General features: G+C 38.4%; 92 protein-coding genes, 1 other RNA gene, 4 pseudogenes and 1 CRISPR repeat array (1 of these 98 running past the window's edge). Of the genes and pseudogenes, 40 read left to right on the top strand and 57 right to left on the bottom strand.

Annotated features, from left to right (window positions below; translation table 11 throughout):
- Positions 1-289: a CRISPR direct-repeat array (repeat unit 28 nt; unit sequence GGATCACCCCCGCGTATGCGGGAAAGAC) (it extends 532 nt beyond the left edge of the window).
- A 102-nt stretch (positions 290-391) separates the two neighbouring features.
- From cas2e to cas3, 8 genes are all read right to left on the bottom strand, one after another.
- Positions 392-1,474 (bottom strand): type I-E CRISPR-associated endoribonuclease Cas2e, encoded by a 1,083-nt coding sequence (gene cas2e / locus ACNEUN_RS03810; protein WP_463630950.1) that lies wholly within the window; start codon positions 1,472-1,474, stop codon positions 392-394.
- Between the two features lies 1 nt (position 1,475).
- Positions 1,476-2,417 carry a type I-E CRISPR-associated endonuclease Cas1e gene (cas1e, locus tag ACNEUN_RS03805; RefSeq protein WP_463630948.1) on the bottom strand — a complete coding sequence of 314 codons (942 nt, stop codon included), beginning with the start codon at positions 2,415-2,417 and terminating at the stop codon, positions 1,476-1,478.
- 35 nt (positions 2,418-2,452) lie between these two features.
- Positions 2,453-3,100, bottom strand: a complete 648-nt coding sequence (gene cas6e / locus ACNEUN_RS03800) for a type I-E CRISPR-associated protein Cas6/Cse3/CasE (protein WP_463630947.1) — start codon at positions 3,098-3,100, stop codon at positions 2,453-2,455.
- Positions 3,101-3,976, bottom strand: coding sequence for a type I-E CRISPR-associated protein Cas5/CasD (gene cas5e / locus ACNEUN_RS03795; RefSeq protein ID WP_463630945.1), 876 nt, complete (start codon positions 3,974-3,976; stop codon positions 3,101-3,103). It lies immediately after the preceding gene.
- A 58-nt stretch (positions 3,977-4,034) separates the two neighbouring features.
- Positions 4,035-5,123: a type I-E CRISPR-associated protein Cas7/Cse4/CasC gene (gene cas7e / locus ACNEUN_RS03790; protein ID WP_463630944.1), complete on the bottom strand. Its 1,089-nt coding sequence runs from the start codon at positions 5,121-5,123 to the stop codon at positions 4,035-4,037.
- Between the two features lie 86 nt (positions 5,124-5,209).
- Positions 5,210-5,821, bottom strand: coding sequence for a type I-E CRISPR-associated protein Cse2/CasB (gene casB, locus ACNEUN_RS03785; RefSeq protein ID WP_463630943.1), 612 nt, complete (start codon positions 5,819-5,821; stop codon positions 5,210-5,212).
- Positions 5,822-5,843: 22 nt separating this feature from the next.
- Positions 5,844-7,514 carry a type I-E CRISPR-associated protein Cse1/CasA gene (locus ACNEUN_RS03780; RefSeq protein WP_463630941.1) on the bottom strand — a complete coding sequence of 557 codons (1,671 nt, stop codon included), beginning with the start codon at positions 7,512-7,514 and terminating at the stop codon, positions 5,844-5,846.
- A 3-nt stretch (positions 7,515-7,517) separates the two neighbouring features.
- The gene (gene cas3 / locus ACNEUN_RS03775; protein WP_463630939.1) at positions 7,518-10,355 is read right to left on the bottom strand and encodes a CRISPR-associated helicase Cas3'; all 2,838 of its coding nucleotides are present in this window, start codon (positions 10,353-10,355) and stop codon (positions 7,518-7,520) included.
- 638 nt (positions 10,356-10,993) lie between these two features.
- Here cas3 and ACNEUN_RS03770 point away from each other — a divergent pair.
- Complete coding sequence (locus ACNEUN_RS03770; protein WP_463630938.1) at positions 10,994-12,052, top strand: hypothetical protein; 1,059 nt, start codon at positions 10,994-10,996, stop codon at positions 12,050-12,052.
- A 624-nt stretch (positions 12,053-12,676) separates the two neighbouring features.
- Positions 12,677-13,345: pseudogene (locus ACNEUN_RS03765) on the top strand (GIY-YIG nuclease family protein); the annotation flags it as partial.
- Positions 13,346-13,488: 143 nt separating this feature from the next.
- On the opposite strand, the gene ACNEUN_RS03760 reads toward ACNEUN_RS03765, so the two are convergent.
- From ACNEUN_RS03760 to ACNEUN_RS03750, 3 genes and pseudogenes are all read right to left on the bottom strand, one after another.
- Positions 13,489-14,412, bottom strand: coding sequence for an AbiTii domain-containing protein (locus tag ACNEUN_RS03760; protein WP_463630936.1), 924 nt, complete (start codon positions 14,410-14,412; stop codon positions 13,489-13,491).
- A 65-nt stretch (positions 14,413-14,477) separates the two neighbouring features.
- Complete coding sequence (locus ACNEUN_RS03755; RefSeq protein WP_463631089.1) at positions 14,478-15,905, bottom strand: type I restriction enzyme endonuclease domain-containing protein; 1,428 nt, start codon at positions 15,903-15,905, stop codon at positions 14,478-14,480.
- A 372-nt stretch (positions 15,906-16,277) separates the two neighbouring features.
- A pseudogene (locus ACNEUN_RS03750) lies at positions 16,278-16,448 on the bottom strand (hypothetical protein); the annotation flags it as partial.
- Between the two features lie 1,111 nt (positions 16,449-17,559).
- On the opposite strand from ACNEUN_RS03750, the gene mef(A) reads away from it, so the two are divergent.
- Both mef(A) and msr(D) read left to right on the top strand, forming a co-directional pair.
- Entirely contained in the window at positions 17,560-18,777 is a 1,218-nt protein-coding gene (gene mef(A), locus ACNEUN_RS03745; RefSeq protein WP_000417519.1) for a macrolide efflux MFS transporter Mef(A), read from the top strand.
- Positions 18,778-18,896: 119 nt separating this feature from the next.
- On the top strand, positions 18,897-20,360 hold the full coding sequence (msr(D), locus tag ACNEUN_RS03740; protein WP_000420313.1) for an ABC-F type ribosomal protection protein Msr(D): 1,464 nt from the start codon (positions 18,897-18,899) through the stop codon (positions 20,358-20,360).
- A 117-nt stretch (positions 20,361-20,477) separates the two neighbouring features.
- Here the strand turns inward: msr(D) and ACNEUN_RS03735 are convergent, their stop codons facing one another.
- The 9 genes from ACNEUN_RS03735 to ACNEUN_RS03695 all read right to left on the bottom strand — a co-directional run bounded on the left by ACNEUN_RS03735 (position 20,478) and on the right by ACNEUN_RS03695 (position 26,276).
- Positions 20,478-20,777: a DUF5960 family protein gene (locus ACNEUN_RS03735; RefSeq protein WP_001072467.1), complete on the bottom strand. Its 300-nt coding sequence runs from the start codon at positions 20,775-20,777 to the stop codon at positions 20,478-20,480.
- Positions 20,764-21,132, bottom strand: coding sequence for a hypothetical protein (locus ACNEUN_RS03730; RefSeq protein ID WP_000567222.1), 369 nt, complete (start codon positions 21,130-21,132; stop codon positions 20,764-20,766). The genes ACNEUN_RS03735 and ACNEUN_RS03730 overlap by 14 nt, the downstream gene beginning before the upstream one ends.
- A gap of 12 nt (positions 21,133-21,144) precedes the next feature.
- The gene (locus ACNEUN_RS03725) at positions 21,145-21,480 is read right to left on the bottom strand and encodes a DinB/UmuC family translesion DNA polymerase (RefSeq protein WP_000806926.1); all 336 of its coding nucleotides are present in this window, start codon (positions 21,478-21,480) and stop codon (positions 21,145-21,147) included.
- Positions 21,477-21,722, bottom strand: coding sequence for a hypothetical protein (locus ACNEUN_RS03720; protein ID WP_001813542.1), 246 nt, complete (start codon positions 21,720-21,722; stop codon positions 21,477-21,479). The genes ACNEUN_RS03725 and ACNEUN_RS03720 overlap by 4 nt, the downstream gene beginning before the upstream one ends.
- A gap of 181 nt (positions 21,723-21,903) precedes the next feature.
- A complete protein-coding gene (locus ACNEUN_RS03715) occupies positions 21,904-23,328 on the bottom strand; it encodes a type I restriction endonuclease (protein WP_463630929.1) in 1,425 nt (474 codons plus the stop codon).
- Positions 23,329-23,331: 3 nt separating this feature from the next.
- Positions 23,332-24,471, bottom strand: a complete 1,140-nt coding sequence (locus ACNEUN_RS03710) for a restriction endonuclease subunit S (RefSeq protein WP_463630927.1) — start codon at positions 24,469-24,471, stop codon at positions 23,332-23,334.
- On the bottom strand, positions 24,458-25,552 hold the full coding sequence (locus ACNEUN_RS03705) for an N-6 DNA methylase (RefSeq protein WP_463630925.1): 1,095 nt from the start codon (positions 25,550-25,552) through the stop codon (positions 24,458-24,460). The genes ACNEUN_RS03710 and ACNEUN_RS03705 overlap by 14 nt, the downstream gene beginning before the upstream one ends.
- A 305-nt stretch (positions 25,553-25,857) precedes the next feature.
- Entirely contained in the window at positions 25,858-26,064 is a 207-nt protein-coding gene (locus tag ACNEUN_RS03700; protein ID WP_463630924.1) for a hypothetical protein, read from the bottom strand.
- Complete coding sequence (locus ACNEUN_RS03695) at positions 26,064-26,276, bottom strand: helix-turn-helix domain-containing protein (RefSeq protein ID WP_004121956.1); 213 nt, start codon at positions 26,274-26,276, stop codon at positions 26,064-26,066. The genes ACNEUN_RS03700 and ACNEUN_RS03695 overlap by 1 nt, the downstream gene beginning before the upstream one ends.
- Positions 26,277-26,585: 309 nt before the next feature.
- Here ACNEUN_RS03695 and ACNEUN_RS03690 point away from each other — a divergent pair, with 309 nt between their 5' ends.
- The 12 genes and pseudogenes from ACNEUN_RS03690 to ACNEUN_RS03635 all read left to right on the top strand — a co-directional run bounded on the left by ACNEUN_RS03690 (position 26,586) and on the right by ACNEUN_RS03635 (position 38,987).
- Positions 26,586-28,910: a phage/plasmid primase, P4 family gene (locus tag ACNEUN_RS03690; RefSeq protein WP_463630921.1), complete on the top strand. Its 2,325-nt coding sequence runs from the start codon at positions 26,586-26,588 to the stop codon at positions 28,908-28,910.
- Positions 28,911-29,328: 418 nt separating this feature from the next.
- Positions 29,329-30,276: a phage major capsid protein gene (locus tag ACNEUN_RS03685; RefSeq protein ID WP_250309539.1), complete on the top strand. Its 948-nt coding sequence runs from the start codon at positions 29,329-29,331 to the stop codon at positions 30,274-30,276.
- A gap of 18 nt (positions 30,277-30,294) precedes the next feature.
- Positions 30,295-30,462 carry a hypothetical protein gene (locus tag ACNEUN_RS03680; RefSeq protein ID WP_194251715.1) on the top strand — a complete coding sequence of 56 codons (168 nt, stop codon included), beginning with the start codon at positions 30,295-30,297 and terminating at the stop codon, positions 30,460-30,462.
- Positions 30,463-30,532: 70 nt separating this feature from the next.
- Positions 30,533-32,185, top strand: coding sequence for a recombinase family protein (locus ACNEUN_RS03675; RefSeq protein WP_250309538.1), 1,653 nt, complete (start codon positions 30,533-30,535; stop codon positions 32,183-32,185).
- Between the two features lie 74 nt (positions 32,186-32,259).
- Positions 32,260-33,777: pseudogene (locus tag ACNEUN_RS03670) on the top strand (DNA/RNA helicase domain-containing protein); the annotation flags it as partial.
- A gap of 476 nt (positions 33,778-34,253) precedes the next feature.
- Positions 34,254-34,559: a type II toxin-antitoxin system RelB/DinJ family antitoxin gene (locus tag ACNEUN_RS03665; protein WP_463630919.1), complete on the top strand. Its 306-nt coding sequence runs from the start codon at positions 34,254-34,256 to the stop codon at positions 34,557-34,559.
- Positions 34,556-34,882, top strand: coding sequence for a type II toxin-antitoxin system RelE/ParE family toxin (locus ACNEUN_RS03660; RefSeq protein WP_463630917.1), 327 nt, complete (start codon positions 34,556-34,558; stop codon positions 34,880-34,882). The genes ACNEUN_RS03665 and ACNEUN_RS03660 overlap by 4 nt, the downstream gene beginning before the upstream one ends.
- A gap of 151 nt (positions 34,883-35,033) precedes the next feature.
- On the top strand, positions 35,034-35,816 hold the full coding sequence (locus ACNEUN_RS03655) for a GIY-YIG nuclease family protein (protein ID WP_463630915.1): 783 nt from the start codon (positions 35,034-35,036) through the stop codon (positions 35,814-35,816).
- Between the two features lie 628 nt (positions 35,817-36,444).
- On the top strand, positions 36,445-36,660 hold the full coding sequence (locus ACNEUN_RS03650; protein ID WP_463630913.1) for a helix-turn-helix domain-containing protein: 216 nt from the start codon (positions 36,445-36,447) through the stop codon (positions 36,658-36,660).
- Positions 36,661-36,700: 40 nt separating this feature from the next.
- Positions 36,701-37,936 carry a hypothetical protein gene (locus tag ACNEUN_RS03645; protein WP_463630911.1) on the top strand — a complete coding sequence of 412 codons (1,236 nt, stop codon included), beginning with the start codon at positions 36,701-36,703 and terminating at the stop codon, positions 37,934-37,936.
- A 12-nt stretch (positions 37,937-37,948) separates the two neighbouring features.
- On the top strand, positions 37,949-38,491 hold the full coding sequence (locus ACNEUN_RS03640; RefSeq protein ID WP_463630909.1) for an isochorismatase family protein: 543 nt from the start codon (positions 37,949-37,951) through the stop codon (positions 38,489-38,491).
- A 328-nt stretch (positions 38,492-38,819) separates the two neighbouring features.
- Entirely contained in the window at positions 38,820-38,987 is a 168-nt protein-coding gene (locus ACNEUN_RS03635) for a type IIL restriction-modification enzyme MmeI (protein WP_463630908.1), read from the top strand.
- 134 nt (positions 38,988-39,121) lie between these two features.
- Here the strand turns inward: ACNEUN_RS03635 and ACNEUN_RS03630 are convergent, their stop codons facing one another.
- Positions 39,122-39,958, bottom strand: a complete 837-nt coding sequence (locus ACNEUN_RS03630) for a DUF3800 domain-containing protein (protein ID WP_463630906.1) — start codon at positions 39,956-39,958, stop codon at positions 39,122-39,124.
- 709 nt (positions 39,959-40,667) lie between these two features.
- The gene (locus tag ACNEUN_RS03625; RefSeq protein ID WP_463630904.1) at positions 40,668-41,759 is read right to left on the bottom strand and encodes a hypothetical protein; all 1,092 of its coding nucleotides are present in this window, start codon (positions 41,757-41,759) and stop codon (positions 40,668-40,670) included.
- Positions 41,760-41,950: 191 nt separating this feature from the next.
- Here ACNEUN_RS03625 and ACNEUN_RS03620 point away from each other — a divergent pair, with 191 nt between their 5' ends.
- Together ACNEUN_RS03620 and ACNEUN_RS03615 are read left to right on the top strand one after the other, a co-directional pair.
- Complete coding sequence (locus tag ACNEUN_RS03620; RefSeq protein WP_004134772.1) at positions 41,951-42,154, top strand: helix-turn-helix transcriptional regulator; 204 nt, start codon at positions 41,951-41,953, stop codon at positions 42,152-42,154.
- The gene (locus tag ACNEUN_RS03615) at positions 42,151-42,552 is read left to right on the top strand and encodes a DUF2178 domain-containing protein (protein ID WP_427876945.1); all 402 of its coding nucleotides are present in this window, start codon (positions 42,151-42,153) and stop codon (positions 42,550-42,552) included. The genes ACNEUN_RS03620 and ACNEUN_RS03615 overlap by 4 nt, the downstream gene beginning before the upstream one ends.
- A 246-nt stretch (positions 42,553-42,798) precedes the next feature.
- Here ACNEUN_RS03615 and ACNEUN_RS03610 read toward each other — a convergent pair whose 3' ends face one another.
- The 7 genes from ACNEUN_RS03610 to ACNEUN_RS03580 form a co-directional block, all read right to left on the bottom strand.
- Positions 42,799-43,416, bottom strand: a complete 618-nt coding sequence (locus ACNEUN_RS03610) for a DUF4097 family beta strand repeat-containing protein (RefSeq protein ID WP_463630902.1) — start codon at positions 43,414-43,416, stop codon at positions 42,799-42,801.
- 352 nt (positions 43,417-43,768) lie between these two features.
- The gene (locus ACNEUN_RS03605; RefSeq protein WP_463630900.1) at positions 43,769-44,755 is read right to left on the bottom strand and encodes a helix-turn-helix domain-containing protein; all 987 of its coding nucleotides are present in this window, start codon (positions 44,753-44,755) and stop codon (positions 43,769-43,771) included.
- A 282-nt stretch (positions 44,756-45,037) separates the two neighbouring features.
- Positions 45,038-47,662, bottom strand: a complete 2,625-nt coding sequence (locus tag ACNEUN_RS03600) for an ATP-dependent Clp protease ATP-binding subunit (protein ID WP_463630899.1) — start codon at positions 47,660-47,662, stop codon at positions 45,038-45,040.
- 83 nt (positions 47,663-47,745) lie between these two features.
- Complete coding sequence (locus ACNEUN_RS03595) at positions 47,746-48,885, bottom strand: DUF3027 domain-containing protein (protein WP_463630897.1); 1,140 nt, start codon at positions 48,883-48,885, stop codon at positions 47,746-47,748.
- 17 nt (positions 48,886-48,902) lie between these two features.
- A complete protein-coding gene (locus ACNEUN_RS03590; protein WP_427876955.1) occupies positions 48,903-49,292 on the bottom strand; it encodes a cold-shock protein in 390 nt (129 codons plus the stop codon).
- 175 nt (positions 49,293-49,467) lie between these two features.
- Positions 49,468-51,369: a sensor histidine kinase gene (locus ACNEUN_RS03585; RefSeq protein WP_427877546.1), complete on the bottom strand. Its 1,902-nt coding sequence runs from the start codon at positions 51,367-51,369 to the stop codon at positions 49,468-49,470.
- Between the two features lie 251 nt (positions 51,370-51,620).
- Positions 51,621-52,361: a response regulator transcription factor gene (locus ACNEUN_RS03580; RefSeq protein ID WP_427876957.1), complete on the bottom strand. Its 741-nt coding sequence runs from the start codon at positions 52,359-52,361 to the stop codon at positions 51,621-51,623.
- A gap of 374 nt (positions 52,362-52,735) precedes the next feature.
- On the opposite strand from ACNEUN_RS03580, the gene ACNEUN_RS03575 reads away from it, so the two are divergent.
- A complete protein-coding gene (locus ACNEUN_RS03575) occupies positions 52,736-53,029 on the top strand; it encodes a WXG100 family type VII secretion target (protein WP_463630894.1) in 294 nt (97 codons plus the stop codon).
- Positions 53,030-53,137: 108 nt separating this feature from the next.
- On the opposite strand, the gene groL is transcribed toward ACNEUN_RS03575, so the two are convergent.
- Both groL and ACNEUN_RS03565 read right to left on the bottom strand, forming a co-directional pair.
- The gene (gene groL / locus ACNEUN_RS03570; RefSeq protein ID WP_427876961.1) at positions 53,138-54,763 is read right to left on the bottom strand and encodes a chaperonin GroEL; all 1,626 of its coding nucleotides are present in this window, start codon (positions 54,761-54,763) and stop codon (positions 53,138-53,140) included.
- A gap of 284 nt (positions 54,764-55,047) precedes the next feature.
- The gene (locus ACNEUN_RS03565) at positions 55,048-55,719 is read right to left on the bottom strand and encodes a LytR C-terminal domain-containing protein (protein ID WP_427876963.1); all 672 of its coding nucleotides are present in this window, start codon (positions 55,717-55,719) and stop codon (positions 55,048-55,050) included.
- Positions 55,720-55,887: 168 nt separating this feature from the next.
- Between ACNEUN_RS03565 and ACNEUN_RS03560 the strand changes: the two genes are divergently transcribed.
- The 12 genes from ACNEUN_RS03560 (at position 55,888) to ACNEUN_RS03505 (ending at position 68,881) form a co-directional block, all read left to right on the top strand.
- Positions 55,888-56,625 (top strand): uracil-DNA glycosylase, encoded by a 738-nt coding sequence (locus ACNEUN_RS03560; protein WP_463630892.1) that lies wholly within the window; start codon positions 55,888-55,890, stop codon positions 56,623-56,625.
- Positions 56,626-56,847: 222 nt separating this feature from the next.
- Positions 56,848-57,894: an AAA family ATPase gene (locus tag ACNEUN_RS03555; RefSeq protein ID WP_463631088.1), complete on the top strand. Its 1,047-nt coding sequence runs from the start codon at positions 56,848-56,850 to the stop codon at positions 57,892-57,894.
- A gap of 38 nt (positions 57,895-57,932) precedes the next feature.
- Positions 57,933-58,961 (top strand): DUF58 domain-containing protein, encoded by a 1,029-nt coding sequence (locus ACNEUN_RS03550; protein WP_463630890.1) that lies wholly within the window; start codon positions 57,933-57,935, stop codon positions 58,959-58,961.
- On the top strand, positions 58,958-59,494 hold the full coding sequence (locus tag ACNEUN_RS03545; RefSeq protein WP_427876967.1) for a hypothetical protein: 537 nt from the start codon (positions 58,958-58,960) through the stop codon (positions 59,492-59,494). The genes ACNEUN_RS03550 and ACNEUN_RS03545 overlap by 4 nt, the downstream gene beginning before the upstream one ends.
- Positions 59,491-60,618: a vWA domain-containing protein gene (locus ACNEUN_RS03540; RefSeq protein ID WP_463630888.1), complete on the top strand. Its 1,128-nt coding sequence runs from the start codon at positions 59,491-59,493 to the stop codon at positions 60,616-60,618. The genes ACNEUN_RS03545 and ACNEUN_RS03540 overlap by 4 nt, the downstream gene beginning before the upstream one ends.
- A complete protein-coding gene (locus ACNEUN_RS03535; RefSeq protein ID WP_463630886.1) occupies positions 60,615-61,742 on the top strand; it encodes a vWA domain-containing protein in 1,128 nt (375 codons plus the stop codon). The genes ACNEUN_RS03540 and ACNEUN_RS03535 overlap by 4 nt, the downstream gene beginning before the upstream one ends.
- Positions 61,742-62,389, top strand: coding sequence for a DUF6466 family protein (locus ACNEUN_RS03530; RefSeq protein WP_427876973.1), 648 nt, complete (start codon positions 61,742-61,744; stop codon positions 62,387-62,389). The genes ACNEUN_RS03535 and ACNEUN_RS03530 overlap by 1 nt, the downstream gene beginning before the upstream one ends.
- A gap of 143 nt (positions 62,390-62,532) precedes the next feature.
- Complete coding sequence (locus ACNEUN_RS03525) at positions 62,533-62,709, top strand: hypothetical protein (RefSeq protein WP_463630884.1); 177 nt, start codon at positions 62,533-62,535, stop codon at positions 62,707-62,709.
- A gap of 9 nt (positions 62,710-62,718) precedes the next feature.
- Positions 62,719-64,344 (top strand): esterase/lipase family protein, encoded by a 1,626-nt coding sequence (locus ACNEUN_RS03520; RefSeq protein ID WP_463630882.1) that lies wholly within the window; start codon positions 62,719-62,721, stop codon positions 64,342-64,344.
- Between the two features lie 51 nt (positions 64,345-64,395).
- Positions 64,396-65,838 carry an adenylosuccinate lyase gene (gene purB / locus ACNEUN_RS03515; protein WP_427876979.1) on the top strand — a complete coding sequence of 481 codons (1,443 nt, stop codon included), beginning with the start codon at positions 64,396-64,398 and terminating at the stop codon, positions 65,836-65,838.
- A 96-nt stretch (positions 65,839-65,934) separates the two neighbouring features.
- Positions 65,935-68,370: a lysylphosphatidylglycerol synthase transmembrane domain-containing protein gene (locus ACNEUN_RS03510; protein WP_463631086.1), complete on the top strand. Its 2,436-nt coding sequence runs from the start codon at positions 65,935-65,937 to the stop codon at positions 68,368-68,370.
- A 229-nt stretch (positions 68,371-68,599) separates the two neighbouring features.
- Positions 68,600-68,881: an HU family DNA-binding protein gene (locus ACNEUN_RS03505; protein WP_463630879.1), complete on the top strand. Its 282-nt coding sequence runs from the start codon at positions 68,600-68,602 to the stop codon at positions 68,879-68,881.
- Positions 68,882-69,035: 154 nt separating this feature from the next.
- Here ACNEUN_RS03505 and ACNEUN_RS03500 read toward each other — a convergent pair whose 3' ends face one another.
- From ACNEUN_RS03500 to ACNEUN_RS03490, 3 genes are all read right to left on the bottom strand, one after another.
- On the bottom strand, positions 69,036-71,381 hold the full coding sequence (locus ACNEUN_RS03500; RefSeq protein ID WP_463630878.1) for a RelA/SpoT family protein: 2,346 nt from the start codon (positions 71,379-71,381) through the stop codon (positions 69,036-69,038).
- 152 nt (positions 71,382-71,533) lie between these two features.
- Complete coding sequence (dut, locus tag ACNEUN_RS03495) at positions 71,534-72,016, bottom strand: dUTP diphosphatase (protein ID WP_427876984.1); 483 nt, start codon at positions 72,014-72,016, stop codon at positions 71,534-71,536.
- Positions 72,016-72,309, bottom strand: coding sequence for a DUF4193 domain-containing protein (locus ACNEUN_RS03490; protein WP_427876986.1), 294 nt, complete (start codon positions 72,307-72,309; stop codon positions 72,016-72,018). Before ACNEUN_RS03490 ends, dut begins: the two co-directional genes overlap by 1 nt.
- A gap of 170 nt (positions 72,310-72,479) precedes the next feature.
- On the opposite strand from ACNEUN_RS03490, the gene sepH reads away from it, so the two are divergent.
- Positions 72,480-73,859 carry a septation protein SepH gene (sepH, locus tag ACNEUN_RS03485; RefSeq protein WP_463630875.1) on the top strand — a complete coding sequence of 460 codons (1,380 nt, stop codon included), beginning with the start codon at positions 72,480-72,482 and terminating at the stop codon, positions 73,857-73,859.
- A 142-nt stretch (positions 73,860-74,001) separates the two neighbouring features.
- Here sepH and ACNEUN_RS03480 read toward each other — a convergent pair whose 3' ends face one another.
- Positions 74,002-75,249 carry an alkaline phosphatase family protein gene (locus ACNEUN_RS03480; protein ID WP_463630873.1) on the bottom strand — a complete coding sequence of 416 codons (1,248 nt, stop codon included), beginning with the start codon at positions 75,247-75,249 and terminating at the stop codon, positions 74,002-74,004.
- 171 nt (positions 75,250-75,420) lie between these two features.
- Between ACNEUN_RS03480 and ACNEUN_RS03475 the strand changes: the two genes are divergently transcribed.
- Positions 75,421-78,084 carry a DNA gyrase/topoisomerase IV subunit A gene (locus ACNEUN_RS03475; protein WP_463630871.1) on the top strand — a complete coding sequence of 888 codons (2,664 nt, stop codon included), beginning with the start codon at positions 75,421-75,423 and terminating at the stop codon, positions 78,082-78,084.
- Between the two features lie 36 nt (positions 78,085-78,120).
- Here ACNEUN_RS03475 and ACNEUN_RS03470 read toward each other — a convergent pair whose 3' ends face one another.
- On the bottom strand, positions 78,121-78,345 hold the full coding sequence (locus ACNEUN_RS03470; protein ID WP_463630869.1) for an LPXTG cell wall anchor domain-containing protein: 225 nt from the start codon (positions 78,343-78,345) through the stop codon (positions 78,121-78,123).
- A 107-nt stretch (positions 78,346-78,452) separates the two neighbouring features.
- Between ACNEUN_RS03470 and ACNEUN_RS03465 the strand changes: the two genes are divergently transcribed.
- Positions 78,453-79,451: a hypothetical protein gene (locus ACNEUN_RS03465; protein WP_463630867.1), complete on the top strand. Its 999-nt coding sequence runs from the start codon at positions 78,453-78,455 to the stop codon at positions 79,449-79,451.
- Positions 79,452-79,619: 168 nt separating this feature from the next.
- On the opposite strand, the pseudogene ACNEUN_RS03460 reads toward ACNEUN_RS03465, so the two are convergent.
- Positions 79,620-79,781: pseudogene (locus ACNEUN_RS03460) on the bottom strand (DUF3791 domain-containing protein); the annotation flags it as partial.
- 149 nt (positions 79,782-79,930) lie between these two features.
- Here ACNEUN_RS03460 and ACNEUN_RS03455 point away from each other — a divergent pair.
- Entirely contained in the window at positions 79,931-80,200 is a 270-nt protein-coding gene (locus ACNEUN_RS03455) for a hypothetical protein (protein ID WP_463630865.1), read from the top strand.
- Between the two features lie 193 nt (positions 80,201-80,393).
- A complete protein-coding gene (locus ACNEUN_RS03450; RefSeq protein WP_463630864.1) occupies positions 80,394-81,503 on the top strand; it encodes a type II TA system antitoxin MqsA family protein in 1,110 nt (369 codons plus the stop codon).
- 169 nt (positions 81,504-81,672) lie between these two features.
- On the opposite strand, the gene ACNEUN_RS03445 is transcribed toward ACNEUN_RS03450, so the two are convergent.
- The 3 genes from ACNEUN_RS03445 to ACNEUN_RS03435 form a co-directional block, all read right to left on the bottom strand.
- Positions 81,673-84,057 carry a DNA gyrase/topoisomerase IV subunit B gene (locus ACNEUN_RS03445; protein WP_463630862.1) on the bottom strand — a complete coding sequence of 795 codons (2,385 nt, stop codon included), beginning with the start codon at positions 84,055-84,057 and terminating at the stop codon, positions 81,673-81,675.
- Positions 84,058-84,161: 104 nt separating this feature from the next.
- Positions 84,162-85,583, bottom strand: coding sequence for an RNA polymerase sigma factor (locus ACNEUN_RS03440; RefSeq protein ID WP_463630860.1), 1,422 nt, complete (start codon positions 85,581-85,583; stop codon positions 84,162-84,164).
- A gap of 98 nt (positions 85,584-85,681) precedes the next feature.
- Positions 85,682-86,587, bottom strand: coding sequence for a hypothetical protein (locus ACNEUN_RS03435; protein WP_427877005.1), 906 nt, complete (start codon positions 86,585-86,587; stop codon positions 85,682-85,684).
- 207 nt (positions 86,588-86,794) lie between these two features.
- On the opposite strand from ACNEUN_RS03435, the gene ACNEUN_RS03430 reads away from it, so the two are divergent.
- The gene (locus ACNEUN_RS03430; RefSeq protein ID WP_463630858.1) at positions 86,795-87,928 is read left to right on the top strand and encodes a polyprenyl synthetase family protein; all 1,134 of its coding nucleotides are present in this window, start codon (positions 86,795-86,797) and stop codon (positions 87,926-87,928) included.
- 255 nt (positions 87,929-88,183) lie between these two features.
- Positions 88,184-90,589 (top strand): Stk1 family PASTA domain-containing Ser/Thr kinase, encoded by a 2,406-nt coding sequence (locus ACNEUN_RS03425; protein WP_463630856.1) that lies wholly within the window; start codon positions 88,184-88,186, stop codon positions 90,587-90,589.
- A 115-nt stretch (positions 90,590-90,704) separates the two neighbouring features.
- On the opposite strand, the gene ACNEUN_RS03420 is transcribed toward ACNEUN_RS03425, so the two are convergent.
- Positions 90,705-91,406: a lysophospholipid acyltransferase family protein gene (locus ACNEUN_RS03420; RefSeq protein WP_463630855.1), complete on the bottom strand. Its 702-nt coding sequence runs from the start codon at positions 91,404-91,406 to the stop codon at positions 90,705-90,707.
- A 65-nt stretch (positions 91,407-91,471) separates the two neighbouring features.
- Here ACNEUN_RS03420 and ACNEUN_RS03415 point away from each other — a divergent pair, with 65 nt between their 5' ends.
- Positions 91,472-92,047 carry a hypothetical protein gene (locus tag ACNEUN_RS03415; protein ID WP_463630853.1) on the top strand — a complete coding sequence of 192 codons (576 nt, stop codon included), beginning with the start codon at positions 91,472-91,474 and terminating at the stop codon, positions 92,045-92,047.
- Between the two features lie 93 nt (positions 92,048-92,140).
- On the opposite strand, the gene secA is transcribed toward ACNEUN_RS03415, so the two are convergent.
- Positions 92,141-94,927 (bottom strand): preprotein translocase subunit SecA, encoded by a 2,787-nt coding sequence (secA, locus tag ACNEUN_RS03410; RefSeq protein WP_427877015.1) that lies wholly within the window; start codon positions 94,925-94,927, stop codon positions 92,141-92,143.
- A 203-nt stretch (positions 94,928-95,130) separates the two neighbouring features.
- Positions 95,131-95,799 carry a ribosome hibernation-promoting factor, HPF/YfiA family gene (hpf, locus tag ACNEUN_RS03405; protein WP_427877017.1) on the bottom strand — a complete coding sequence of 223 codons (669 nt, stop codon included), beginning with the start codon at positions 95,797-95,799 and terminating at the stop codon, positions 95,131-95,133.
- A gap of 215 nt (positions 95,800-96,014) precedes the next feature.
- On the opposite strand from hpf, the gene rnpB reads away from it, so the two are divergent.
- Positions 96,015-96,388: RNase P RNA component class A (gene rnpB, locus ACNEUN_RS03400), an RNA gene on the top strand.
- A gap of 39 nt (positions 96,389-96,427) precedes the next feature.
- Here rnpB and ACNEUN_RS03395 read toward each other — a convergent pair.
- The 14 genes from ACNEUN_RS03395 to ACNEUN_RS03330 all read right to left on the bottom strand — a co-directional run bounded on the left by ACNEUN_RS03395 (position 96,428) and on the right by ACNEUN_RS03330 (position 114,921).
- Positions 96,428-97,102 carry an HAD family hydrolase gene (locus ACNEUN_RS03395; RefSeq protein WP_463630850.1) on the bottom strand — a complete coding sequence of 225 codons (675 nt, stop codon included), beginning with the start codon at positions 97,100-97,102 and terminating at the stop codon, positions 96,428-96,430.
- Positions 97,086-98,861: a DNA repair protein RecN gene (gene recN / locus ACNEUN_RS03390; RefSeq protein WP_463630848.1), complete on the bottom strand. Its 1,776-nt coding sequence runs from the start codon at positions 98,859-98,861 to the stop codon at positions 97,086-97,088. Before recN ends, ACNEUN_RS03395 begins: the two co-directional genes overlap by 17 nt.
- A gap of 58 nt (positions 98,862-98,919) precedes the next feature.
- A complete protein-coding gene (locus ACNEUN_RS03385; protein WP_463631085.1) occupies positions 98,920-99,864 on the bottom strand; it encodes an NAD kinase in 945 nt (314 codons plus the stop codon).
- 117 nt (positions 99,865-99,981) lie between these two features.
- Positions 99,982-100,779: a TlyA family RNA methyltransferase gene (locus ACNEUN_RS03380; RefSeq protein ID WP_463630846.1), complete on the bottom strand. Its 798-nt coding sequence runs from the start codon at positions 100,777-100,779 to the stop codon at positions 99,982-99,984.
- A 34-nt stretch (positions 100,780-100,813) separates the two neighbouring features.
- Complete coding sequence (locus ACNEUN_RS03375; RefSeq protein WP_463630844.1) at positions 100,814-101,914, bottom strand: HAD-IIA family hydrolase; 1,101 nt, start codon at positions 101,912-101,914, stop codon at positions 100,814-100,816.
- 132 nt (positions 101,915-102,046) lie between these two features.
- On the bottom strand, positions 102,047-103,744 hold the full coding sequence (locus tag ACNEUN_RS03370; protein ID WP_463630842.1) for a tetratricopeptide repeat protein: 1,698 nt from the start codon (positions 103,742-103,744) through the stop codon (positions 102,047-102,049).
- Between the two features lie 129 nt (positions 103,745-103,873).
- Positions 103,874-105,193 (bottom strand): tyrosine--tRNA ligase, encoded by a 1,320-nt coding sequence (tyrS, locus tag ACNEUN_RS03365; RefSeq protein ID WP_427877029.1) that lies wholly within the window; start codon positions 105,191-105,193, stop codon positions 103,874-103,876.
- 140 nt (positions 105,194-105,333) lie between these two features.
- Entirely contained in the window at positions 105,334-106,821 is a 1,488-nt protein-coding gene (argH, locus tag ACNEUN_RS03360) for an argininosuccinate lyase (protein ID WP_463630840.1), read from the bottom strand.
- Between the two features lie 12 nt (positions 106,822-106,833).
- Positions 106,834-108,048 carry an argininosuccinate synthase gene (locus ACNEUN_RS03355; RefSeq protein WP_463630838.1) on the bottom strand — a complete coding sequence of 405 codons (1,215 nt, stop codon included), beginning with the start codon at positions 108,046-108,048 and terminating at the stop codon, positions 106,834-106,836.
- A gap of 223 nt (positions 108,049-108,271) precedes the next feature.
- Entirely contained in the window at positions 108,272-108,826 is a 555-nt protein-coding gene (locus ACNEUN_RS03350) for an arginine repressor (RefSeq protein ID WP_427877556.1), read from the bottom strand.
- A gap of 336 nt (positions 108,827-109,162) precedes the next feature.
- On the bottom strand, positions 109,163-111,787 hold the full coding sequence (gene pheT, locus ACNEUN_RS03345) for a phenylalanine--tRNA ligase subunit beta (protein WP_463630836.1): 2,625 nt from the start codon (positions 111,785-111,787) through the stop codon (positions 109,163-109,165).
- 3 nt (positions 111,788-111,790) lie between these two features.
- Positions 111,791-112,858: a phenylalanine--tRNA ligase subunit alpha gene (gene pheS, locus ACNEUN_RS03340; protein WP_427877037.1), complete on the bottom strand. Its 1,068-nt coding sequence runs from the start codon at positions 112,856-112,858 to the stop codon at positions 111,791-111,793.
- A 59-nt stretch (positions 112,859-112,917) separates the two neighbouring features.
- Positions 112,918-113,856 (bottom strand): TrmH family RNA methyltransferase, encoded by a 939-nt coding sequence (locus tag ACNEUN_RS03335; RefSeq protein ID WP_463630835.1) that lies wholly within the window; start codon positions 113,854-113,856, stop codon positions 112,918-112,920.
- An 81-nt stretch (positions 113,857-113,937) separates the two neighbouring features.
- Positions 113,938-114,921, bottom strand: a complete 984-nt coding sequence (locus ACNEUN_RS03330; RefSeq protein WP_427877041.1) for a cation diffusion facilitator family transporter — start codon at positions 114,919-114,921, stop codon at positions 113,938-113,940.
- Positions 114,922-115,343 lie beyond the last annotated feature (422 nt).

Raw genomic sequence — 115,343 nt, 5'->3', positions numbered from 1 at the left:
GCATAAAGTGAATGTCAGGATCACCCCCGCGTATGCGGGAAAGACATAGGGGGCTAGCTCATTGATGCCGCTGTAGTAGGATCACCCCCGCGTATGCGGGAAAGACAATCCTGAGCTTGAATCATTAGTACCATTTTTAGGATCACCCCCGCGTATGCGGGAAAGACGTGGCTCTAATGAGTAGGGCGCGTGGGAGAAGAGGATCACCCCCGCGTATGCGGGAAAGACGGTATGAGAAAAGTTACGAACTCTTTATGCGTGGGATCACCCCCGCGTATGCGGGAAAGACACTTAAAAATCCCAATAAAATAGCTATTTTTCCAAGATTAAACAGCAAAAATTATTTACTTTTCAAAGCTATCATTATTGCGCATCACTTTCAATTCTACTATTATGCAAGAAATTTTAACAATTCTGTCAAATTAAAAACAAGATGCGCTGTTAGTCTAGCATCCAGAAGAGCTCTATGTGGAACAGATTCAGCAATGTTGTATTCGTGCAGCACTGTTTTTAATTGGTAGTTTTTTAAAAATTTCTTTTCTTTCTTTACAAAACGAGAAATATCAAAAATTTTGTTAATTGAAAGAGAATGATCAAATCTTTTATCTAATGAAGATAAAGCAGAATTTAAAAATGACATATCAAATTGTACGTTATATCCAAGTACAGGTAATTTTTCGACAAAATCAATAAATTCTTTTAATGCTAAATCTAATCTGACACCATAAGATTCAAGCATGCCGGATGTAATACCAGTTAGCTCAATAATTTCATTAGGAATAAAATTATTTTTGTTAAAATTACTAACGCTATCGCAATTAATATTTATTAATTTCTGGAATTCTTCAATTTTCCCATCAATGAACTTAACGGCTCCAATTTCGATAATTTTATCAATTTTGCTATTTAAACCTGTAGTTTCGCAATCTATTACAACAAAATTTTTATCTATTTTACCTATAAAATCCTTCCAGTAATCGGTACAAGTTATCTCTTCATTATCCGTAGTAAATTTTGCAGTTTGAGAAGCATTATCATAACTTAGATAACTAATATTTTCATTAGCAAGATTATTTTCAATTGTGCTAGAAGGAGTATTATTAATATTTTTATGACTTATATTTGAAAATTTCTTTGCATTATGAAAATGTGCTGCATCGCTAAATCCATGTTTAATATCGTTTTCTAATGTATCAACTGTTGGAATACGTACCAGAGGTAATCCATCTGAATAAACCACTTCACGATGCGAATGGATAGTCTTAAAATCGTAGCCAATTTCATTTTGTGAAGAAAAGCTCATTGTTACAGCACCGTTGCCAACACTATCTTCTATGCGCTTCCATAATTCTTCTCGAACTCGACTATTAAAATTGCCGACGTAAACTCCTGATGCTATTTCTTGCATCCACTTAGTTAAATCACCTCTTAAAGATAGTGGACAGTTCGTCATTGTAATCACAGTTAACGGCATCTCAATTTACCTCACTGTAATTTACACCAGAAGCTACCAAACGTTCTTTATCATCCCAAAGATGTATTACATCTACTGTAATTTGCTCATCAACAGGAATTTCAAGAATATCTTGTATATCATCAACAATACGTGACATTATGTTGCAATTTGCGAAGCAGTCGCGCATCTTCAAACGCATTAACTGTTCAATGTCATCGTCGGATTCACACTGAGCAGCAATTTCAAAAGATGCAGGAATGGTTAATTCAGCTTTATATAAGTCTGCAATATCGTATACAAGAGAAAGATCATGTCCAGTATGTACGAAACCTAATCCAGGTGCTAAACCTAAAGCAGATATTATGCTATGTACTAAACCGTAAAGGCATACATTGCCTACAGATAATGCTTGATTGACAACAGTGCCACTTTCAAAATCATCGACTTTATAATCGCGACCATTCCATTGGACATTGTATTTATTAGACATCTCCCTATATATGCTTCTTACGCGAGCTCCTTCTCTACCTCTTAATTGTTGCATAGTGTATGACGATATATTTTCATTAGGGAAACGCATTTGATACATTTTTCTCGCAACGTTCAATCTTGATCTACTATTAGTAACAAGTTTTGCTTGTTTTTCCAATAATCTTGAGCTTCTTGACAATGCTCTACCATGAGCGTAATTGCGAACACCATGCTCGCCAACCCAAACTATGCTTGCGCCAACATCTCCAAGTAATTCCGTAGCTCTGTGAGTAATCTCAGTGCCAGGACCTAAAAGTAAAACGCCAATCATTGCAGCAGGAACTCTTATAGTTCCATTTGCATCAAAGACTGTAACAGCACTATCAAGACGATTAATTTTCGCATGCTCTACATATATAAAACTCACTCTGTCGCTTATACGTGGAAGCTCTGGTATTTCAGCTTTTTTGGCACCGAATTTCTTTTTCATACTGTTACAGCCTTTAATAAAATAGCGTAATTCATTTAATTGTTTAAAGGAATTACTGTCATCATTCCAAAGCCATACGCTTTCTTTTTGCCAATTCCTTCTAACAGTGTTTTACGCATGATGTCTGCATCACTAATTGTTAAAATACCTTGATAAACAGCTTTACTTAATCGAATAGGTTTTTCTGACTTTGTAAATAAGCTATATCCGCGTTCAACAATAGCGAATTCATTTTCGTTCAACGAAAAACCTAATTTTTGTGCGCGATTAAGCAAAAAATTCATCTGCTGATCATAAGTAATATGTGGTACTACCCTACCTCTAGTAGTGCGAGTTTCAGAAGTATCAGAAATAGAGACAACAGGGTTAAGTGTCACACGAAATTGCATTCTCATGCCATTCATCAGTGATCCTAAAAACTTATCATAAGTTTTACTTGACGCTGTTCCGGAAACACCATACATCTCTAGACGTTGCAAATCTGGTTCAGAATCACTTACAATAAGCAAGTAATATTTTCCATGCAGAACATCAACTCTCCATAGTTTTCGGCTTCTTTCATGATTCTCCCATTCGTCGGGAAAACTTTGCTCAACCCAATTGTGGAAAGCTCCGACAGATTTAAGATCTCTCAATGATGAGGGCTTTTTATAATCAATTTCAACTCTGCTTAAATAAGACATTTAAGACTCCAATCCAGAAAAAGCATCATGCTCAGCAATAAAATCTCCAGTAGATTTAACATGCTTACTATCTGATGAAATACCTTCCGAATCCGAATTATTGTGGAGAATTCTCTTAATAGGTATTTCCATTTTTGACTCGTAACGGAATCCGAATTTTCTTTCCTTGTTAGAGAAAGAATTAACAAAATCCTTGCGCAATCTACGAACTGATTCCTGAATTTTATAAGCACTAGTATCGTCTTTAACTAATTCTGCTGCAGCTTTATCTACTAAATCAGAATCAGCGTATAAGGATATAAATACTTCATTGCATGATTCATTAGAAGACTCTGATGCTTCAGATAGTCTAGAAGTATTAAATCTTTTTTTAGACCACTTGTTTGCAAGCCACTCATGTGTTAATAGAGCCTGAATTACTCCGCAATCTTCTACGCCTAGAATAAAATCAGCTGTAGGAGGCAGCGATCTTCTACCTAAACTAGATTGAAAATACGGCGAGTGCAACGCATCGTTAATACTGTAAATAAGTTGCTCATTGTCGGATCCTATTGCAACTAGGAATATTGCATCTTCTAGATAGTAACGATTTGTAACGTAATTTTTTTCAAAATCACCATTAGGCTTATATTTTGCAGCAATATGATAATCTCTAAGCAAATTACCTTGCTGATCTATTCGTACTGCAAAATCCAAATCATTAAGCTTTGCAATCTCCTCACCACAATCTGCACTTCTTCTGTATCCAAAAGCTGCAGCAATCATACCTACTACCGCACTTTTAGATGGATAGTAGTCTGTGTGACGAGTCTCAAAATGAGAATCTGTACCCCATGATTGCAACGGTCCAGAAAACTTCAGTAATAAACTTTTCATAAGATTCCTAACTGTTAAACACTAAATATCAACTAATAAGTGTTATTTATTAAGGAATTTACTGAAGAAATTCGGGGACTTTAGAAGAAAAATCATCCAATAATTGCTGCATACTTTGTTCTTCCACTCCTAATTTAAGATTCTCATTTGAAGAATCCATTGTTACATAGAATGATGCAAGTGGCTTATGGACGAATTTTTGAACTTTCTCGTATTCTTGAGATAGCTTATCTATAGACTTTGATACATATCCGTCTTTAGATTTTACTGGATCTTCAAATGCACTAACTAAGTTCACTGGCCTGTCATCTCTTAAAGTTACCACCAGCATTTGCGGCAAAGTTTGGTTAGCAAAAGTATTTGCTTTTCCAGTAGGCATTGCGTTAGCGAAAGCTTCAATAAAAAGTCTAAGAGCATTAATTGTAGATTCTTTGTTATCACTCAACTGATGGCTAAATTCATGTACTGCAACATTTGCATAACGATAAAGCGTTGAAGAATTAAATTCTATTGTTCCAAGCATTCCAGCTCCAGCATTATCCTCAGTAGATAAGTCATCAACAGCAGTATAGTAATCAAATTCAGCACGAACAGCGTGAGTGGAAATTGCGTGAGCAACTTGTGAAGAAGCGTCCTCATTAAGCGATGGGTCGTCTGCAAGCATGCGACCGAATAACGCAATATCAATCGGTGGATTATCTTTCAAGATTTCTTGCAGTTGCTTCTTGTCAGTAACATTATTGATTGCTGCTTGAGCTAGAGAATTTGCTTGAGTCTCTCCTAAGAAGAATAAAGCTTTTGCTGTAGGAACTGTTTCTCCCTTATCGGTTTTAGTTTTAACGCCAGCAGTATTTAACGTTTTATCTGCTAAATCTAATGCTTCTTGTTCAGATAATTCTGGTTTTAACGTAATGATTTTATCGGCAACGTATTTAACAATATTTTTGCTTCGTATTCCAACATTAGAGTCTCCGCTGTGCTCTTTGAAGTATTCACGCATTGAGTGCTTCCAGCATTGAGAACTTATTCTGGTTCTAGTTACACCGCCATATTGAGCAGTTTTTGGACTGCCTGCATCATCGCGATTAATATTGCATGGTGGAACAGTTTGGATTGCTTGAATATCTAAGAATAAATGAGCGTTCATGGTTATACCTTTCTAAATGTTTAATAACGTTGTTTTTGAAATATGTAATTTTAAAAATATGCGATGTTACTAAAAAGTTATTGTTACTAGCTGAAGCGATAATATTCTTGTGCCCAGGAAAGTCTTACTTTTTCTGAATCTTCAAACTGAAGCAAATACAAATCGTGAGCTAGTTTAGAATAATCAATCGCTTGTTGGTTTTCTTTTGTTCTGCTTTTTAGTAGTCGAACTAGTTGACGAAGGTAGTAGTAAAAACTTTCGTAATCGCTTGCAGTGATCATAACACTAAAGCGCCTATCCATAGCTCCACGTACGCCTTCATCACTTCTTAGTGTTCTTAAAGCTGTTCCCATATTGTTATAAGATTTTTCATTTTCTGAATCTTCAGATTTGTTCAAATCTTTATAACTTGATTTTTCTACAACACCTTGTTCATACAATGCGTAAATTTGCAAAGTGTTTATAACAGCTCGCAATTGGTAGCTAACTTCGCCATATTTATCTATGAAGCTTTCTGGCACATTGTTTAATATCCATGGCCATATTTCTATTGACTGACTTAATGGCTTACCGATTGTGTGGCGTAGTTGAGCAAGCATAGCTCGTCTCGATGAAATATCTGAGCCGTTCAAGAATTGATTTATGATTTTACTGACAGCGCTTGATACTTCAACAGATTTGCTTTGATTTTCAGCCATAATAGCCTCCTTTCTGTGTCTTTTATTTTCCTGATAATTTTTTTAATCGACTAGTAAAAATGTTGTAAGCTGTAACTATATTTTTTGTAGATTCTTTCTCGCTTTGATCAGATGGTCTACCTGTAAAATCGCGCAATGTTGCATTTTCTAGCATTCCTTTTGCCTCATCTATGAGTATGTTATGCAAAGTATTTCTCCATTGAGTACAACGTTCATTCATTGAATCTTTTGGTTTAATATTTGCTAACCATTCTCTAAACGGTTGATCAACTAAGAAATAAGCCTGACTAATGTACTTAGCAGAATATTTAGTTGCATCATCTTTATTTCTATTGCGTATTTCACATATGTCTAGAAGAAATTGCTTGTAAATGAATCCTATGGCAGATCTTGTATACTCAACTTCATTGTTAATTCTGTATACCCATCCATCGTCAGCATTATCAGTTACTACGACTTCATCAATATACAGAGTATCGCATATTTCATCTGTAGGAACCCAAGATGTAGCATTGCCGTCATCTTTCATACTTATGGCTTGCAGTGAAATAGAAGAACCAGTAATATCATGTTTAATTTTGTTAAGCCATTCCATAATTCCTGGTTTGTGATTTTTTACGCTTCCATCATATAATTCTTGCGATGTAAGGAGTCCAAATGATCTCCACATAGCTTCTTCTGTTCTATGCTTTCTTGGAGTGTATTTGTCCTTGTTTTCACCTTCCTTGTTATATTGCCATACTGTCATTGGTTCAATAAAAGCATTTTTATGATTAATATCAGGAAGTTTCACTATAGAAACCGATATTGGCTTGTCAATATCAATATCAGGATTTATATATATTGCCCTACTCCATCGAGTATAAAGCTGGGAAATATTGTCAATAAATGTTTCGTAAAATGAATTTTCAATATTTTCTGTTCCTGAATATTCCCAACATGGCTTTTGCCTTTTCTCAGGAGATTGCATTTCACCAACAAGCACACAGTTGAGCATAAGAGTTTCAAATAAATTGGATCCTACTATCTCAATACCGCCGAGATCAAAAAGCCAACCTTTAGAAGCTTTATATTTTTCCGTACCAAAAATGGTCTTATCCGCCAATCCAGCGTATGACTGTAACGTAATAATCCATCTTGCTAATTGCGGCTGCGTAAGTGATGATTTGTTGTTATCAACATTATCTTTTGGAGAAAATACAGCTATTTTATTGTTACTTTCAGAAATCAATCGATTTATATTTTTACCAGATATCTCACTAGGAGATTTACCGCCTAGTTTTTTACTATCGATATCCTGTTTAAGTACTTGGAAAAATGGATATTTGTCATCAAAAAGGTAGAAATGATCATGCCATTGTTCTAAATATTTGAAAACTGCATCTGGAAACTTTTTTGAATTCCAAACTTCGCGCCAAATATCCATTGTTTCTTCATTGAAATCATCTTCATTATCTTCACCTGAATCAAATTCGCGAGAATTTCCCTGAATATCGTACCTAGAAAAAACAGTATGAAGCGCAGCAAGCAAAACACGAAGCAATGCAAAGTCCTGAGTTTTCATATCGCCAGCAAGAGCTTTATATTCAGATGCATGCTTAAACACATCTGTCATTGATACGAGCTTATTGTGGCCTTTTTCGTCTACAATGACGGAAATCCAAGGCTCATCTAGTAGATTAAACCTGCTCACCTTTTATTCCTTTCTGTCTTCTTCCGAACTCTTTATACATACAATACCACTTTTTTCAGAATAAGCAACTCTGTATTTCGATAATTCGCAAATATTATTTTCATCGAATAGCAGCACCAAAGAACCTCGCAACCAAGGCTGATTATCCCAGTTTTGGAACTGTTTTTGCTTTCGTATTCTTTCTAACTCTTTAATTGTTTCTTCAAAGCGATTACTGTTCGACACAAACATCCAAGGCAGTCTTACTGTTTCTTGAGCAAGTCTCATTGCAACTTCTGAATCATCAATATTTTGCGAAATATCTTCACAATCATGGAAAGTTCCATAGCCAGATCCAACTTTTTTCACAGCAATAACTTCTATAGATTCGCCGCTATTGCGAACTTGAGCACATGCAAATTCATCAGATTCATTTGTAATTGAATTTTTCAACAAACCAACAATAGATCTTTTACCGATTTCTGATTTTGGATTTTCAATTCTGTATGTTTTTGCAGCACTTTCATTACTATTTCTTACTGAATCATGTTCTCTTCTTGCAGCAGTATACGCATCTTTCAAATCTTCTTGTAACTCTAAAGGATTATCTCCATAAACTATTTGCACTAATCGAGAAATATCTTGAGGCATATTTATAACATCAGGCAAATAATATTGAGTTCTCATAAGTAAATATTTACTGTAAATAGACTCTGAACCTTTATCAAATTCATAACACTCACTGGTTCCCAACACATATAAAATTGGCTCTGTGAAAGTTTCCGGGCGTTCTATCGTATGCCTGTGTAATCTACCAGCACGCTGAAGTAATAAATCTATAGGAGCAAGATCAGTAAATAAAACATCAAAATCAATATCAAGCGACTGTTCTAATACCTGCGTACCGATAATTATTGCACGAGCAGGTCTATGAGCATTCTTGCCTATCATATTGCAAATCTGTTGTTCTTTTCTAACTCTATCTGTAGCAATAAATTGCGAATGAATAAGTATAACTTCGTCATCATTAAACTCATCAACGCATGCATTATAAATTTCCTGAGCTCTTTTAACTGTGTTTACTATAATTCCAGCAATACCACCATTGTTTAGCAAAGATTTAAGCTCACTAACAAATGATTCATGTAAGTTATCGTCTGTTATTTTTCTTACAGAAATAGATTTATTATCACTAACATCATTTTCAATAAATTTTTGTTTTACACAGTTTTTATCACTGTATGTGATTAAAGGATAATTATTTGTTTCAAAATCAACATTAGATTTATCGCATTCTCTCCAATTAAACCCCAACAACCCACACATATAGGCTTTTATAAGTTCTTTTCTACGCTTAGCAGGTAAAGTAGCAGAAAGTAACACAACAGGAACGCCGTATGCTGCCATCCAAGTAAGAGATTCTTCAAGATACTTATTCATATAAGCGTCATAAGCATGCACTTCGTCAATAATTACAACTTTTTTACTTAATCCCAAATGACGAAGCATAAGATGTTTTTGCTTTAACGAAGCTAACAAAAATTGATCTACTGTACCAACCACAAAGTCATCCAACATTGCGGTTTTTCGCCCAGTAAACCAATCATTAAGTATTACTCCATTATTATTCGCATCATTATTACTAGATTTACTCTCAGAACCATCATTCATATTTTGCATTCCATGCGGTAAATGCGCATAATCTGCATTCAGTTCAGCTTTACCATGAACTAAACGTAAACCGATTTCACCCTGAAAATCACGATTCACACTTTTAAGCCAATCCTCAACTCGTCTAAACATTCCGTTAGAAGTTGCTTGAGTAGGAAGACCGAAGAATACTCCGCTTCTTCCAGTTAGATTTGCCAATTGCTCAGCAGCAACTAAAGAAGCTTCTGTTTTTCCTGAACCCATTGCAGATTCAAGAATAAAAATTCCAGGTTCTTCGCAATTAGAAATAACGTTGTACAACGCTGACTGAATATTATTTGGCAAGAAACCAAAACGATGTTTGTATATTTGCGAAACATCGCTATAACAATTTAATGATTCCCATACGTCTTTAGAACCATGTTGCAACCACTTTTCCCAACCTTTTCTATATCTTTCTTCCTGATTTTCTATTAAATCTTTTTCTATTTGAATAAGCGGAAAATAGTGTTCATTACTAGCAATCCAATCAGCCATAATTACTAAACCACACAATAAAACTTGTGCTGGCTCACTTATTTCTGGAAGATCATCTACATTAGAAAAATCATTTCTTTCTAAAGCCCAATCCAAAATATCATTCTGCAATTTTTTCCATAATTTACTATTTTCACTCTCAATTTCACTTTGATAGTAATGGTCAGAATACGCAGATTCGTTATTTTTATAAACAAAATCATCATCTAAAGGCTTACCGTGATGAGCGCCAACGATTGCACAAATTCCTTCAGGAACTCCAGCATTAGAAAGAATAGCTTGACCAGTTATAGTGTGATGACTACTCGAGCAATCTTCTGCATTATCAATAAAATAATCAATATTTGTAAAACCAACAGCAGCTAACTTATTTTTTAACGCAATATCTAAATCTTCTGAATTTGAATACGATTTGCGAAACTGAAAAACGGGAGTAGCTTTACCGATATCATGTATGCATCCTAAAAATTGAGATAATTTTCTTGCATCAACATGTTTGCTCAATGAGGATTCAATCAATCTTTGCTGACCATCACTAAGCCAATGATCCCATAATTGACCAATAACATTTCCAGTATCTTCAAGGTGTTGAGCAAGAGGAAGCCATTGCATAGTACCATTAACTTCTCTCTTTTTGCCCCATAATTCAGGATTAACAACGTGATTACAACTCATGGTTACCGTCTTTCCATTTTTCCTAATCCACAATGATTATTAAATAATGGCAAATATACTCTTAATAAGAGCTTTAAGAAAGGATGTGTTGCATATTTATTACTAAACTATTTGAGCTTCAAACGTATTGCATGCATTTGAAGCTCAAATAATTGCCTCGCCAATGCGAGAAAGACGATAGAACACGAAACACAGAAGGATCACCCCCGCATATGCGGGAAACTCTATCAAAAGCGATTATACATCAACAACATTGTTATTGTGATTCTTGGTTATTGTTATTCCTTAATTTAGATCTTGTTCGTATCCAGTTAAGTCAGTTTATAGAACAAATACTAGCTTGCTGAGAGCAACATATAACTCTTACGCAAGTCAAGAAGATGTAGGTGTTTAACATGTAAGAAGAGTATCATTCACAAAAATAGACATAACGTAAGTGTATCAAAATTGTTGCGTTAAGGAAACAGTTTTGATACGCATTTAATCTTCATAAGCTTACAATTTTTCTAATTTGAAGAATAGAAAATATTTAACATAAATTCTATTCACAAAATAAGCAAAATGCGTTTAAACTGTAACAGTACTCATAAAGACGGTAATAAGATATATCAAGTATTTACAGCAGAGAAAGATATTCTATGAATAACAATGATGTTTCTGACAGAAATAGTGACGTACAAAAAACTCAAATTATAAATAACAGCGCTACATCATATGATAAGAATCAGATCAACATGTCTCACAAGCCAAATAATGCAAAAAATCCAAAAAATACAAAATCTAAAAAACTTAAACATATACTCTTAACTATATTAATAATCTTTTTAGTAGCTGGTGTCATAGGCTCGATTCAGCAAAATAAACCAAACAACACTAAAACCAATTTAAGTGCATCAGAATGTAAAAATATAGCAAAAAACTATGTAGTTGACGACTTTTTGTCCTTGAACGTTATTAAGAAAAAGATGACAACTTCCGGATGCTCCGCGAAAGATTCCGAATCTGCTATAAATTATTTAGACGACACTTACGATTTCAACAATGTGGCAGTAAGAAAATTAAGGCTACTCGTAGAAGATGATAATAATTTAACTGAAGAAGACGCAAAGTCAAAACTTGAAGACCTTAAGTTTGATGAAACAGAAATAGAATTTGCCATAAATCATTACTCTGACGAAATCTGTTCCGTAAAAAAGAATGACTTGTCTTGCGAAATTGAAAAGGATTCAATTTTTTCCCAAAAAGATAAAGATAGCAAATCCAAGGGTTCCAAAGATAATAATAAAAATAAACCAAAGTCGTCTTCAAATGGGGATTCTGACAATAAAAATCAAACTAACACTAACAAAACAGGCACAAAAAAGAATTCAACAAACAAATCATCTGTAGATAGTTCCAATTCAAATTCTACACAATCTGAAAATAGGAACGCAGAAGAACAGCAAGAGAATCAACAACCTGTCCAAGAACCAGTTCAGCAGCCGGCACCAGCACCTACCCAACAACCAGCTCCTGTTCCTCAGCAACAGCCTCAGCAACTATCTCAACAGCAGCCTCAACAACAGCAACTTCCTCTAGTACACCCGGGAAGCTTCTGCTCTACTTCCGGACAACAAGGAGTGACTATACGAGGAACTCTTATGATGTGTAAACTAGGCGCGAACGACGATAGATTGCGTTGGCGCAAAGTACGGTAGTTTGTAGTTCTGTATGAATTCCCATTACAGCATTGTAAGGAATTTCAGGCAGAACTGTATACACTCTTAATTACTCTTGCTTTCAGATTTCCACTTTTCTATGAGTTCTATAGCTTGTTTTTCTTGCGCATGAAGAAAATGATCATTGTCTATATTTTCGTAGTTTATAGTAGATAATAATAAAATTCCTCTTGTGCTTGACCTGTATGATACAGCGCATTATAAAAATTCGGAAAATTACCATACAAAGCGCAAGCCTCTAAATATTGATTGCTGGTTGAAAGTCAACAAATAAAGGAGCCCACACAACGCCTAAGGTGAGTAAATCAACCGACGGCATGAAGCCGACTTTCAACGTAGGAAGACTCCTATACTTTATGTTACCAAATATTGCTTTATTGCACAACTTTGTTTGTATATTAAATCTAATTTATATAGATAGTACGCAAGCGTATCAAAATTATTGCGTTAATGAAACAGTTTTGATACGACAATTAAATTTTATAGTCAAAAATTTATACTGCTAAAATAAAAGTATTCAATTCGAAAAAACATTTGTAAATTTGCCACTCTTAGTAGTTTTTATTAATGGAATATTTCTTATCAAATAGTTATCATTGAATCATGATGAAAGCTATTGTTCCGCCTAAGTCCATAATTGTTGATTTACCTTATAAGGTTTTCAAAGACAATGAACTAGAACATAGCATTAATGAAAATCTAAAGTATAAAAGAAGTGATCTTGATAACCAAACTATTCAGGTTTTGAAGCATTACTTGCTGAAATTTCCAACTGTTTATATTGTTCATAAAAAAGAATACGAAAAATATACAGTTTATGTTGGTGAAACTAACAATATTGAGGAAAGAACAAAACAGCATCTGAATTCTGATACTAAAATCAGAGATGATTGGGAGAAACTGTCTGAAGGTAAAGTAAAACAGTATATTATTGCTAATGAGCATTTTAATAAATCACTTACTCTAGATGTTGAAAATCGCTTTATGCAGTACTTGTTAAGCGTCGATTCAATTAATGAAGTTACTAATCGTAGAACCAATCCTCAGGGTGAATATTATCCTGAAGAAGAGTTTGAACGTATTTTTTCTGGAATATGGGTTCAGCTTCATGACATGGATCCAGATTTATTTCCAGAAGAAGGAATTATTCGCGACTCAGCTTTATTTAAAGCGTCACCGTTTCATAAATTGACTACTGAACAGAAGAGTATTGAAAGCAAAGTTATAGATATAGTTAATGAAGCTCTACAATCAAAAAATAAGTGTAACTCTAAAGGGGCGTTCAGTAAGGGATTAAAAGAAAACCGACGAAAGCCTTTAAGCGGGAACATAAGAAATAACGACCATACATGAGTAGAAATACTCTGTATGGTCGTTTTATTATTCTCAAGTAACGAAATGGTATGGGAGATTTTTTAGAACAAACCTTGTATTTTAGCTTGTATTACCCCTGCAGTAACGCCGGCACCTGTATTGATTAAAAAGTCTTTTAGTCCGACCAATGCTGATTTTAAAATATGCGGTTTCTTCTCTTCTTCAATTTTTAATTTGATGTCAGCTAATAATTCTGTTGCTGTTTCTATATCCTCTTTTGATAAATCAGATTCACTAATACTTTTTTCAACGGCATCAACTACATCCTTAACTTTATCATAGGAAAATGTAACTGTATTCTCACTTCCAGACACTATCTGTACATTATCGGATGGCGAATTGATCACACTTGTATTCCCGTAATAATTATTCACGGTTTGCGGCATGTTCACTGCGGATTCTTTTTCATTCTCAGAGAAAACCATATTTTCCCCTACAATACCTTCCGATTCTAATTTCAATGTCCATTCTAAAATAGTATTTTTGACTTTTTCTTCAATGTCTTTAACTGCAGTTGTAGGTACATGTAATGCATAATCCATTGGAGGTAGCGAATCAGCCATTTTATCAAACAATGCAAGTTGTTCGCCTGAAAAATCTAAAGTTAATACATTTCCTGAGGACTGACATAAAGAAATGATTTCAGAAATTGAATTTACTAACTTTCTTTCACAAATCTTTTTTTCGTATTCATTATCCTGTATTGAGGTTGGAATCCAACCGCGATAAGGATTGAAAGCTTTTAAACTTCCACGAACCTTTCTGTACTCAGGGCAAGATTCTTCGTCAGGATAACCATTTAATTCGTGTTTAATCCATTGATCAAAATCAGCAAGCTTTAATTTTGATGCAATCAAATGTGCTTTGCGTAATATATTAACAACATCGCAATTTGATGACACAATTTCATTCTGTAATTCTAAAACAATACTTCCCATGTTATTCACCATCCTTCTTTCTACCATATAGGGCACTATTCTCAGCAAACATCATAGTTCTTCACATAGAAGCAATAAGAAAAAGGAATAACCTAACTTTCTGGAGTTGTTTCAGAATGCTCCTCAAAATTTTCTACCTGCTCCATAACCTTTGTGAACACTTCAGGACTATACTGTGGCGGATAGCCGTTCTTAACCAAACAAATCTTTATCTTTAATTTTAACTGATTACGCACATTCTGATTGTTGAGCCAGTCCACAAATGAAGACTCGGTATCTATTATTTCCTTAACTTTTTTAGCAAGTGTCTTGCATTTATCGTTTATCACAACACCGTTAACTTCTTTGTCAATGCCATATTCAAACTTATACTGGTCACGAAGAGCAATCAAAATATCATAGAATGCCTTTTCTTCAAAGGTTAATCCTATTTTACGGAAACTCTCACGATTTTCGTTCATCTGACGAAGTATCACTAAAGCTTGTTCAGTTGCAGCCTTAATAATATCTTCTGAGGCAGCTTCCTGTGTCGCCCCGGCTTCTTCAGCAGTAAGGTGCTTACGTCTTTCATGGTACTCATCAATAGTCTTTTCAATCATTTCTTGGAAAGATTTCGCTGCTAATTGGTTGACCCTGCCATATTCCTTTATTTGCTTACGGAGCATTTTGATAAGTAATTCTAACTTTGTAGCAGGCATTTCTACATCTGATAATTTTTCAAAGTATTCAGGAGAGAAGATATCTTCTTCCTCGCCACTTTCAAGAACACTTTCTACCTTATTGTATTTTAATGCCTCTTCAACCATCTTTGATACCACAAGATTCATAGTTTCAGCATCAACATCGCTGGTTCCGCTCATTTTACGAACGAAACCTGCTATAGCCATAAAGCACTGTGCAAGCGCAGATTCTTCTTCGCCCAGATTCCCAGAAGGTTGGCAAATATCAAAAGCACTTCTCATTCTCTTAACAGACTTTAAGAAATATGTCTTAAACGAGACCTGATTAGTTTTTCCGTTTCCTTCTGTCTGCAAGACCTGTGCTGATGTAAAGACATACTCAGCGGCTTTGGAAAGTAATTTATATCTTTCAACAGGGTCACATTTCGTATTAAGGAATGGAGCTAAGTCATAATCTGTAAACAGTGCTTTAAGTATTTCAATCTCCTCTCTGAATGCAGAGGTAGCCTGCTCAACGTCATCCGATGTGGGAGCAACTGATGTATCACCACCGTAAACCTTCATGGCCTCACGCATATTATCGCGAATGCCAATATAGTCGATAACCATACCATATTCTTTGCCGGGATATTTTCTGTTTACACGACTGATAGTTTGAATCAGCAAGTGCTTCTTCAAAGGCTTATCATTGTATAAATAGGTAAGTGACGGAACATCAAACCCTGTAATCCACATATCAACTACGATAACAATATGGAAATTAGACTTTTCCTGTTTAAAGGCTGCATCCAGTTCTTCGCAACGTTTATCATTTTTAACGCCACCAAGATAGTTATACATCTCAGCTTCATCATTACTTCCAACACTCGATACCATAGCCATAAATGGCATAGGCTTTAATTCTTTAAGTTCTTCATCTGTTGCAGTAACTCCGTCAGGAGTTTTCTTTTCTTCAAACCATTCTGGGTATTTATCTTTGAATTTCAAAAGAAGTGAATATGCAATTTTTCTGTTAGAGCAGACAATCATTGCTTTCTGAATTCTATCTGGGTCACTATCACAAGATGAAATATAATGGTCATGAATATCTATAGCAAGCCTCTCCAAGCGAGAAGGCTCGCCAAGGATAACTTCCATAGAACTCATTGCACGTTTACTGGCTTCAATATCATCATACGTTGCACCATCATCGGCACACTTTTTATAGTAATTTTCAATTTCTTTAGCTTTGGTCTTATCAAGTAACACCTTGGCAATACGAGGATGATACTTAATAGAAACAGTTAGTCCATCTGCGACCGCCTGATCCATAGTGTATCTATCAATTTCCTGACCAAAGGTCTGATATGTTTCGGCAATAGGAGTTCCTGTGAAACCTACAAACGTAGCATGTTGAGGCGGTAAGTTTGCTAGTCAAGGAGTAAAACGACGAAGATTAGCATTTACTTCCGCCCATGCGATAGCTGTCCGTGATTGACAAGTGCTAGCACGCAGACAGAACGGAGATAGCGAACCGCTGAGTGTGTCGCTCTGCTCGTAAAAGCTTAGAAACCTTTGAACGAAAGGGATAATGAAAGCCTTGATTGCAAGGCTTTTTGCTTTATGGTGGGTAAGTATCAGAGTGAGAAAATTTTTGGAATGAGTAGAAGTGATAGCTAGAAATTATCAGTTTCTATTTCCATTTACCCTGTGGGTACGTGTTTGTTTCCATTGACAAGGAGTTTGTGGGAATAGAAATGTACCCACCTTGTTTGAATCAAGTGAAGTGTAGTTGAAGGAAATCTGTTGAAAGCAATACTTCATTTTACCGAATAAGTAATAATTTAGGCAACTTCAAATCGATTAAAAAAAACTATTTTAAAGGTTAAGAGTAGACAAAAATTGTCCACTCTTTTTTGCAAACTCAATTTATCAATAAATGAAATGAGGGAATGTAAAATGAAATATTTTGAGGTTGAGTTAGAAAATCCTGATGAATTTTTAAAACTACAAACAGAAGATTTTGTGAAAGCTAATCGCTTGCTACTAAGGAAGATAATCCAGAGCGTTACAGTCTATGAAGAAAACTTCGTCATATCCTTTAAATCTGGCATCGAATTGGAAGTATGAGTCTCATTCCATAACTTTTATATTGAACATATCATCTTGTTGTGTTATACTATAAATTGATATAAACAAAGATGTAGGAGGAACCGAAACTATGACAGCCTCAATGCGTTTAAGATAAGCTGGCAATAAAAAAAGCAGAATCTATACCCGATGATAGGCTTTTTTGTTGTGCTTATTTATACGATATTGAGCATTCATTAGTTACGGTGAGGATATTGGTTATTTAACTATACCTTTATTTAACTATGTCTTTAATATGAATGTTTCCAAATTGTATGTATGCAGACCAAAAGCCACATTGTGGGGTTTGGCCTGCATTTTTTATTGCCTAGAATGCTATTCAAAATAGAAATTCAAGCAAAATAATATGCAGGAGATAATATAAATGGAAAAATACAACAATTGGAAACGAAAATTTTATGCAATATGGGCAGGGCAAGCAGTATCATTAATCACTAGTGCCATCCTGCAAATGGCGATTATTTTTTACCTTACAGAAAAAACAGGATCTGCGATGGTCTTGTCTATGGCTTCATTAGTAGGTTTTTTACCCTATGCGATTTTGGGACCTGCCATTGGTGTGCTAGTGGATCGTCATGATAGGAAGAAGATAATGATTGGTGCCGATTTAATTATCGCAGCAGCTGGTGCAGTGCTTGCTATTGTTGCATTCTGTATGGAGCTACCTGTCTGGATGATTATGATAGTATTGTTTATCCGTAGCATTGGAACAGCTTTTCATACCCCAGCACTCAATGCGGTTACACCACTTTTAGTACCAGAAGAACAGCTAACGAAATGCGCAGGCTATAGTCAGTCTTTGCAGTCTATAAGCTATATTGTTAGTCCGGCAGTTGCAGCACTCTTATACTCCGTTTGGGATTTAAATGCTATTATTGCCATCGACGTATTGGGTGCTGTGATTGCATCTATTACGGTAGCAATTGTACGTATACCTAAGCTGGGTAATCAAGTGCAAAGTTTAGAACCAAATTTCATAAGGGAGATGAAAGAAGGAGTTGTGGTTCTGAGACAAAACAAAGGATTGTTTGCCTTATTACTCTTAGGAACACTATATACTTTTGTTTATATGCCAATCAATGCACTATTTCCTTTAATAAGCATGGAACACTTTAATGGAACGCCTGTGCATATTTCTATTACGGAAATTTCCTTTGCATTTGGGATGCTAGCAGGAGGCTTATTATTAGGAAGATTAGGGGGCTTCGAAAAGCATGTATTACTAATAACAAGTTCATTTTTTATAATGGGGACCAGTTTAGCCGTTTCGGGAATACTTCCTCCAAATGGATTTGTAATATTCGTAGTTTGCTGTGCAATAATGGGGCTTTCGGTGCCATTTTATAGCGGTGTGCAAACAGCTCTTTTTCAGGAGAAAATTAAGCCTGAATATTTAGGACGTGTATTTTCTTTGATCGGAAGTATCATGTCACTTGCTATGCCAATTGGGTTAATTCTTTCTGGATTCTTTGCTGATAAAATCGGTGTAAATCATTGGTTTTTACTATCAGGTATTTTAATTATTGGCATTGCTATAGTTTGCCAAATGATAACTGAGGTTAGAAAATTAGATTTAAAATAAACAATATTGGAGGAATATTTATGTATCTTATTTTCATGTAACTCTTCCTGCTAAAATCGCAGGGTTTTCCCTGCATACAAGCAAATGAAAGCATGCGATTATAGACAGGAGGAAATGTTATGGAATTAATATTAAAAGCAAAAGACATTCGTGTGGAATTCAAAGGACGCGATGTTTTAGATATAAATGAATTAGAAGTATATGATTATGACCGTATTGGTTTAGTAGGAGCAAATGGTGCTGGAAAAAGCACTTTACTCAGGGTACTTTTAGGAGAATTAACTCCCCCAGGATGTAAAATGAATCGTCTGGGTGAACTTGCCTATATTCCCCAGTTGGACGAAGTAACTCTGCAGGAGGAAAAAGATTTTGCACTTGTAGGCAAGCTAGGTGTTGAGCAATTAAATATACAGACTATGAGCGGTGGTGAAGAAACAAGGCTTAAAATAGCACAGGCCTTATCGGCACAGGTTCATGGTATTTTAGCGGATGAACCTACGAGCCATTTAGACCGTGAAGGAATTGATTTTCTAATAGGACAGCTAAAATATTTTACAGGTGCACTGTTAGTTATTAGCCATGACCGCTATTTTCTTGATGAAATAGTAGATAAAATATGGGAACTGAAAGATGGCAAAATCACTGAGTATTGGGGAAACTATTCTGATTATCTTCGTCAGAAAGAGGAAGAACGTAAGAGCCAAGCTGCAGAATACGAACAATTTATTGCGGAACGTGCCCGATTGGAAAGAGCTGCGGAGGAAAAGCGAAAACAGGCTCGTAAAATAGAACAGAAGGCAAAAGGTTCTTCAAAGAAAAAAAGTACTGAAGACGGAGGGCGTTTAGCTCATCAAAAATCAATAGGAAGTAAGGAAAAAAAGATGTATAATGCTGCTAAAACCCTAGAGCACAGGATTGCGGCCTTAGGAAAAGTAGAAGCTCCGGAAGGCATTCGCAGAATTCGTTTCAGGCAAAGTAAAGCATTGGAGCTCCATAATCCATACCCTATAGTCGGTGCAGAAATTAATAAAGTATTTGGGGATAAGGCTCTGTTTGAAAATGCATCTTTTCAAATTCCGTTAGGAGCAAAAGTGGCGTTAACTGGTGGTAATGGAATCGGAAAAACAACTTTAATCCAAATGATCTTAAACCATGAAGAAGGAATTTCTATTTCGCCTAAGGCAAAAATAGGTTACTTTGCACAGAATGGTTACAAGTACAACAGTAATCAGAATGTTATGGAGTTTATGCAGAAGGATTGTGACTACAATATATCAGAAATTCGTTCAGTGCTAGCATCTATGGGGTTCAAACAGAACGATATTGGAAAAAGTTTATCTGTTTTAAGCGGTGGAGAAATTATAAAATTGTTGCTTGCTAAAATGCTCATGGGTAGATATAACATCCTAATAATGGATGAACCCAGTAACTTCCTTGACATACCAAGTTTAGAGGCTTTGGAAATACTAATGAAGGAGTACACCGGAACTATCGTGTTTATCACCCACGATAAACGATTACTCGAAAATGTAGCAGATGTAGTTTATGAAATTAGAGATAAGAAAATAAATCTGAAACATTAAATTTAAGGTAGTCGCTGGTCAGTATAGTCTGTTCTGGTTGGCGACTCCATTGTTAAAGAGTATAAAGACTTTAGATTTTATGAATATTAAAAATAGGAACAGTCAATTGAACTGCTCCTATTTTTCTGCTAAATATATTGTAGTTTTCTTATATGTATAATGATAGATTAGCGGATTCTCATCTACGGTACTTACTTCAAATATGAAGAAGTGATCGCGGTTATCTCTGGACTTTTCCTTATTGAGGACAAAGTAATTCTTACGTGAAGTCGCCATTGTTTTTAGGATATCATCAGTTAGGAAGGTCAATGGAATATTCATGTTAGAGTAGCGGTAGAAGTCACGTTCAAAATCTTGGTAGCTCTCGCTATAATAGTCCATTTGTAGGTGATTACGCTGAAACTCAAGCTGATTCATAGAGCACCTCCTCGACAAGTTCAATACTAATAATGTCTTTTAATTTCAAATTGATGTGACCTGTTGTAGTTTTTATCAAAATGAAATCTTTGGTCAGACTTGGTATTGTTCCAGTGTAGGAAACACGCTTGTTTTTTTCAATCACTTGAATGCGTGTGCGTAGCTGCCCGGCGTATACTTGACTGAGGAGTAATAATTTCTTCTCTAGTGATAAGTCAGACATGTACGTTACTTTGTTTGTATCATCAGAGAGTGCTGATGCATGTTCAGATAGGAAAAAGCCCATCCATTTTTGCATCTTTGTATCCTGGTACTCTCTTGCTGATTGAAATGGTAAATATGAACGGTCAATCATATCAAATCCTTTCTATGCAGAGGCAAGGGTATTTTTATCAAATTGAATCGTAAAACCTTGAATTCCCCCACCTGTGTAACATTCTTTAAAGCGATTGATTACCTCAGTATAGATTATCACAGATGAGCTTGTTGGCTTAATGCTAAATGTAAATTCCAATGGTAATCGGTTTTCAGATTTAGCATGTACTAGTCGTATCGATATTTCAGTTGTTTTGAGTTTTCTCTGACGAAGTTTTGAAGTTGCTGTTTCAACGATTCCATGTAAAAATCTTTCAAGCATTTCAATATCATTACATCCTTTGCTACGGATTTCTGAAAATTGTACTGTATTTTTTTCTTGTTTCATTTTAATCCCTCCAATCCACCCGCGGAATGACCACCGATAAGTTTACTGCGTTCAATATTTCTGGAACCTTCAGTTAGGACGGTTCCTTTTTGTATGGCTAAAAAACCAAACTGTTCTCTGACAACATCAATAGCTGTCTGAAGTCTATTATCTTTTTCAATTTGTTCTACATCATCAAAGAGTGATAGTAGAGTATAGCTTTCATCTACGAAGCCACTATAAGATACACCAATTTGTCTCACTGCACCAGAGGTGTATTTTTTCGGAATAATACAAGTACATGACTCACCATTGTTTTGGGGAGATTTGCGGGTTCAATTTTATTCTGAGCATTTATAGATTTTTTCATCTCAGTCCTAGAATAGCCAATATGAATAGAAACGACAGTAGTCAATACTAGGGCTACTGTTCCGTTCCACAGTATCATTTAAAAATCATTTTCACACCCTTTCGTCTATTAGTATAGAAGAAAGCTCTCAGCACATGCGGAAATGCTTCCTTTAATACTTTTGCATATGGCTTTGAAACTATAGCTTTCATATTTTCATCAGCATCTTTACTGAATTGAATCTTTTTAGAATGTTCAAGCTGAGTTCTATGAGCTTCATCAGAAAAACATATAATGTTCTGACGGTCATTGATAAGCCCGATTTTATCATCTTCACGGTCGCAGAATTTCTGAATTGTGCAGATATAGAAACCACCGCTTTGTCTTGCACAGAGTTCCTGTCTTAACTGTGCTCTGTTTTTAACAACAGATACTTCACCAAGATTTAAGAATTCTTTACTTTTGGTAAATAGCTTTGCACCCTGCTTTTGTAATTCTTCTCGATCAACGATAAGAATAATTGTCGGCGAGCCTACTTGAGGAATATTAGAACAACGAAGTGCAAGCTGCCTGGCAAGAAAAGCCATTGTATATGTTTTACCACAGCCAGTTGCTCCAAAATATGTACCACCTTTACCATTTCCGGTAGCGATAGAATTAACAATGCTTTGCTTTAATAATTTTGCAGCAAAAAACTGCGGATATCTACATACAATTTCAACTTCGGCACTGTCATAAATACTATCTTGGAAATAAATATAATCTCTAAAAATCTCTAAAAATCTTACAGGGGAATATACACCCTTAACCATTGTTTCAGTTTCAGCAAATGGAAGCGTAGAAACTTTATCATCATCATTCACACGTCTCCAAGCATAGAAATGCTCGTAAGGAGTGCGAACAGTTCCCAGCCGTGTCTTCACGCCGTCGGAAATACAGGCAAGAGGACAGTAACGCAATAAATGAGGAATATCTCTCCAATAACGAATATTAATCTGTTCCCACGCATTATACACTTTTGCATTGGCATCAGCCGGATTTTTAAGTTCGACAACACATAATGGCATACCGTTAACAAACAACAGCACATCAGGTCTGCGATTTTCCTTCTGTCCATTGTTTGTATATTCTACAGTAAGCTGATTGACAACGCGGAAGATATTCTTATCAGGGTTTTCAAAGTCGATAAGAGGTACCATCTTTGCCAAACCATTTTGCGGCGTAAACTGAATACCATCAACCATCCAACCATAGACTTTATGTAAGGTGGCAAAATCACTTTCAGCACCAACAAGACGAACATTATCAAAAACTTGTGTTACTTCATCTTCTGTAAGTTCCGGATTCGTCTCGGCAATGAATTTTTTAAAATCCTCGGCAATCAACACATCTCTTTTGTTGTTGCGGTTTATATGATTGCCGGCGATATAATTCCAGCCTTCAGCTTCCAAGAATCCAATGAAGGCATACTCATACTCTGATTCACAGTAGCGGCCGTTATATTCATTTAACTTTGCCATGGATTATGCCTCCTTTGAGTTGATTCCTTCTTCGATAGAGCCTTTAATTAAAATAGGGCAAATATCTTTGATTTGGGATTTTAGTTTTTCGTTGATGACTTGACGCTGTTTGTAGACGGTATAAATATCAACGATGGATCGCTGGATTGGTAGTGGCGGGACTGGAATACGCACATTTTGCATATCTTCAAATGAAAAATTTTCTCGTGCGGAACCCCATGAATGAAATCGTGCATAACGATCGAACTCTTTTCTACAAAAGAATAAATTCAAATAGTTAGGAAGCAGTTTTTTCTCATCTGTCTGCATAACTGTTGCTATGGGACTAACTAAATAGGTTTCTTGAGATTCATTAATCGCTAAAGATAGCTTGTCCGCTCTACGTGATGTATCTGAAATAAAAGCAATCATATTAGGCTCAACTTTTTTATAGCTATCTACTGAAACACCGTTCATGTTAGCCTTTGTAGCAATAAATTCCTTACTAGTCGCTATGCCGCGTACGGAAGTTGCTATAAGACCTAACTCATTTTTTTGAGAATATTCCTGGATATATTTCCCAATTTTTTCACACGGCATTTTGCGGCGTAAATCTTCAATATAAGCATCACAAGTTAATTTCAAATCTTCCAAGCCACGCTCGTAGGCTTTTTGATTGGCCACCATGGCATTGTAGACATTCACATACTTTTGCTGGATGGCAAGAGGCGGCAAGTCGATATCCATATCGCACATATCATCCCAGCTGAATGTTTCTCTAGCTGATCCCCATGAATTAAAACGCGAATAGCGGTCAAATTCCGGACGGTTGAAATATATAAATAAAAAATCAGATAAAAGCAAGTTGTTCTTCTTAATTGTAAAAACAGTATAAATTGAAGAAACAAGAATTGCTCCTTCTGATTTTTTATAGGCGATTGCAATTTTATCCCCACGTCTAGACGTATCTGCAACATAAGCAAATTGATTCGTGCCAACTATTTTATATGAATTAACACTTACACCATTCATATTTGCTTTGGTTTCAATGAATTTTTTGTTTGTGGAAATACCCCTTACGTCGTCTACTGACAGCAATCCATGGCTATTTCTTTCATCACATTGCTCAATCAGTTCGCCCAGCTTATATCTACTCAATCCCATAGCCGATCCCCCTGAAGGCGTCCTCAATCATCTTTTGCGACTCTTTTTCCTCACGCAAAAGATCTTTCATCTCGGCTTGAATGCGTGCCATTTCTTTGTCATAATCAATATCTAAATCATGGTCGATAAACTCGATATATTTACTTGGCGTGAGAGCCCATTCCTTGCTTTCAATTTCTGCCATCCCGACACTGCGGTAAAGCTCAGGTGCGGCATAATTATTGCCGTCTGTGCCTTCACTTTGCCAAGTGTGGTAAATATCGGCAGCACGCTGAATCTGTTCGGCACTAAGGCGTACTTTTTTCTTGTTTTCACCTTTGACAGCATTCTCCGTCCAAGTGCGTAAATCCATGAATAAAATTTCATGCTCTCGGTTGCGAAGATTTCTATCGTGGTATTTTCCGCCTTTTTTATTCTGATTTAAAATCCAAAGTGTTACGCTGATATCCGTTGTAATAAACAGTTCTCGTGGAAGAACAATAATTGCTTCCACCTTATCTTTTTGAATCAGTCTTTTACGAATTTCTAATGTATCGCTGTCGTTTAATGCACCGTTAGCAAGCAGGAATCCAGCAACACCGTTAGAAGGTTTTAAGTGTGATAGTATATGTAAAATCCACGCATAGTTGGCATTGCTTTCAGGCGGTGTGCCATAATCTGCCCAGCGAGGATCATTCTTTAGATTTTCATCATACCAGCCTTTAAGATTGAAAGGCGGATTTGCCATAATGTAGTTGAAATATAATCCCTTGTGTAAATCATGGGTAAATGAAGAATCATTTGTGCCACCAAGGTTATGGCTAATACCACGAAGTGCCAAATTCATCTTTGCAAGACGATAAGTTGCAGCTTCCTTTTCCTGACCATAAACATTAATACTATTAAGATTACCCTGCTTTGATTTCACAAGTTCGGCACTTTGAATGAACATACCTCCACTGCCGCATGCAGGATCGTAAAGTCTACCTTCAAACGGTTCAATCATAGCTGCAATAAGCTTAACTACATCGTGAGGAGTATAAAATTCTCCTTCTTCTTTTGTTGCATTAACTGCGAACTCTTTAAGGAAATATTCATACACATAGCCGATTAAATCTTTTTCCTTACCAAAAGCCTTGTGGCTGATTTTATTAACTTCATCAACAATTTTCTTGATGTCATTAGCTGCTAAATTACGGGTAGTAAATGTACCTTTTATAAAGCAACCTTTAAGCTGAGGATCTTCCGCTTCAAGTTTGCTTAATGCAGTGTCTAGTGCAACATTGAGTTTTGGAGCTGGTGTGTTGATGATGGTTGACCATCTTGCTTCTACAGGAAGGTTGTATGTTCCATCTGCAAAAGTAGCATCATCAAAGAATGCGGCTCTGATGTTTTCATCATCAGGGTCTAGTCCCGCTCAATTAAAGTCTTACGGAGTGATTCGATGCCGTCTTCGTATTTCTCACCGATAAAACGCAAGAATACAAGTGTGAGCATCATATCTCTTTTTTCAAAAAATGAGCCAGAATTTCGTGCTGCACGTAAGTAATCTCTACAATTGAAAAGTATACTATCTATATTTAATGCCTTTTCAGCAGTTTCCTTTTTTGCCATTACTTTTCATCCTCCGCTATAAATTCCAAAATATCGTTGGGCGTGCAGTGTAAAGCCGTGCATATGCCTTCCACTTTTTCCAGTGATATATACTGCCCAGTGCGTAGTTTCGTAATAATGTTGGCGGAAATATTGCTCATTCTCATTAAGTCCTGATTGGAAATATCTTCTTCAATCATGCGATGTAATAGTTTTTTGTAACTAACAGCCATAATTCCCTCCTTATTTTAATAATTAAACATTATCACGATTCTGTGAGTATATCAACGATATAAAGAGTTAGCCGCTTAGGAATATAGCAGATTAAAAAGTCTCCTTTGCTATTCATTCAAGGCAAATGCCTAATGAATGCTTAGGAGATTTTTATTATCAAAAAATTTTTCTAAAACCGTCAGATTACACCCTCTTTCATGGCTACCAAGTAGAAGGTCAAAAAAACTTTTAAGACAGGTTAAAAAGTCGGCTTTTTCTTTTGCCTGTGATGTAGAAGGGATAAGCCTTCTAGAAAAGGAGGATCAAATATGGATCTAGAGAAACTGCCAAAAGCACTAAAGAACAAGAATATCTTTTGTTCATGGAAGTACGAGCAGCAAGAAAACGGTAGGCTCACTAAGCCGCCTTATAATCCCATAACGGGAAAGAAAGCAGCTACAGACAACTTAAGCGATTTTACCTCGCTTGATGCCGCCTTGAACGTCAAAGACCAATACGACGGGATTGGGATAAAGCTTGTTGATAATCTCTTAGGTATCGATTTAGACCACTGTATCGATAATGGAATCATTAAAGATTGGGCAAAAGAGATTATTGCCCATTTCAAGCACGCTTATATCGAATACAGTCCAAGTAAGCATGGTTTTCATATCCTACTTCTGTTTAATGGCGCATACGATAAAAAGTCTTATTACATCAAGCACGGGGATATTGAGGTTTACAGCGCTCTAGCTACGAATCGCTATCTAACAGTTACGGGCGACGTGTATCAGGAAGGCGAGCTTTTAGAAGACGATGCAGCCATCATGTGGCTTTTAGACACGTACATGAAGCGAAACATAAACACTCATGAAAAAGAAAATAACGCGTGTGCAAGCTCGTATTTAAGCGATACAGCTGTTATTGAAAAAGCTGGCAACGCCATAAATGGAGCTAAATTTACAGCACTTTGGCATGGTGACATTTCGGCTTACCCTTCTCATAGCGAAGCAGATGCCGCGCTTGTGTCTATTCTTGCCTTTTACTGTGGCGGTAACAAGGAGCAAATAGACCGACTTTTTCGTAAGTCTGCTTTATTCCGTCCTAAGTGGGATGAACACCGTGGCGCGGATACTTATGGCAACACAACCATTCAGAAAGCTGTTTCTAAATGTCATACCTTCTATGAGCCTTTCCATAATGCAAGTGCTGAGGAAGACTTTGATGATCTCTTATCTAAATTACAGGAACTAAAGCCTGATGAAAATATACGATATCGCAACGGTGATTTAGGTAATGGCAGATTGTTTGCTGATATTTTCCAAAACATTCTGCACTATGTACCGGAGCGCAAAATGTGGTTCATCTTCGATGGTGTACGTTGGACTTGCGATATTGGAACGCTTAAAACGATGGAACTATGCAAGGATTTAGCTCTTTCTCTTATACGTTATGCTGGTGTCATTAAAGACGAGAGAACCCGTTCCATGCTTGTTGAGTATTGGAACAAATGGAGCAGCCGTCGTAACCGTGAGATTTATATCAAGGAAGCTCAAAGCGTTTACCCCATTTCGATGGAAGCGTTCGATAAGAACATTTATCTATTTAACTGCCAAAACGGAACTTTAGACCTTCAGCACGGTGTATTTCGCAAGCACTTAGCAACAGATCTTATTACCAAAGTATCACCTGTGTTTTATGACCCGAAGGCAAGAAGTGAACGTTTTCGCCAGTTTGTCGATGAAATTATGAGCGGAGATTGTGAGAAAGCCTTGTATCTTCAAAAGTCATTAGGCTATGCGTTAAGCGGTGATACACGCTATGAGTGCATGTTCTTTCTTTTTGGAGAAAGCACAAGAAACGGTAAAGGCACACTCATGGAAAGCGTTCTGTCTGTGATGGGCGATTACGGAAAAGCGGTACGCGCGGAAACCATTGCTCTAAAGAAGAACCCTAATAGCTCACAGCCGACCGAGGATGTAGCACGCCTTGCCGGTGTTCGCTTTGCCAATATATCTGAGCCGAGCCGAGGACTATTCCTTAATTCAGCCCAAGTTAAATACATGACGGGAAGTGATACCTTAAACGCTCGATTCCTGCATGAGAACAGTTTTGACTTTAAACCACAGTTCAAACTGTACGTGAACACCAATTATCTGCCCGTCATCAGCGATATGACAGTGTTTAGTAGCGACCGCATGCAGATTATTCCCTTTAACAGGCATTTTGAAGCGTGGGAACAGGATAAAACCTTAAAGGCGGAGTTTTCTAAAAAAGAGGTGCAAAGTGCCATTTTAAACTGGCTTCTTGAAGGCTTTACCCACCTCCGAGATGAAGGCTTTAAGCCGCCTAATAGCGTTCTTGATGCCATTTTTAGTTATGCCCACGACAGTGACAAGATGGCACAGTTTGCTGAAGATATACTCGTTAAAGACCAGAGCTCTGAGATTCGAACGGCAGTTGTATACGACCACTACAAGAAGTGGTGCATTGATAACGGCTGTTTTTCTGAGAACAGCAGAAACTTCAATCAGGAATTAAGAAAATTTGCCGAGGTTGTAAGAAAGCGTCCCAATACAGGCGGAGAAAAAACCACGCTTCTTAAAGGCTACAGGCTTAAAAGTGAGTTTAGCGATTTTTTAAGTGGCAACTAGTGGCAGTTAATAACCTATATCCCCATATAACCCTATAAGGCAATAACGAAATTTAACTGCCACATCATGCCACGTTTAAGGAGGTGGTGCCTATGATTGCGTAATTCGTATCGCAAACCTGTGTTGAGCATGAAGAAGAAATACTATCATGCACAAATCAAAATACTGAAATGATTTCAGCTTTTTGACAACATTGAAGAAAGAAAACCTGCCTAGGTACTGTGCTGTTAGAAATTTATTCGCATACTACTTTCTGAACCTAACCCCCTAGGGGGGGTCAAATCTCTAAAGAGTACCCCTTCGGGAACGGGCGCAGGGTCTTGCGTGCAAAAACAGCGAATTCAAAAGGGTAAATGGGCAAAATCAAGCAAATTACTGCAGCAATTGCAGAAAACAGTAATGAAAGGAACTAACGATTATGATTAACAGAGATATTGAAAAAGAAATGAAACTAGCAAGTCAGGACTACCACAGCACGTTTTGGAACGTATTGCGCAATGCAAATGGTAATGCGAATAATATTGAAAGAAAACTGCGCCACCATTATACGGATGCCTATGATTTGCCGACTTCTTCTCTAGCAAAACTCGAAGCAAAACTTGCAAACAAAAGTAATCTTAGAAAACTGTGTACAGTGGTAAAAGCACACTCGCAAGCAAGTAAATTGTTCATCTATGAAGCCTCACCGTTCACCAAATGGATGAAAGATTATGACACAAGCATCATGACGTATATGCCTATTAAAGATGGCTTTAAGCGTATTGATGTAACGGAGTATACCCTAGTTAACCTCATTCGTTTGGGTACGGATTTTGCAGCTGACCTTGACTTTGATATCGAAGAGTTCATAACAAGCGAACTGACGAAGCAGTTCACATTGAATGAGTCGGAAGCTTTTATAAATGGTGATGGGATAACTAAGCCGACAGGAATTTTATCAGATACATCAGGTGCTGAGGTTGCTGTGCAAGCAAAAGAGATTTCCGCAGATGCCATCAAACGTTTATTCTTCTCGCTAGATAGTAAGTATCGAGAAAATGCCACGTGGCTTATGAATGATGAAACTGCTCTTTATCTTCAAACCTTAAAGGACACTACCGGATCATACATCCTACCTGATTTTGATGGCAACTTAATGGGCAGACCTGTGGTCATTGACAATGCCATGCCTTCTTCTCAAAAGGGAGCAAAAGTTATCGCTTTTGGTGATTTTTCCAACTATTGGATTATCGAACGCCATAACCCAACCATCAAGGTTCTAAACGAAATATTTTCTCTTATGGACCAGATAGGTTACCTCTCTTTTGAGTATTTGGATGGAAAACTGGTACATCCTGAAGCAATTAAACTATTGCAACTTTCTTAAACAAAGAGGTCAAAATGCATGGATGAACAAATTAGGGATACACCGGTAAAAACCGAAGTGTTAAGAATCGGAAATACTGAATTTACGGTTCACTCTCTTGAAAGCAAGAGTGCTCAGAAAGGTGTCAAAGACCTAATCAAGCACCTTATTTTAAGCAATTTAAACCATGTAATAGAAGCTAAATAACTTGATAAATTCTGAGTTATACGGGAATATATACTGACCGCTTGAAGGCTGTCGGAAAGGAGGAAAACAGATGAATAAACTAAATAGACAGCCTTCTTATACTCTAGATAATGTAGGCAAGATAACGGCACTTTACTGCCGTTTATCCAAAGACGATGAATTACAAGGTGACAGCAATTCCATCATCAATCAAAAGAGCATGCTGAAAAAGTATGCCGAGGATAATCATTTCAACAATCTTATGTTCTTTGTAGACGATGGCTACTCGGGTACTAATTTCCAGCGACCTGATTGGCTTAAATTAACTGCTCTCATTGACGAAGGAAAGATTGGAACCATTATCGTCAAGGACATGTCACGCTTGGGTAGAGATTATCTGCAAGTTGGTATGTATACAGAGATGGTATTCCCTAACGCTGATATTCGCTTTATTGCAATAAATAACGGCGTAGATAGCAATAATCAGTCAGACAACGACATGACACCTTTCATCAACATCTTCAATGAGTTTTATGCTAAAGACACAAGCAGAAAAATAAAAGCTGTGTTTAAAGCAAAAGGACAAAGTGGGAAGCCGCTCTGCATCAATCCTCCTTATGGGTATCTTAAGGATCCTGAAGATAAAAATCATTGGATTGTAGATGAAGAAGCTGCCAGTGTAGTGCGTGAAATCTTTAGACTCTGCGTTAATGGGTATGGGCCTAGCCAGATTGCCAATGAGCTAATCAAAAGGAATATTCCAACACCTTCTGAGCATTTTTTCTCTCTTGGTATTAAAATTCCTTCCGCGAAATCGGAGATTAAGGGAGTCTGGAATCAAAAAACTATCTCTAATATGCTTGAAAAGCAAGAATATCTTGGGCATACGGTCAATTTCAAAACAAGAAAGAAATCGTACAAGTGCAAGAAAACATTATTGAATCCCAAAGAAGACTGGCTAATTTTCAAAAACACACACGAAGCAATTATTGACCAGGAAACTTTTGACATAGTTCAACGTATAAGAGATGGTAGACGAGTGCGTGCCAATCTTGGAGAAATGCCAGTGTTATCAGGAATGCTATTTTGTGCGGATTGTGGTAACAAGCTTTATCAGGTTCGAGGAAAAGATTGGAGCCATGATAAAGAATACTTTGTCTGTGCTACCTATCGTAAGCAAAAAGGCAAATGCTCATCACATCAAATTAGAAATATTCAGATCGAAGCAATACTGCTTCACGAGCTACGAATGATTACTTCATTTGCCAAACAGCACGAAGAAGAGTTCGTGGGACTTGTGATGAAGAAAAGCGAGAAAGAACTAACCCAAAAGTTAAAGTCCTCTAATAGGGAACTCGAGCAAGCAAAAGCAAGAATTAGCAAACTTGACACAATTGTTCAGCATCTCTATGAAGACAACTTAGACGGTAAAATTTCTGATGAACGATTTAAGAGCATGTCTGAGTCCTACGACAAGGAACAAGCTGAACTGAAAAGCAAGATTGAATCCCTTGAAGCCTTTATTTCTAAAGCGCAAGAGGAATGTCTCAACGTGGATTCTTTCTTGAAATTAGTACGACAATACACAGATATACAAGAACTTAATGCAGAGATCATTCGAACCTTTGTAGATAAGATTTATGTTGAAAAATCTGAAAAGGTAGCAGGTACAAGAACCAAGAAACAAACCATATGGATACAGTGGAATTACATAGGTGCAGTTGATATTCCACTGCATAAGTAAAATCGGCGTAGCCGGTAGTAATACCGATTACGCCGATAATTTTTTAGGAATTAAATCCCTAAGTGAATGCCCCCAATTCATCCACCCTTATTTTATTAGAGGGTGATGCTGGTACCGGAAAAACAGTTTTACTTAGTGATTTGTTCTATAAAATTTGTAACAAGCTAAGCAAAATAAAAAACCAATCACTACAATACAATTATGAGGATATTGAAGAAGGAAACGACGAAGAAGATTATGATTATGAATATAAGCAATTTTCAACTATTAATAGTAGGAAAACTGCTTGCATAATTGTAAATCATAAAGAACAAGTGAATGTATACAATCAAATAGCAACAAAATTACGTTTACAAAAAAATAATGATGAACTTGTTATGCTACCTTCCCAGTTTATTAATCGTTTTAGCGAACAAACAGAACAAGGACGTGGCATTATTGACAGACCAAAACGTTGCTGTGATGTAGCTCTTATTGATGAGGCTCATTTACTGAATACACAAGCTAATCAGGCTTACTCTGGTTCAAATATGTTGTCTGATATTTTATGTAGATCTCGAGTTGTTATCGCAGCTTTTGATCCTAATCAAATTTTACAAAGTAACCAGCGTTGGAATTCCGAAGATTTAGAAAAATTATTGGGAACAGATTACAAGGATAAGAATTCTTTCAAAAATGATGATGATTGTGGAGAATTATTATTAAATGCTTCAATAAGTGTGAGTGTTCGTCGTTTCATTCTTGAAAATCAGATGCGTATGAGAGCTAATGAAAATGTTCTCGAATGGATTAAAAATTTTGTATACAATGGTTGTATTGATACTCTTCCAGTATGTCGTAATTATGAAACAAAAAAAGAAGATTCAAATACTGACAATAAACCTTTTGATTTCAAAGTATTTGATTCGCCCATTAAGCTATTTAATGCTATTAAGTCTAAATCTGAAGAAAAAGCTTCTGGGTGCGATGGACACGGATTATCGCGTATTGTTGCAACATACGATTGGGAGTATAAGAGCAATAAGAATAATCCTAATGCTGTAAATGGTACTTGGAATGTAGATTTACATTGTGATAGTAATGGACAATGGCATATGGGACTTGGAGAATATTCTATTGCCAGTAGTTCCGAGTTAGAAATTTTGGAACGAGAAGGGAAAGTTTTTAGTCATCCGTGGAATTATCAATTGTCATCATTAGATAGTCCGAAGCATTCACGTTCAATAAAGGAAACAAAAAAATCATGGGCGGAACAGCCTCATACCATAAATGAGATTGGATCTACATTTACCATTCAAGGCTTTGATCTAAATTATGCTGGTGTAATAATTGGGCCATCAGTGCAGTATCGTGATGGTAAAGTTGTTTTTTGCCCGGAAAATAGCCGAAACGATAAAGCAACTAATAAAAGGCACACTAAAGATTTATCAGGAAAAAAGAAAATTGCGTTAGACTATTCAATTGATAATCTTAAAAATGAGCTTAATGTGTTATTAAAACGAGGAGTTAATGGACTCTATATTTTTGCTGTAGATGCGGAATTAGAAAAAGCATTATTAGAGGCTCAGTGTAAGCGTAATTCATTGATTTGAGCTACCTGCTTATGTAACAGAATCTTCTGGCAACTTTTATCCACAATTGCGTGGAAAAATGAGGTTGTAGGTCAAAAATGTTTGTGTGTGTAGGTAAGTCAAAAGTGTATAAGGTTACGCCTGGATATTCTGTATTGCAATCCACAGCTCAAACACCGTTACTAACTCAGTCAACTATCTGAGAAAGTAACGGTAATAAGCAAAACACCGTTAAAAACTCAGCTAACAAACTGAGAAAGTAACGGTGTTTGAAGATTGCTACGTACTGCTTTCTGAATCAACCTGCTTAAAGCCGCAGCGCGCTAAGCTTTTTAGAGATAGCCTTCACTAAGTACGCAAAACAGCCTAAAGTACGCAAAATATCTAAACCAACAACGGAAAGTCATAATCTGAATAGTGATTAAACTTTTGCTTTCATTTGCTTGCATATGCTTGCAACTATTTTGTAAAATGAGGGCAGAAAGGACGCCAACACAATGACAAACACGAACGCTGTATATGCAAGAATCGACACAAATCTTAAAGAAAACGCTGAAAGCATATTGAACCAGCTTGGAATAACTCCATCTTCAGCAATCCAAATGCTTTACAGCCAAATCGTTTTACAAAAAGGTATGCCATTTGAACTCCGCTTGCCAGTTAATACGCCTACTGCTTTAGGTAGCTTAACAAGAGCCGAGTTGGATAAAGAATTACAAAAAGGCATCGACTCTATTTCAACTGGCAAATCTTATAGTGAAGATGAAGTAGACCAATTCTTCGCTAAGGAATACGGCGTATGAGCACAACCTATAGCGTCATTTATTCTCCGCAAGCGTTCCTGGATCTCACTGGGCTATACGAATACATTCGCTTTAATTTACAAGTTCCAAAAACGGCGGAAAAACAAGTCAACCGCATTAAGCATGCTATACGTTCTCTTAACACTATGTCTATGCGATATCCGCTTGTTGATTGGGAGCCGTGGCGTTCTAAAGAAATACGCAGAGTTCCAGTCGACAACTACACAGCTTTTTACTTCGTAGATGAAGATAAATGTAGCGTAATGGTTGTTCGTATCTTTTATGCAGGCAGAAACATTGAAAATATTATCAACAACGAATAATGGAAATTCGACAATATGTGACATATCTTTCTAAAAGCACAATGTAACGTTTTATATGGTCAAAATCATGACTTGGTGCCAATGAACTTTTTGAACATATCTAGATAAATGTAAGGATAGAAAGCAACTCAAGCAGTGTGGCGTTTATTTTTTGTTTGTCAAGAATGATGATGAGGAGGATGAAGTATATATTGGGCAAGCTGGTATTAGGAAAAATGGTGAAGGTGTTCTTTTTAGAGTTAATGAACACCTAAAAGACGGTTTTTACTTTAGTGAAGCGGTTATGTTTACGACTAGTGACAATTCTTGGGGGCCAATGGAAATAAGTTATCTTGAAAACAAATTTACTAACCTTGCTATTGATACTGATCGTTACAAAGTAAGGAATGGTAATGATCCTAACCCTGGTAATGTGACGGAAGAAAAAGAGGCGGAGTTAGAGGTTTATGTTGAGCAGTTTAAGATGATGCTTGGTGTTTTAGGCTATAAGATTTTTGTACCTTTAGTAAAAACGCAAGTATCTGTAGTTGAAGAGCAAGACGATAATGAACTGTTATTAAGTCTTTCTCGAAAGATTAAGCGATCGCATAAAACCATAGAAGCACATTGCAAACGAACGAACGAGGGATTTGTAGTATTGGCAAGAAGCCAGATTGAAGAAACAGATTCTGATGCTATCCCAGATACCATAAAAGAGCTAAGACAGCGGTGCAAACAAAATAACGAAATTAAAGACGGTGAGCTCACCAAGAATTATTTATTTATTTATTTATTTATTTATTTATTTATTTATTTATTTAAGAGTCCATCTTATGCCGCTTCATTTGTTTTAGGAATGACAACAAACGGTAAGACCGAGTGGAAAACGGAAGATGGCAAATCGCTTAAAACGTTAGAAGAGGAAAGTGTTCCTAGATTGATGCGTACTGCATAACGATTGATATGCAAGAACACCTGCATAGCCTTTGAAATCAAGTCTTTCTGGCACCGAAGTGGTGTGCAGAGGTCTTATTTTGCCTTCGATTTTCGACCTGCTTTTTCCGGGTCGGTCGGAGGGATGTTCGCGGCTCTCATTTTGCATACGTTCATAACGATAAATCCGTCCCGTAACGATACACAAAAGCTATCGTTATGCGGGGTGTGCATATTGTCGATAGCGTCGAATATCGCCGTATTCCCTTGACTTTTCTGCCTTTCAGAGTGATTTATATACAGTACACCTTGAAGGAGGAATTTCAATGCTTGAAAAGGAAGTCGGCTACCGGCTGGCGAAGTGGCTGCTCCTCAATATGAAAAGGGCTTCATTATACGGCTGATGAGTTGCGCCTTGCCTGGATCAAGGTAGCCGGGCACTATGGAACCGCCGTTCCTTGAGTTCGAGAATTTGGACGGAAAAATCGGAGACTAGGTGATCGTGGATGCTAGATAGAATTGGCACTCAGCTACGATCGGGTGTTTTTTGTGATGTACAAAAAATAAGCCTATATGCTATAATGAGTAGCACAATTTGTGTTGCTAATTAACGGATGATTGTAAAAAGCTGCGGAGGCTAAGTAAATACGATGATAAAAAACAATCTTGAAGTTGATCTTAAGGTCAAATGCATTGAAGCCGGAATGACGCAAGCACAGCTTGGCGAAGCTTCAGGTACTACAGGTCAATATGTGAATCGGCTCATCAAAAAAGGTGATTCCCTAATCAATAAGACTTTCGTGAAACTCATGGAAACACTGGGATACGACATTCAGCTGACCTATGTAAAGCGAGATGAATTGTAATTTTATTATATAATTTTGCAGAAAAAACAGAGGTATCCATATGAATCCTGATTCTAAACTGTTAGGTGTCATCGAGCCGATTCGATTTCTTCCTTTTGATATTGGATGCGAAATTGATGATAGCATTAAGCAAAAGATTCAAATTGAATTGAATCAAAACTTCCAGCTTATTGCGGAGGATGGAAACGTAGTTCGTCTTCTTAAGACTAATTCTGAATATTTTTTGTTTGGATATCGTGTTTCAGAGACGATAGACTTGTATATTTATCGATATGGAATAGCTGTATTTGTAATAAGAGGCGAGATATATTCGATTACAGATGGCAATTATGCCACTGATTATTGTTCTAATAGGAAATATAAGCACGCTTCTTATTTGGCTTCAGAAAATAAAAACACGCCGATTCTTAAAAAAATAGCTGCTCGTTTGAGAAATATTGTGCAAGCGGTATGTTTTAACTTGCGGAGATCAGCAAGAGAAGATTGGGAATTCGGTGGATTTTCTTATGTTATGACAATTAGTATTATCACAAAGACAGATGGCAACCTTGTATATGGAGAAATGGATGATATTGATAAAGCTAATTTGCAAATAATGCTTGAGCCAAGTCTTGCCAATAAGGAGGACTCACTTATTTTTTCTTGCTATAAGGAGTCAGTTGATGATATATGTCAAATAGATTTGAAAAATTTAAATCCGCCAAAGAACTTGCTAAATAGTGCAAATAGATCCATATATATTAGCTGGGCAGCGGTTCTGTTCTATACGGAAGAACCGGATAAGAGTATAGAGCAGATGCTCACAGCTTTGGAAATTGATCTGCAAGCTATGTGGATGAATGTATATTGCATGTACGACAATTTAGTCAAAGGGACTACAGCAAGAAAAATGAAAGTTTCTAAACTTAGGCAAAAACTGTTTAGTTTTCAAAAGCTGTTAAATGAGTTTCAGCAATTATCAGATTCCACTTTACCTGCATATGTTCTTCGTATAAGAGAGGAATTGATTCGTACAAGTGGCATAGAAAAATACGTTCAGAATTTCAAGGAAGAAATGGAATTCCTTATTGCTAAAACAGAAAGCATCACTGCTGAAAAGCAGAAAAAATACAGCTGGTTGAACGAGTTCCTGCTTTTCCTCATCGCTTTCATTCAAATTGCACCAATGCTCTATGATGCTCTGGTACATGGTCTTCCGGATTTGCAATTGTTACCGGTAATCGTGATGAGCTTAATTATTGTGATTGCGGCAGTCATACTTATTAAAAAGAATTAGAAGGAGAAAACAATGAAAAAGATTTTGATACTTGTTGATATGCAAAACGGTTTTACGAGATATCCTCAGACGAAAGATTTAGCTGAAAGAATTAAAGGGCTGCTTGAAAAAAAGCTGTTCGATGTCGTTATCGCTACACAATTTATCAATGAAAAAAACAGTATATATGAGAAAATATTCAATTGGCATCGGCTTGAAAACGAAGAAGAACGTTCCCTTTTCCCCACGCTCGTTCCGTATCTAGATGAAGTTGTAACAAAATATGTATATACATGTATCTCTCCGAATTTTTTGCAACGTTTGTGCCAACTGAACGATGGAAAATATCCGGAGCAGATTTTTGTAGCTGGAGCTGATACAGATTGCTGTGTCTTAAAGATAGCAACCGATTTATTTGAACACAACATCCGTCCGGTTGTATTAACAAGATACTGTGATTCCAATGGCGGAGAGGCTTTTCACCAAGCAGGAATATTATGTATGAAACGTCTGATAGGAGAACATCAATTGAGGGATAATGAGATTTTGTCAGTACAAGATCTTGAGAGTTTATAGTAATCCAGTCAACCATTTTAAAATGGTTGACTGCTATGTTTAATCGACAAGTTGCACCAAGTATCAAATCAAAATTTGCCATGCTCTTACTCCGTAACGGTGCATACGGTATCGTTATGAGTGGTGTGCAAAAATACACGCGGTGGTGTTAATTGTTAAGGGTGTAGAAATTATGCTCCATTGTATTGTATCAATTTAGAAACGGCAACCAAAATGGAAATCTAAATCTAAATACGTTATGTGTAAATAATTAAGGTGGTAGTAATACCGTCTTTTTTGATGTCTAAAAAGGTTTCAGAGTTTAGAAGGAAAGTTTCATTGTATCCAAATGAGTAAGAAACTAGCCCCAACATACATGCCTCAAGATTTGCGCAAAGCTCACGACGAGCTAGATAAAATAGTAGACGTTGCTTTTGGCGCTACAAAGCCTTGCTCTAATAATGACGAGCGACTAGAAATTCTCTTCAAATCCTATATTCGCATGACTAAGGAATGAATTTAATATAAACAAACTGCATAAAATGCAAAAGCAAATCTGTAGTTTCTACAAGTCAGGATTTATATTAAAAGAGGTGTTGATTGCTGTTAGCAGAGAGTCACCGGTTTGCGTGACTCTCTAGCATATTTACATTAGAAAATGTCGTTTTGTATACGATGCTTCATTGGGAAATATACACCACTGTTACAAATAATATCGTCAATTATATGAGCTGTTTTTAATACTGCTTTATCTCCACGAGAAAGTTGAGATGATTCCAATGATTTATCAATCATTGCAGCGCGCGAAGCGATAAATAATGCCATATCAATCATTTGCAATCCAAAGTATTGTTTTGAATCTTCCCAATGGAATGGCATCACAATATGAGAAAGATTTGAATTATAAAAACCCTCTGTATTACCATTCTTTTGGTATTGCTTAATACGACCTTCATGTGCCTCAGGATCAGCCACTTTATCAGCAATAATAGTTATATCAGTTTTATATGATTCAGCAATAAAATTAACTCGCTCGAGACAATATTGAAGCGCAACATCATGAGGTGTATGAGCATGTTCTTTATATCGTTGTTTTAATTCATCAGCAGCAACACCGCGAATAATGACTTTTGCACATGATTTTGCCAAAATGCGCATTGCAGATCTATAAATACCAGTGGATTGTGTATATAGCCCATTCATGCATTTCCAATCACCTTTGAACTGGAACATACAATGACCATGAAATTCAACATTCTTTGGAACATTAAATTTTTGTATAACGCTTTCTTTTAATTTTGCAAGCTCATGTTCTATAAATTCTTTTTGCTGCTCATCAACAATTAACGCACCAATATAATATATATCTCCGCCAATTTTTCTATCTACAGGCGAATGAGATTCATCAATATAAGCAGTTAGCATGTCGTTATTATCGCATATTAGTATTTCAACCATCAAGTTAGAAAAATAATGTGCATAACTCATATAAATTACTGTTCTATTTACTACAAATTGTTGCATAAAATAGTAGCAATATTAGAAACAACTTCATATTCGTGCTAAAATATTGCGAATATTCTTCTAATTATTTAATAATTGTGTTTATAACATGTTTTTTATATTAAAAAACTATTAATACAACACATAGTCATAAAATTTGTAAAAATAACCAAATTTGTATATGCTTGTATATACGACAAGCTCACTTCACTATAGGGAGTGTTGATTGCTGTTAGCAGAGGGTCACCAATTTTGTGTGACCCTCTAGCATTTTCATTATTCTGAAACAAAATGCAGTTGAATTGTGAATCTTCTGGCGCCTTTATCCACAATTACATAGAAAAATGTTTGTGTGTGTAGGTAAGCCAAAAAGTGTATAAGGTTACGCCTGGATATTCTGTATTGCAATCCACAGCCCAAACACCGTTAAATTCTCAGTCAAGCAGCTGAGAAAGTAACAGCGCTTGGCATCTTCACTGACGACGCCAAACATTAGTTTTAACATTAGAAAATTACACTTACCAATAAGATTAAAAATCAAATCGCAAAAGCATAACGTGACGTAACCAGCAAAATGAAATAATATATGACCTACAACAAATATATTTTTTCTTTATCAACACATATTTGCGAAGTACGATTGTAGATTTGAGTTATATCATCCATTTTTTCCACAAACATTTTTGTTTCCGGATCACGCAAAAACAGCAAACTCCTTCACTGCTTTTGCTACCATTGCATTAGCATTTTCATGTAATCCGTTTCCTTTATCTTGTAAAAACTCATCAACAGAACCATCTTTAACTAAAGGAATACCACCAATTAACTTACCAACAGCCATACCAGCAGTACCTATAGCTTTCACAACGTTGACTTCTACTTCCGAATTACCAAGTTTTTCTAAATATAAAGAGCTTTTTTCAAATTTTTCACAGTAGTCATCAGACAATTTCTTTATCTCATTTTCTGCATTAGTAATGTAATCTTCCGCAAAATTGCCACTTAACATTATTTCCATCAAAGATGATAGAGAGAAAATATACAACGACAATCTGTAATACTTAAACTTTTTCCCTAAATCAGATAACGTCGAATTTACGTCACTTTTAGACACAATAAACTTCTTTGACAGAAGAATATCAGTAATCTTTTTCTGATAAGCAATAATGTTCTTTCTAGCACGATTCTTAATATCGATAACAAGATTATGATTATTCGTAACAGAAATTTCATTATCCCAACTGCACTTATAAGTAGAAGCAATCCCCATCAATGACTCAACATCTGCCTCAATCTGTGACTCATTCTCAACTTCCATAAAGGTAAGTATCTTTTCCTGCGTCTCTTTAATCTTTTTCATATCTTTTTCAATAGAATAAATAGCCACAGCCATCATTAAAAGAGCAGGATTAAACGGAAGTGCTGTTTTCATAGAACCTTGCAAAGACTCCATCTTTGAAATCTGCATCATTCTAGAACCACCGTCAGCTTTTCTTAACGATCCCCATAGATTCCCATTTTTTGCGTATTTTAGAGTATCACCTGCAGCTTTATTAGCAATCTTATAAAGACCATCCGCAGGAATGCTTATTGTTTGAGTAACTGTATTACATGCAGGAATTAATGACGATAACACAGATCCAAAATTCAATAATTCAGATACGGGAACACTTAATACTTTATTGTTGTTCTTAGTAAAATCTTTAACATCCACAAGAAGTTTTTCAGTAAAATCTACTAACACATTTTCACTGTTACTTGCCGAAAGCTCACTACTATTACCCATGAGAACAATACTATATGAAATATTATCTGAAAGAAAATTATACTTCTATTTTTCTTACTCGCTTGAATACTATGAAACTTTGCAAACAATATTATCGAAATTAAATCCAATGGAAAGCAGACTTGACATTTACTCTCGAAACAATTATCTTATATGTAAAGCTAGCTTTCCATTAGGAAGGAGAATGTAATGTGAAAAATAGACTTGAACAAATTAGAAAAGAAAAAGGAATAACACAAGAAGAACTTGCAGACGCACTTGAAGTATCAAGACAAACAGTCGGCTCTTTGGAAAATGGAAGATATAACCCATCAATCATATTGGCATACAAAATTGCCAAGTACTTTGATTTAACAATCGAAGAAATATTTATCTACGAGGAAGATAAAAAATGAAAAAACAGAAAACCCAAAATTTTTGGTATATAGGATATGTAATAGGATTTTGCGGACTAATTCTTGCACTGACTCTTAAGCTGAACGAATCCGTAGAAATTGTACTGTCAGTTGTTTTTGTTGCAACTATCTCACTTTCACACGTAAAAATCATGCACTATAAGATGATGGAAAAAGACCACAACTACAAAATAAATGTGAACGATGAAAGAAACGAGAAAATCAAAGATAAAGTAAATGCAACAATGGCATTCATACTGATGCACCTAATGGGAATAATTGCCATAATTGCATTTATCACAAAAGCATATTTACCAGCTGCTCTTCTAGCTATTTCGATCGCATTTTCTCCATTAATCATGTTTTTTATCAACAAATATTATGAGAAAAAATATTAAAACCAGACCCACCCACCCATTTACTACTTATCACGCAACTTACCAACTTGCGTAAACTCCTTATCCCCAATAAGGAACTTTTTTATTCTCAAAGTTGCATCAGGCAAGGCAAATGAAAATGACCTTTACACTTGGATTAAAAACCACCAAGCCTAATGCTCCAACATTCCGAAGCATTTTTAGAATATGCCAAACTCTACTTCGTGCGATTGGTCAAAGTAGCGGACATAAAGCACCACAACAGTATTACTTCACTACAGCTTTTCCATTCAAACAATGCACAGCATAGTGAGCACATCCACCTGTTTTGCGCCCAAAATTATTACAACTAAGATTAGCTTTATGCTTATCACAAACTTCAGCCACGCCATTCTCACAAACTACTTCAAGACATGCACCCTTGGTAATTTCTCCCTCTAAAACACTCGTACCATTTAACGTATCCACCATGCAAGAAGCAACAACCTTAACATTATGCGCCACAGCAGAACCATTAAGACACTTTAGAAAAACATCATTCGCCTGAACATTCCTTGCTTCCACCCTGCCGTTATAAACTTCCGCATAAATCTTGTCAGCTTTAATATCCGTTACTAATACTTGATTCGACTCAGCTTCAATCTCACAAAAATCAACATTCTCCGGCAACGTAACAATGACCTCAGGACTGCCTTTAGCAAGCCACTTAAGCCAGTAAAAATACGACACTTTTTCTGTTTGAACGAGCTTTATACCATCTTGATTTTCTTCAATCCCAAACACGTCTTTTTCACAATTAACATAACTAATACTAAAAGAATCAGCCCTTCTAACCGTTAAGCTAACATCTTTAGTTTTTGCTACAAACTTCCTACTATTCACCACTTGAACAACTCCCTTGTTAAATATCTGGGTTATAGGCCAAAATCAAAAAACACAGCTTGGTCCGCATTGTTAAGAGGCGCGTCGGGTACTGTTACTTACGTATGCTACACCAATGAGAGTATTTTATTAAATCTTTCAAACTAGCACAAATTTTTTCTTTCTAACAAGATTATTTAGTCTTACACTCACCTTTATGAACACAAACAAATGTCAGAACGAAAACGCAACTTATCACCGCGCACTAAATATCTTGCCCTTTATGACTTGATGACATGTATTTCGCACACCGCGCTTTCCAATCATCTTCACTGATGCCGCCAAACATCTGAACAAAATCGGCTCCGAAAGTCACTTATTTCTTTCCGAGCCTCCACGCTTTGAGCACTACTTCTATTACTCCGTAAGTCAATGCGGCCAACGGCCAAACAATCCAACTTTTTCCCCAATCGGACGTGATGAAACTGTAGGCTAAATAAATGAGGATAATTATAAGCCAGTAAGCTTGGAGCAATAACCTAATCTTTGCAGGATAGACAATCTTTTTCTTCGGTTGCAGCAAACGGTAATAGGACGAGCGAACAATATTTGCCTGTACGAATAAGTAAACAGCTGCTGCCACCAGGACAATAGCGATAATTACAAAAAAGCCGGATGGAAGTTGATAAAATTTCGGCATTGTATCCGAAATTATAAGAAAAATAAAGGCAACCATACATAAAACGACACCGCTGACCGTCCGCAGCACATACGACGGCATGAACCGTTCCAAGCGTTCTTTGAGCACACTGTCAACGCCGTAAGCCGTTTCAAAGTCTTCTTTTTCCAAATATTGATAACGCTTTTCGTGGAAACTCTGAATAATAAAAATAACTACAGCTACAGTGATAATCGCAACGCTGAATGCTAAGCTCATAGTTTTACAGACTTGCGCATTTACTGTGTGAGAAAGCAAAAGATCACTGCCAATCAACGGGATTGCCGCCAGAACACAAAGAAGAACGCCTAGAGCAACATAGGCGGCAAATGATATTCTGTGAGCAATATAAGCGGAGGCTTCTTCCAGCTCAATTACCCGCATGCGAACGCCGGCTTCTTCCTGGCAGGCATTTCCATCTGCGTCGATGTTCTTCCCCATAACATCAATTTCATCTTTTACCAGAAGATCTGTACTAACACCAAACAAACGGCTCAATGCAATTATCCGTTCCATATCCGGGATACTTTGTGCGCCTTCCCATTTGGAAACAGCTTGGCGACTGACGCCCAATTTGTCCGCCAATTCTTCCTGCGACCAACCGTTTTGTTTACGCAGTTCCAATATTTTATCTGCTAAAATCATAAAAACATCTCCATTTCAAACTCGAATTCATCATGATCATGGTGAAATTATATCTGAAACAGCAGTTGCGTAGTAGCAAGTGCGATTGGCAATTTCCGTTGAAAGCGCAATTTCTGCCGACAAATGAGCGCAACTGGCACAGCTGCCAATGTTATGTGCAATGCGTCTGACACATCTGCTAAGTAATTTATACGTTTTATAAAATTTTTGTGTTCAAACAAAAAGCCCGGTTGCGTTAACTTCCGGGCTTTTAGTATATTCAAGTTTAGTTATTGCGTAACTTTACTTATTTTCGCTGCTATCTTCTTTAGTTTTGGTATCTTCAGATTTATTTTCTTCAGTATTACTACTTTCAGTATTGTTTTCTTCAGATTTATTCTCTTCAGATTTACTACTTTCGTCAGTGACAACAGCAGTAGTGTCATAAGTATCGAACTTTTCGCTCTTAAAAGTAAACTCTCCCAGCAAACCTTCGCCTTCAGCGCCTACTATTATGCGCTCTCCATCAGTTAAATCACCAAGAAGAATCTTCTCAGAAACAGCATCTTCAATATCTCTTTGGATGACTCGACGTAATGGACGAGCACCAAGAAGAGGATCGAAGCCTTTCTGAGCCAACAGATCTTTCGCTGAATCGGTAAGCTCAAGAGACATATGACGTTCAAAAAGACGATCGTTAAGAAGCTTAACGTCCATGTCAACGATCTGACGTACCTCTGGTTCTGTAAGCTGACGGAATACAATAGTGTCGTCCAAGCGATTCAGGAACTCAGGGCGGAAATGACGCTTAAGTTCAGAATTAACCTGATCTTTCATACGCTGGTATGTTGAATCGGAGTTATTTCCAAGCGTAAAGCCAGTAGTCGCAGCCTTAGCAATATCGCGCGTACCGAGATTAGTTGTCAAGATAATAATAGTGTTCTTGAAATCAACTTTTCGTCCCTGACCGTCTGTTAGATGACCGTCATCCAACACTTGCAAAAGCGTGTTGAAAATATCTGGGTGCGCTTTTTCGATTTCATCGAAGAGAACAACAGAGAATGGCTTCCTTCGGACTTTTTCAGTAAGTTCGCCGCCTTCCTCATATCCAACATATCCAGGAGGTGCACCGAAAAGTCTTGAAGCGGCATACTTTTCGGCAAACTCAGACATATCTACTCGAATCAAAGCATCATCGTCATCGAATAAGAATTGTGCCAAAGTTTTTGCAAGCTCAGTTTTACCAACGCCAGTAGGGCCGGCAAAAATAAATGAGCCTGAAGGACGTTTTGGATCTTTCAAACCAACTCGTGCGCGTCTGATAGAACGAGCCAAAGCAGATACTGCCTCATCCTGGCCAACTATACGCTTATGCAGCTCAGCTTCCATACCAAGCAGCTTCTTAGATTCTGCCTGCGTGAGCTTAACAACAGGAATGCCAGTGGTATTTGATACTACAGATGCTATAACATCCTCATCAACTACCATGCGTACATCGGACTCGCCTTCTCGCCAAGCCTGCTCTTTTTCTTTGCGCTCATTCTCAAGTTTTTCTTGAGATTCTCGCAAATCAGCAGCCTGTTCAAAGTCTTGATTCTTAATAGCTTCGTCTTTTTGTTCAGAAACTTTAGAAATCTTGTGGTCAAGTTCTTTAAGCTCAGGTGGTTCCGTTAAACGCTTAATACGAAGTCTAGCTCCTGCCTCATCAATAAGATCAATAGCTTTGTCTGGCAAATTACGATCTTGAATATATCGCGATGACATTTCTGCAGCAGCTTGCAATGCACTGTCTGTAATCGTTACGTGATGGTGGTTTTCGTAGCGTTCACGCAATCCCTTAAGAATTTCAATAGTTTCAGCTATTGAAGGCTCCGGTACCTGAATAGGTTGGAAACGACGCTCAAGTGCAGCATCTTTTTCAATATACTTGCGATACTCGTCTGTAGTAGTTGCGCCGATTGTTTGTAGTTCTCCACGTGCAAGCATAGGTTTTAGCATATCGGAAGCTCCGAGAGCACCATCTGCAGATCCTGCGCCCACAATAGTGTGTATTTCGTCAATGAACAGAACGATATCTCCACGTGTTTTGATTTCTTTAAGAACTTTCTTAAGACGCTCTTCGAAATCACCGCGATATCGTGAACCTGCAACCATGGAACCTAAGTCTAAAGAATAGACTTGCTTATTTTTAAGTGTTTCAGGTACGTCCCCTGCAACAATTTTTTGGGCTAATCCTTCAACTACTGCAGTTTTACCAACGCCAGGTTCTCCAATAAGTACAGGATTGTTTTTTGTTCGTCTAGAAAGAACAACCATTACTCGTTCAATTTCTCTAGAGCGACCTATAACAGGATCAAGTTTTCCTTGTTCTGCTTCTGTAGTTAAATTACGCCCAAACTGATCGAGTAACGCTGAACCTGATTGGTTACGTTTATCTTGAACTCCGCCTGCATTCGCAAGCTCTCCCTTTGAAGAATCGTCTGGAGATCCGCTGTTTCCGCGAATTAAATCTATTGTAGTGCTACGCAAGTCTCCTAAATCAACTTCCATTTTGATCAAGACTTGAGTGCCAATTCCTTCGCCTTCGCGAATAAGGCCAAGCAGTATATGCTCAGTGCCTATATAGCTGTGGCCTAACTGTAATGCTTCACGTAAGCTTAGTTCCAACACTTGCTTTGCATGTGGGGTAAAAGGAATGTGTCCGCTAGGAGATACTGTACCCTTGCCTATCATTTCTTCTATTTGCTTGCGCGTGCCATCAAGTTCAACCCCTTTTGAACTTAGTGCTTTTGCAGCAATTCCTTCGCCTTCGCGAATAAGGCCAAGCAGTATATGCTCAGTGCCAATGTAATTATGCTGAAGTGCGCGTGCTTCTTCTTGAGCTAACACAATCACACGTCGAGCACGATCAGTAAAGCGTTCAAACATAAATTGCCTTCCGTTCTTTTCTTTCGTTCCATGTTAACGAGTTGCCATGACGCGAGCACTGTATAAGTATACAGGCGAGTGTATTAATTTTCTTTCTGTGCTGAATTTGTTGTTCTGCGTCTAATAAGACGATTTTCTTTACTATCTTCAATTGCTTCTTCAATGAGCTCTACATCAGCACGTTCTTCGCGAGGTGCTTGCTCAAGAATGTCGATATGATAATCGTCATACGCTGGTGCTGACTGAATCCATAATTGTGATGGCTCCGGTGGTTCTATTTCGGAATGTTCTCCACAACCATGGTCTAATGAGACAACTCTACCATCATCTGGACTCCACATGTTTGCGCATACGCCAAACATTGATCCTAAGCTTCCTGCAAGAGGTATTAGGAATCCACAAGATGAGCATGCGTTCCCGTCTGCAACTTTTGTTGAAAGTGATTTCGGACCGTGTTGACCTGCGTACCACCGTTTTGCGGTTTGTGAGATAGCTTTTGCTGTCATGACGTGTTTACGAGATAAACGTAGTTTTGAGATTACTTCCTCAAGATCTTCGTCTTCTTCGCTATCCTTGCTATTTTTTGCAGTTTCAGCAAGTATATCTTTGCTACCTTCTGCAGTATTATCTGTCTCGTTTGCGTCTAAAGTATTGTCACTTTCAGATAGTTTAATATCCGATTCTGTTTCTGGCTTGGACTCTGACTTGGACTCTGACTTGGACTCTGACTTGGACTCTGACTCCGTTTCGCAAGTTTCTTCGGTAGAGTTTTCCTTATCTATTTTTTCACTAGATTCTTCATTCTCTACATCATCCGAGTCGCAAGGACTATCAGTATTAGTTTTATGAAGTGAATTTACAGCTCTAAAACCGTCTTCAAGTCTACTGTCATCTTCTTCTGTACCGATTGAATCCATAACAGACAAATCAGAAGGCTTTAAACGATCCTTCCAAGGTATCCATTTTGGTGGTAATAAAGAGTTCTCAGTAGGCGCAAGAGTAGACTCGTTTACAGTCCAACGCTCAGCTTCTATATCATGATACAGTGTTATAGACCACTGCCACCCTTCATAACCAGGTTTTTTGCACTCGAAACGAAAATCAGTGACATTGTCGTCAAGTTCTATCGAAGTTACAAATTCACCAACATAATCAGGGTTCTCTGAAGTCTCCACAGCTATGTCGTACGATAGCTTTTTTGGATCCATCAATTCATCTGTCATAAAACTATTCCTGAAAATTAGTCTTGCACATCAAAATTATCGGCTACAGCACGCAGCAAAGTAGCAAGTTTTTTGCTTTCGCTAGTTGAAGGGTAGTGCCTGCGTCTTAAGCCGTTTCCTGCTGCATCTAATAGTTTGATAAGATCTTCTACAATAGCTGCCATGTCTTCCGCTTTAGGGCGTGTTGCCTTAACTAAGGATGGCGCTGTGTGCACAATAGTTAAACCCATAGCTTGTGGGCCGCGTCTACCTTCTATAACAGAAAACTCAACACGAGTGCCCTTGTTTAGTTTCTTTACGGTAGATGGAAGTGCTGAGGATGGAAGAAAAACATCTTTACCATCCTCACTCGTAATGAAACCAAACCCCTTCTGATCGTCGTACCAACGCACACGCCCGTTGGGCATAACACACCTCACTCATACAATATATCGCTTGTACATACACATAAACACAGAACGCTACAACACTGATTTATACACATCAACTGCAGCATAATTAGCTTTTCTGCATCAACTATTATTCCATTGTAGCGCATAACTGTTTATACGTCAGGAAAGCTTAAATTTTTATGTGTTGCTCTTATTTTTGTTCATATTTTGTTGTTGAAGCAGTATCAATAACAGTACGTATAGGTAGTATTACTGTAAGAGTAAGACCGTGCCGCGTACCTGAATTTGATTTGTTTGAATAACTGCTCATAGTGTCGTCAATATTTCTTGGCTCGTATATGGCACCAATATTCGAAGAAGTAGCGCATATAAAACCATGGTGAGCTTTTACCACAGATTGAGCAATAGCCATACCTAATCCTGTTCCACCCTTTTCTCTAGCGCGGGAAGGATCAGCAATATAGAATCTTTCAAAAATGTGTGGTAATGACTCTTCTGGAACACCTGGACCATGGTCAATTACGCGAATAATAGCGTAATTGTTATACGGTTCATCATAATCATCTTGGACAATAGTGTTTATAAAATCCTTCAACGATTCAGATGTAGATTGCATTTTAGAAAGAATTTCTGGGCTTATAGAAGCTTTTACTATTCCCATTCCTATTTCTACAGGTGAATCTACAGGAGTGTATCGGTGAATATTTCCAACAATATTCGTCATTACCTGTCGCAATCTTGCTCCATCTCCTAACAAACTTACATTAGGAAGTTTTCCAGGAGTAAAAACAATTTTTCTTTCAAAATCTTGCTCATCGTACGACAAATCGTAATCTCTAATTATTATTTCGCCCTGTTGAACAGAACGAACTGGATCAAGAGCATGTAAGTCGTTCGCTGCATCAGAAATAATTGGAGCAATACTTACGGTTTGAGAAGTGTTAATACCGCGTCCTTCATCCAAGCGCGCTAGTGAGAGCAAATCTTCAACTAGCTCAGTCATTCGTTCGCTTGAAGCTTTAATATGCGCAATAGAGTCATCTGCTCGCTTTTGCTCATCTGGCATACCTCTCCACATGTAATACAATTCTGCATAACCGTGAATTGCTGCAAGAGGTGTTCTAAGCTCATGACTTGCATCAGAAACAAATCGTTTCATTTTCTCAGTCATTGCTTCCTGCTCATTAAATCCTCGTTCGATTCTTGTAAGCATGGAATTTAGAGAAGCTGCTAATGAGCCCACTTCCGTATTTATAGGTGCTGAAGGAACTCGCCTACTTAGGTCACCTGAAGCAATTTTTGAAGCAGTTTTTTCTATACGTTTCAGCGGTCCTAAAGTTGATTGAATAATTAATGCTGCAAAAACAGCGCCAAGAAGAATAACTGCAATACTCACCATTACGCAGTATCTTGTGAGAGTATTAAGCGTATCTAATTGATCGTTCAGCGAAAGAGCAATATAAATATAGCCACGGATTTTCATTTTGTTGTTAACGCGTGGACCCCATGCTAAAACACTAACTCGCCACGGTGAATTAGCTATTCTAGAAGTTGTTTCATCAATTCCTTCAGTATTTCCTTTTATTTTTGCAGGAGCTGTAAAAGGTTTACGATTGAGCACTACGTTATCAACTACACCGCTTTTAGGAAGAACAGGTTCTGAAACAATATTTCCCTTTAAAGGTGGTATTAATGGTGTTGCGATAATTCTGTTATTAGTGTCTCGTATTTGTAAGAAGTAATCGTTTGGTCCAATAGCTGTTCGATCTGCATCTTTACTGTGAAGCAAATCAACATTATTTTCGCAGATTAGCTGAGCTTGATCTGATAGCTGAGAGTCGGTTTTGTCAAGAAGATAGTTTCCTACCAATTGGCGAATTGACAGTGATATGCAGAATGCTGCTACAGTTAAAACAGCAATAGTACATGCGACTAGCCTAGTGCTAAGAGGAATTGCGTCAATACGAGATTTTACAGACCACTTCTTCTTAATATTTAAGTCTTCTTTTGGGTTGACTTTTACAACTAGTGACGAAGAATTTCCCTGCTGAGTTGCTTTTCCCTGTACACTAGAATTTTGCAAATTTGAGATAGAATTTTCAGTTACTCTATTCTCGCTATTGTAATTACCGCTAGAACTAGAATTAGTCTGTGCGAAATTTTTAAAACGTAACTTTTTAAAAAAATTACGTTTCAACTTAAGCACAGTATTAAATAGATTCATCTTCAAAACAGACAACCTACTGTTAGTCTTTTCTTCAGATTCACTTTTACTCTCTTTTTTATTTTTTCGAGTAAATAGTGAAGTTATAGAAGAAATTAGACGAGTTATTCCCCGCATAATTAGGCTTGACCTGCCTTTGGTTCACGAATCATGTAGCCAATTCCACGTTTTGTTTCAATTAGTGGTGCTACTTTACAAATCTCTCCATTTTCGTCTTTAATTTCTATTCCATCGACTTTGCGACGAAGATACGATATGTATGATTCTACGATTGCTGCGTCTCCGCCCCAATCGTACTGCCATACGTGGTTTAGGATTTGATTCTTAGAAAGTACTCTGCCCTCATTATCCATAAGATATTGAAGTAATTTATACTCTGTAGGACTTAACTCGATAGGTATTCCAGAACGAGTTACATCATGAGAGTCTTCATTAATCTCTAGATCAGCTACTCTAATAATATTTGTTGCTTCGAGCGGTTCGTGAGTTCTTCTGAGTATAGCGCGAATTCTAGCAACAACCTCTTCAAGACTGAAAGGCTTAGTTACATAGTCGTCTCCGCCTACAGTAAGACCCATAATTTTATCTTGAGTATCATCTCTTGCAGTTAGGAATAAAACAGGAACTGTAATACCGTTTTGACGAATTCGACGCGTTACTGTAAACCCATCAATATCTGGGAGCATAACGTCCATAACAATTAAATCTGGGCGTACGCGTTCAATAACTTCTACTGCTTCTGAACCGGAAGCTGCGGTTTCTACTTCAAAACCGGCAAAATGCAATGAGGCGACCAAAAGCTCACGAATGGAAGGTTCATCGTCGACTACCACAATAGATGCTTCAAGATTATTACTCATATTGTTTAGCATCACTTATTAAGCTGAAAGTTTCCTGAATAAATGCTGGGAAAGTGCATTAATATAAAAAATAAAAAAAATTTTTTGAAAAAAATATTTTTTAAAAGAAAACCCAGCAATACCAACCCAATAAGGCTGTATCCACAATGCCAAAAAATGTTTTTCTGTACTGAAGATTTGTTTTATATTCTTAAATATCGCAATTTATTGCCTTGGATTTTATCAGATAGTTTTAGTTTGTATGAGTATCTGATTTTATTTAGGCAGTAATTAACGCGATAAAAAAACTCTGCTTTAAAAAAATTCACGTACGTGAATGTAAAAAAACTAAAGCAGATTACTAAAACAGTGCATAAAACATATGGGGGTAAAATATGGCACAGTTTCGAGTTGATTCAGAACAAATTCAGCAGGCAGCAGCTGCAGTTGGTACCTCGGTTAGTGCAATTAGAGAAGCAGTTAACGGGATGTATGCCAACCTACAGCAATTACAAAGCGTTTGGACGGGTGCTGCAGCAACGCAGTTTGCGTCGACCGCTGGGCAATGGCGTGCGGCACAACAGCAGATGGAATTGTCTTTAGAGGCAATTCAGCAGGCAATGCAACATGCTTCAGGCGTATATCTTGATGCTGAAACTCAGGCTACTTCCCTATTTGGAATGGGCTGATTAGTTTAATTACAAAAGTAAAAGTAATGGCGGCATACTCATCATGAGCGTGTCGCCATTACTTATTTTATTAGCAGTTTATTTATGAAGACTTAAACTACTTTTTATTTAGTAGCCCATGTCAGCGCCGGCCTGTGGTGCAGCAGCTGGCTTTTCAGGCTTGTTTGCAACAACAGCTTCAGTAGTCAAGAACAAACCTGCAATAGATGCAGCATTCTGTAGAGCAGAACGAGTCACCTTAACTGGGTCAGTAACACCAGCAGACATCAAATCTTCGTAAGTGTTAGTTGCAGCATTGAAGCCTTGACCTTCTGGAAGTTCGCGCACCTTGTTAAGTACAACATCTCCAGAAACACCAGAGTTCTGAGCAATCTGCTTGATTGGAGCTTCTACAGCGCGGAACACGATTGCAGCGCCTGTAGCTTCTTCGCCCTTAAGCTCAGTGATTGCCTGAGACTTCTCAACCTTTGCAGCAGCCTGAACCAAAGCTACGCCACCGCCTGGAAGCAAACCTTCCTCGATAGCAGCCTTAGCATTACGAACTGCATCTTCGATGCGATGCTTGCGTTCCTTAGCTTCAACTTCAGTAGCAGCGCCAACCTTAATAACAGCAACGCCACCAGCGAGCTTAGCAAGACGCTCCTGAAGCTTTTCGCGATCGTAATCAGAATCAGTGTTCTCAATTTCGGCGCGAATCTGAGCTACGCGAGCGTCAACATCTTCCTTAGAGCCAGCACCAGAAACGATAGTTGTTTCATCCTTAGAAACAATCACCTTAGCTGCATGGCCGAAAACAGAAGCATCGATTGAATCAAGCTTCAAGCCAAGGTCGTCAGAAACAACCTGTGCACCGGTCAAAATAGCCATATCCTGAAGCATAGCTTTACGACGATCTCCAAAGCCTGGAGCCTTAACAGCAACAGTATTGAAAGTGCCACGAATCTTGTTCAAAACAAGTGTTGGCAATGCTTCGCCATCAACATCTTCAGCAATAATAAGCAATGGCTTGCCGGACTTCATAACGAGCTCAGCAATATGAACAATATCCTGCTGGCTTGAAACTTTGCCAGAAGTTAACAAAATGTATGGGTCTTCAAGAACAGCAGTCTGATCTTCTGCGTTAGTGACGAAGTAAGGGGAAATATAACCCTTATCGAAACGCATACCTTCAGTGAAGTCCAAATCAAGACCGAACTTGTTGTTGTCTTCAACGGTAACAACACCGTCCTGGCCAACCTTGTCCAAAGCTTCAGCAATTTTTTCGCCAACTTCAGGGTCTGCTGCAGAAATAGTTGCAGTAGCAGCAATCTGATCCTTAGTTTCAACATCCTTAGCAGAAGCGAGAAGTTCCTTAACAATCGCTTCAGAAGCTTTTTCAATACCGCGGCGAAGAGCAATTGGATTGCTTCCTGCAACCACGTTCTTTAAACCTTCATGTACAAGAGACTGTGCAAGAACTGTTGCTGTTGTAGTACCATCGCCTGCAACGTCATCAGTCTTCTTAGCAACTTCCTTAACCAACTCGGCGCCAATACGCTCATATGGATCTTCAAGATCAATTTCCTTTGCGATGGAAACACCATCGTTGGTAATGGTTGGAGCGCCATAAGTCTTATCAAGCACTACGTTGCGACCTTTAGGACCGAGCGTAACTTTTACAGTATTAGCGAGCTTGTCAAGACCTGCGAGCATACCCTGACGGGCGTCCTCTTCATAGGCAATAATCTTTGCCATTTTTCCTCCACATATCGTAACTATGGAACTTTCACTCAAACGGTAACAATAAGTTATAGCCAGCCGTCAGCTGCCAGCTATCACTCTCAACCTTCGAGTGCTAATTGGTAGATTAGCACTCTCTGCGCTCGAGTGCCAGCTTTTAAGAAAAACAATTAGTAATAATTAAAAAATAATTAAAAAAGAAGCTGACAAAAACAAATTATGCCAGCTTCTTAAATATATTAAATTATTTGATAAATCGTGTTCTAGTAAGTAGTGTGTTTTGACTTACTTATAAAAACTTACTTGCATAGAACCACTGTAATTGGGGAAAGAATACCAGGTTCCTTTTCTACATTGCTAATACCCAAAGTCTTAGCAACTTCCTCTGCAGTAGCTTTATTTGCTTCATCTTTATACCAAACTACAGAATCGCTAGGAACCTTACCTGAAGGGTTTCCGGCAGAAACATTTGTGAATCCTGCAGACTTGAGTTTTTCAGCATTTTTAGCAGCATACCCTTGAGTCTTAGTGCCATTAATAACTTTGACAGCAACAGACTTATTAGCAGTGCCAGCATTGTTATTGTTGTCAGAAGTGTTCTCATTTGAAGAGTCTTTATTTGAAGAATCTTTATCGGAAGATTTACTATCTTTAGTATTCGACTTTTCAGAGTCTTTGTCATCTTCCGCGTCTTCTTGATTCTTCTTATCTTCAGACTTCACTTCTTTCTTAGCAACGGTCTGAGTAGTAGTAACTTGCTTATGGCTCCACGGCATGTGCCAATGCTGTATTTCTCCAGAAAGCACAGCCCAAGCCAAAAAGCCTAAGAAAGCAGAAACTATTAACACAACAAGGTAAGGCAAAAGTACGGAATACCAAGCGCGGTTGCCGCGGTGCACTCCAATCGGACCTTCAGGTGGATTGTCGAATGCATCGGGTGTATCAGACACGTTTCTTGTTGTTCGCGCCATAATAGGAATCCCTCCAAAGTATAGAACAAAGCAATATGCAACCTATAGTACAGAATGCCGGTCACAAACACGTCAAAAAATACTAAATGTTTTGCAATTATTTTGAAAAATTTACAGCATAAAATATTCAGAAAATATTTGCCTCACCTATGTTTTACAGTTACTAGCATGAGTGTTGATCATATAAAACCTATGAATGAACTTATGGATCCAAGTTGGGCTGAAGCACTATCTACTGTGGAACCACAGATACGATACATGGGAAGATTTTTACGCAATAGAATTGCTCAAGGTCATCGTATTCTTCCTGCAAGTAGCAATATTTTACGAGCGTTTTCGCAGCCTATAAGTGAGATTAAAGTTCTTATAGTTGGTCAAGACCCATACCCCACTCCAGGGCATCCAGTTGGATTAAGCTTTTGCGTGGCTCCTGATGTTAAACCATTGCCAAAAAGTTTAATAAATATTTATAAAGAGTTAGTTAATGATGTCCACGTGCCTTATCCTGCAAATGGTGATTTAACTCCATGGACAAAGCAAGGAGTAATGCTGTTAAACAGATGCCTAACTGTTGAAGCTGGTATGGCCAATAGTCATCAAGGAAAAGGTTGGGAACAGGTTACCGATGAGGCTATTCGTGCTTTGAATAGAAGAGTAGATAAGAATGGAAAACCATTGCCACTGGTAGCTATTTTATGGGGGCGTAATGCTCAAACTCTTGCTCCGCTTTTAACTAATGCCGTACTCATAACATCACCTCATCCAAGCCCGCTTTCTGCTTCTAGAGGATTTTTTGGATCTCATCCGTTTTCTAGGGCGAACGATGCTCTTAAAAAAATGGGTGCAACTGCTATTAATTGGGAACTTCCTTCAGACGATAATTTAACAAATGCAATTTGCAAGTGAAAGCAAGAATATTTTCGTAAAATTTTGTAATTAAAACAGTTCAAAACGGCGAAAAATGAGCAGTACTACATATCAGCTACCATAGTATCTATGGCATTATTTCCACCTCAACCGCAAAAACAGTCTTCTGGTAGCGCAAACAATCCGGTTCCTGCACCAGCACCGACTGAAAATACTCTGGCATCATCTTCCAGAATTCCAAGACCTCGCGTAAATCTTCCTATGGCGCATTCGGTTTCATCTAAAGTAAGCAATGCTAGCCAGCCAAGTGCAGTTGGTATAACTAACGAAGATGTTATGCGAGTTAAGCAAATTGTTACAGTAATTCGTACAAGATTTGCGTACACTTTAGTTGGTCAAGATTCACTTCGTGAATTACTGATTTTAACTCTTGCAGCAGGTGGCCACGTTCTTATAGAATCTGTCCCAGGTTTAGCTAAAACAACTGCAGCACAAACTCTTGCAACAGCGATGTCAGGTAGTTTTAAGCGAGTACAGTGCACTCCAGATTTGATGCCAGCAGATTTGATAGGTACTCAGGTGTTTGATTTCGCTTCGCAGCGTTTTACAACACAAATTGGACCTATTCACGCAAATATTATTCTTCTCGATGAGATTAATCGTTCTAATGCAAAAACCCAGTCAGCTATGCTAGAGGCCATGGCAGAAGGTGCAACGACTATTGGAGGTGAGCGTATAGCACTGCCTCAACCATTTATGGTTATTGCTACTCAAAATCCTATTGAAGAAGAAGGAACTTTTAATCTTCCAGAAGCACAGATGGATCGTTTCATGGTAAAAGCTATGTTAACTTATCCTACTGCTGATGAGGAAGTTCGTATGTTACAGCTTCTTACTAAGCGCGGATCTGATGTAATTGATCCTTCTACTCTAAAAACTCAGCAAATTAGTTTGCAAGATGTTACTTTTTTGCGTTCTGTTACTAAGCAAGTGCACGTATCTGAAGCAATTATGAAGTATGCTGTTGATATTGTTGCTACATCTAGAGGTGAAGGAAGTCACCCAATCCCAACACTTTCTTCACTAGTTAGAGTAGGTGCAAGCCCTCGTGCTTCTATATCATTAGTTCGTATTGGTCAAGCTCACGCCCTGCTTTCAGGACGAGATTACGTAATTCCAGAAGATATTAAGCTTTTCGCGCACGAAGTCTTAAGACATCGTATACTGCTCACATTTGAAGCTCTTGCAGATGGTATGAGTAGTGACCAAGTTATAGACGCAATAGTAAAGACGGTTCCTACCCCATGATCGGTGCTATCCGAAAAAACGCTAGTAATGCTAATAGTATGAGCTTAGATTTAGAACGAAATTATTCTAATTCTATTAACTCGGTTAATAGTTTTTTACGAAAGAATATTTCTTCAAAAAAGCTTGTACTATCTGAGCCTGCTCGTTTAGTGCGCAGAAGAATTGAATTGCTTACTAGAAGTACAGATTTGCCTCTTGCAAGAAAATCTATTGGAATGCTTGAAGGAGATCACTCTTCCAGAAGAAGATTTGGTACAGGCGACGTTATCGATATACATTCGTGGCAGCCTGGCGATGAAGCGAGAATGATGAATTGGTCTGCTAGTGCTCGTACTGGTCAGCCGATGGTATCTTCTAGGGAAAGAAGCTGCGCGTCTAAAACGTGGATACTTTTAGATACAAGCATACAAATGAGGGGTGCTTGCGTATCTGGTGAGTCTCTTTATGAAGCTGCATCAAACGCTGCGTTACTTATTGCAAGCTTGAGCATTAAACGTAATGACGCTGTTTCTTTAGTAGGAGTAGATGGCAAGAAAGTTGATCAATTAAAACCTTCAAAGAGTCTTGCGGATTTTGAGCATGAAATAGACAATCTTCTACTTAGAAGTTTGCATAATAGCAGAAATATTGATGATCTACTGTCGTTTGCTTTAAGCATTAAAAATCATAATAACCTTATTGTTATTGTTACTGACAACTACGCTTTATCTTGCAAAAATAATGATAAGTTGCGAAAAATTGCGCAAACTCATGTACTTATTGTTATAAACATTAATGCATTAAACCCTTTCGATTCTTCAAAGCAAGTAGATTTGATTGATGGAGTCACTTTGCGTAAAGTTCCAGCTTTTTTGCGAGACAAGAATATTATGCAAGAGGTTGAAAATAGTGACGAAATAAGATTTAACAATATGCAAGATCTTCTTTCTTCAATTAAAGCTACATACATTTGCGCTGAATCAAGTGAAGAGATTCTCAAAAAAACAGTACATCTTATTACTAAATCAACTTCATACTTAAATAGTGAGGTACAAAATACTGAAGGTAAAAGTGGAGTTGTCGCATGAGTAAAATACAAAATATTCAAAACGAAGCGCATTACGATTACCTTCTTTTAGGCATTGTTTTCGTAAGTATTTTGATTTTTGTTATTTCTGTAGTAGCAATTTACTTATCATTCAAACACGTACCCTCTAAAAATTTGGCTTCAAAAATAGCTGATGAAGCTGCTCACTCTCACAATGCCGATAGAAAAGCTTGGAGAGAAAAAATAGATAATATTGTTTCTAAATACCATAATAAAACTATTACTAAAGAGGAGGCGTTTGCAAAATTATCTGCTGTTGCTAAAGAATATATTTCTATTATGAGTGGCGAAAATATTGAGTCTCATACTCTTTTAGAGATTGGTTCTTTGCGAAATAAGTGGTCGAATAAGAATGGTGTTGATAAGCTACGTCAAACTATAGCAGCATTGTATCCTCCTGAATTTGCAGATAAAAATTTCAACACTCAAGCCAAAAATGCAAGCGTTGATCAGGCAGCAGAGTGGGTTCTTTCTTTGCTTGAAGGATGGCAAACGAGAGGTAAACGAAAATGAGCAATTTGTTTGAATCATTATGGCCTTGGAGATGGTGTTGGCCTCTCGTTTTGCTCGTCGGCATAGTTATTTCTGTAATTGTTGTGTTATTAGTGTTAGCTTATAGCTGGTTGCAGTCACTCGTAAAATCAAAACAGTTCACAGAACATGTGCACTCTGAAGAAAACTATGTGTTTACACTTGACGATAATCTTCAAGGAATTCTTGCAAGTATAGCTTGGAGAAGATGGAGACTTCTTAGAAGATTTGCTTCAATAATGCTTTCTTTGACTTTACTTTCTACACTAGCTTTAGCTGCTAGACCTGCAAGAGTTTTTAACGCTAATGAGCAAGCAAGTTCGAGAGATATTGTGCTATGCTTAGACGTTTCTGGCTCTACTCTTCCTTACGATCGTGAAGTTTTGCGATCATATATGAATTTAGTTGATCATTTTCAAGGTGAACGTATCGGTTTGAGTATTTTTAACTCTACTTCTAGAACAGTTTTCCCTCTTACTGATGATTATAATTTAGTGAAAACTCAGCTTAAGTATGCTTCAGATTTGCTCGATGGCGTGCAATCACAAAATGGTATTGATAATATGCAAAGAAAGCAGTATCAGCAGATTTCAGACTGGTTAGACGGTACACAAAATAGAAAAAACTCCACATCGCTAATTGGTGACGGTTTAGTAAGTTGCGCAGCTATGCTTCCTGGTTTTATTTACGGAAATGCTCACAATGAAACTAAAGCTGCGAATCGTTTCAACAGAACTGCTTCCATAGTTTTAGCGACCGATAATGTTGTATCTGGAAAACCAACTTACACTTTGCAAAAAGCGCTAATTTTAACGCAACTTGCTCGTATTAAAGTAGACGGATTATATTCAGGTTCTCAACAAAGCGTAAATAATCCTGCAAGTTTAAATATGAAAAGTCTTATCGAAAAATATGGCGGCGCTTTCTTAACCTTAAAAAGCGATAATTCTATAGAATCTTTAGTAAAAGAAATTGAAAAACGCCACTCAGGATCCGATCAGACATCCACTCAATCTGCTTTAAGTGATGATCCTGGGATTTGGACTATTCTAACTATTTTAAGTTTTATGATTTGGCTATTTGCAGCAAGGAGTATGAAGCGATGAGATTTACTTCAATTTCCTTGAAAGATAGTGGAAATATTCCTGGAGCTGGAAAATTAGTGTTTTCACCAACTTTAGGATGGCCAGTTGCGATTATCCTTATTCTTCTTCTCACTGTTGGAATTTTGTATGAGCTGTTTTCTTTTAAACGCAGTAATTCAACTAATTCTGACGAAACTTTAGGGATGAAATTAAGACGAATAGCAATCTGCTTTACTCTTATGACTTGCGCTTTAACACCTAGTATTATGCGTACTACGTGGCAAAGAGCAGTAAGTGCTACAAACGTTATCATTGTAATTGATAATACTGGTTCTATGAATGTGCGTGATGCTTCTTACTCAAAAGATAAAAATATTCAGCGTCTAGAAGCTGCGCGCAGTATTGTGTCTGACATAACTAAAGCTTATGCAAACGCAAGTTTTAGTGCTATACGTTTTGGATCTACTACTTCAGTTGATGTTCCTTTAACTCCTGATACTAAAGCTATTGATAATTGGGCTTCGGCTTTAAGAACAGAGCCGACTGGCATTTCTACAGGAACTAGTCTTGACTGTCCACTTAATAAAACTTTACTTGTGCTTAAATCAATTCATGATGCTCACCCAGACGATGTTACTGTAATGTATTTAATAAGTGATGGTGAAGAGACGACTAGTAGAAAGCGTCGCTCGTATTCTCCACTTCGCGCTTATTTAACTCACTCTTACATCGTTGGTGTAGGTAGTAAGCAGGGTGAGAAAATTCCTGTTTCAGATGAGCCTGTTGATGATATGGCAAACGGAACTATTAATTCTGGTAGTAGTTCTGGTAGTAATAGCAAAAATACCAATAGCCAGAAGTGGGTTATTGATCCAGCTACAGGCAATCCTGGAATTTCTAAGCTTGATGAGAATAATTTGAAAAATATTGCTGATGAAGTAAGTGGAACTTATGTTTATTCGCAATATCAGCATAATCTAGGTTCTGAAGCAAAAAGTATTCTTTCAAAACAGTGGAGAAATAATGAGACTGCAAAACCTCGTTTGCGCCCTGAACCGGTAGTTTGGCCTTGTGCGATGATTGCGTCTGTGCTTGTGCTATGTGAACTAGCATCGTGGGTAATTACATCCAGGAGGTTGGTGTGATGGCAAAATTAGAAAAGCATCATAAAGTGACATTGAGGAATTTTATTCGCGTAATTTCAGTATTATGCGCAATTTTATCGATACTACTCTCCTACTTTGCTATTACAAATTTTCGCGCGCAGAATGCGTATAACGCTGCCACAAGAAGTCTTATAGCTAATATTAAAGCTTCAAAAAAGTTGGATGTAGACAAAGATATGCTTAGAATTCAGCAGCAACAGACGGACGCTGAATTTTATGATGCATCTTCTAAAGGTTACGCTATTCTTTTGCCAGAATTGTCGGAAAGCATTAGGCTTAATGCAGAAATTTCTAAAAAGTTTACTAAAGAATTGCAGAAAAAAGTAGAAGACGAAAAACGTTCAAATAGTAAAAAAATAGTAAATGGCGAAGATACTTCAGAAAAATCTACTAAGGATAATAACGATAAAAGCAAGTCTTCTCAAAGTAATCATCCGCAGGCTAGCGAGAAATCTAATCCTGAATTAAGTAAAAATCAGCGAAATCAAGTTGAAAATTTGCTGAAAAATAATAATCATACCGAACACTCTGATGACGACAGTAGCGATGATGCTGATTCTAATAATCAGAAAGGAAAAACTATTGGGACTGCAAGAGACAGCAGTAATAGTACAAAGCCTTGGTAAAAAAATTTTTTAACTTTTCAAAAAATGCAAACAAAATAGCGTTAAAAATGGCTTAGTATAGCCATTTTTGCGCTTTTAATAGGCTGTATCCACAATGGTATTTTTTTAATGACATTTAGCACAAAATTGTGTGTAATGCTCATATGACAAATTTTTACGAATGGGAATGGTTAGTGCCACGCACCCAAGAATGCGTGTACAAGATTATAGCTGAATTGCGCTCGAATGAATTATGTGAGTGGCAGGGATCTGCTTCTCAATATTTTCGCAACGATTTAGAAAACGTTGCTTCGCAAGCGCAAGCTATGTTTGAAAATTAGGGGGAAACTATGCCTTGGAAAGTATTTTCAAGTGTTACAGGTGGGGAAAAACTTTCTGTAGCTGATGAAAAAGCATACAATAATTGCGCTAGTAGATTGAGGAATATAGCCTCAGAACTTTCTTCGTTAAGTATTTTGTGGATGAATGCTGCATCGAGTTTGCAAATTAAGGAAAGCACTCAAGCAAATTACGGTGGACAGAATTTAGACAATAGCATTACAAGTAAGCTAAGAAGAAATGAGCAATGCGTTGTTCCAATGACTGGAAGCATACTAACTTCGGCTATTTGTAGCTCACGAGCAAGGAGTTGTAATGAAATATCTAAAAGGTTAGAAATTTTAGCTTCACTTCTTATTCGAGCAAATAACCTGTATTCTGATTCTGAGAAGAATTCTCGCGAAAAATTTGACAATATTGTGTCAAATACAGTTTCCGTAATGCCAATATTATCTATTCCGTTTTTTGCTGGAGCTGGAGTTGCTATATTAAAAGATCGCATAAATAATAGTGGTTTTAAGAATTTTTCTAAATGGTCTCGTAGTACAGCACCATTGCAGCAAGGTGTTATGAAAGGCTTATCCAGAAATTTTATACTAAATGCAATAACAGGAATGCAATTTGATGTTATTACTGGTAAGCAATTTAATAAATTAGTTAAAAATTCTGATGCTATTAAAAATAATTGGGAAAATTCAGTTGGATCTGCTTCTGAATCTTTAAGTAGAATTAGTGCGCCTATCAAAAACAAAATGCAGGGAAATACTTTGAAAGTTACTAAAATACCTCAATCTGTAAATTCTTCTAAAAATGTATTTCCGGAAGAAGGTAGGACTATATCTCAAGCTTTGAGAAATCTTACAGAACTTGGTAGTGGGAATTTTGGAGTAAAACCTCCAAAATTAAATCCTGATGCTGCAACAATTGCTATTCAACGTTTTAGGAAAAAAGACGGTAATGTATCATGGTTGGTTACTATTCCTGGAACAGACGGTAAATCACATTCACCGTTTGGCTGGGAGCAAAATGCTGAAGTTATGAGTATAAGAAGTGATACCAGAAAGCAGGCAGATAGTACAAGAATGGTAGTAGAAGCAATGCGTAAATCTGGTATAAAAAGTAACGATTCAGTAGTTCTTATTGGACATTCTCAAGGTGGAATTGTAGCCGCAAGCATTGCAAGTGATTATTCTAAACAGTACAACATTAAGCATGTTATTACCGCAGGCTCTCCTATTGCTAATCACCCTATTCCTAAAAATATTTCTGTAACGAGCATAGAAATGGATGATGAGCTTGTACCAAATCTTGACGGAAAAGAAAATCCTTCACGAAAAAACTGGGTTACTGTTAGAGGTCATGCTAGTTACGTCAATAAATCTTCTATAAAACCGAATTATGGTAGCGTGATTTGCTCTGGTAGTTTACTTCCAAAAGGTAAATATAATTTCGGTTCTTTAGTAGAGTCAGTACCGGAAGAGGAAACTCTTACTCACGATTTGCATTATCACGAGGCTGCTTATGATGATGCATCTCGGCTAGGATCTAAAGCTATACGTACGCAAGAGAAAAATTTTAAAGATACTATAAACGGAGAGTTGGAAAGTACTACATTGTGGCAGGGCCTTATGCAATAACAACACTTTGAGAATAGCAATGATTCGCGGGGATGCTGTAATCTTGCAAGTATGAAGCTTACTGATATTTCTCCTGCAATTGCTCTTACTCCACTTGACGGACGCTACCATAATCAGACTGTTGATCTTGTGGAATATCTTAGTGAACCAGCGTTAAATCGTGAACGAATGCGAGTAGAAGTCGAATGGATGATTCTTCTTGCAAATGGTTACGAAGCAAATGGCTACTCTCCTATCGTTGATGGCGTTAAGCCACTTAGTGAAGAAGAGTGTGAGTATTTGCGTAATATTCCTGAGACTTTTGATAAGGATGGTATTGCTCGCCATGCTGCTCATGAAGCTATTACTCACCATGATGTTAAAGCAGTTGAATACTACATTGACGATGCTTTAGATGAGGCAGAAAAGAAATTAGGTCACGAAACACAGTTATCTAATCTCAAAACGTTAGTTCATTTTTCTTGCACTAGCGAAGATATTAATAATCTTTCCATTGCTCGTTGCGTGAAAAATGCAGTAGAAAACGTTTATAGGCCGAATTTGAATAAAATTGTTGATTTCCTAACGCAAAAAGCGCAGGAATATCGTGAGATGCCACTTCTTTCTTTAACTCACGGTCAGCCTGCAACCCCTACTACTTTAGGAAAAGAACTTGCAGTATTTGCGTACCGTTTACTTAGACAGCAGAAGCGTTTAGATGCTCAAGAGTATTTAGGTAAGTTAAATGGTGCTACCGGAACTTATGGAGCGCACTTGGCTGCCTTCCCAGAAGCTGATTGGCTTGGTATTGCTCAAGAGTTTGTTACTAACAGAATGGGTCTTACTTTTAATCCTCTTACAACTCAGATTGAAAGTCACGATTGGCAGGCTGAGCTTTACGGTACAGTAAGTCACATCAATCATATTCTTCACAATCTTGCTGTTGATGTTTGGATGTATATTTCTCGAGGTGTTTTCGTACAAGTGCCTGTAAAGGGTGCTACAGGATCTTCTACAATGCCGCATAAGGTAAATCCAATTCGTTTCGAAAATGCTGAAGCTAATCTTGAGATTTCGTGTGCAATGTTTGATACGTTATCTGCAACTCTTACAGAGAGTCGTTGGCAGAGGGATCTTACGGATTCTACAACTCAGAGAAACATTGGATCTGCTTTTGGTTACGCTCTACTAGCTTTGAATAATTTGCTTGGTGGACTTAATTCTATACATCCAAATGAGCAGAAAATGGCTCAAGAATTGGATGATAATTGGGAAGTATTGGGCGAGCCTATTCAAACTGCTATGCGTGCTCAAGAAATTGCTGGAGTGCAAGGCATGGAGAAACCATACGAGCAGGTTAAAGAGCTTATGCGAGGTCACCAAATTTCTAAAAAAGATGTGGAAGATTTTATTGCTTCGCATGATTTCGACGAGAACACTGCTGCTCATCTAAAAGCATTAACTCCTGGAACTTATACGGGTCTTGCTTCAAAGCTCGTAGACTTCATAAAGTAAAATCGGAAGAACTTTTACATAAATTACATCGTTTTTCTGTAATGTTGTGGCCAGTGGTAAACTTCTGCTGGCCACATTTAGATAACAACAATGAGTATGAAATCAGCAATTAACCCAAATCTGACTATAGAAGACTCACAGCCGAGCTTAGTTCGTAGCTGGGCTGATTTGTTATATGCTATTACTTCTATAGCTATTGCTGCTGCAATGATTATGTCGACTTTGTGGCTTTCTGCAACAACTGCTGGCGTTGAACGTGATGCTAAAAGTGCTGGTAAATTACTTAGTTTGATGGTAAACGGTTTACCATGTTCTCTTTTACAGCAGGCTGTTACTCTTATCGTTGTTGCTGAAGTCATAGCTCATATGGTAAATGCTAAACGTTGGCTTGATACAGCTATATCTGTTATTACGCTTTTTATAAGCTACGGCGCTATATGGCTTTTTTCTTATGTGATATTTTCTACGAATAATATCGTACTTTTAGATGCTATGCGCTCTCAGTCTTCTGGAGCGTCTACTGAGCTTCTTCCAGATATTTATGCAGTTTTAGTTGCGTTTTTAACTGTTAGTGGTCCGCACATAGAATATAAGCATGTTAAATGGGGTTGGAATGCTCTGTTTATTTCTACAGCTATTTTTCTTTTTGCATCGTGGCATTCGTACGCTGGAGTAATTGTTTCTTATTGTATTGGACGAGCAATTGGAACACTTATTCGTTTTACAAAAGGTACTCAAAGTAAGGGAGCTTGGGGAGACGATATTGTTCTTGCTTTGCAAAATATTGGTATCGATAATTTAACGCAACTTACGCGACGCACTCAGCAGGCTGATCATACTGGAGTTTTGCGTTCTAGTTTAGATGATGATCTAATTGAAAATTCTAGACTTTATGACGCTACTGATATTCATGGAATGCGTTATGTAATTTCAGTACTAGATAATCAAGTACATTTGCCAGGATACTTAAATCAGTTGTGGCAGTGGGCGCGTTTGATTGATATTTCTATGCGCACTGATCGTTCAGCTCGTCACTCTGTTCATCATCATTTATCAATGATTTTAGTGTTGCGTAATTTGCACTTGCCAACGGCTAACGTTTACGGTGTAAGTGATAGTGATAAGTCTTCTATAATGGTTTTTCACGCTTCTAACTCTCTTGTGCCTTGCAATCTTAATACGCTAACTGTTGAAGATTCTGCAAAACTTATGCGTTACCTTGATGCTGCTAATACTCGTGGAATTACGCATGGTCGTATTACTCCTGAAACTTTGGCAAGGTTAGAAGATAACACTCCTGTTATTGCTGGTTGGCAAAATGGTGATGTTGCTAGCGATACAACTAATATTGCGCTTGATAAAGTTCAATTACTTACGTTAATTGCCGCTTGTACTACGATTGATCAGGCTATAGAAGCCGCAATGGATGCCTGGGGTGCTGAGAAGTTAGCTGCTGTACTTCCGTTTATGCAAAAAGCTGCTATTCCTGCTTCTACCAGGTCGCTTCCTTCTTGGAATAAGAAACTTTTTGAACGTTTACGCGTTAGTTTGAGCGCAAAAGTTGCTTTGCATACTGACGAGGATGATTACGATACTGTTCGTCTTTCTCGTTTCAATTTAAGATTCTTTGTGACCCTTGTTTTAGCTCTTGTTGCTGTTGTTGTTACGATTACGCAACTTCATGCTCAAGAAGTTGCTATTGCTCTTCGTAATGCTGATACTGTACTGGTTCTGCTTTGCTTTGTGTGTAGTATGTCAGCTTGGGTTGGTTCTTCGATTACTCTTGGCGCTTTTATGGATGAGGATAAGCCTGGTGCTACTACCCTATTTATGTCTCAAGCTGCGTCTGGATTAACTGCTGTTTCTATGCCAGCTGGAGTTGGTCCTGCATTCGTTAATATGCAACTTTTGCGTAAAAATGGTTACGATAATGCTCAAGCTACAGCTGTTACTAGCGCAGTTTGGCTTATTCAGGCTTTAGTAACATCAATGTTCCTTCTTGTTATTGGTATTTTTACTGGAAGAAATGTTCTTTCCGGTATGATTCCAACACATATGCTTGTAACTGTTATTGGAATTGTTACTTTAGTGATTTGCGTTTGCATGGCTGTGCCTAAGGTTCGTAATGCTATTAGAAGGCGCTATCTTCCACTGCTTTCTGATTATGGTAAGCAGATTAAAGATATTGTGAGCGATCCTTATCAGCTTTTTTCTGGATTATTTGGAGCTGTAATTCTTGTAACTTCTATCGGTATTGGTTATTGGATTGCTCTTCTAGCATTCGGATATCATGCAAATCCTTTGGAAACTATACTACTGTTCCTGTTAGCTAATGCTGCAGGCTCTGCAGTTCCAACTCCTGGCGGTTTAGGTGCAGTCGAGGCATCTTTGACATTTGCCTTTACTTCAGTAGGAATTCCTCCAACTATTGCTCTTTCTGCAACTCTGTTGTACCGTCTAATGTTCTATTGGTTGCGTATTCCTATTGGAGCTATGGCAATGCATTGGCTTAGTAGCAAGGAAATGATATAAAAAAACTTCATTTTGCTGCATTTTGGCATATATTGTATAAATGTTTCTCTCGTAGTATCCCATTTTGCTATTTGTAGGACAAAATATGTTATTTTTTAATAAATTTTTATAAGAAATATTTATAAAAACGGCTAAAAATGAGGTATTTGTAGGGAAATTGTACTAATATCGAGTATGAACGTGGTCTTCGAATTTAAGAAATGAAGGCCCCTAGCACAAAGGATGCTGCATGGCATACAACAAGTCTGATCTCGTTTCGAAGATCGCTCAGAAGTCCAACCTGACCAAGGCACAGGCCGAAGCCGCCGTCAACGCATTCCAGGATGTGTTCGTTGAGGCTTTGCAGTCCGGTGAAGGTTTGAAGCTCACTGGCCTGTTATCTGCAGAGCGCGTAAAGCGCGCTGAGCGCACTGGCCGCAACCCGCGTACCGGTGAAACCATCAAGATTCCTGCCTCTTATGGCGTACGTATCTCTGCTGGTTCCCTGCTTAAGAAGGCTGTTACCGCCTGAGGCTGAATGTGTGATACACGCATTTGTGTGTGGAGAACAATTAAGGACGTCCCGTTGTTGGAACGTCCTTAATTTTTTGTTTAAAAATTTAGCGCTATTCTCACAACTTTTAAAGATTTTAAGTATGTAAGAATAGCGCTTTTTTATATACTAATTATTCTCGTTCCATTTTTCTCAAACGAGGTTCAGCACTATCTTTTGCGCCAGTAATACGGTATACGTCAAATACGCCTTCAATCTTTCGTATAGCTGCAAGAAGAGTTGCTAGATGCTGAGGATCAGCCATCTCAAAAGTGAATTGGCTTGTAGCAACCCTGTCATCTCCAGTAGCAATAGTTCCAGAAAGAATGTTTACACCATGATCTGAAAGAACTCTAGTTACATCTGAAAGGAGATGTTGTCTATCAAGTGCTTCAACTTGTACTTTAACAAGGAATAGGCCTTTATCACTGGTCCACTGAACAGGTATTACGCGCTCAGACTGTGACTTTTGCAAGTCAATCATATTTTGACAATCTGTTCTGTGCACAGATACGCCCTGATTGCGTGTTATAAAGCCAATAATGTCGTCACCAGGAACTGGCATGCAGCATCTTGCAAGTTTTACCCATACGTCTCCTACTCCGCGTACAGATACCCCTAGAGCGCCGTGTGACTTGCGATTTCGTTCCACCTTCTTAAGAGGTAAAGCTTCCTGCTCTACTTCTTCTGCAACTTCATCAGCTCCAGCATCTTTCACTAAATGTGAAATAACATTCTGAGTAGAAATCTGACCTTCGCCAATAGCAGCATATACAGAATCTACGTTAGCTGGAATATTAAGCTCATCGGCAACACCAATAAGAGCCTGTGGTGTCATAAGAGTAGCAAGTGGAAGATTACGCTTTCGCATTGCGCGAGTAAGCTCATCTTTTCCTTCTTCAATCGCTTCAGAACGGCGTTCCTTACTGAACCATTGACGAATCTTATTTCTTGCTCTAGGGCTTTTTACAAAGCTAAGCCAATCCCTAGAAGGGCCAGCAGTATCTGATTTTGACGTAAGAACTTCTACAGTATCGCCATTAACAAGTTTCGTATCAAGAGGAACAAGCCTACCGTTTACGCGAGCGCCCATCATTCTGTGACCTACTTCAGTGTGCACAGAATACGCAAAATCAACAGGAGTTGCTTCTGCAGGAAGAGCTACTATGCTTCCTTTTGGAGTAAATACGTATACTTCAGAAGCACCCAAATCTTGTTTTAAAGATCCTAAGAATTCGTCTGAATCAGGTGTTTCGCTGGTCCAATCGGCAAGCTGCTGAATCCATTTAAGATTATCTGCTTCGCTTAATTCTTTCTTATCTTCAAGCTCACCTTCGCGTTTACGGTCGTTGCTATCTGGTTTGCTTAAAGCTCTTCCAGCTTGTCCGTTTGCTTTATACTTCCAGTGGGCTGCGATACCAAATTCTGCTCGCCTATGCATATCCCAGGTTCGTATCTGTATTTCTACAGGCTTTCCTCCAGGGCCTACAACCGTGGTGTGAAGACTTTGATACATGTTTAGTTTTGGAGTGGCTATATAGTCTTTAAAACGTCCAGGAACAGGGCTCCAGCGTGCATGTACAGCTCCAAGAGCAGCATAGCAGTCGCGTATGGAATCGACTATGATTCGTACGCCTACAAGATCGTAAATATTTTCAAAATCGTGTCCTCGAACAATCATCTTCTGGTAGATGGAGAAGTAATCTTTTGGACGTCCCTTTACGGAAGCTTGAATATGCTGTTCGGATAAATCAGAGTTGATTTCTTCAAGAATTTGTCGTAAGTATACTTCTCTCTGTCCTGCTCGTCGGGCTACAAGTACAACTATTTCATTATAAATTTTTGGATAAAGTACTTTGAAACTTAACTCTTCAAGTTCTGTTTTAATGGCGTTCATGCCTAATCGGTTTGCGAGAGGAGCGTAAACATCAAGAGTTTCTCTCGCTTTTTTGTGTGAACTTGTTGATTTTACGTATCTCCATGTGCGACCGTTGTGTAAACGATCTGCTAGTTTTACTACAAGAACTCTGACGTCACGGCTCATTGCAACAATCATTTTGCGAATTGTTTCTGCCTGAGCACTGTCGCCATACTCCATTTTTGAAATTTTTGTAACGCCGTCAACTAATCCTGCAACTGTGTCACCAAATTCTGCTCTACATTCTTCTAATGTATAATCAGTGTCTTCAACTGTGTCATGGAGTAGTCCTGCAGCTACAACAATAGGGCTCATACCCAAATCTGCGAGAATCTGCGCTACTGCAAGTGGATGGATAATATACGGTTCACCGGATTTGCGTCTTTGCCCTGTATGCTGTTTTACTGCTCTATCGTATGCGCGATGAAGAATTTCCATATTCGCTTGAGGATGATGCCATTGGCATATTCGCAATATTGGACATAATGGGTTGCGTGGGTCGTTGCTAATTTCGCATCCAAGCTTATTAGCACTTTTAATATCGTCATTTTTCTCGCCCATAGTAGCCGCACCTCCCGTGTTTATTACTATCCTAGCGTTCAGAAACGCTTCGTGTACACGAAAATAAAAAATAATTGCACAAGTTTTTTCTTACACAAAAATACAATAAAATCCGACTCAGTAAAAACTGGTCGGATTTTACACGATTTAGATTATTGTATTCCTGTTGATCCAAATCCTTTATCTGATCTGTCAGATCCTGGAAGTGTTTCAGCAGGTATAAATTGTGCTTCTACATATCTCTGAATAACAAGCTGAGCAATACGATCCCCACGATGGAATTCTACAGAATGTTCTGAATCCAAATTAATAAGAGGAACCTTAATTTCACCTCTGTAGCCTGCGTCAACGGTTCCTGGAGCATTAAGAACTGTCACGCCCTGCTTCACAGCAAGACCAGAACGTGGGTGCACTAAAGCTACGTAACCGCATGGAAGCGCAATTGAAATTCCAGTAGGCACAAGAGCACGCTCAAAAGGTCGCAAAATAAAATCTTGCGTAGTTCGTAGATCAGCTCCTGCATCTCCAGCATGTGCGTAGCAAAGCGGTTTCATTGGAGAAGTCGTATTGCTATCAAGATATTTAATAAGCACTTCTACCTGTTCGGGGCCAGTATAGGTCTCGTCATATGACATCAGGCAGCGCACTCCTTACAAATAGGTTGTCCGTCAGCAGTGGTTTCCGCAAGCTGACTACGATGCTTCACAAGGAAGCATTCTGAACATATAAATTCATCACCCTGCATAGGGATAACAGTAACTGACGCATCTTCATTACTTAAATCAGCGCCAGGAAGTTCGTAATCCTCAGCAATGGCATTCTCATCATCGTCAATGTCGCTAGCAGAGTTTTGTGAACCCTTGCTCAAAGCTTCCAATGACTCCTCGTCCTCATCTTTGCTACGAGGAGAATCATAATCCTGTGCCATTATGGTCCTTTCGTCTCCTAGAGTACTTTACTTACCCTTACGCGCATAGCATACAGTAACCTACCCCCTCATGTAACTAATTTCTTATATTTAATATAAAATAGTCAGAATGCAGACTATGGACTAAAGTATGTATTTAGTATTGTTATATGCGAAGAAAGTGGTGCACAATGCTTGAAAATCCGCCAAAAGAGGCGAGTTTCGATCATGTGAATGCTGACGGTGATTTGATTTTCATTTGTGAAAACACGCCGCTGGTAGTTCATTTTGACGACACGCTGGAACGCGCCATTGCTGAAGCTCAACGTAGAACTCGTAAGCAAAGCGATGATAAAGACGCTAATGATGTTGCACAAACAAATACTGCAACATTGCCTATTTCTCAAATTCAGGCTTTGATTCGTGCCGGTGTTGATCCGACTCATGTAGCGCAAAGATATCACGTAAGTGAAGCACAAGTACGTCGATTTTCTGCTGGAGTTGAAACAGAAAAACAGTACGCTATCGAACAGTTCCTACTTGTTCCTGCGCCTAAACAAAGTAATATGCGTACTCTTTCGGAGCTTATTGAACGTACTCTTGCAAAAGCGCATATTGGTATGGAAACAGTTAAATGGCATGCTACTCGAAGAGGACTAGAACCTTGGCGAATTAGTGCAGAATTCAAAACTGCTACTCGTACTATAAAAGCTGAGTGGACTTGGAATATGCATGATAACACTGTTACATGCGCCAATCCTTCTTCAAGACTGCTTCTTGGCGAAGAGTCTGTGCGATCTGATTCATCAAAACAAGTTCAATTCGGCGGAGCATACAGAGACACTGTAAGTATTGACTTCCCATTTTCTCACGATGAACTTCCTGGAAATTCTATACGTTCTGCTCGCATAGAACGAGCCGTTTCACAGTGGGAACTTAAGAATGCTGATAATAATGCGGTTCCTGTAGATACAATTGCCTCTTCAAAAACAGCTGACGGTTCTTTATCAAATAATGCGGCTTCTACAAACCGACAAAATTTGAAATCCAACGCAGCAAAAGAAAAATCTGTTTTAAACACAGTTTCATCTAAAGAAAACACTAAAAACAGTAAGCTTGATCATGTTAATGCTTTTACTCAAGATGCTTTAAACGTGACAAGTGATAATGAAAATGCTGCATCTAATAACAAAGTCAATAATTCTAAATCGGAAGCAGATAAAACTTCAGATAAGAATTTAGATAAAGAATTAGATAAGAGTTCAGATAAAAAGAATAATAGTAAAGAAACAACTGTTATTGGAATAAGTGCTTTATCTAGAAAATCTCCTGCAAAATCTGCAAGCAAGAATATAGATAACAATAAAGCAAAAAACCAGAACGATTTAAATAGCATTACGAACGTTTCTGCAGAAAATCTTCCAGACGATGCGCATGCTCAACGAGATCGTACTGAAGTTGTTGACGTACAAGCTAGTACTGTAGATAAAACGATAAATGAACGTCACAAAAAGCGTACTGGTCGTTCTGCAGTACCAAGCTGGGATGAAATATTATTCGGCGAGGGATAAATTCTAGAGATAAATTTTAAAAAGAGCGTGGAATAAAGTTAATTCCGCGCTCTTAGTTTTTTGTGGACTTTTTATTCGCCACTATTATCCACTTATCACTTACTTATTTGCTATGTTAATCGAAGCATAGCAAGATTTAGCACTAAACCAAATCAATAAGGCAAGGAATATCAACTTCCATACGAGTCATAGAACCATGTACGCTCGGCAAGCTCATAGCTTTTTCTGTTTGCGTACGAGAATCTACAATAGTCCACTCATCGCGAGCTTGTACTAAAACATCTCCTAATACTTCCCTGGTTTGTGAACTAACTTCACCAAAAACACCATCATCAATAACTTGATTTTTAGTTCGAACTAAAGCCTTATCCTCAAGAATACTTCTCCATCGATAAGCAATATCATCAGGGTTTACATCACAACTTGCATAAAGCATTACAGAACGAGGCTCACCGCCCACCATAGCAACATCTTTCATTAGATCAGCGTTCTTAGCGATATCAACACATTTATTAGGATCTGATTGAATCATGCCATGATCTGCAGTAATAACAATAACCGTACCTGGAGCACAATTTTTCTGCAGTAAACGCAACTGTGCATCAACCTGTTCGAATGCTGCAACCCATTGCTCAGAATCCCAACCATAATTGTGGCCAACCTTATCAGTATCTCGTAAATACAAGTACGTTAATCCAGGAGTCTTAGTAGTCTCAGCAGCATTCATAATACGCGCGCGAGCAGTACCTCCCGTTATGTAGCAAGCTCCACGAAAAGCAGCATTTGTAAGCGGAGAATTCTCAAATTTTGGCAAACCAACATTATCTACTCTAATATCATTCGCAGAAAGAGACTCAAAAATAGTCGGTTCCTTCTGCAAATCAGTAGGATTAGGAGCATTCTTAAATTGAATTAATTGAGCAAGTTCACCAGTTTGTGCATTCTTCTGCGTATATCCTGTCATAGAAGTTAAACCAGGACATGTTCCTGTACCGAATGTTGCCATTGCAGCAACAGTAGTACTTGGAATACAGGTTGCGAGTGCGCGCTGGTTAATACTGTTATTTAAAAGTGATCGCAAGTAGGGAGCATGCCCCTGACGCATAACAATATTCCAGTACCCTAAACCATCAACAAGAACAACTACAGCTGCTCTAGCTTTCGGAATTCCAAGAGAATTTCGTAAAAATGCTGGATTTGAGTGAACTGCTGTAGCAATAGGAAAATCAATAGCGTCTGTTAGTGCAGGAAGAATTGAAGATAAATGAAAAGCGCCACCAATTTTATGCTCTTCACTATTTGATTCGCTAGTTTTATTAAACCAGTCTCCATAACCTTCATAATTTACAAAACTCAGTAGTTCCTTCTGTGAATGTACTTCAACGCTCATACTAACTATTGAACCACTGAGAACTAAATTAACAAAATTGTTTTATAAACATAATCGTTTTACATAAGTATTTTTTATAAAAACTAGCGTTTTTGTAAAGAACACAAGCTTATTTGTGCATAGAAATTGATAATATTAAAAGCCGTAATCTCATTCAAGGAGTTCTTAACCATGCCTTCGCACCGTCATGCAACTAAACAGTCTTTCGACCCTAGAAAGGTAAAAGAGCATATTGTTGAAACTCCTCTGAAAGAGGAAATGAGCAAATCTTTTCTTGAATACGCTTATTCTGTAATTTACGCGCGTGCTCTTCCAGATGCTAGAGATGGTATGAAACCTGTGCAGCGACGCATTGTGTATCAAATGGGAAATATGAACTTATCTCCGGATCATGCGTATATGAAGTCTGCGCGCGTTGTTGGTGAAGTTATGGGTAAGTTGCATCCTCATGGAGATTCTGCAATTTACGAAGCTATGGTTAGATTAGCTCAGCCATTTTCGTTACGTCTTCCTTTAGTTGACGGTCACGGAAACTTTGGTTCGCTTGATGACGGTCCTGCAGCTTCACGTTACACAGAAGCTCGTCTTGCTCCTGCAGCATTAGGCATGAATGCTGATATTAACGAAGACACTGTTGATTTTGTACCAAATTATGATAACAAATTAAAAGAGCCTACTGTTCTTCCTGCTGCTATACCAAATCTGCTTGTAAACGGTGCTTCTGGTATTGCTGTTGGAATGGCAACTAACATGGCAACGCACAATTTGGGTGAAGTAGTTGCTGCAGCAAAATATGTTATGAAGCATCCTAATGCTACTTTGGACGATATTATGAAATTTGTTCCAGGACCAGACTGGCCTGGTGGCGGTATTATTATCGGGCGAAGTGGAATTCGTGAGGCTTACGAAACAGGTAGAGGCGCGTTTACTACTAGATCTACTACTCATATTGAAAATATTACTGCTCGTAAAAAGGCGATTATTGTTACAGAACTTCCGTTTATGGTTGGCCCTGAGCGTGTTTTGGAGCGTATTTCTCAAGGTGTTAAAGCAAGAAAACTAGATGGTATTTCTGGAGCAATAGATTTAACTGATCGTCACAATGGCACCAGACTTGTTATAGAAATAAAAACAGGTTTTGATCCTAACGCAGTTCTTGCACAACTTTTTAAGCACACTCCACTGCAAGAAAGTTTTACAATCAACAATGTTGCATTAGTTGACGGCAGACCACATACCATGGGATTACGCGAACTATTAGACGTTTGGATTTCTCATCGCAGAACTGTTGTTCGCAGAAGAAGTGAGTTTAGGCGTAAAAAAGCTCAGGAACGTTTACATTTAGTTGATGGTTTGCTTCTTGCATTGCTTGATATTGACGAGGTTATTCAGGTTATTAGATCTTCAGAAGATGCAGATAGCGCAAAAACTAAGTTAATGAAAGTATTTGATTTAGACGAAATTCAATCACAATATATTCTCGACTTGCGTTTGCGCAGACTTACTAAAATGAGTCGTATTGAGCTTGAATCTGAGCGTGAAGATTTACTCAAAAAAATTGATGAATTGAATCAAATATTAAGTTCTGAAACTGAGCTTGACCGTGTTGTTATATCCGATATGGATAATGCTGTAAAACAATGGGATACTCCTCGTAGAACTATTCTTCTTGACGAGCAAGAAGATGGTAGTTTTGCTCCAGTTGAAATAAAAGGAAATAAAAATACTGAAGATTTAGCAATACAAGCGGTTAATTCTGCTAATAAACTTACTTCTGCTCAAGCTGATTTAGATGCAGCTGCAACCGCTGCTAGAAAAACTGGAGACTCACAAGCCGCTGCTGTTGCTTTACAGTTAAGTGACAGTCCTTGCGCAGTAGTTTTAAGTAATTCTGGACTTATTGCACGTACCAGCATGGAAGTATTAGAACGCTGGAATTCTCACGGCAATAATGTTTTTGATACACCATGTTCATCTATTTTTGCTACAACTACCAGATCAACTTACGCGCTTATTACTTCTGCAGGAAGATTAGTTCTTGCACATGTGGCAGATTTGCCGCAATTAACAGTTGAAGAAGGAAAGCCAGCTTCTCTTACACATGGAGTAAAAGCGCAAGAACTACTAACATCAACAGAAAGTACTGAACCAATTAAAGGCGAAATTGTTGTTTCAGCAGTCGCATTAGATTCTTCAAATAATCCAACACCACTTGCGTTAGGAACACGAAACGGCGTAGTAAAAAGATGGAATTGCGAAGCTCCAACAACAATGGACTCTTGGAGCATTATTGATTTGAAAGACAATGATGTGGTTGTATCAGCTGCACCAGCAAAAGATAATGATCGTTTAGTGTTCATTAGCACAGATTCTTCGCTTCTAACATTTGACGCTAAGCAGGTTCGTCCGCAAGGAAGAACCGCAGCTGGCATGGCTGGAATACGATTGGCTGAAGGAGCTCGCGTAGCAACATTTGCAGTAGTACCAGAAGATGCTATTGAATGGCATTATGAGGAAGGAGAAAACGGATTATTCTCCGCAACTGGCACAGTCGTATTCACAGTAGCTGGAGATAGTGAAGCTCTTCCTGGGACTGAAAATGGTGCTGCAAAATTAACGCCATTTGAAATGTATCCTACTAAAGGACGTGGCACTGGTGGCGTGCGCTCGCAGAGATTCCTTAAAGGACAAAATACTCTTATTCATGCATACGTTGGCTATTATCCGTTACATGCCGTTAGTGAAAGCGGTTCTGTAGTAGAGCTACCTAAACCAGATATGCGCAGGGATGCTTCTGGAACTGAACTTGTGTCTCTTATTGCTCACATTGGGTAGTAATGTTTTTGCTCTTCTAGTTTTATACTTTGAAAGCTAGTTTCTGCGCTTGCGCGTTGCAGCAAATGATTCAGCAAGACCGGCAAGACCAGCAAAAAGCGAGGCAATTGCGGAAGCGAGAACCGGCGTTGTTGTCGAGCCGGTTTTAGGAAGATGCTTAGCAGCATGCTTAGATTCCGGTTGCTTTTGCTGCTCCGGTTGCTCCGGTTGAGAAGGAGTTGGCGCTGGCTCAAGTTCCTGCTCAGGCTTAAAAGCGCTCAAAAAATACCCCCCCCCCAAATATTATTGGAACCGTTTATATACAAAAGACAGTATATGCGTTATCTAAAAATGGAGCATCGCGTTAATTTGAGCAGAAGGACACAAACATGGAAAATAACAATCTACCTAACAATAAACAGGCAGAAGATTGGGACAAAATGCTTGCTGGCACTACTGAAGAAAGTGCAGAATACGATACTACGCAAATCGTAGAGGGCGCGGATAAATCCGCTAAGACACGCAATACTCGCATTATTGCGGGCGGCATTATTGGCGTGATTCTACTAGCCTTGCTGGGTGGTCTTATTTGGTGGTGGCAAGCCTCTAATAAGCCGCAATTTAGCAATGCTCAACGCTACGCGTCTACGCAAAACTTGTCAAACACGAAGGCTGACGAGAAGAACAATAAGGCTCGCGAATTAGCCGATTTATATCGCACTAAGGGCAATATCGACATTCAACCATACTATTTTAAGCCACGTAACGAAATGACTGCCGGTAATAAGGCTGATGCTCTCAAACGAGCAAAATTAGCTTTTGATGAAAGTTTAAAAGCTACGTTCCCTAGTAAAAACGCGTATTTGACTCAAGATTATGTGGCTGGCACGATTTATGACGATTATCAGCGTCTTTTGAACCCTATTTACGGCGGCTGGAACGAGTTTTATAAGAAAGATACATTTAATAGCGACGCAAAATATAATATGCTATTTAAGAGCGGTATGCTTGAAATGTTTGCGCCTAAATATCACAATGAAGATGGAGCATATAGGATTTTTAGAGGGTTCGTTTTTCGTAAGGTAGACGAAGATGCGACGAATAAGTTAATGGAAAAGACAAAAGACCATACGTTGTATGCGTATAAGCATGTAGACCACGTTAAGGCAATCCCTGTTAGCCAATTAACTGGTCCGATTAAATGTCAGTATAGTATTCAAAACACTGATGAAGACTGGATTGGTTGCAAAGCCCCATTTAGAATGGTTGGCGTTACAGATGAAGGTGCAACTACCGCTGATGCTGTAGTAAGGATTAACTACCACGTAAACCATGACCAATCAGTAAGTAAACGTCGTATTCTTATTGATGGATTTGGTATAGAATAAATAGAAAAATATTCAAAAAATAGCGTTTTTTGAGCCAGCCCTCGATAGATATTAGTTGAGAATACTATTCGTATCTATCAAAAGGCTGGCTTTTTTATGAAAAAACGAAAAATAATACCGAAAGACCATGCTATTTCTAAGGCTTTAGCAAAAGGCGGTATTGTAAGGGTGTAAAGCGTCATAAGATGGAACAATATAAGACATAAGAATATTACTTTTCTTAGTTAAAGTATCATACGTATCACGAGGGTTTTGATTAAGTTTCTTAGCAACATTTTCGATACAAAATATTGCAAAATCAAGATTATCTCTATCGAAGACTTCTTGCATATCATCTTAAAGCATAAAAACAAGCCAAATGCATTAATAAGGCTAATAAATTTTACTCTGGAATACTTATGAAATTATTTATGCATCAATAGATGCGTTTTTCTTGATAAATGCACTTATTTTTTGTATCATAAGAGTGGAGGTGGTATATGAACAAGAATTATAATCAGAATTACACAAAAGAAGAAATTTCAGCAATACTTGCAAAGATAAAAGACTGCATAAAAAATGACCGTTTTACCATCTCGTTAAACGAAAATCGTCAGGAAAACATAAACTTCATTCGAGAATACAACATACGATCAGATATTCAGAAAAATATACTTCTCAACATAGAAGTAGAAGATTTTTGTCATTCGTTAAAAAACAAAAAAGAGGCTATGAGTATGAAACGCTTTACGTATTCGCGCCACGAGTAAAACTATCACACGTAGGTAAATGTGAGATGGTAAACATTTACACGAAGTTTAATATCATTACTATTTCTCAACAAAATAGAACAGTTGTTATTTCATTCCATAAAGCAAATAAACAGATAGATTATTTATTTAAATAATCTAATAAACAACTCAAAAAATAATAAATCTACTAATTTTCAATAAAAGGCTCATAATGAAAGATAATAAAACATTTTGCGAAGAGTGCAGGAATAATGTTGAGTACTCAACAAAATCCGTTCCAACGACTGCATCTATTAAAGGAAAACAATATTCCTACACTGGCACAGAAGCACACTGTAAAGAATGCGGTTCTGCCGTATACGTACCCGAAATTATCGACGCGAATCTTCGAGCATTGTATGACGAGTATCGCAAAGAAAACAACATCATTCCGCTTGATGAAATCAACGAAATACCTGCAAAATACTCAATAGGTAAACGACCACTTTCGTTGCTACTTGGCTGGGGCGAGCAAACATTTTCTAGATTTGCAGATGGAGACATCCCCTCAAAACAATATTCTGACATTTTGCAACGCATTTATAATGACCCGGAATATTACTTGCAATTATTAATCAGTAATAAGAATAATCTGAAATCTGCGCTTAGCTACGAAAAAAGCTACAAGGCAACTCAAAAACTAATAGACGAATCACAAAATAACTCTGCGAACAATAACTTTGATAGCAATAAGTCGAGTGACAAAATAAACGATATAATACAATACTTGCTTATAAAGTGCGAGGACATAACTCCCTTAGCACTGCAAAAATCCTTATACTACATACAAGGTTTTTACTTTGCGTTCTATAAATCGTTTATATTTACCGATGATTGTCAAGCATGGGTTCATGGACCTGTGTATAAAGACGTCTATTTGCGCTATAAAAACTACACTTTTGATCCAATAGATTCACCAATTGCGGAAATATCAGGTATTAAATCATCAGAAAAATTAGCTGATTACAAATACGCTCAAAAAAGCGATCTCACACGACTTACAGCAGAATTAACAACTACACTATCTGCTACTGAAAAAGCAGTATGCGATAGCGTTATTGAAAATCTTTGCTGCTACAGTGGTAAAGAACTTGAACGATTCACGCATCATGAGGAGCCTTGGATACTTACTCGCGGAAATCTAAAAGCTGATGATTCATCATATAAAATAATCAGCAAAAAGATAATTGGCGAATACTTTGCGAAAATAAAAGAAAAATACAATATGATAAATCCAGATGACATTCGCCAGTATGCAAAAGACATGTTTGCTAGTAAATAACTAGTTAAATAACTAGTTAAATAACTAATCTACATATAAATCCTCCTGCAGTAATTCACTAGACAGGAGGATTTTTGTGTAAGTAATTTACACGCAATCAATACTCGTGAGTAATTCACGTTCAATATAATTTATTTCACTTATAAACAAAAACGTTTATATAACAAAATCAGGTATCGATTTTGGAACGATCGAAGTCATCAGCGTTATCAACAATAAACTGCTTGCGCGGAGGAACATCATCACCCATCAGCAAATCGAATACTTCGCTCGCCTGCTGAGCATCTTCCATACGAATCCTACGAAGCATTCGAGTTCTAGGATCCATAGTGGTGTCTGCAAGCTGATCCGCATCCATCTCACCCAAGCCCTTATAACGCTGAATATCGCTGTTAAAATCAATGCCCTTAGCTTGCAAATCATCAAGCTTTCCAGCCAACTCATCGTCTGAGTAAGTATAAATGTACTCGCCCTTGTGCTTTCCAGCGAGCGCAATTCTGTGAAGCGGAGGCACTGCAGCATAAACATGACCGTGCTCAATCAGCGGACGCATATAACGGTAGAACAGCGTTAGCAGCAAAATACGAATATGCGCACCATCAACATCAGCATCTGTCATCATAACAATCTTGTTATAACGCGCTTGCGAAATATCAAAACTTGCGCCCGATCCTGCTCCAACAACCTGAATAATTGCAGCACACTCTTTGTTTGAAAGCATTTGTGCAAGACTTGCTTTTTGCACGTTCAAAATCTTACCGCGAATTGGAAGAAGCGCTTGGAAAGCAGAGTTACGAGCGGCTTTTGCAGTACCGAGAGCAGAATCACCCTCAACGATGAAAAGTTCTGCAACATCGTCGTTTCCAGGCTGGCAATCAGAAAGTTTTGGTGGCATTGAAGCAGACTCAAGCGCATTCTTTCTGCGAGTAACTTCCTTAGTTTTACGCGCTTGAATACGCGCATGCATTTCGGAAACGATTTTCTCTAAAACTCGCGCAGACTGCTCTTTAAATCCTCGCTTAGATCCGGAAATCATCTCACCGAATTGAGCGTCAGTCATTTTAGTAACGATTGGCTTAACTTGAGCTGTTCCAAGCACGTCTTTAGTTTGACCTTGGAATTGAGGCTCAGCAATTCGAACAGTTATAACAGCAACCAAGCCTGCTGTAATATCATCGCGTTCAATTTTCGTATTCGAATCTTTAAGATTTACTTTTAGCTTGCGAGCGTTATCTTCAACAGCTTTACGAATTTGCTTAGTCAATCCTTGCAAAAATCCGTCTACGTGCATGCCTCCGCCAGGAGTTTCAACAACGTTTACGAAACTGATAATCGTTGAATCGTAACCGTTTACCCAGCGCATTGCAATATCAACGCCGCATTTACGCGTCACTTGCTGGGCATGTAAATCTCCTGCAGAATCAACGGCTTGCGTTTCTTCTACATACGTATCTTCGCCAGAAATGCGCCAAATATCGGATACTGCTTCACCTTTTGAAAGAAAATCAACGAAATCTTTAACGCCACCATTATGCAAAAATTCAACTACTCGAGGATGATGCTTATTTTGCATTGAGTTAGCAGATTCAGAATTTGCAATAGACTGCGCAGCTGATTCTTCAAATTCAGCATCTTCAGATTTATCGTATTCAGACTCACTATCCTCAGACGCATCTTCGTCTTCCAACGTTGATTCAGATTCTAATTCTTCAAATTCAGCCGCAGTGTCATCGCTATTATCAAGCTTATTTTCAAAAAGATTATCTTCTACTACATTGTCTTCCGGATCTTCCGGCAAATCAATTTCTTCGATATTTGCCGATTCACCTTCAGGAACATGTTCGTCAATAACAGTAATTTTTAAGCCTGGAACTAAGAAACTTGTTTGGCGCACGCGAGCAATAAGCTGCTCATAGCTAAAGTGTGCAGTTGAGTTAAAAATCTCAGGATCAGCCCAATATCGAACTCTAGTACCTGTAATTTTTGGAGAAACAGTGCCGATAATCTCAAGCTCAGTAGGTTTATTCTTGCGCGTACGCTTAAACGGAGAAGCTGGAGACGGATGCATTGGATCTGCGTCATTATAAACGCCAGGATGTCCTTGATGAAAAGCCATGTGATGCGTTTTGCCATCTCTATCAACTTCAACGTCCAAGCGCAAGCTTAAAGCGTTTACAACAGAAGAACCAACACCATGCAATCCACCTGCAGCATTGTAAGAAGCATTACCAAACTTAGCTCCAGCGTGAAGCTTAGTTAAAACAACTTCAACACCTGTAAGTTTTGTTTTAGGCTCAACATCTACTGGAATACCACGTCCATTATCCGCAACCTCAATAGAACCATCATCGTGAAGAGTAACAATAATATGATTGCAAGCACCAGCCAAAGCCTCATCGACAGCATTATCAATAATTTCCCAAAGGCAATGCATTAAACCTTGGCTGTCAGTAGTACCAATATACATACCTGGACGTTTTCTCACAGCGTCCAAGCCTTCAAGCACAGTCAAGCTATCAGCATCATACTGTTCTCGATCTTTATTAGAGACCACTTTTACCCCTTGCACAAATTACTGATATTAAGCAATAAGTGTCGTATTTCCACTTACTTTTATTGCAGCAAAAATACGACACTCCAACAAATATTTTCAACCAATCACTGATCTAAGAAGTCACGCAAAGTTTGCGAGCGTGAAGGATGACGCAATTTAGACATAGTCTTCGACTCGATTTGACGAATGCGCTCACGCGTAACACCATACACTCGACCAATATCGTCCAAAGTCTTTGGCTGACCATCTTCCAAACCGTAGCGCATCTTAATAACGCCGGCTTCCCTAGGTGCCAAAGTTTCCAAAACTTGCCTAAACTGTTCCTGAAGAAGTGAGAATGCAACAGCATCTGATGGTGCGATTGCATCGGTATCTTCAATCAAATCACCGAACTCAGAATCACCATCTTCACCCAAAGGAGTGTGCAAAGATATAGGTTCACGACCGTACTTTTGCACTTCTTGCACCTTTTCAACAGGCATATCCAATTCGCGTGCAAGCTCATCTGGCGTAGGTTCACGACCTAAATCTTGAAGCATCTGACGCTGAACCCTAGAAAGCTTATTAATAACTTCAACCATGTGCACTGGAACTCGAATAGTACGAGCCTGGTCTGCCATAGCACGAGTAATGGCCTGACGAATCCACCAGGTTGCGTAAGTTGAGAACTTAAAGCCCTTCTTCCAATCGAACTTTTCTACAGCACGAATTAAACCGAGGTTACCTTCCTGAATCAAATCAAGGAAAAGCATTCCCCTACCCGTATAGCGTTTAGCAAGAGAAACCACAAGACGCAAGTTTGCTTCAAGAAGATGATCTTTTGCTTTCTTTCCGTCAGCAGCAGCCCACTTAAGTTCGCGCTTGCGCTTAAATTCCATATGATCAATCTCAGTATCAAGCAAATGCTGAGCATACAAGCCAGCCTCAATACGTTCCGACAAATCAACTTCCTGCTCTGCGTTAAGCAAGCTTACGCGACCAATCTGCTTCAAGTAATCTTTAACAGGGTCTGCAGTAGCACCAGTTGCTACAACTCTGCGCTTTGGATTTCCAGAAGGAGTTAGATTATCATCGTCATCATCATCGCGCACAATAAACGCGCCTTTAGCCTGCGGAACTGGTGGAACCTCAGGCTTGGTTTCCTCTGAATCCTCAATGTCGTCAATCTCTTCTTGCTCATCGACAAGATCATCCACAACATCATCAACATCACTAAGATCATCTACGTCATCAATGTCAGCAGGCTGAATGTCATCTAAATCATCCAGCGTCATATGATCTTCGTTATCAAGGCTTTCGTCAACATCATCTATATGATCTTGCATGGTTTCGGAATCGTCAAGCGTCATTTCATCACTCAAATCGTATGCGTCCGTTTCTGTTTTAGTGCGGCTTTTGTGAGAAACTGCCGATGACGAAGAATTAGTCTTGCCTTTACTAGAACTATTGTTTTTACGCGAATCGTGCGTAATATTTTCTTCACCATTTTCAAGCTCTTCGGCAGACGTTTCAACTTCGCTCGTCAAACTGTTCCTCCTGCAGCACTCCTTGCTTATACCATAAGGATATAGTTATAGCAAGGGCAATTTTTCACCTTAAGCAGTTAACCATCTTCTAAGGACGATTATTCCCAAGATTCTTTGCGCGGCGTGGCGAATTTTGAGCACCACGCTGGTTGAATATTATGCTCGTGCGCTCCTCTTACAATTTTTGCCATTGAACAATCTGGATCAATTGCCAAAGCTTTATTAACATAAGCATCTACTTCTCCAATACTGAACCACCAGCAGATATAAGAAAGTAAAGCGTAAACTTGTACTGTTAGCTCTGGTATATCTTTCACTACATATGCCATTGATTCAAGCATATGTTTTGCATCTAAAGCTTTACAAATATTTGGAACTGTACATTCTTGAGTAAATTTTTCTTCTAAACAATTACGCAAATTTCTCGAAATATCCGGAGTATGAGTCATCCATGCTAAATCATGCAAAGACTCTTCGTTATACCATTTTCTATTTTCATCCAAAATGCACATAAGCATAGCATCTCGAACGTTAATGTTATGAAACATTGCAATAGGCAGTGCAATAAAGTCGTGCCCAACTAGCGTTTCGTCTGGATCAGAGAAAGTTTTAAACCAGTTTGTAAGTGATTGAGAAGAAATTGAGTAAGTAGCAAACTGTTTGCCACTTTTAGAAATTTTTCTCAGAAAATATTGCGAAAGTTTTGGCACCCAAAATCGCAAACCATTAATCCACTCATCTTTTTCACTGTTATTATGCGAAACGTATTCTCTAGAAAAATTTAACAAAATACTGTATCTGTTATCTAAAGATTCGTAATCAAAATTTTCTGCCGATTCTCCAGCGAAAATTTCTAAATCATCAAAAGTTGATAGTGCTTCTTCAAATTCGTTTGGATTTTTTAGAAAATCTTGATTACCTTTTGCATAAATATTTGCAAGATTTTTAATATCAAAGTCGTCTACACTATTAAACAATGGGCGATTAAGAACATCCGATACCATGATTTATTCCCTTCTTTTCTTTGTATTGCATTCCCCGCATGCAAGATAGTTTTCTTTCACCAAATTCGTTATTTTCAACTTGGTAATGCAAGTTTCTCAATATCACTAAAAGTAAGCAAGAAAAATTTTATATTTTGGTTATAAGCTTGCTTAGCACTACAAAACACTAGGTTTACATTGTCTCCGGTATGTGGATAACTTCATATTATGGATGTTGATTCAAACCTGACACTTATAGAAACGCGCATTAGCGAGCTTATTTCAAATCAATTCCAATCTGAAGCTTGCGAAAATCTTACTGCAAGTTGTTCTGAAATTTTAAAAACTGTTATAACTCAAGCAATTTCTTCGAGTGAAGGTGGAAAAAGATTACGAGCTTTGCTTCTTCTTTCTGCTTTTGACGCAGCTTACAATCAACATTTAGATGATAAAACTGATTCTTTAATAGACAAAAATTATAATAATCTCGAATTTCTTACGAAAAAAACAGCTGTAATAGACGTTGCTTGCGCTTTAGAAGTATTCCAAACTGCTGCTCTTATTCATGACGATATTATTGACGAATCTTCTTTAAGAAGAGGCAAACCTAGCGCATACTGTGCTTTAAGCGAAGTTTGTAAGAATAAGCATATTGGTACCGGATTAGGTCTTATGCTTGGAGACATACTTGCAACAGAAAGCTTTGATATTACTAGAGAAGCGTCAAAAAAACTTTATAATAGTCAAGATTTGCTTTCCTCATTTGCTGATATGCAAAAAAATGTTGGCATAGGACAAGTTCTTGATTTGTCTATTGAATTGATGTCTTTGGACGACCCAAACCAGTTAGCTGAATCATCGATTAATGTTTTTCGTTGGAAAACTGCAAGCTATACGACTATTGCTCCAATTGAACTAGGATTACTTGCTGCTGGAGTTGATACTGCTGCAGCTAAGAAAACAGCTAAAAATGTAGGCGAACCGTTAGGTGTTGCTTTCCAGCTTGCTGATGATTTATTAGATATAGTTTCTGATACTTCACGTACAGGTAAGCCTATAGGCGGTGATATTCGTGAAGGAAAACGTGCTGTACTTCTCGCCGATGCTCTTTCTCTGGGAAATCAGAATGAAAAATTGCTACTTAAAAAAGCATACGAATCTGAATATAGAAATAATGATGACGTTAAAAAAATTATAGAAATATACTATTCAACCGGAGCTATTGAAAAGTCTAAGCATAGAATTTACAAACTTTGGCAGGAAACTTTATCTGCTATAAAAGATTCTCCTCTTAAAGCAGAAGGTAAGAATAAGCTTATAAGTATGGCAGAAAAGTTTATACCTTCAGATTGGAGAATATAGTACCTAAGTATATAAACGCAAAATAGCGTCACGTAGATTATTGCGTATAGTTTTACGTATAGTTTATGCATGATTTTACGTAAAAGTCCTTAGATGAAGCTTGCGAAAGTTGCGTTTTTATAAGTTACTTAGGGCACAAATTTTTAAAAAAGCGTATAAATATTAGAAAAAACACGATATAACTACCATTGCATACTGTTATGCTTGTACACTCATAAGTAGAAACAATCGTAAGCACATAAGGATTTGCAACATATGGACGAAGCTACAAATACGCAACCAGGCATGTGCATCGAAAACCGTTACCGTATTGTGCGAAAAATAGCAGAAGGCGGTATGGCTACGGTTTATCAGGCACAAGATGAACGGCTCGGTAGACCAGTTGCTATCAAAATAATGCATACGCAACTAGCTCAAGGACTTCATCGGCAGCAGTTCATTGCTAGATTCCGCAGAGAAGCTACTTCTGCTGCAGCTATAGCAAACCCACATATAGTGCAAGTGTATGATACTGGCGAATATGATGGACTTGATTATCTAGTTATGGAATACGTTCATGGCGTTAATTTGCGTTATGAGATGAACGTTCATGGTACTTTCACAGTGAAAGAAACTTTGCGCTTACTTGCTGAAGTTTTAGACGGATTATCTTCTGCACATCAAGCTGGTGTTGTTCATAGGGATATAAAGCCTGAAAACATTCTTATTAACGACCGCGGTCACGTGCAGATTACTGATTTTGGTTTAGCTAGAGCAATTTCTCAAGCTACACTTTCTTCAACAGGTCTTCTGCTTGGAACAGCTGCGTATCTTGCTCCAGAAATGATTGAAAACAATCTTGCCACAACTCAGGGTGATCTGTATTCTGCTGGAATGATGGCTTGGGAAATGCTTGCTGGGCGCGTACCTTTTAGCGCAGATAATCCTGTTACGCTCGTTTTTAAGCATGTTCATGAAGACACTCCGTCTCTTTCCACTGTATGCGAAGGAATAAGCCCCATTGTTGCTGATTTTATTGCTTCTTTGACTCAGCGAGACATGCATAAACGACCTGATGACGCAACTATGGCTTTAGCTAAGCTTCGTAGTATTAGTTCTAAACTTTCTCCTGAAGATTGGAAGTATAGGCTTCAAAAAGAATATCAGGCTGACGAAGAAATCGATTCTAACGAATCTCCTGTTAATAAATTAACTCGCACTGCAGAATCTTCCCAAGAGCCACCAATACCGCCTACTACCCCAATGGTTTTATCGTCTGAAGATGATTCTAATAATAACAGTGCTCAAAGTGACTCAGATTATAAGACTTATCAAACTATAACGGATGAGATTAACCGTGATGAGCAGGAACCAATATTTACAAATGACGCAACTTTAGAAGTAAACAATAATGCTGATTCTACTAAAGCGAGCGATTCGGTAGGTGCAAAAGAATTCTATTCTGATTCTGACTCTACTAGAAATATTTGGAATAATAATAGAAACGCTTATGCGAGTAATCAAAACACTTTAGAAGATTTTTCTAACAATTCCTATTCTGATCCATTAGAGCAGTTTAATGATAATAATCTTCCTACTACTGCTTTAAACTCTCACGAACTTAGAAAGCTCACTCAGCTTTCTGCGGAAAGTAAAAACAATAAGAATAAAACTACTGAAAGAATTTCTAAAGGTTCTAAAAAATCATATAAAAAAGTAGTTATTATTTTAGCTTGCTTTGCTTCTGTTGCAGCGTTATCGGTTGCAGGAGGATGCTACTGGTATTTCGCTGGTCCTGGAAGCTACTGGTCTTTGCCAAAACCTGATGATTTATCATGCAAGAATCCTGAAATTTGTAAAATAACTAATGCGTTGTGGAAAGATTATGAGCGCACTCTTAAAGTTTCTGGAATACCTTACGATATTACTGAAGCATTTGATGATGATATTGCAGCCGGTAAGATTGTAAAAACTGATCCAGAATTGGTCGGTTCTCATTTAAACAAACATAGTAACGATATTCTGCATGTTGTAGTTTCTAAGGGAATTCGACAGGCTACTATTCCTCAAAATATCATGGATCCTAATACTGAGGATGGTAAAAAACCTATTAAAGCTCTTAAAAAAGCCGGTTTTACGAATATTATTCATAGCTCATCGGTTGATGATTATTCGCTTTACGTTCCAGATGGTGCTGTTCTTGCTATAAGTCCAGAACCTGGTACTCGTATGAATCATAATAAAGCAGTAAAACTGGTCCTTTCAAAAGGACCTATGCCGGTTCAAATGCCTGATATTGCTAATAAAACTAAGGATGATGCTACTAGTGCGCTTCGAGAACTTAAGCTCAAAGTGACTTCTAGTGAAGAAAATAGTGACACTGTTGATAAAGGAAAAATTATAAGCACTTCTCCATCTGCTGGAACTCAACTTCATTGGGGAGATGAAGTTAAGATTGTGGTATCTAAAGGTCCACAAACTGTTAAATTGCCGAACGTTTGCGGTAAGAACACTGATGAGGCTAGAAAAATTCTTGAAGGTTTAGGACTTAGCGTAAAAGTTCAAGCTCCTCTTGGTGATTTAATGCATATTGTAAGATTCCAGTCTCCTGGAGTTGATACCGAGGTTCGTGTAAAAGATAGTAATGGAAACCCTACTGTAATAACTTTAACTGTTATTTAAGTTTAGTTTTCTGATTTAAACAATTCTGGCACTGTAAAAGAACGTTACTTTCGCAGTGCCAGAATTTTTAATTTTCAGCATGAAATATTTTAAATATCAGTTTTTTATTTCTGCTTTATTTCTGTTTTGTTCCTGCTTCTTCTTTCATGCGTTGTTTTACAGTCTGCGCATACTCATTTACAAATTCTTGCCCACTCATTTCTTTAATAGAATTTGTAATTTTATCAGTGATTTCGCGCAAACGTTCTCGCGTAATATCTTCAACATTATTTACTTTTTCCACCGTAATAGGTTTTCCGTAAATAGCCTGAGTTTTTCCCTTATTAGGAACTACTTTCCCTTTTGGCTGCAAATCGCGAGTGCCAATAATTGCTACAGGAACTATAGGACACCCTGTTTCTAAAGCTAAGCGAGCTGCTCCCGTGTGTCCTTTATATAAGCGACCATCTGGGCTTCTTGTGCCTTCAATATGAATACCAAAAAGTTGACCTTTTTCAAGAATCTCCTTAGCATGATTCAATGCTCCTAGAGATTTAGCTCCGCCAGATCGATCTACTGGGAATACACCTACAGAAGTAAACCACCACTTTTTGAAACGTCCTTTTAATCCTTTTCCTTCAAAGTATTCAGCTTTGCCCATGAAATGGATCATTCTAGGACAAGTAAGTGGAAGTAGTGCATCATCAATAACAGCAAGATGATTTGCTGCAATAATCGCACCGCCTTTTTTCGGCACATTTTGTACGCCTTTTGCTGTTGGATGTATTCTCATTCGAGCGATAAATCCAAGTCCCTTCACGAAGAACCAATACAGCATGCGACATCCTTTCCGCATATAGCGGCAAAATCTACGAATCAAGCAGACTTGCTACAGTAGTAGTTATGACAACTTCTAAGAATACCAACGACCCTCACCCTGCAGAACAGTCTGGTAACGAAATGCAGAATGGTTTTTCGAATAGTAAGAAAAATGATGATGAGGATTGGTCTGCTTTTCTCTCTGAGCATGAGGATGATTTAAAAGATATAATAAACTCTCGTAGTGCAAAAAATTTTGAGAAACGTTTGCGCAAAGCTGTTATGCCTAAAGAAATTTCTTCAAATAAAACTCACGAGCATAAATCTTTCTTTAATTTACGCAATTCTCGAGGACCTCGTGACAATATTCAATCTAGTTGGCTTGATGTTGACAAAACGATGGACGAGTACGGTGATGATTTTATACCTCCAGATCCGCATTTTTCTAGCCTTCAGGGCACTTTAATAGTTTTATGGCTAATATTACTGCTCGGTGTTGCTGGAGTGATTCTAGCCGCATTTTTGCCACATATTGCTTCGTATGCTGGAATATTTAGTGCGTTTTGTGTTCTTATTGGTGGAGCTGGTCTTTTATCGCATAGAAGAAAGTCTAAAAATTACCAAGACTATGATGAATATGAGAATGGTGCTCGCGTATAGTTACAATTCACATAGTAAAAGTTAAAACGAAAAGCGCACGAAATTATTATTTAAATTCCGTGCGCTTAATCGTATCTAGTACTTTAAGAAGATTTACTTTTCTTCATTGTGGCCGTGGCAAAGCTTATATTTTCTTCCAGAACCACATGGGCAATCATCATTCTTGTTAGTACCTGGGAATGTGCGCCCATCAGCCCAAGGAGTCTTCCACTCTTCTGCCTTTGGTCGCTTGCTTACAGGAACATCGCCTTCAGCATGGCTTAACGGCTGAGGTCCTACTATTCCAGACTGGCGATCTTGTGCGTCTACTTCAGCAGAGGCTTCAGCAACATCCTCATCTACTTCAGAGTCAGATTCTTCATCTTCTGTAGTAGCAAGCTGATTGATATCAATGTGGAATAGAAGCTGAATGCTTTCTTCCTTAATTGCTTCAATCATGGAATTGTACATCTGATAGCCTTCACGCTGATACTCAACCAACGGATCTCGCTGACCCATGCCGCGAAGACCAATACCGTCCTTTAAGTAATCCATCTCGTAAAGATGTTCACGCCACTTGCGATCAAGAACAGCCAAAACTACGCGTCGCTCAATCTGACGCAAATTGTCAGCACCAAGACGATCTTCAAAAAGACTGTAAAGATTAATAACGTTATCCGCTATGCTGTCACAAACTTTTTCTACAGCCTTATCGCCCTTAAGAGTTGAAACTTCCTTACGAAGCTCATCCAAAGACAACAATGCAACAGGTGCAATTGAGCTAACAGCCTTAGAAAGGCCATCCCAATCCCAATCTTTTGGCTTATCTGAACCGTTATTTGCACCACGAACGTAGCTTTCAACCGTATCTTTAATAAACTTTAAGATATCTTCGTGAATGTCTTCACCCTTAAGAACCATCTGGCGCTCAGAGTAAATAACAGTACGCTGCTTGTTCATAACGTCATCGTACTTCAAAACGTTCTTACGCATTTCAAAGTTACGAGCTTCAACAGTTTTCTGTGCGGTACGAACACCGTTAGAAACATACTTAGATTCGATTGGTTCGCCTTCAGGCAAGCCCTTTGCCATAACACGAGCAACAAGCTGAGTGTTAAACAAACGCATCAAATCGTCTTCCAAGCTCAAGTAGAAGCGTGACTCACCAGGATCACCCTGACGACCAGAACGTCCACGAAGCTGATTATCAATACGACGAGACTCGTGACGTTCAGTACCAAGAACATATAAGCCGCCGAGCTTCTTAACTTCCTCGTGCTCGTCTTTAACCTGTTCCTTAACTTCTGCTAAAACGCCTGGCCAACGCTTCTCGTACTCTTCAGGAGTATCGTCTGGAGAATAACCATCAGCCTTCAACTTTGCATCAGCCAAGAACTCAACGTTACCGCCAAGCATAATATCAGTACCACGGCCCGCCATGTTAGTAGCAACAGTAACAGCACCCTTACGTCCTGCAACAGCTACAACAGCAGCTTCCTTAGCATTCTGCTTTGCATTCAACACCTGGTGAGGAATACGAGCAACATCAAGCAAAGATGAAACGATTTCAGAAGATTCAACCGAAGCTGTACCAAGCAAAACAGGCTGACCTTTTGCATGACGCATAGCTACATCGCGCACAATAGCAGCCAACTTTTCTTTCTTAGTACGGAAGATCAAATCGTTCTTATCCATACGAATTACTGGACGGTTCGATGGTATAGGAAGAACGCCAAGCTTATAAGTACCCATGAACTCCGCTGCTTCAGTTTCAGCAGTACCAGTCATACCAGCAAGCTTGTCGTACATACGGAAGTAATTCTGCAAAGTGATTGTAGCAAAAGTCTGATTTTCAGCCTTAACTTCTACGTTTTCCTTTGCTTCAATTGCCTGATGTAAGCCTTCACTGTAACGTCGACCAGGAAGAACACGACCAGTGTGCTCATCAACAATCAAAACTTCGCCATTGGTAACAACATAATCGCGATCGCGAAGGAATAGTTCCTTTGCCTTCAAAGCATTATTTAAGTATCCAATAAGAGCAGTGTTTTCTGGCTTATAAAGATTATCTATACCAAGATAATCCTCAATCTTAGCAATACCAGAATCAAGAATACCCGCAGTTTTCTTTTTCTCGTCAATCTCATAATCAGTATCACGAGTAAGTTTCAAAACAATCTTTGAAAACTCGTGATACCAGCGAGTTACGTCGCCTTCCGCAGGACCAGAAATAATTAAAGGTGTACGAGCTTCATCAATAAGAATGGAATCAACCTCATCGACAATAGCGTAATGATGTCCACGCTGTACAAGCTCGCTCTTTTCCCAGGCCATATTATCGCGCAGGTAGTCAAAGCCGAATTCGTTGTTTGTACCGTAAGTAATATCTGCGTTGTACTGTTTACGACGCTCAGGAGGCTGTTGATCTGTAATAATGCAGCCAACGCTCATGCCAAGGAATCGATAAATACGACCCATCAGCTCACTCTGGTAGCTAGCAAGATAATCGTTAACTGTAACAACGTGAACGCCTTTACCTTCCAAAGCGTTCAAATAGCTAGGCAATGTTGCAACAAGCGTTTTACCTTCGCCAGTTTTCATTTCTGCGATATTGCCCCAGTGCAATGCCGCGCCGCCCATAAGCTGTACGTCAAAGTGACGCTGACCGAGAGTACGCTTAGAAACTTCTCGCACAGTAGCAAAGGCTTCTGGCATAAGCTTATCAAGAGATTCACCGTTGTCTAAACGCTGCTTAAACTTTGCTGTTTGTCCCTTTAGCTCTTCATCGGAAAGCGCTGAAATCTCATCTTCCAACGCGTTCACAGCCTTGGCCACATTTTCAAGACGCTTTAACTGATGTCCCTCACCCATGCGCAAGGCTTTATCGACGATATCTACCACGTTTTGCTCCCTTAAGGTCATGTCTGCGCTGACGGCCTAGCCAACGTAGACGTAAACTGTGCCTATATTACGCGACGGTTGCGATTTTTAACAACTAGCGAGTCTATACGCGCATATTTTTTATTTTATAGATTGCGAAATTTCATAAGAATGCCCGCCTAGAACACTAGACGGGCATTCGCAACCTTCTTATTTCTATTCTTCTACTTATTTACATGCTCAGGCGTGTCGATTTCAAATACGCCATAGCTCCATCCGTGCCTACGGTATACAACAGATGGTCGCATAGTTTCTTTGTTAACAAACAGGAAGAAGTCGTGACCGATTAGTTCCATCTCATACAGAGCTTCATCGATGCTCATTGGCTCTGCAATATGCAACTTACGGCGAATAACAATTGGAGTGCTTCCAACACTAACCTCAACAGATTCGCCAGGTCCTAGATCTGAAGCAACTGCAGCATCAGCGCTGTTTACAACTTCTGCTTCTTCAGACTGAACAACCGTTGTCTCAACCTCAGGTTCTGCAGAACCTAAATCAACAGGCGTAATCTCTGCAAATCCGCGACGATGATCCTTACGACGATCGCGTGTGCGACGAAGACGAAGCGTAAGCTTATCAAGCGCCATATCTAAGGCACTAAATTCGTCAGCACTAGACGCTTCAGCGCGAATTACAGTACTTCCTGCAATAACCGTAATCTCTACTCGTTTCGCTGTATCTGCTTGCCGTGGATTTCCCTCAGAATTCAAAACAATCTGAATTCTCTGAGCATCAGGAGCAATTGCAGTTACACGACTCATCTTACTTTCAACAACGTCACGGAATCTTTGCCTAATCTGCGTATGACGTCCGGTAATGACGATATCCATGCGAAACCTCCTCATGTAGAACCGAACACTTATGTGCTCGATGTGAATCACTCCGACAGCCACGATGCCATCGGTAACTTCATTATATCTGTTTATTAGAGCAGAACATAGCGAGTTCTTAAATTAAATCAAAAAAATTCATATTTATTTCAGAATTTCTAGCAAAATAGCGAATTTTTTACGAAACTGATATTTTCTGCTATAATCAGGAAGGTTGAGGTTTCACGATGGTCGCGGTCACAATGTTCATTCGGAGTGACTGAGGAACTTCCGGGCTCCGCAGAGCACAATGGCGGATAACGTCCGCCCAGGGCAACCTGAGAGATAGCGCAGCAGAGAATAGACCGCCTAAATGTTTTTATTTAGGTAAGGGTGAAACGGCGGTGTAAGAGACCACCGGACTTCTGGTAACAGTAAGTCGCATGGCAAGCCTCATTGGGAGCAAGGTCAAGCAGAAGACGTTTAAGAGCTGCTCGCTCAAGTCTTCGGGTAGACTGCTAGAGTTTAACGGTAACGTTAAATCGAGATGGATGACCATCCGTGCGCATTATGCGCACGACAAAACCCGGGGTATGTGAAACCTCACCAACTAAATTAATTGAGTAAGTATAAGATTTTACTTCAATTATTATTTGCTGATTCTTGGAGCATGTTTGAAGTCTGAAAAAACTGCTAAACAATCTTTAAAAGGAGAATCAGCAGGGATTTCAACATTAATGTCATCAACAACACCGTATGTTTGCATTCCAGCTTTTTGAGCTGAACGCAAAGCTGTTGAAGAATCCTCAAATACTGCGCAATTAGCAGCATTTACGTGAAACTTTTTTGCAATATCAAGATAAGTTTTATAACTATGCTTACCTTCTTCAGAAAGATCTTCCCCAAATTGCAGCAAATCAAAGCAATCTAAAATACCAAATCTTTTTAACGCAGGCTCACATAAGCTCTTAGAAAGAGTTGTTATAAGAATCATCTTTACTTTTTCAGAACGTAAATATTTGACGTAATCATAAGCACCATTTCTAAGAGGAAGATGGTTTGCATAAGCGTCAAAAGCCATATCTGACCACTCTTTAATTAAATCTTCAGGAGAGTCAGAAAAACCATAATTTTCGATAACATATTCCGCAATTTGTCGAGGATTCATAGTTGCAGTAGTATCTGCGAATATGTCAGGAACGCTAATTCCTCTCTTAGTAAAACTTTTTCTATCTATATCGTCCCAAACTCCAAGAGAATCGATAAGAGTACCGTCGAAATCAAAAATTGCCGCAAAAATAGAGGAATTATTTATCAATACCATCTGCAATCTTTCCACTGCTTAAAAGAAGTTCACGAGCATGAACTAATGAAGTTTGAGATTCACTACCGGAAAGCATTCTAGCAATTTCCTGTTCGCGAGACTCGTTATCTAGCCTAATAACAGTAGTATCTGCTACCTGACTATCAGTATCGGAAGAATCAACAATATTTTTTTGCACAGCATATTGTTCATCTGCAAAGGAAGCAACTTGTGCCAAATGCGTAACAACAATAACCTGAGCGTGTTTGGAAAGTTGAGATAATCTTTTTCCAAGTTCAACCGCAGTTTTTCCACCAACACCGGCATCAATCTCATCAAAAATAAAAGTCATTATTTTCTCATCATGCTCACTAAACTTTGCAATAACAAGCTCCAGTGCAAGCATAAGCCTACTCAATTCACCTCCTGAAGCGCTTTTGCTTATTGGAAGATCAGGAGAAGCTGGAAATGGTTTAAAAAGAAATTCAACATCATCAGCACCATTAGAATCAAGCTGAATTATGCCAGAATCATTCTTCTTATGAGAATTAACATTTACGTTTAATTTTGCACCAGACATTGCAAGAAAAGATAATTCTTCACTTACAGCATCATTAAGTTTCTTAGCAGCAATCTTTCGAGTTTCAGTAAGTCTAATAGCTATTTCAAGAGCTTTATTATATTTTTTGTTGCAATCCTCACGAGCACGCGCAATAGCTTCAGGCGAATCATCCAAATCTTCAAGTTCAAACTGAGCTTTTTCTGCCCAATCTAGTACATCGTCTAATGTTGGTCCCCACCGTTTTGTTATTTCTGTGAGACTGTGAATGCGTTCGTTTAATGCGTCTAAATCTTCTTCGTTTGCATCAACATCAAGCATTTGAGACAACTGCATTACAATATCGTCAAGCTGAGCGTGAATATCATCAAGCTGATTGGCAATATTTTCAAAAGATTTATCTACTTTCAAAGTTCGCAATGCCTGAGATGCTTGATCAATTAGCATTCCAGCATCTGAAGATTCACTAGCAGTATAATCAATCTGACTTGAATCAAGAGATGCGATTGCAGTGCTCACTGCACGAAGAATTTGCGCAGAATTCTCAATTCTATCTCTTCTATTTTTTAATTCTTCATCTTCATGAGGTCGTGGATTAATATCGTGTATTCTGTTTAAAGATTCACGAAGATAATCCGCACGCTGGCGTGCAGAAGATTCTTGATTTTCTAGTTTATTTAGCAGATTTTGAGAGTCTTTCCAATCTTTATAAGCATTTTGATATTGTTCAAAAATATCATTATTTTGCGCGACTAAATCAAGAATTTCACGTTGCTTAGCATTTGTAGCAATACGAAGTTGATCACTCTGGCCATGAATAGTAACCATTTGAGAGCAAACAGTTTCTAATAAAGTTTTTGGAACTGCACATCCGGAAATAGTTGCTCGCGATCTTCCCTCTTTAGGTACTGTTCTTGAGACGTACATGTCTAGCTGAGTGCTGTCTGATTCTGAAATTTCAAGATTTATGCCAGCTTGACTAATTATGTTTGCAACTTCGCTTGTTTTTGGCAAACTAAATACGCTTTGAACCCATGCTTCTTTAGCGTTAGGAGATACACGTGCCACTTCAGTTCGGGAACCAGAAATGAGTTTTATGGCGCTAAGCAGCATGGATTTTCCGGCACCTGTTTCTCCAGTAATAGCAGTCATGTGCGCTGAAGGAGTAATAATCGCATGCGCGATTGGCCCAAGATTTCGTATTTCTAGTTCTTCAAGCACGCTGTACCTCGTTTATTTTACGTTGTTAAAATCGTTAAAATCGTTAAAATTTTCCAAATTAATTGTTGAATCTATTATTTTTGCTCATCGCATTATTGTTGTGTTCTCGCCAACCCACTACTGGCAAATCAAATTTTGTTACCAAACGTTTAGTAAAAGGCGCTCCGGAAAGTCTAGCTAGTAAAAGCTCGTCTTTTGACTGACGTACTTGAATCCTTGAGCCTTGTGGAAGTGCTCGTTGACGTCGTCCATCACAACAAATCCAACCACCTGACGATGAATCTTCAAGAATATCAATTGTGAAAGTAGAGCCTGAGCCAATAATAAGAGGCCGAGCGAAAAGTGCGTGCGCAGCTAACGGTACAAGCTGAAGCGCCTCTACATTTGGCCACATAATTGATCCTCCTGCTGAAAATGCGTAAGCAGTGGAACCTGTAGGAGTGGAAACTATTACTCCATCGCAGCCAAAAGATGACATTTCAACGTCATCAACTCTTATTGAAAGCTCAACCATTCGTCCTCTGTCTGCTCTATCAAGCGTAATATCGTTAAGAGCCCAGTCACGAAGCGGTTCAGTTTCACCTGGAAGCCAAACGTCCACATGCGCTTCCATACGCCTATCAATAAAATAATCTTTGTTTGCAATTCTTCGAATTGCTTCATCAATTTGGAAACTTTCAAATTCAGCTAAAAATCCAACATGGCCAAGATTGATTCCAATAATAGGAACAGTAGTGCAGTGAGCTAATTCCGCAGCCTGAAGCATAGTGCCATCTCCCCCAAGCACTACAACAATTTCAGTATGCTCATCAACTACATGGTTAGGTTTTTGCGCAAAATCAGAAACAGACGCGCTTTGAAACAGGTCAACGCAAAAACCTGCTTTAGTAAGCTGAGTTGTAACTTGGTTAACTACCGCACTGTGACTATCTAATCTTGCATGAGTTACAACAAGTGCGCGACGAACTTCTAAAGAAGTATCACTTGAAAAATCTTCCTTCATCACACAGTCCCCTCGTACTACTTGCACATAACAGTAACTATTGTAATTGCTGCATGCCATATTGCATAAAGCAATTATTATTTGGCAAGATGCTGAAATATTTGCGCAATTTGCGTCTTAAACTTTCGCATAAAGTAAATATTCCACGTTTCCGTGAGTGCCTTCAATAGGTGATTCATGAGTTGCTATCACCTTTAAACCGTTGTTTTTAGCACAATTTTTCACAGTTTCAATAGCATTAATTCTAAGCTTTGCGTCTGTAACAATACCGCCTTTTCCAAGATTTCCTTTGCCTACTTCAAACTGTGGCTTAACAAGTAGTACAACATCCGCATCTTTCTCAGCTATGCGCGCGATTACTGGAATAACAAGCGTAAGAGAAATAAATGATACGTCAGATACTATGAGATTCGGCTTATACGGCAAATCTTTTTCGTAAACGTCTCTAATATTTACTCCGCTCATTTCAATTACGTGAGGATTATTTGCTATTTTTGCGTTTAGCTGGCCATGACCTACGTCTAGCGCGATTACTGACTCAACTCCTCTTTGTAAAAGAACGTCACAAAAACCGCCTGTTGAAGCTCCAATATCAAGTGCTTTAGTTGATTCGCAAGTATTTAAGCCGAATTTTGAAAAACTTTCGAAAGCACCTTCTAATTTTAGTGCTCCTCTTGAAACGTAACGAAGTAAATTTTCTGTATTTTCAGACTTTTCAATGCTTATACTATCTGTATTTTTTACAAGAAATGATGGTTTTGTAATACTTTTATTATTTACGTTTACGACTCCTGCGCGAATAAGATGTTGAGCAGTATTTCTAGTCTCAGCCAAACTACGTGTTACTAAAGCACAGTCCAATCTTTGGTTCGTAGAATCATTTGACAAAGTCGCTGCATAATCGTTCAAAGTCATAGTAAAAACCTAGTTTTTATTTGAAACTTAATTATTAGAGCGAAAACTCAGGCAGATTATATTTTTCTACCGGCTTTCCTTCATCTTGCAGCTTCCACACTAAAGCGCATGCAGCTCTTAAAGAGTTGCAATCAGTTAAACTATTTACTTTAATAGTTGAATTATCAACAAGCTCTGCTTTTGCATTTGCACATACTGAAATATTTTCTCCAATAAAATGTGCTTCTTCGTGAGCTTCGTTAAGTCCTCTCAAATCTTTAGAAACAAAACTTGGTCGCAAATGTTTTGGAGCAAGCATTAACATTCTAGGATCCGTAACGCCTGTAAGCACAAGCAAAGATTCGTATCCTCCTCTTGTTCCAGCTTCAATATCAGTATCTAAACGGTCTCCTACTGCTAACGAACGTTCAATACTAATTACAGGATTTCCAAACTCGTCTTTTTCTGTACATTCTGCATATTCAGCATCATCTTGTTTAGCATTAGCAGCAACCAAAAATCTCGCTTCATCATACATTGCGGATTCTGGTTTTCCTGCTGAAGCAACTGGTTTTACTCCTGTAGCGTTTATAACAGCTTGAATCATTGAGCCACACCCTGGCGCTATACCAAGTTCGCGTGGAATTGTTAAATCTGTGTTTGTTACGAAATACTTTGCTCCGTGTTCTACAGCAAACGAAACTTCCGCCATTTCCTGCCAACTCATCTGCGGATACCAGCCTTGTATTACAGCCTTAGGGTTATCTTTGCAAGAGTTTACTGGTTGAAGTCCAGCTCGTTTAACTTCTTCGCGCAAATGTTCAGCTCCGAGTACAAGAATTTTTGATCCGCTTTCAACGTGACGCGCAACCATTCTTGCGGCTACAACAGCTGATGTGATAATTTGCCACGGTTCTACTTTCAGCCCAAAGCTTTCTAACTGTTTTGCTACGACTGACTGGAATCGTGATGAATTGTTGGTTGTGTATTCGATTTTCATGCCACTATTTTCAGCAAGTTCAATTGATTCAGCAGCATACTCAACTGCATTTCCGCCTCTATAAACTACGCCGTCTAAGTCTAAAAGTGCAAGGCTGAAAGATTTAGAAAGAGGTAGTGTGCTGCAGGAAAAATTGGTTCTTGCTTCAAACTGCATTTTAATCACCGTATTTTAGAATTTGAGAGTTTAAAATTTTATAAGTTTTTCTTGCGTTTTTACTTACACAATAAGTAACAAGTGCCCGGCTTACTATAAAGCAGCCGGGCGCATGTAAAAAGTATTGAATACTTAATTTTCTTTAGGCTTGACAGTATTCATTTCGATTGTGTCAGTGTTATCAGCATCATCATTTTCTGATTTTTCTGATTCATCAGATTCTTCATCAGAATCTTCCTCAGACTCATCTGATGATTCTTCTTCACTCTCGTCATAAGATTCTTCTTCAGAATCTTCCTCAGGAGCAAATCGTGCATCATCTTCACTAACACCGATTTCATCCATTATCGCATCATTTAAATGCTCTAAATCGTAATCGATAACAATATCTTCAGGATTAATATCGTCATCATCCGCATCAGCATACTGTTGCTCAAGCTTGTCTAACAAAGATTCCAAATTAATAGCTTCATCATTGCGACCAGCTTCTTCAAGGAAATACTGTTCCGCTTGAACTGCACGCATACGATACTCACCAGGCAATCCCTTAGAGCGACCCATTGCGTGAACTAAATCAATAGCTTTATCAAAATGACCGGTATCTGCTAGAACTCCAGCATATACAAGGAACATTTCTGCTTTAACTTCACCCTTAAGATACTTCGCATCATCAGACATGCAAATCTCAAGAGCTTTGTTGAGGTTACCTAAACCGCGCTCACAGTCAGCAATGAACGGCAAATAATCAAGATAACCGTTCATTCGCATAGCTGTGCGGAACTCTTTCGAAGCTAACTTGTAATCGCCTTGACGGTAAGAAATAAAAGCTAAAGTTTCACGCGCAAAATCAATACGAGAAGCTTGCTTAGCAGCCCACTTTGCATGATCTAAAGCAAGCTCAGGATTTTCTTCTTCTAAAGCAAACGCTGCAAGAATATGAAGACCAATATTTTCTGCATGCTCTTTAGAAAGTCCGCGTAAACGTTCACGATCTTCCTTGGAAAGCATTGCCCATTCTAAGCCTTTAGGCATTTTAGGCTCGCCTGGGCGACGTGCAGTGTAAGGATTTTGCGATGGATAAGACATCGTGCCGTCGGAATTGCGGCGAGGACCGTTTTCAAAATTGAAGTTAGATTTTGCATTACTGCGGCGACTATCTTCACGACGATCACGACGATCGCGACGTTCATCTTCACGAAATTCTCGCTTATCTCCATTTCGGAAATCTTTACGAGAGTCCTTACGGAAGTCATTACGAGAGTCTTTATGAGAATCTTTACGGAAGTCTTTACGGAAATCGCCGTTTCTGTTATTGCCTTGAAGTTCGAAACGACGCTCACCATCAAACTTCTTGTAACGTGGATTTCCGCCTTCTTCACTACCTTCAAAATCTCTTGGACGACGATAATCCTTGCGATCCTCATAGCGATTATCTTTACGATCGAAACGACGATTTCGATCAAATCGACGCTCGCCATCTTTACGTTCGAAGCGGCGCTCACCATCGCGATTGTCAGAACGGAATCCATCTTTGTGGAAACCTTGTTTCTTAAAACCGTCCTTCTTGAAACCATCACGACGATTATCTCTACGATCGTCACTCCTATTGAAACGACGATCACCATCGCGTTTTACGCCAGAATGGAAACCTTCACCATGATCATCATCATGACGGTGGAAACCACCTTTCTTAAAACCACCCTTGTGGAAACCGTCTTTATGGAACGAACCACGTCTATCTCCGCTTTTACCACCATTACGATGACCAAAACCGCCACGTTCACCAAAAGACCTTTTACCACTCCGCGAGTGTTCGCGTTCTTCGCCCATTCTGGCATACCTCTCATCCATATGCGATTCATATTAAAACCGCATTTTTACTATATTCGTAAAATTAATAGCGTCTAATAAATCATCAAAAATGATTACAAAACACTTATAGAACAAACTAAATTAAAACTATGCGCGTTCTACAGCACCAATAGCTTTCTTACCACGACGAAGCAAAGCAAAACGATTATGCAAGAAATAATCATCAGCAAGAGCTTCATCAACACTTTCAACACGCTCATTATTTATATACAAGCCACCAGCCTCAACAGCTCGACGAGCTTCGGAAATAGTGCGGAACAATCCTGCAGAAACTGCAGCTTCAACCACACGATCTCCTACATTGGCCTTAGCAAAATCTAAGCTACCATCTTCAGACTTAATCTTTACACCATCTAAAGCAGCCTCAAGAGTTTTTTCGTCAATGTTATGAATATCACCACGTCCAAACAGAGCAGAAGAAGCTTCAATAGCCTGATTAGTTAAATCCTCACCGTGAACGAAACTTGTAACTTCCCAAGCGAGAACACGCTGAGCTTCACGGCTTCCAGGATCTTCCTGAATCTGCTGAGCTAAACGCTCAATTTCATCTTTTGGTAAGAACGTGAACACTTTAAGTAATTTAACAACCTCATCGTCTGGCTGATTAAACCAGAACTGGTAGAAGCGATAAGGGCTAAGCATAGAAGGATCAAGCCACATGGCGTTGCCCTCAGACTTGCCAAACTTGCGACCTTGATTATCTGTAATAATCGGGCTAGTAAATACGTTTACTGAAGCTCCACGAACTTTACGAATCAAATCCATTCCGGAAGTGAGATTACCCCACTGATCAGATCCACCAAGCTGCAAAGTAACGTTGTAATTATCAAACAAGTACAAGAAGTCGTTTCCTTGCAAAACTTGATAACTAAACTCGGCGAAAGAAATACCTTCATCAGAATTTAATCTACGAGCCACAATATCTTTAGCAAGCATTGTGCCAACACGGAAGTTTTTACCAACGTCGCGCAAGAAGTCAATAGCAGACATCTTAGAAACCCAGTCGTAATTGCTGACAAAACGAACAGGGTTTTCACCTTCAAGAGGCAAAATTCGGCCAATCTGCTTACGCAAACGTTCAGCCCACGCTGCCACAATATCCTTAGAATTAAGCGTACGCTCACCACTTTGACGAGGATCGCCAATCAAACCTGTAGCACCGCCGACTAAAGCAATAGGATGATGACCCGCAGCCTGCAAGTGGCGCATATTAATAAGCTGCACAAGATTACCAATATGCAATGAAGCAGCAGTAGGATCGTAGCCGCAATAATACGTTAATGGTTCTCCGTCAAGTGCTTGAGCAAGCTGCTTCTCGTCAGTAGATTGCGAAATCAATCCACGCCATTTCAGCTCTTCAAACAAGGAAGTAAAACCAGCTTCCTTGTAATTCCTGACCTGAGCCATTCGTATCTCCTTATTTTAAAAATTACCGATAAATATCGGGCGCTATGCGCGTCCGCAAGCCTTTCAATTTTTGCAGTACATGGAGACACTATTAACTTAAGTTGTCAAAATTGCTACACAATATTTGTAATCTTAAAAGATTATTTTGCATATGAATAATAAGCAGATCCGTCACTTACAGAAGTAGCAAACTTGTTATATTTAATTACTTCCGCTTCAGCCTCGTTTATTTGCTCAATTACACGAGGAAATGCTGTTCCTCCTCGCGCGCATCGTGCCGAAACAGATCCGTTACTTGAAAGCACTGTACGAAGGTTTGCAATCTTATCTTTACTAATAAAACCGTCTAAAATAGATGCGAAATCAGTATCGCTTAAATCTGCAAGATCTCCACCAATTTCTTCTGCTTTCTTTACGCACAATCCTGAAAGCGTATGAGCATTGCGGAATGGAACACCTTGCTTTACAAGCCATTCCGCAATATCTGTAGCAAGAGCGAAACCAGTAGCAGATTGTTCATAAAGTCTATTTAGATCAAATTTCATAGTTTCTACCATTCCAGCAAAAGCTGGAAGCAGCACTTCTAAAGTGTCAACTTGATCAAAAACAGCTTCCTTATCCTCTTGCAAATCTCTTGCATAAGCAGTTGGAAGACCTTTCAAAGTTGCCATTAATCCTGTTAAATCGCCAATTAATCTACCAGATTTACCTCTTGCGAGTTCAGCAATATCTGGATTTTTCTTTTGAGGCATAATCGAAGAGCCAGTTGAATATGCATCGTCTAATCGCACGAAAGCAAATTCTTGAGTATTCCAAATAATAATTTCTTCACTCAAGCGCGAAATATCAACGCCAATCATTGCAGCAATAAACGAAAATTCAGCAACAATATCCCTACTTGAAGTAGCATCAATAGAATTTGCGCAAACTTTTGAAAAACCAAGCTCACTAGCTACAGTATTCGGATCAAGTCCAAGCGTATTTCCAGCAAGTGCTCCAGCTCCGTAAGGGCTTTCGTTTGCTCGCAGATCCCAATCAGTAAGCCTATTAATATCTCGAAGTATTGGCCAAACGTGTGCCATTAACTGATGAGCAAGCAAAATTGGTTGAGCATGTTGCATATGGGTTCGTCCAGGCATTACAGCATCTTTTGCGTCCTTTGCCTGTTTTATTAACGCTTCACAAACAGAAATCAGCAATTTCGCAATAATTCTAGCGTGTCTACGCAAGAACATGCGTATAAGTGCTGCAATCTGATCGTTTCGTGACCTTCCTGCACGAAGTTTTCCGCCTAAATTGTTACCAGCAATTTCAAGGAGTCCCCTCTCTAATGCTGTTGCTTCATCCTCATCTTCTTCAATTGGCACGAATTCTTTAGAATCGACACGTTTTTGCAGTTCATCTAATGCTTTAGATAAATCAACATACTCTTCTTTGCTAAGAAGACCTGCACGATGCAATGCGTGAGCGTGAGCTCTAGAACCTGCAATATCGTCATCAGCTAATCGCCAATCAAATTGAGTTGATTTACTTAACGCCGAAAGTGCTGCTGACGGTTCAGAATTAAAACGCCCACCCCATAAAGCAATTGGTTTCTTTGCGTTGGTATTTGCATCGTGCATAGTCATTCTTTCCTCTTTTTAATTGTTTTTTGAAACGCGCATATCTCTAGCTGCAGCAACTTTACTTGACAATCCGTAGATCTCAATAAAGCCATTAGAAGCTTTCTGATCAAAAGTATCTGAAGAATCATAAGTTGCTAAATTAAAATCGTACAAAGATTCGTCAGAACGCCTGCCGGTAACAACAGCTTTTCCTGCGTACAATGTCATGCGAATATCACCTGAAACATGCTCTTGTGTTTCATTAATAAACGCGTTAAGTGAACGCACTACTGGAGAGAACCATTGGCCGTCATATACGAATTCTGCCCACTTTTTATCAAGAGCACGCTTCAAACGATGCTGTTCGCGTTCCAAGCAGCAGTTTTCAAGCTCCTGATGTGCAGTAATCAAAGCTTGCGCACCTGGAACTTCGTATAATTCACGAGATTTGATTCCAACAAGTCGATCCTCAATAATATCAATTCGACCAATTCCTTGTGCTCCAGCCCTTGCGTTCATTTCTTCAATTGCTTGTAACGGAGTTACGTCGTGGCCATCTATAGCAACTGGGATTCCTTTTTCGAACGTAATAGTTACTTCATCAGGATCCTGAGCTTCTAGAGGATTTGCAGTGTATGAGTAGCATTCTTCAGTTGGAGCATTCCATGGGTCTTCCAAAAATCCTGTTTCTATTGCTCGTCCCCACACGTTTTGATCAATTGAATATGGACTTTTCTTAGTCTGCTCTATTGGCAGATTGTGCTCGTTAGCAAATGCTATTTCAACGTCTCTAGTCAAAGACAAATCTCGAATCGGGCTAATAGCTTTTAGATTTGGGTCTAGAGATTGAATTGCTACTTCGAAACGAACTTGATCGTTTCCTTTTCCTGTACATCCGTGAGCAATCGTGTCGGCATCAAATTTGTGAGCTGCGCTAACTAAATGACGAGTAATTAACGGTCGAGATAGAGCAGATACGAGAGGATAAACATCTTCATACATTGCATTTGCTTTTAAAGCGAGCATGCAATAGTCGTTCGCAAACTCTTCTCTTGCATCAACAACATAAGACTCAACTGCTCCGCATGCTATAGCTCGTTTTTTAATAGCATCTAACGCTTCTCCACCTTGACCAACATTAAGAGAAACAGCTACAACGTCCTTACCAGTTTGCTCTTTCAAGTAAGAGATAGCAACAGATGTGTCCAAGCCGCCAGAGTACGCCAGAACAATACGCTTATTAGTATTCATTGCAGCCTCCCAGCCACGCATGTATAATTAAACAATACAGAGCATATTATACAACCTGGATAAAATCAATATAATTAAATATAAAAAATAAAAATCAATATTACAAAGCATTGAAAATACTAAGAAATAATATTTTGAAAAATAAAAACGGTAGATTTACGCAAGAAATAACGAAAATCTACCGTTGAATAAATATGTAAAATTTTATATTAAAATCTTCAAATTATCGCGAAACTACAGAAAGAAGCCAATCTGCTCTATTTTCTGCTTCCTCATTAGATACACAAACCATAATTACTGTATCGTCGCCAGCAACAGATCCTAAAATTCCCCTTAAAGGCTGGCGATCTATAACACTAGCAACATATTGCGCAGCTCCAGAAGGAGTATGAATAACTACAATATTATTTGCATGACCAACTTCAGTAATAAGACCAGAAAGCACACGCGCTACTTGCTGATCGATACGCACTGTATCTACAGCAAAACGGTTTCCTGTACCATCACCTAAAACATACGCAATTCTTCCGTCAGTTAAACGGATTTTGACAGCATTTATTTCATCCAAATCTCGGCTCAAAGTAGCTTGAGTAACATCAAAACCATGCCGAGCCAATACCCTAGCTAACTGTGACTGAGAAGTAATAACTTCGTTCATAAGTGCTTGCTCAATAGCGTTTAATCGAGCAGCTTTAGTTACAGGACGCTGTTGTTTTGCAGTAAAGTTATCAGAATCCTCTTCACTGATGCTATTATCTCCATTCTTATTAGAATTCATCATAATTATTCAAAACCTTTCAATGTCATACCCCAATAACCTGAATATAAATATACGCATAAACATCTTGTGAATATACAATCCTCACATATTTTGCACAAACCGTCGTACGTTCAGTATTATACGGCGTGTTGCATAATAATAAGAACCCTACCGCGGGTATAAATATAAATATTCATACAAAACCCAATAAGTTACTATACAAAAAATAATAAATAAAAAAAAATAATAAATAAAAAATAATGCGACTGCTAGAATTCGCAAAAAGCGAAACATAACAGTCGCATAAATAGCTAAACAATCTGCATAAAACTAATTAAGAAAACTTAAAATAGTTTATACGCGTAACGTTGCGTTCAAATCAGCAGCAGCTTTCGTAATTGACTCTCTTACTGCATCCATTTCATCTCCAGAAAGAGTTCTGTCAGCAGCACGGAAAGTAACAGAGTAAGCAAGAGAACGCAAACCTTCATCAAGCTGATCGCCTTCATAAACGTCGAAAAGTTCGACAGATTCACAAAGATCGCCAGAAGCCTTCACAATAGCATCTCGTAAATCACGAGCAGCAAGAGTAGAAGGAGCAATAAACGCAAAATCTTGCTTTACTGGTGGGAAAGTTGAAATTGGTTTAGCTTGAACTGGTTTCAAATCAATAGACTTAAACATAGCAGTTAAATCAAGCTCAAAAGCTGCAGAATGTTGTGGCAAATCAAGAGCCTCATTCACTTGAGGATGCAACTCTCCAACAATACCAACATTCACATCTTCGCCATTATCAACCGGTACATAAACCATTGCAGTACGGCCAGGATGCCAAGATGAAGGAACGTCTTTAGAAGCAGGCTGACGAAGAACAAACTCAACGCCAATTCGCTTACCTAAACGGTTAACAGCTTCAACAGCATCGCTCCAATCAACATCACGATGAGTTCCAAGCCAACCAGACTCTTCAGCATGACCAGTTAGAAGAGCTGCAACATGAAGAGGCTGATCCGGAAGACCATCATCCAAAGCCTTAAGCTGCGCGTCAGACGGGCGTACAGACCCAGGCAAAGCTGGAATTGCAGGAGCATTAGGGTCAGCAAAATACACATGACCAAGCTCATAGAGGGAAACGTCAGTGAGACCGCGACGCAAGTTCCTACGAACTGTAGTTGCCAAAGTCATCAAAACAGATCTGCGAAGCCAAGGACGATCACCTGCAAGCGGATTTGCAATGCGAACGCTAATAGGATCTATAACTTTTACATCCTCGCGGAAATCTTTGATATCTTCTTCTCCGACAAACGGATAGCTTAAGGATTCAACCAAACCCATTTCAGCCAATTCGTAAGCAACTGCTCGTCTAGTAGACTGTTCTTTAGTTAAACCAGTACGACCAGTTACAGGAACGGCAGGAACTTTTACAGGAATCTCATCATAACCTACAAGTCGAGCAATTTCTTCAACTAAATCACATGGAGCATTCAAATCAGGCCTCCAAGTAGGAGGTGTAACCGAAAACTCGCCGTTGCCACCGCCAGCAACAGAGCAACCAATATCAGTCAAAATGTCACTGATGCGATTCAAATCAACATCCAAACCTGCAACACGCTTAACCTCATCAGCTTTGAAAACAATAACATCGCGAGGCAAAATGTTGTTCACATCTTTTGGATGTTCAGAAGGCTCACCTGAGCCAAAATCAGCGAGGAAATTAGCAGCCATTTGAGCTGCGGCAGGCTGAAGAGCTGTATCTACTCCACGCTCAAAACGACGAGAAGCTTCAGAAGGAATCTTATGACGACGAGCAGTACGAGCTATAGAAACCGGATCAAAATGAGCTGCTTCAATAAGAACATTCTTAGTTTCGCTAGTGACTTCGCCGTACATGCCTCCCATTACGCCAGCCAAACCAAGTATTCGAGAACCATGATTACCACTTGGAGAATCGCAAATAACTAAATCTTCTACGTTAAGTTCACGATCCTTACCATCTAAAGTAGTAAGATGCTCACCTGCACGCGCTCTACGCACTACAATAGGACCTTCAATCTTATCAAGATCGTATGCGTGAAGCGGCTGACCTAAATCAAGCATTACATAATTCGTAATATCAACTGCAAGAGAAATACCTCTCATACCAGCACGAACCAAACGGCGACGCATCCAATTAGTGGAGCACGCAGCAGGATTAAAATTACGAACTGCACGAGCGTAATAACGATCGCATCCTACAACACCATGAATTGGATTATCGTCTTCAATGCTTACATCAATATCGGAAGACTCACCTGCAGGAATACCAGTAACAACAGGAATCTGCTTATTAAGTATTGTTACAGGATCAGTAAAACGAGCACCGGTAGAATTGTGATATTCCCTAGCAACACCTCTATACGAGAAAGCGTAGCCACGATCTGGAGTAATGTTAATCTCCAAAATTGGTCTATCTAAGTGAAGCAAGCTTATAGCGTCATCACCAGGCTGCAATTCTTCATATTCTGCTTGAGAAAAACCATAATGTCTAAGAAGAATAATGCCATCATGACTATCTCCTAAACCTAGCTCACGCTCAGAAGCACACATTCCGTTAGAAATGTGGCCATACGTTTTACGAGGTTCGATTTTAAAATCTCCAGGAAGAACAGCACCAGGGAGTGTTACAACAACTTTCTCACCAGCAGCCATGTTTGGAGCGCCACAAACAATGCCACGAGGAACTTTATTGCCCTTTTCGTCAACATCATTGTACTTTTCGCCAACATCAACATGGCACCAGTTGATTACTTTGCCATTCTTTTGCGGCTCGGGAGTAGCATCAACAACATATCCAACAACAATAGGACCTGCAACTTGTGAAGTGTGAATTTCTTCCTCTTCAAGACCAACTCGAACCAAATCCTTAGCAAGCTGATCGTAAGTTAAACCTTCTGGCACATTTACGTGATCTTTGAGCCAGTCAATATCTACCATTGGCATGAGCTATTCCCCCATTACAAACTGTTCACTGAAGCGCTTATCGCCTTCAACCAAATCATGCATATCATTAATATCGTGACGGAGCAGAAGAGTACGCTCAAGACCTACACCGAAAGCAAAGCCAGTGTAAACATCCGGATCAAGTCCAGCAGACTTAAGAACATTAGGGTTCACCATTCCACATCCGCCCCATTCGATCCAACCTGGGCCACCCTTTTTATCTGGGAACCACAGATCAAGCTCAGCACTAGGTTCAGTGAATGGGAAGTAACTTGGTCGCAAACGACTTTTTGCGTCAGGACCAAACATTGCAACAGCCAAACGGTCAAGAACACCCTTTAAATCAGCCATGCTTAAATGCTTATCAACAGCTAAAGCTTCGCACTGGTGGAAAACTGGGGTATGCGTTGCATCAAGTTCATCAGTACGAAATACTCGCCCAGGAGAAGCAATATAAAGAGGAACACCACGTTCAATTAATGCGCGCACCTGATCTGAAGAAGTTTGCGTGCGAAGAACCATATTGGATCCAACAAAGCCAGCAGCATCTTTTGCCTGATTACCTTGAACATAGAAAGTATCTTGCATTTGACGAGCAGGATGATCTGGTCCAAAATTCAAAGCGTCAAAATCAAACCATTCAGTTTCAACTTCAGGACCTGCAGAAATCTGCCAACCCATAGAAACGAAGAAATCTTCGAAATCTTCAATAATACGAGCAATCGGATGGCGAGCACCCAAAGGCTTACGATTCACTGGAAGAGTCATATCTACCGTCTCGGCGGCAAGCATACGAGCTTCCTCAGCTTCTTTTACTCGTTGAGAGGCTTCAGCGAAAGCACGCCCAAAATCAGCGCGTAACTGTGAAAGAACCTTTCCAGCTTCCTTCTTCTTATCTGCCGGCAAGTCACCAATTGCCTTGCTTGCAAGGGTCATAACCGATTGCGCACCAGCATACTTAGTTTTAACTGCCTTTATATCATCCATGCTTTTGGCAGCTTTAACAGCAGTAATACCTTCTTTTACCGCCTTTGTTACCACATCAGCATCGAACGGTTTGTTGGTAGTCACAGCACCCTTCCTATCTGTGTTATGCGTTAGAAAACGCCTGTTTTCAATACTTCCCACCCCTACATTTTTCGCTTATGACTCGACATAGCTACGCACATTAACATTACCGCTGCGCTTGTAGCTAAATTCATTGATTCAGCTTTTCCATAGATTGGTATCATAGAAATTTCATCTACTCTATTTAAAATTTCTTTAGTTAATCCTCGAGCTTCATTGCCAAAAAGTATAGCAATCGACTTTTTATCTAAATCAGCTTGTGCTAAAAGATCAGGTAAGTAAATAGGTTTTTTTGATTCAGTACCGTACACATCTGCTGCAACGGTGTAAACTTTGCGCTTATTTGCAAACTCAAACCACTCATTTACGCTCATAGTAGAAACAGGAATATGGAATAGAGATCCTGCAGTAGATCTAATAAGCTTAGTATTCCACCTACTTACGCAATCGTCCAAGAATATTACTGCATCACACCCAGCTACATCCGCGACTCTAATAATTGCCCCAGCGTTACCCGGATCTCTTACCTGCCAGCATAAAGCGAAACGCGATTTTTTATTTTCAAAAATATTTTCGCTACTATTTTCGCTACTATTTTTTAATTTTTCTAAAGAAGTGTTCCACTTATTTTCCATAAAATCAGATTTCGCAACTGCAACTATGCCCTGAGAATCAGGACTAATTTTGCGCATTACTTCTGCACTAGCAGGATGAACGTAACACTGTTTTTCAAGCGAATCTTCAACAATTTTACGCAAAGTTTGAAGAGTATGATTTGCTAAACTTCCGTTACTCTCATAACTTTCCGAAACATACCCAACAGCGTCTTCTAGAACATATATATCAGTTATTGCATCACTTGCATATTTAACTGCTTCTCGAACGTTTTGTGGTCCTTCAATAAGAAAACGACTCGTATCTCGTGTATTTGATTTTTGTAATTCTAAAATTCTTTTCACTCTATCACTGTGAGGATTATTCATTGCATCTTTTATAGGCATACAACTCACTCTACTTTATATGTTGCTAAAACGTATAACTACAAGATTTACACACAGCTAAAATAAACACAATTTTGTATTCTATTCGTGGTGCTCAGAAGTACTAGGCGTTGTATACCCTTCTGGCTCCAATTGGAATGTGGTATGAGATATTGAAACCGGGAAATGTTCACGAAGACAATCTTGAAGCTGAGAAAGAATTGTAGCGCACTGCTCAATTGTTAAATCTTTTTCCACAACTACATGAGCCATAAAAATAGGCATTCCTGTAGAAACAGTACTTGCATGCAAATCATGAACAGCAATAACATGCTGCACGTTTTCTAAATGTTCACGAACTTTATTAAGATCAAGACCTTCAGGAGTCTGTTCCAAAAGTACTTTTATTGCTTTATGCAACAAGTTTAATGCTCTTGGAATCATCATAATGGCAATAATTCCACCAGCTACAGCATCAAACCCAGCCCAATTGGTACTTAGCATAACTATTGCAGAAATAACTACAGCCACAGATCCCAATGCGTCATTCATAACTTCAAGAAATGCCGCACGCATATTCATATTGTCTTGAGATTGGGAAATAAGAATTATAAGGGAACCAATATTAGCAGCTAAACCAAGAATGCCAAAGAATAGTAGCTGATTTACATCATGAATTTCGTCATGAGAATTTCCAAAAAGACGCATCCCAGCTTCTACAAAAGCATAAATACCAACTATTAATAAAACTACAGCTCCAGCGGCAGCAGTAATAACTTCAAGTCGCGCCCACCCCCATGTGCGCTTACTATTAGGAGTTCTGCGCATCAAAACTGCGGTTACAGTGGATGCTATAAGAACTGAAATATCTGTAAGCATATGTCCTGCATCAATTAACAATGCGAGAGAATTTGTTAAGAAAGATCCAACAACTTCAGCAATAAATACTATGGAAGTAAGAGCTAAAGTCCAAGATAGCCTGTGCTGATGTGCATGACTGGCTTTTGATGCTGCTTCTTGGGATGCTGCGTTAGGGTTGTACGTAACGTAATTATTATGTTGATTTTCAGCATTTTGATTATGCACTTACTAGCCTCCATAAAATATTAGAACGATATTATTTCTCAATATCATTCGCATTTTTCCTTATAAGCAATAAACCCCAGCCAAATCCGGGGTTTAAAATTGCTACACATCTCACATCTACAACTATGTAATCACACGCTATCAACATAATCCAAAATTTATAGGCAAGTGGGGTTATAAGCCAAAAAGTGTGTAAAAAATCATGCCTCATGCATTGCATTACAAGCGTTTTGCGGTAATCGAATCTGTCTAGAGACCCTAGCGCAGATTGCTCACTGCATTATGGTCTCTAGTTAACTGTTTAGAGACCCTCGCGCAGATGGCGCGCTGCATTAGTGTCTCATGACCGTTACTTTCTCAGTTCGTTAACTGAATTTTTAACAGTATTTTGCGTTTTACCGTTACTTTCTCAGTTCGTTAAC

The sequence above is a fragment of the Gardnerella sp. C0684A1 genome (genome assembly GCF_055326835.1).
This window is presented reverse-complemented; position numbering and strand designations above follow the sequence as displayed.

Coding starts and splice junctions, on each gene's coding strand:
- ACNEUN_RS03680 (WP_194251715.1), top strand. CDS start 30,295: ATGGATGAACAAATTAGGGATACACCGGTAAAAACCGAAGTGTTAAGA.
- ACNEUN_RS03755 (WP_463631089.1), bottom strand. CDS start 15,905: ATGTATAACTATCTTGGTGGCGTTAAAAATGATAAACGTTGCGAAGAA.
- ACNEUN_RS03545 (WP_427876967.1), top strand. CDS start 58,958: ATGAGTAAAATACAAAATATTCAAAACGAAGCGCATTACGATTACCTT.
- ACNEUN_RS03770 (WP_463630938.1), top strand. CDS start 10,994: ATGAATAACAATGATGTTTCTGACAGAAATAGTGACGTACAAAAAACT.
- ACNEUN_RS03455 (WP_463630865.1), top strand. CDS start 79,931: ATGAACAAGAATTATAATCAGAATTACACAAAAGAAGAAATTTCAGCA.
- ACNEUN_RS03615 (WP_427876945.1), top strand. CDS start 42,151: ATGAAAAAACAGAAAACCCAAAATTTTTGGTATATAGGATATGTAATA.
- ACNEUN_RS03480 (WP_463630873.1), bottom strand. CDS start 75,249: ATGAGCGTTGAAGTACATTCACAGAAGGAACTACTGAGTTTTGTAAAT.
- cas1e (WP_463630948.1), bottom strand. CDS start 2,417: ATGAAAAAGAAATTCGGTGCCAAAAAAGCTGAAATACCAGAGCTTCCA.
- ACNEUN_RS03435 (WP_427877005.1), bottom strand. CDS start 86,587: ATGGTATCGGATGTTCTTAATCGCCCATTGTTTAATAGTGTAGACGAC.
- ACNEUN_RS03730 (WP_000567222.1), bottom strand. CDS start 21,132: ATGATTGACCGTTCATATTTACCATTTCAATCAGCAAGAGAGTACCAG.
- ACNEUN_RS03635 (WP_463630908.1), top strand. CDS start 38,820: ATGAGTAAGAAACTAGCCCCAACATACATGCCTCAAGATTTGCGCAAA.
- ACNEUN_RS03675 (WP_250309538.1), top strand. CDS start 30,533: ATGAATAAACTAAATAGACAGCCTTCTTATACTCTAGATAATGTAGGC.
- ACNEUN_RS03695 (WP_004121956.1), bottom strand. CDS start 26,276: ATGGCTGTTAGTTACAAAAAACTATTACATCGCATGATTGAAGAAGAT.
- ACNEUN_RS03425 (WP_463630856.1), top strand. CDS start 88,184: ATGGACGAAGCTACAAATACGCAACCAGGCATGTGCATCGAAAACCGT.
- dut (WP_427876984.1), bottom strand. CDS start 72,016: ATGTCATATGACGAGACCTATACTGGCCCCGAACAGGTAGAAGTGCTT.
- ACNEUN_RS03355 (WP_463630838.1), bottom strand. CDS start 108,048: ATGAATACTAATAAGCGTATTGTTCTGGCGTACTCTGGCGGCTTGGAC.
- ACNEUN_RS03510 (WP_463631086.1), top strand. CDS start 65,935: ATGAAATCAGCAATTAACCCAAATCTGACTATAGAAGACTCACAGCCG.
- ACNEUN_RS03560 (WP_463630892.1), top strand. CDS start 55,888: ATGAGTGTTGATCATATAAAACCTATGAATGAACTTATGGATCCAAGT.
- ACNEUN_RS03690 (WP_463630921.1), top strand. CDS start 26,586: ATGGATCTAGAGAAACTGCCAAAAGCACTAAAGAACAAGAATATCTTT.
- ACNEUN_RS03760 (WP_463630936.1), bottom strand. CDS start 14,412: ATGGTAGAAAGAAGGATGGTGAATAACATGGGAAGTATTGTTTTAGAA.
- ACNEUN_RS03370 (WP_463630842.1), bottom strand. CDS start 103,744: ATGGGCGAAGAACGCGAACACTCGCGGAGTGGTAAAAGGTCTTTTGGT.
- ACNEUN_RS03520 (WP_463630882.1), top strand. CDS start 62,719: ATGCCTTGGAAAGTATTTTCAAGTGTTACAGGTGGGGAAAAACTTTCT.
- ACNEUN_RS03600 (WP_463630899.1), bottom strand. CDS start 47,662: ATGTTTGAACGCTTTACTGATCGTGCTCGACGTGTGATTGTGTTAGCT.
- ACNEUN_RS03385 (WP_463631085.1), bottom strand. CDS start 99,864: ATGAAGGAAGATTTTTCAAGTGATACTTCTTTAGAAGTTCGTCGCGCA.
- ACNEUN_RS03555 (WP_463631088.1), top strand. CDS start 56,848: ATGGCGCATTCGGTTTCATCTAAAGTAAGCAATGCTAGCCAGCCAAGT.
- ACNEUN_RS03725 (WP_000806926.1), bottom strand. CDS start 21,480: ATGAAACAAGAAAAAAATACAGTACAATTTTCAGAAATCCGTAGCAAA.
- ACNEUN_RS03640 (WP_463630909.1), top strand. CDS start 37,949: ATGAAAAAGATTTTGATACTTGTTGATATGCAAAACGGTTTTACGAGA.
- ACNEUN_RS03450 (WP_463630864.1), top strand. CDS start 80,394: ATGAAAGATAATAAAACATTTTGCGAAGAGTGCAGGAATAATGTTGAG.
- ACNEUN_RS03605 (WP_463630900.1), bottom strand. CDS start 44,755: ATGATTTTAGCAGATAAAATATTGGAACTGCGTAAACAAAACGGTTGG.
- groL (WP_427876961.1), bottom strand. CDS start 54,763: ATGGCAAAGATTATTGCCTATGAAGAGGACGCCCGTCAGGGTATGCTC.
- hpf (WP_427877017.1), bottom strand. CDS start 95,799: ATGGATATCGTCATTACCGGACGTCATACGCAGATTAGGCAAAGATTC.
- ACNEUN_RS03565 (WP_427876963.1), bottom strand. CDS start 55,719: ATGGCGCGAACAACAAGAAACGTGTCTGATACACCCGATGCATTCGAC.
- tyrS (WP_427877029.1), bottom strand. CDS start 105,193: ATGGCTCAGGTCAGGAATTACAAGGAAGCTGGTTTTACTTCCTTGTTT.
- pheT (WP_463630836.1), bottom strand. CDS start 111,787: ATGCCAATGGTAGATATTGACTGGCTCAAAGATCACGTAAATGTGCCA.
- ACNEUN_RS03465 (WP_463630867.1), top strand. CDS start 78,453: ATGGAAAATAACAATCTACCTAACAATAAACAGGCAGAAGATTGGGAC.
- ACNEUN_RS03685 (WP_250309539.1), top strand. CDS start 29,329: ATGATTAACAGAGATATTGAAAAAGAAATGAAACTAGCAAGTCAGGAC.
- ACNEUN_RS03575 (WP_463630894.1), top strand. CDS start 52,736: ATGGCACAGTTTCGAGTTGATTCAGAACAAATTCAGCAGGCAGCAGCT.
- purB (WP_427876979.1), top strand. CDS start 64,396: ATGAAGCTTACTGATATTTCTCCTGCAATTGCTCTTACTCCACTTGAC.
- cas7e (WP_463630944.1), bottom strand. CDS start 5,123: ATGAACGCTCATTTATTCTTAGATATTCAAGCAATCCAAACTGTTCCA.
- argH (WP_463630840.1), bottom strand. CDS start 106,821: ATGACTATGCACGATGCAAATACCAACGCAAAGAAACCAATTGCTTTA.
- ACNEUN_RS03645 (WP_463630911.1), top strand. CDS start 36,701: ATGAATCCTGATTCTAAACTGTTAGGTGTCATCGAGCCGATTCGATTT.
- ACNEUN_RS03590 (WP_427876955.1), bottom strand. CDS start 49,292: ATGCCCAACGGGCGTGTGCGTTGGTACGACGATCAGAAGGGGTTTGGT.
- cas6e (WP_463630947.1), bottom strand. CDS start 3,100: ATGTCTTATTTAAGCAGAGTTGAAATTGATTATAAAAAGCCCTCATCA.
- ACNEUN_RS03660 (WP_463630917.1), top strand. CDS start 34,556: ATGAGCACAACCTATAGCGTCATTTATTCTCCGCAAGCGTTCCTGGAT.
- ACNEUN_RS03540 (WP_463630888.1), top strand. CDS start 59,491: ATGAGCAATTTGTTTGAATCATTATGGCCTTGGAGATGGTGTTGGCCT.
- ACNEUN_RS03380 (WP_463630846.1), bottom strand. CDS start 100,779: ATGACTTTGAACGATTATGCAGCGACTTTGTCAAATGATTCTACGAAC.
- ACNEUN_RS03335 (WP_463630835.1), bottom strand. CDS start 113,856: ATGCCTATAAAAGATGCAATGAATAATCCTCACAGTGATAGAGTGAAA.
- ACNEUN_RS03535 (WP_463630886.1), top strand. CDS start 60,615: ATGAGATTTACTTCAATTTCCTTGAAAGATAGTGGAAATATTCCTGGA.
- ACNEUN_RS03650 (WP_463630913.1), top strand. CDS start 36,445: ATGATAAAAAACAATCTTGAAGTTGATCTTAAGGTCAAATGCATTGAA.
- ACNEUN_RS03505 (WP_463630879.1), top strand. CDS start 68,600: ATGGCATACAACAAGTCTGATCTCGTTTCGAAGATCGCTCAGAAGTCC.
- ACNEUN_RS03710 (WP_463630927.1), bottom strand. CDS start 24,471: ATGGGATTGAGTAGATATAAGCTGGGCGAACTGATTGAGCAATGTGAT.
- cas2e (WP_463630950.1), bottom strand. CDS start 1,474: ATGCCGTTAACTGTGATTACAATGACGAACTGTCCACTATCTTTAAGA.
- ACNEUN_RS03595 (WP_463630897.1), bottom strand. CDS start 48,885: ATGACAGATGAATTGATGGATCCAAAAAAGCTATCGTACGACATAGCT.
- ACNEUN_RS03700 (WP_463630924.1), bottom strand. CDS start 26,064: ATGGCAAAAAAGGAAACTGCTGAAAAGGCATTAAATATAGATAGTATA.
- ACNEUN_RS03395 (WP_463630850.1), bottom strand. CDS start 97,102: ATGGTATTGATAAATAATTCCTCTATTTTTGCGGCAATTTTTGATTTC.
- ACNEUN_RS03525 (WP_463630884.1), top strand. CDS start 62,533: ATGACAAATTTTTACGAATGGGAATGGTTAGTGCCACGCACCCAAGAA.
- ACNEUN_RS03580 (WP_427876957.1), bottom strand. CDS start 52,361: ATGAGTAATAATCTTGAAGCATCTATTGTGGTAGTCGACGATGAACCT.
- ACNEUN_RS03475 (WP_463630871.1), top strand. CDS start 75,421: ATGCCTTCGCACCGTCATGCAACTAAACAGTCTTTCGACCCTAGAAAG.
- sepH (WP_463630875.1), top strand. CDS start 72,480: ATGCTTGAAAATCCGCCAAAAGAGGCGAGTTTCGATCATGTGAATGCT.
- ACNEUN_RS03375 (WP_463630844.1), bottom strand. CDS start 101,914: ATGCAGTTTGAAGCAAGAACCAATTTTTCCTGCAGCACACTACCTCTT.
- ACNEUN_RS03715 (WP_463630929.1), bottom strand. CDS start 23,328: ATGGCAAAGTTAAATGAATATAACGGCCGCTACTGTGAATCAGAGTAT.
- ACNEUN_RS03630 (WP_463630906.1), bottom strand. CDS start 39,958: ATGAGTTATGCACATTATTTTTCTAACTTGATGGTTGAAATACTAATA.
- casB (WP_463630943.1), bottom strand. CDS start 5,821: ATGGCTGAAAATCAAAGCAAATCTGTTGAAGTATCAAGCGCTGTCAGT.
- ACNEUN_RS03550 (WP_463630890.1), top strand. CDS start 57,933: ATGAGCTTAGATTTAGAACGAAATTATTCTAATTCTATTAACTCGGTT.
- ACNEUN_RS03665 (WP_463630919.1), top strand. CDS start 34,254: ATGACAAACACGAACGCTGTATATGCAAGAATCGACACAAATCTTAAA.
- ACNEUN_RS03420 (WP_463630855.1), bottom strand. CDS start 91,406: ATGCTGTATTGGTTCTTCGTGAAGGGACTTGGATTTATCGCTCGAATG.
- ACNEUN_RS03430 (WP_463630858.1), top strand. CDS start 86,795: ATGGATGTTGATTCAAACCTGACACTTATAGAAACGCGCATTAGCGAG.
- ACNEUN_RS03735 (WP_001072467.1), bottom strand. CDS start 20,777: ATGAATCAGCTTGAGTTTCAGCGTAATCACCTACAAATGGACTATTAT.
- ACNEUN_RS03350 (WP_427877556.1), bottom strand. CDS start 108,826: ATGAATTCTAATAAGAATGGAGATAATAGCATCAGTGAAGAGGATTCT.
- cas3 (WP_463630939.1), bottom strand. CDS start 10,355: ATGAGTTGTAATCACGTTGTTAATCCTGAATTATGGGGCAAAAAGAGA.
- ACNEUN_RS03530 (WP_427876973.1), top strand. CDS start 61,742: ATGGCAAAATTAGAAAAGCATCATAAAGTGACATTGAGGAATTTTATT.
- ACNEUN_RS03625 (WP_463630904.1), bottom strand. CDS start 41,759: ATGGGTAATAGTAGTGAGCTTTCGGCAAGTAACAGTGAAAATGTGTTA.
- ACNEUN_RS03490 (WP_427876986.1), bottom strand. CDS start 72,309: ATGGCACAGGATTATGATTCTCCTCGTAGCAAAGATGAGGACGAGGAG.
- ACNEUN_RS03500 (WP_463630878.1), bottom strand. CDS start 71,381: ATGGGCGAGAAAAATGACGATATTAAAAGTGCTAATAAGCTTGGATGC.
- cas5e (WP_463630945.1), bottom strand. CDS start 3,976: ATGAAAAGTTTATTACTGAAGTTTTCTGGACCGTTGCAATCATGGGGT.
- ACNEUN_RS03415 (WP_463630853.1), top strand. CDS start 91,472: ATGACAACTTCTAAGAATACCAACGACCCTCACCCTGCAGAACAGTCT.